The sequence below is a fragment of the Microbacterium algeriense genome, assembly GCF_008868005.1.
GTDB classification, from domain to species: domain Bacteria; phylum Actinomycetota; class Actinomycetes; order Actinomycetales; family Microbacteriaceae; genus Microbacterium; species Microbacterium algeriense.
In genome coordinates, this window is record NZ_WAAO01000001.1 from 1,340,845 (window position 1) to 1,454,572 (window position 113,728).

Consider the following 113,728-nt stretch of genomic DNA (forward strand, 5'->3'; position numbering starts at 1 on the left):
ACCCGATCCTCGACGTCTTCGACGCCGAGGGAGTCCGGTTCGCCCACGAGGTGCATCCGGGGGAGATCGCCTACGACTACTGGTCGAGTGCGCGCGCCCTCGACGCGATCGACCACCGGGACGCGTTCGGCTTCAACTGGGACCCCTCGCACATGATGTGGCAGCACATCGATCCGGTCGGCTTCATCGTCGACTTCGCGGACCGGATCTATCACGTCGACTGCAAGGACACCCGGATGCGGCCGCGCAACGGAAGGGCCGGCGTTCTCGGTTCGCACCTGCCGTGGGGCGATCCTCGGCGCGGCTGGGACTTCGTCTCCACCGGCCACGGCGACGTGCCGTGGGAGGACGCCTTCCGCGCGCTGGACGCCATCGGCTACGACGGTCCGATCTCGATCGAGTGGGAGGACGCCGGGATGGATCGGCTGCACGGAGCCCCCGAGGCGCTCACCGTCGTGCGCTCGCTGCTGTGGCCGAAGCCGGAGGCCTCCTTCGACGCGGCGTTCCGCAACCAGTGATCACCGGAGACCAGCGCAGGCGCCGGGTCAGGGCTCGCGCAGGCGCACCAGCCGCTCGTGCCCGGTCTCCTCGAGCTCGGCGATGTCGTCTCGGGACTTCAGGAAGTCGGAGAACGAGCGGTACCCGAGCGCCTTCTCGCTGAACGACGGGTCCATGCGGCGCATGTGGGTCTTCACCGCGGAGCTGTGCAGCCACTCGTCGGCGTCGGCCTTGTCGTGGCCCAGGCGCAGGGCGCGCTCGAGCAGCTGCGTCGCGACCTCCTGGTCGTCGACCTTGTCCTCGACCCTGGGCTCCTCGGCCTTGATGACGGGCTTGGCCTTCGCGCGCTTGGGAGCGGTCTTCGGCTTCGTCGCGGTCTCGGCGACGGGGGCAGCCGGCTCGACCGACGGCGCTTCCGCCGGGGCGGCGACGGCAGCGGGTGCCGTCTTCACCGGGCGCACCACGCCGGGCAGCGAGTCGTAGGACTCGAACTCGTCGCACGCCGCGGCGAGCGACTTGGCCGTCGAGCCGGACACCCCGACCCCGATCACGTAGCGGCCGAGACGCTTGCAGCGCTGAGCCAGCGGCACATAGTCGCTGTCGCCGGCGACGATCACGACGTGGGTGAGGTCGGGCAGGCGGAACATGTCCTCGACGGCGTCGACGGCGAGCCGGATGTCCGCGCCGTTCTTCGCGTAGGCGGCGGCGGGGAACAGCTGCACGAGGTCGACCGCGCGGGCGACGAGCTGCGAGCGGTACTCGGCGTTCACGGGGGAGGACCAGTCGGCGTAGGCCCTGGTGAGCACGAGCGTGCCGAAGGAGGCGGCGTAGTCGATGATGGCGCCGACCTCGATCATCGCGGCGCGCAGCCGATCGGTGACCTCCGGGTCGTTCGGGTTCTCCGAGATGCGCTGCCGGTCCTTGCCGTAGGCGTTGCGCCCATGGACGCGGTCGTACCAGGAGATGACGATGTTGTCGAAGTCCAGGTAGACGGCGACGCGGGCGTCGGGGGTCTCGGCCACGGTCAGACCTCCTCGCGCGGGTAGCGGACGCCGATCTGGGCCCTGATCTCGTCGAGGGTGCCCATGATCGCCACGCTCTCGGCGATCGGGAGGATGTCGCCCTCGAGGATGCCGTCGCGCACCAGGCGCTCGGCGGCCAGGGCCTGGTAATGCATGCCGCGCCCCTCGACCTCGGAGACGTACTCCTCCTGCACCGTGCCGTCCGGGAGGACGAGGCGGAACGTGGTCGGGCTGTACCAGACGGTGTCGATGTCGATGTGCGCCGCGGTGCCGACGATGCTCGCGACGTTGGGGCCCGCCGCGCGGGACGAAGACAGGCTGGTCGAGACCGCGCCCCCCTCGTGCGTCATGACGGTGGCGACCTCCGCGTCGGCGCCCGTCTCGATGAGCCGGCCGACCGCGCGGACGCTGGTCGGGGCGCCGAGGATGTCCCAGATGAAGGAGATCGGGTAGATCCCCAGGTCGAGCAGCGCGCCGCCGCCGAGTTCGAGGGCGTTCAGCCGATGGGCGGGGTCGGAGGGCAGCAGCTGGGTGTGATCGGCGCTCACGGCCCGGATCTCGCCGAGAGCGCCGTCGGCGATGAGCTCGCGGATGCGGACCATGTGCGGCAGATACCGCGTCCACATGGCCTCCATGACCAGCAGCCCGCGTTCGGCGGCGAGGGACTGCAGGTCCTCCGCCTCGGCGCGGTTCAGGGTGAAGGCCTTCTCGACCAGCACGTGCTTGCCGTGTTCGAGGGCGAGCCGGGCGTTCTCGTGATGCATCGGGTGCGGGGTCGACACGTAGATGATGTCGACCTCGGGGTCGGACACCAGAGCCTCGTACGACGGGTGCGCTCTGCCGATGTCGAAGCGGGCGGCGAACGCATCGGCCGACTCCTGCGAGCGCGAACCGACGGCGACGAGATCGAGCCCTGCGGTGCGCAGATCGGACGCGAATGCGCCGGCGATGCCGCCGGTCGCGAGGATTCCCCAACGAAGACCTGTCATGGTCTCAGCGTAGGGGGTGCGGCGGGTGTGACCGACTGTTACATCCCGTGACGCCCGGCATCGACGCCGTGGCAGCGCGCCGGACGCGCTCCTAGCGTGACGGCATGACCGAACCCCTCATCATCGGCGCCATGGTGCGCACCCTGGGCGCGTATCCCTCGGGCTGGCGGCACCCCGGTGCGCATCGCGACCCCGCGACGGATGCCGGGATCCTGCGGCGCATCGCGCGGGAGGGGGAGGACGCCGGCCTGGACTATCTGTTCTTCGGCGACTGGCTGGCTACGGGGCCCGATCTGGAGTTCCGCGACCCGTATCTGCTGGCGCGCATCGACCCCGTGAGCGCCGTGCTGTTCCTCGCCGGAGTCACCTCGCGGATCGGTCTGATCGCGACGGTCAACACGACCTACGCCGACCCCTATGCGGCGGCACGTTCACTGGCCTCGCTCGACGTGCTGACGGGAGGTCGGGCCGGGGTCAATCTCGTCACCGGGGCCGAACCGCGCGCCGCGGGCAATCACGGGCGGGACGCGCACGCCGACAACGAGTCGCGCTACGACCGGGCCGAGGAGTTCGTCGAGGCGCTGCGGCGGCTGTGGGATTCGTGGAGCGAGGACGCCTGGATCGCGGATGCCGAGCGCGGCGTGCTGATCGATCCGGAGGGGCTCCGTCCGGCCGCCGTCGAGGGCGCGCACCTCCGGGTGGCCGGACCGCTGAACGTCGCCCGCCCACCGCAGGGGCGGATCCCGATCGTGCACGCGGGCACGTCGCCGCGGTCGCGGGCGCTCGCGGCCACCGAGGCCGACCTCGCGCTGATCGCCGCGCCGACGCTGGTCGAAGCGATCGCGACCCGACGGCTGCTGCGCGACATCGCGGCGGAGGCCGGACGCTCTCCGGACGAGCTCCGCGTCATCGCGCCCGTGCTCCCCGTGGTCGGCGACACCGACGCCGCCGCGAAGCGCATCGTGCAGACCCTCCTCGCTCTGGTGCCGCTCGCCGAGGGGCACCAGGCCGCCAGGCCCGCCTTCCCGCCGAACCGCACGATCGGTGCGCTCGCGGACGCCCTGGACGTCTCGCGGGAGGATCCGCTGCGGGAGGCGACGTTCGACGCCCGCGTCACGACGGCCGAAGCGGAGCGCCTGGGGGAGCGCGGTGCGGCGCTGATCGAACGGCTCGACCGCATCGCCGGTCTCGGTGTCCGCACCGGCGACCCGCTCACCTGGCGGCACCTGGTCGCCGCGCACGCCGTCCCCGCCGCCTTCGTCGTGGGGGATGCCGGCACGATCGCGGATCACTTCGAACTCTGGCGCGACGAGGGGGCCGCCGACGGATTCAACGTGCTGTCGGCCTTCCAGCCCGCGCAGTTCGAGGCTTTCACACGCATCGCGGCGCCGGAGCTGCGCCGTCGCGGACTGCTGCGGAGCGTCGCGGAGAGCCAGGGGTCGACCCTGCGCGACCGTCTGCGCATTTCCTCGTATGTCGACGCGTGACGTGTGGTGTCGACCGAGTCGCACCGTCGCACCCCCGATTCCTACCGTGAAGAAACCTCGTCCCACCCGAAGCCAGGAGACCTCCGCATGAACCGTCGTCTGATCCGCGCCGCCGCCGTGGCGCTCCCGCTCGTGCTCGCGGGGAGCCTCGCGGCCTGCGCGTCCACACCCGCCCCGGCGAACTCTCCCGCGGACGGAGGCGACCCCGTCACCGGAGGAACGCTCACGTACCTGGAGCACCAGGCGTACACGAACCTGTACCCGCCGCAGGCCGGCTTCTACCCCAACGGCGGCATCGTGAACAACATCGCCGCCCGGCTCACCTGGCAGAACCCGGAGACGCTCGAGATCGAGCCGTGGATCGCCTCCGACTGGACCGTGAACGACGACGCGACCGAGTACACGTTCGACCTGAACCCCGATGTCACGTTCTCGGACGGCACGCCGGTGGATGCGGCCGCCGTCGCGAAGAACTTCGACACCTACGGGCTGGGCGACGCGGAGCGGGGCCTCACGGTCTCGGAGGCGATCAACAACTACGCCAGCAGCGAGGTGGTCGACGAGGACACGGTGACGTTCCGCTTCTCGGCTCCGTCTCCCGGGTTCCTGCAGGCGACGTCGACCATCAACTCGGGACTGCTGTCGCCGGAGACGCTCGACGGCACGATCGAGGACTTCGGCGCAGGCAACGCCGAGGAGATCATCGGTTCCGGTCCGTTCACGGTCACGGGCGAGAAGCTCGGCACGGAGTACACGCTCACCGCCCGCGACGACTACGCCTGGGGACCCGACAGCGTCGACAACGACGGCCGCCCGTACCTCGACGCGGTGCACGTGCTGATCACGCCCGAGGACTCGGTGCGCATCGGCTCGCTGCTCGCGGGACAGGCCGACTACGTCCGCTATGTGCAGGCGTTCGACGAGGACCGCGTGGAGGGCGCCGGCTTCACGCTCTATGCCCCGCAGACCCGCGGCGTGAACAACTCGATCGCCCTGCGACCCGAGAACCCGCTGCTCGCCGACATCCGCGTACGCCAGGCACTCATCGCCGCGGTGAACGCGCAGGAGGTCGTGGACACCCTCTTCACCGAGAACTACCCGGTGGCGACCTCGGTGCTCTCCTCCCAGGCCCTCGGCTACAAGGACGAGTCGGAGCACTACGCCTACGACCCGAAGAAGGCCGAGAAGCTGCTCGACGAGGCAGGATGGGAGCCCGGTGCCGACGGCATCCGCGAGAAGGACGGGGAGCGCCTCTCGATCACGGTGTACGAGGCGAAGCCGCAGCCGCTGTCGAAGCAGACCCTCGAGCTCGTGGCGCAGCAGCTGGCGAAGGTCGGGGTCGAGCTCTCGGTCAAGCCCGGCGACGCCGGCAGCTACGCCGAGGACACGCGCGACCCGCTCAAGACCGGCTTCTACCACTCGATGGTCGGACGCGCGGACCTTGACGTCATCAAGAGCCAGTACTTCACGAAGAACCGCGACGTGCTGATCTCGAAGGACGCGAAGCTCGACGAGCTGCTGCTCGCCGTGGCGTCCGAGCCGGACGCCGACAAGCGTGTCGCGGCATCGCAGGCCGTGCAGGACTACATCGCCGAACAGGCCTACGTGATCCCGCTGTTCGAGGAGCCGCAGGTGTACGGCACCGCCACCTACGTGCACGGCGTCGCGTTCGAGTCGGTGGGGCGTCCGACGTTCTCCGGCGTCTGGCTGGCCGAGCACTGATCGGGATGGTCCTCCGATGAGTTTCGTCCTCCGACGAGCCGGGCAGGCCGCGATCGTTCTGGTCGCGGCCTTCACGGCGACCTTCTTCCTGCTGCAGCTGCTGCCGGGCGACGCGATCCTGATCAAGTTCTCCGACCCCAGCCTCGGGCTGTCGCCGGATCAGCTCGACAGCATCCGCGCCACCTACGGCACGGACCTGCCCTGGTGGGAGCAGTACGTGCACGCGGGGCTCGGCTTCCTCGCCGGGGACTTCGGCTACTCCACGCAGTTCGGCACACCCGTGCTGACGATGCTCGCCGAGGCGCTCCCCGCGACGCTGCTGCTCGCATCCCTCGGGCTGGTCGTCGCTCTGGTCCTGGCCGTGCTCATCGCCGGACTCTCCTCGCTCGCCCCGTTCGCCTGGCTGCGCGACGGACTTCGCCAGGTGCCCGGCCTCTTCGTGGCGGTGCCGGTCTTCTGGCTGGGCATCCTGCTCATCCAGGTGTTCTCGTTCGGGCTCGGCTGGGTGCCGATCGTCGGGGCCGACCCCGTCAGCGGACTCATCCTGCCCGTGCTGACGCTCGCCGTGCCGATCTCGGCGCCGCTGGCGCAGGTGCTGGTCCGCGCGATCGATCAGGTGCAGGCGCAGCCGTTCGTCACGGTGGTCCGGGCGAAAGGTGCCCCGCCGCTGTGGGTGCTCACGCGCTCCGTCGCCCGCAACGCCGCCGTGCCGACCCTGACGATCGCCGGCGTGCTGTTCGGGGAACTCGTCGGGGGAGCAGTCGTCACCGAGACGGTGTTCGGCCGCACCGGCATCGGCCGCCTCACCGAGCAGGCCGTCGCGAACCAGGACATCCCGGTGCTGCAGGGTGTCGTGCTGCTGTCGGCGCTCGGCTTCGTCGTCATCAGCTTCGCCGTCGACCTCGTCACACCGCTCATCGACCCTCGTCAGCGCGCGGTCGCACGCTCCACCGCGTCCGTCGCCGCCCGCCCCGCACCCCAGGAGGTGCCCGCATGACCGCTCCCGTGATCGCCGCGACGAGTGTCGAACCGGACTCCGAGCCGACCCCGACCGTCCCCGCGCCTCCGCGGGGCCCTCGCCGTCCTGGCCGTCTTCGCGGCCGTGCCTGGGGGCTGTACCTCGCGTTCGCCGTGGTCGCCGTCGCCGTGCTGTGGGCCGTGATCCCCGGCGTGTTCGCGCCCGGCGACCCGCTCACCGGCGTGCCTGCCGACAAGCTGCTGCCGCCGAGTGCTGCGAATTGGTTCGGCACCGACACCCTCGGCCGTGATCTGTTCGGCCGTGTCGTCCATGGAGCCGTGCACTCGCTCTCGGGCGCGCTGATCGCCGTCACGGTGGGACTCGCCCTTGGCACGGTGCTCGGCGCGATCGCCGGAGCCGTGGGCGGGGTGGTGGACGACGTGCTGATGCGCATCGTCGACGTGCTGCTCGCGATCCCCGGGTTGCTGCTGTCGCTGTCGGTGATCATCCTGCTCGGCTTCGGCACGGTCAATGCCGCCATAGCGGTGGGCCTCGGCAGCGTCGCCGCCTTCGCGCGTCTCATGCGCGCCGAGGTGGCCCGCGTGCGCCGCACCGAGTATGTCGAGGCCGCTTTCGGCAGCGGTGCCACGTTCTTCGCGGTGCTCCGTCGGCATGTGCTGCCCAACTCGCTCACCCCGATCGTCGCGCTCGCCGCCCTGCAGTTCGGCACGGCGATCCTCGCGATCTCGACGCTCGGGTTCCTCGGCTACGGCGCTCCGCCGCCCACTCCGGAATGGGGACTGCTGATCGCCGAGGGCCGCAATTACGTCGGCACCGCCTGGTGGCTCACGGCACTGCCGGGTCTCATCGTCGTCGCGGTCGTGCTCAGCGCCAACCGCATCAGCCACCGCATCGGAAGGGGGACGCGATGAGCGTTCTGGCAGCGACCGGTCTGCGCATCTCCTATGGCGACCGGGAGGTCGTGCACGGGGTCTCGTTCGAGATCGACGAGGGGGAGACCCTCGCGCTCGTCGGCGAATCGGGCTCGGGCAAGTCGACCACCGCGCACGCGCTCCTGGGTCTGCTCCCCGCTGGGGGCAGGGTCGACGGCGGGACGGTCGTCCTGGGCGACCTCGACATCTCCGGGTGGTCCGATCGCGCGCTGCGCGGCATCCGCGGTGCGGAGATCGGCCTCGTGCCGCAGGACCCCACGACCTCGCTCGACCCGGTGCGTCCGGTCGGCGCGCAGGTCGAGGAGATCCTGCGCCTGCACGGTCATCGGGATCGGCGCTCCCGTCGTGCACGGGCCATCGAGCTGCTCGATCGCGTCGGCATCGACGACCCCGACCTGCGGGTGGGCCAGTATCCGCACGAGCTCTCCGGCGGCATGCGGCAGCGCGTGCTGATCGCCACCGCGATCGCCCTGCGACCGCGCCTGCTGATCGCCGACGAGCCGACCAGTGCCCTCGACGCCACGGTGCAGCGCAAGGTGCTCGATCTGCTCGACGAGCTGCAGCGCGAGGAGGGCACCAGCATCCTGCTCGTGACCCACGACCTCGGTGTGGCCGCCGATCGCGCCGCACGTCTCGTCGTGCTCAAGGACGGCCGGATCGTGGAGCAGGGGCGGAGCGAGGAGGTGCTCGCCGCGCCGACGGACCCGTACACGCGGCAGCTGCTCGCCGATGCTCCCGCGTTCACGACCGGCTTCCGGCGCCCGGATGCCCCGCCGTTCCTGCGGGATGCCGCAGCCGTCGCGGCGGAGAATCCGTACGCGATCGTCGCCGACGGGCTCGTGAAGGAGTTCCGGGTCGCCGGGCGCGAGCGCTTCCGCGCGGTCGACGATGTCTCGTTCCGCGTGCGTCGCGGCACCACCCATGCGCTCGTGGGGGAGTCGGGGTCCGGCAAGACGACCACGGCACGGCTCGTCACCCGCTTCCACCAGCCCGACGCCGGGACCATCGAAGTCGCCGGAGAGGATGTGACCCACGCGAAGCGCGAGCAGTTGCGGGAACTGCGTCGCCGGGTGCAGCTCGTCTACCAGAACCCGTTCGCCTCGCTGGATCCCCGCCAGCAGATCGCAGACATCGTGGCGGAACCGCTGCAGAACTTCCGCGTCGGCTCGCGTGCCGAGCGCCGGGAGCGCGCGATCGCTCTCCTCGACCGGGTCTCGCTCCCCGCCGACGTCGCGCGGCGCACCCCGCGCGAGCTCTCGGGCGGACAGCGGCAGCGCGTCGCGATCGCCAGAGCTCTCGCGATCGACCCCGAGGTGGTGGTGCTCGACGAGGCGGTGTCGGCGCTGGACGTGACCGTGCAGGCGCGCATCCTCGAACTGCTCACCTCGCTGCAGGCCGAGCTCGGACTCACGTACCTGTTCATCTCGCACGACCTCGCCGTCGTGCGCAGGATCAGCCACACGGTCTCGGTGATGCGCCGCGGCCGGATCGTGGAGGAGGGGCAGACGGAAGACCTGTTCCGCGACCCGCAGCACGAGTACACCGGGGAGCTGCTCGCCGCGGTCCCCGGACGAACGGAGATCGTCGTATGACCACCGCACCCGCTACCTCGACCGGGCCCACCGTCGCCTTCTTCACACGTCTGCTCGACGACGCCTCGCCCGCCGAGAGGTATGCGCTCGCCACGGCGCAGATCCAGCAGGCGGAGCGCCACGGGATCGGGAGGACCTGGGTCGCACAGCATCACTTCCACGCGGCCGAGGGCGGGCTGCCGTCTCCGCTGGTGTTCCTCGCGCACGCGGCGGCCGTGACGCGGGACATCCGACTGGGGACCGGCGTGATCACCCTGCCGCTGGAAGACCCGGTCCGGGTGGCCGAGGATGCCGTGGTCGCCGATCTGCTCTCCGGGGGGCGAGTGGATCTGGGCCTCGGCAGCGGCGGCACTCCGTCGTCGTTCGAGCCGTTCGGGGAGGATGTGCGCGACAAGGCGGCGACCTACGACCGCAAGCTGCGTACGCTCCTGGACGGCCTCGCCGGGCGCGACGTCGGTGCGGGCAACACGCTCTACCCGGACGCCGGAGACCTCGCCGACCGTGTGTGGCAGGCCACCTTCTCCGCTCCCGGCGGTCACCGCGCCGGCATCCACGGGCACGGGCTGCTGCTCTCTCGCACTCAGCCGCGCAGGACCGATCGCCTGTACGCCCCTTTGTCCGAGCTGCAGGATCCGATCATCGACGCGTACCTCGAGGCGCTGCCGGCCGGGGCGGCTCCGCGGATCACCGCCTCGCGCACCGTGTTCGTCGCGGATGACCGCGCCGACGCCCTGCGGTTCGCCGAGGTCGGGCTGCGGCGGGCGGCCGAGGGCTTCCGTCGGCAGGGCCAGACCATCCCTGGAGACAGCATCGAGGAGCTGATCGCCGCTCTCGACACCCATCTGGGCACACCGGAGGAGGTGGCGGAGTCACTCGCGGCCGACACCACCCTCGCCCGCGCGACCGAGGTGGCCTTCCAGGTGCACTCGGTCGACGCCCCGCACGAGCACGTGCTGCGCTCGATCGCCCTCTTCGCCGACGAGGTCGCGCCCGCTCTCGGGTACGCCCTCACCCAGACCCCCGACCGGAACCCCACCCTCAAGGAGAACGCATGACCGACGACATCGTGGACCGTATCGCGGAGGTGACGCCGACGCTGGATGCGCTTCGTCGTCGCCGTCCGGTCACCAGGGATCAGCTGCAGGCGAGCTTCGACGCCCTCTTTCAGCCGGTGAGCCCGGAGCACGTCTCCCAGGCGGAGCGCGAGCTCGTCGCAGCCTTCGCGACCGGACTGGCGGGTGCGGACGACCCGACAGCGGTCTTCTACGCCGCCCGCGCCCGCGAGGCCGATCCGGAGCGGGCGGGCGTGGTGCTCGCCGAGGCGGAGACGGCATCGACCAGCGGTCCGTTCGGCGCCTACACCGAGCTCGGCCTGCAGCCCGAGAACACGGACGGCGAGCGGTACGTGCCGGCGGATGCCGTCACCGCCGTCCTCGGCGATCGTCTCGCCGCAGCCCTCGCGCACACGCACCTGCTGGTGTTCCGTCCTCGCGAAGCCTCGGGCGACGACCTCGGACGCCTGCTCGATGCCGGGTGGTCGACGGATGGGATCGTGACGCTGTCGCAGCTGGTGTCGTTCCTCGCCTTCCAGCAGCGGGTCGTCACCGGACTCCGGGTGCTCGCGGCATGACCGCCGTGCAGACCGTGCTCCGCCACGACGACGCCCCGCACCCGCACTCCTTCACCCGTGGGGAGGTGGGCTGGGTGCCGCATCTGGAGCCCCTCGCGGAGGACGAGCTGACCGAGCGCCACTACGACGGACTCGTCGACGCCGCGCGCGCGAAGAACGACTACTTCCGGCTGCTGGCCCGTGACCCCGAAGTGCTCAAGGCGCGGACGCTCGTGGACAAGGACATCTTCTACAACGTCGCGGAGGGGCTGCCGCGCGCGGACCGGGAGCTGGCGGCGACCGCGGCGTCGCGGCGCAACGGCTGCGTGTTCTGCGCGTCGGTGCACTCCCGCTTCGCCGCGCACCACAGCAAGCGGGTCGAGGATGTCGACCTGCTGCTCGATGAGGGGGTCGACGCCGATCTCGGCGAGCGCTGGAACGCGATCGTGGCCGCATCGGTCGCCCTCACCGACACTCCGAACGCGTTCGGCGAGCGCGAGATCGTAGGACTGCGCGCGGCGGGGCTCGACGACCTGGAGATCGCGGACGTCATCCACGGCGCCGCGTTCTTCAACTGGGCGAACAGACTGATGCTGTCGATCGGTCGGCCGGTCGCCCCGGCCTGAGCCGCACTGCCCGGTGCTACGGCACCAGGATGATCTTGCCCGAAGCGGCGCCGGATTCCATGAGCTCATGGGCCTGCGCCGCTTCGGCGAGCGGCAGCTGCGGTCCGAGCTCGATCGTGAAGTCGCCCGTGTCGAGGAGCTCGATCGTCTTCGGCAGCGCCTCGGCACGCCACGCGAGCTCCTGCTCCGTCAGCGGGACGGGGGAGCCGCCGGAGAAGGCGCGGATCCCGAAGGACGCGGCGTCCGGCCCGCGCACGATCGTCGCGATCCGGTCCCGGTCGGCGACGAGCGCGAGGGAGGTCTCGATGGCCTCGTCCGTGCCGGCGCCGTCGAGTACCACGGTGACGGGGGAGGGAGCGGCCGCGCGGACCCGGTCGAGCAGGCCGTCGCCGTAGGCCACGGGGATCGCGCCGAGTTCGCGGAGCTGATCGTGGCGGGCGGGGCTCGCGGTGGCGATGACGGTCGCCCCCCACGCGACGGCGAACTGCACCGCCGCCTGGCCGACGGATCCGGATCCGGCGTGCACCAGCAGCACGTCGCCGGCGGTCACGCCCAGCGAGCGCAGCGCCTGGTACGCGGTGCCGGCGGGGATGCCGATCGCGGCTCCCTCGGCCATCGTGACGGAATCGGGGAGCTTGGCGAGCTTCTCGGCCGCGATCGCGATGGCGGACGCGTAGGTTCCGACTCCGTCGCGGATGGCCACCCGGTCGCCGACGGCGAGGTCGTCGACCCCTTCGCCGAGCAGCTCCACGACACCGGCGCCGTCGAACCCGACAGGACGCGGCTCGGTGATGGGCGGAGAGGGGCGCTTGCCGCTGCGCAGCTTCGCATCGATCGGGTTGGCGCCTGCCGCCTCGATGCGCACGACGACCTCACCGCGTGCTGCGACGGGGTCGGGGATCTCCATCAGGTGCAGCACAGCGGGGGAGCCGATTTCGGTGTAGACGATCGCACGAGCCATGCGTTCAGGCTACCCGTGCCGAGGGCGGACGCGACGGCTCAGCGCCCGGTGAGCGCCTTCATGATCCGCTGCGGCGACACCGGCTGCGCCGTGCCGAGCCGTTGGGCGAACACGCTGACGCGGTACTCCTCCAGCAGCCAGCGCACCTCGACGAGGGTGCGCGGCGCGTCGGGTGCGAGGGGGATGGTTCCCCCGGCATCCTCGAACGCCTTCGCCATCCGCTCGTACTCCGTCATGCGGGCGCGGTCCTTGCCCGGCTCGCTGGCGAGCGTCTTCAGCCGGTCCAGCATTCCCTCGAGATAGCGGGGGAAATGCGTGAGTCGATCCACGCCGGCCGCGGAGACGAAGCCCGGATGCAGCAGACCGCTCAGCTGGGTGCGGATGTCGTTGAGCGGGCCGAGCAGGGCGAGCGAGTTCTGCGATTTGATGCCGCGTTCCACGTCGCGGGACTTCGTCAGGACGCGGGCGACCAGCGAGACGCAGGCGAAGAGCCGGTCGACGAGCACGGTCGACACCGCGTCGCGCACACGCGTGAACTCCGCCTCGCTGCGGACGATCCCGGTCGGCGCTATGTCCTCGATCACGGCGCGCGCGACGGCCCTGCGACAGTCCTCGATCAGCGCGGCGGCGGACGCGTAGGGGGAGGCCGCGAGGGCGAGCTTCTCCTGGCTCGTGAGATGCTCCTGCACGTACGACGAGGGCGAGGGCACGCCCAGCAGCACGAGCCGCAGCACGCCGTCGCGGGTGGCGGCTGCGGCGGCGTCGGGGGTGGATTCGACCCGTACCGAGACGCTCTTGCCCTGGTCGACGATGGCCGGATAGCCGCGCACGACGCCCCCGGCGACGCGGGTGTCGAGGACCTCGGGCAACTCCCCGAACGTCCAGCTCGTCAGACCGGTCTGCTCGACCGGCGCGGCGGCGACACGTTCCGCGCCCTGCTTCGTCCCCGGGGTGGCGGCGCGCGGAGGGGCGGCGATCGAGCGGGCGACACTGCTGCGGGCGCGGTCGGAGAGCTGCGTCTGGAGCGCGCGCAGGTCGCGTCCGGAGCCGACGATCCTGCCGCGCTCGTCCACGGCACGGAAGTTCATGCGCAGGTGCGCCGGCACCCGCTCGTCGTCGAAGTCGGCGGCCGAGACCAGCTGGTTGGCGAGCGGCTGGATACGACGGGCGAGGGCTTCCTTGAGCGTGCGCGACGGCAGCCCACCGTGCGATTCCGGTCCCTCCTCGGCGAGCTCGGCCCCGAACTTCTCGGCCCAGTCGGCGGCGGGCACCACATGACGACGGATCGCCTTGGGGAGCGCACGCAGCAGTCCGGTGACCAGCTCGGCGCGGAGACCGGGAACCTGCCAGTCGAAGCCGCGGTCCTCGAGCTGGGCGAGCAGCGGCAGCGGCACGACCACGCTGACGCCGTCGTCCGCGGCGCCGGGCTCGAACCGGTAGGCGAGGCCGAGCACCTGGTCGCCCTGCGTCCACCGTGTCGGGAACTCGCGCTGATCCGCGCGCTCCTCGTCGTCGATCAGGTCGCTCTCGCGCATCACGAGCAGCTTCGGCGTCGCGGCCATGGCCTCGCGCCACCAGGCCTCGAACGAGCGCACGTCGAAGACCTCGGCGGGGATGCGCTCGTCGTAGAAGCGGAACACGGCTTCGTCGCCCGCGAGGATGTCGCGACGGCGTTCGCGCTCCTCCAGCTTCTCCAGGCGTCTGCGCAGCTCGGCGTTGCTGCGCCAGAACGCGCTCACCCGCTTGTCGATCCGCGTCGGATCCCACTCGCCCTCGACGAGCGCGTGCCGCACGAAGAGCTCACGCGAGGCCGCCCTGTCGATGCGGGCGAACTGCACGCGCCGACGCGGGATGATCTCCAGACCGAACAGCGTCACCTTCTCGAACGCGACAGCGGCCCCGGCGTCCTTCGACCAGTGCGGCTCGGTCACCTGGCGCTTGGCCAGGTCTCCGGCGAGGGGTTCGGCCCAGGCCGGATCGATCGCAGCCACCGTGCGGGCGAACGTGCGGGAGGTCTCGACGATCTCGGCGGCGATCACCGCACGGGGGCTCTTCTTGCGCAGCCCGGAGCCGGGGAAGATCGAGAAGCGGATGCCGCGCGCTCCGCGGTACTCGGCGATGTGCCGCGTCTTGCCGGCGGGGGCGGTGCGCTCGTCGAGGAGGCCGATCTGCGAGAGCAGGCCGGAGAGCAGCGCGCGGTGGATCGCATCGGGGTCGCTGGCACCACCGCCGTCACCACCGCGGTCGCTCGTCTTCACGAGCGTGCGCAGCTGACGGTGCACGTCGAACCACTCGCGCACCCGCACGTAGTTCAGATGCTCGGAGCGGCACAGTCGACGGAACGCGCTCGAGCCGAGCTCGCGCTGCTGCTCACGCAGGTGGTTCCACAGGTTCAGCAGGGTGAGGAAGTCGCTGGTCGGGTCGACGAACCGCGCGTGCAGGCGATCCGCCTCCTCCCGGCGCTCCTCCGGTCGCTCCCGCACATCCTGGATGGTCATCCCCGACACGATCGCGAGCACGTCGCGTGTCACCGACGAGTGGGGCCCTGAGCCTGTCGAAGGGCGTCCCGCCTCGATCAGCATGCGCGCGAACCGCGGATCGATCGGCATGCGCGAGATCTCGCGGCCGATGCGGGTCAGGTGTGGGGAACTCTGACCTGGTCCCTGAGCCGGCCGAAGGGTGACGGCACCCAGCTCGGTGAGCAGATCGAACGCGGCCTTCACTCCCCGGGAGTCGGGCGGGGTGAGGAACGGGAACGCGGTGATGTCGCCGAAGCCGAGCGACAGCATCTGCAGGATGACCGAGGCCAGCGACGTGCGCAGGATCTCCGGCTCGGTGAACTCGGGCCGCGCCGCGTAGTCCTCCTCCGAGTAGAGGCGGATCGCGATGCCGTCGCTCGTGCGGCCCGCGCGACCGGAACGCTGGTTCGCGGACGCCTGCGAGATCGGCTCGATGGGGAGCCGCTGCACCTTGGAGCGGTTGCTGTACCGCGAGATGCGGGCGGTGCCGGTGTCGATCACGTACTTGATGCCGGGGACCGTGAGGCTCGTCTCGGCGACGTTGGTGGCGAGGATCACCCGACGGCGCACGCCGGCGACTCGGCTACGTTCGAACACGCGGTGCTGGTCCGCGGCGGAGAGGCGGCCGAACAGCGGCAGCACCTCCGTGGGGGAGCGGTCCTTCGCATAGGCGCCGCGCACGGCATCGGCCGCATCCCGGATCTCGGCCTCGCCGGGCAGGAAGACGAGCACGTCGCCGGGCGGCTCGCGGTCGAGCTCGCGCAGGGCGGAGACGATGGCGGAGACCTCGTCCTCCGGCTCGCCGCCGGACGCCGCGTCGTCGTCGGCGTCGTCGACCGGCCCGCGGTAGCGGATCTCCACCGGATAGGTGCGCCCGGAGACCTCGATGATCGGCGCCGGGGTGCCGTCCGGCGCGGCGAAGTGCTTCGCGAAGCTCTCCGGGTCGATCGTCGCCGAGGTGATGATCACCTTCAGATCCGGACGCTCCGGGAGGATGCGGGCCAGATAGCCGAGCAGGAAGTCGACGTTGAGGGAGCGCTCGTGCGCCTCGTCGATGATGATCGTGTCGTAGCGGGTGAGCAGCCGGTCGCGGTGGATCTCGTTGAGGAGGATGCCGTCGGTCATCAGGGCGATGCGGGTGGCGTCTGACACCTTGTCGGTGAAGCGCACCTTGTAGCCGACGAGCGTGCCGAGCTCGACCTGGAGCTCCTCGGCGACGCGCTCCGCGATCGTGCGGGCGGCGAGACGTCGGGGCTGGGTGTGCGCGATGCGCTCGCGTCCGAGTTCGAGCGCGATCTTGGGCAGCTGCGTGGTCTTGCCCGATCCGGTGGCGCCGGCGACGATCACGACCTGGTGGTCGCGGATGGCGTCGGCGATCTCGGCCCTGGCGGCACTGACCGGCAGCTCCGGGGGATAGGAGATCACGGGGGAAGACATAGCCCTCCATCGTATGCCGGGATCGAGCACATACGATCGTCGGATGACGAGAGCGCTGCGCTGGTTCCACGAGTTCGGGCGGCCGCCGCGCATCCTCGGCCTCGACGTCGCCAGAGGGCTCGCGATCCTGGGCATGGCGGGGGCGCACATCGGCGAGACCGAGCCGTTCGAGTGGCTCGACCCGTCGACGTGGACGGATCTGGTGCATGGGCGCTCCTCGATCCTGTTCGCGGTGCTCGCCGGGGTCTCGATCGCGCTCATGACCGGTCGCAGTGCGCTCCCGGAGCGGGAACGCATCCCCGGGATCCGGCTGAACCTGATCGGCCGCGGAGCCGTGATCTTCGTGATCGGTCTGGGGCTGGAGATGCTGAACACCCCGATCGCCGTGATCCTCACGCTGTACGGGCTGCTGTACGTGGCGGTGATCCCGGTGCTGCGCTGGCGACCGTGGCAGCTGCTGACCGGCGCCGCCGTGCTCGCGGTGGTCGGTCCCGCCCTGCTCGCCCTCCTGAGCGCCGTCGCGCTGAACCCCTACGGTTCGGGGATCGGATTCGTCCTGTACGGCTCCTATCCGCTGACCGTGTGGATGGCGTTCGTGCTGGGCGGCATGGCGCTCGGTCGACTCCGGGTCGATCAGGTGCGGACGGCGGTCGTCGCGCTCGCCGTGGGCGTCGTGCTCGCCGTCGTCGGGTACGGTCTGGGCGGCATCGGACAGGCGGCCGGGGTCGGCGGAGGGAGCGGGAGCAGCTCGATCGTCGACGGCGACATCGAGGGCGACCTGATCTCGCCCTCGGGCTGGGAGGACTACCCGCAGGCGCTCGCCGCCGTCGATCCCCTCGGCGCGGTGCTGCGCGCCGTGTTCGCGGTGGAGCCGCACAGCGGGGGCACGGCCGAGATCTTGGGCTCGGGAGGTTTCGCGCTGGCCGTGGTCGCGCTGTGTCTCCTGCTGAGCAGGCCGCTGCGGTGGCCGCTGCTGCCGCTCGGCGCCCTCGGGTCCATGCCGCTCACGGCATACAGCGCGCATGTCCTCTCGGTGGCGCTGGTGGGCGGTCCGGGCGGCTTCTTCTCGAACAACGGCTTCTGGGCGGCGACCGCGGTGGGGCTGCTGATCGCGACGACGCTGTGGTCGATGTTCTTCGGCCGCGGACCGCTGGAGCGCCTGGTCGGTCGGGGAGCGGCGGCGATGGCGGCGGTGCCGCGACGCTGACCGCCCCTCCCCGGCCCTTTCAGAAGTGGGTGCCGCCGTCGATGCGCACCTCGGTGCCGGTGATGAAGGCGCCGTCTTCGCTCGCGAGCATCGCCACCACGCCGGCGACCGATTCCGGTCCGGCGAAGCCCTGGCCGATGGCGGGGGAGAGCTTCATGAACAGGCTCATGTCGGCATCGGACGGCAGGCCGGGACCGTTGCTCTGACCGCTCCGGCCCGTGCCGTCGGTCATCCCGGAGGAGATCGAACCGGGCTGCACCGCGGTGAAGCGGATCCCGCTCTTGGCGTACTCGGCGGCGAGGGTATGGGTCATCGACTGCACGCCGCCCTTGCTGGCCGCGTAGGCCGCCATGTAGGGATGGGCGAATCCGGCGGAGGTCGAGCTGAAGTTGACCACGGCGGAGGACGTGCCCTCGAGCAGGGCGGGGATCGCCTCGCGGATCACGAGGAACGTGCCGATCAGGTTGATCCGGATGACCTGCTCGAACTGCTCGAGAGTCGTCTCCCGGGTGTGCGAAGAGCGCAGGATCCCTGCGGCGTTCACCAGCACGTCCAGCCCGCCGAGGATCGCGACGGCTTCGGCGACGCACGCGGTGACGGAGGCCTCGTCCGCGATGTTCATCGTGACGGTCGTGAGGCGCTCGGCCAGCGGCCCCGCCTTGGCGACCGTGTCCTCGAGGCCTGTGGTGCTGACATCGGCGGCGACGACGGTGCCGCCCTCGCGCAGCATCCGCAGCACCGTGGCCTGGCCGATGCCCGATCCTCCTCCGGTCACGAGCGCCCTGCGTCCTTCGTAGCGGTTCATGGACTTCCCTTTCTCTGGTGATGTCGCGATATCGGCGACCCTGATGGGCAGACTATGCCTCTATGGCAGATCGTGCCACCTGGGCTCAACCTGTCATCAACGTCGGGTATTCCCTTACGCTGAGTCCGTGGAGACCTCGAATCTGACCGAGCGCCGGAAGGCGGTGACCGAGCGCGAGATCGCCGCCGCGGCTGCGGGACTGTTCGCCGAGGTGGGTGTCGCCGGTGTCACCGCAGAGCAGATCGCCGCGCGCGCAGGAGTCTCGGTGCGCACGTTCTATCGCTACTTCGCACGCAAGGAGGATGCGATCGCCCCGATCCTCCGCGTCGGAGCCCGGAGATGGCAGGAGGCGTTCGCGGAGGTCGGCGAGCAGTCGCTGCGCGCGCAGATCCCCGCGGTGATCCGGTCGCAGCTCTCGGGAGGCGAGGGACAGGAGCTGGAGACGATGCGCGGAGTGCTCCGCGGACTCGACGACGACACGGCCATGCGCGACGTCTGGCTCCGCGTCAACGACGACTCCGAACGCCAGCTCCGGGAGATCCTCCAGCAGCGGGGGCTCGGCGCGTGGCACGCACGCCTCCTCGCCGCCGTCGCGACGGACGCCATCCGCGTCGGCTTCGAGCAGTGGGCGGCCGACGCGGCAGGACCTCGCCCGGCCGAGCGGGCGGTCGATGCCTTCCAGGCGATGTCGCGGGGACTCGACGGTCTCGATTGACGTCTTTCGTCAAGGGGCTTGGCTGACCTGTCATCACAGGTCATAGGCTGGGGCCATGACCATTCCTGCACTCGAATTGAACGACGGCCACTCCATCCCCCAGCTCGGCTACGGCGTCTTCAAGGTGCCGCCGGCAGAGACCGAGCGCGCCGTGAGCGAGGCCCTCGAGATCGGCTACCGCCACATCGACACCGCTGCGATCTACGGCAACGAGGAGGGCGTGGGCGCGGCCATCGCATCCTCGGGCATCCCGCGGGACGAGCTGTTCATCACGACGAAGCTCTGGAACGACCGCCACCACGGCGAGGAGCCGCGCGCCGCGATCGGCGAGAGCCTCGACAAGCTCGGCCTCGAGCACGTCGACCTGTACCTCGTGCACTGGCCCACCCCGGCCAAGGACGACTACGTGCACGCATTCGCGAAGCTGGTCGAGCTGCGCGAGGCCGGGCTGACGCGCAGCATCGGCGTCTCCAACTTCCTCGTCCCGCACCTGGAGCGCACCGTGAAGGAGACCGGCGTCGTGCCCGCCGTCAACCAGATCGAGCTGCACCCCGCGTACCAGCGCCGCGAGGAGGTCGCCTGGGCGGACGCGAACGACGTGCGCATCGAGGCGTGGGGCCCGCTCGGACAGGGCAAGTACGACCTGTTCGGCATCCCGGCCGTCGCGGATGCCGCTGCAGCTCACGGTGTCACCCCGGCGCAGGCGGTGCTCCGCTGGCACCTGCAGAAGGGCATCATCGTCTTCCCGAAGTCGGTGCGCCCCGAGCGTCTGCGCGAGAACCTCGACGTGTTCGGGTTCGAGCTGACCGACGCCGAAGTGGCCGCGATCGATGCACTCGACCCGCTCGACGGCTCCGGTCGCGTGGGGTCGCACCCGGACGAGGTCAACTGACCTCCGCTCTCCGCTCACATGACGCCCCGTGTCGCCGCGCGCGACACGGGGCGTCGTCGTGAGTACCGTCGAGGCCATGACAGCTCCGTTCCGCGTCGTCGCCGTGTCGGGATCCCTGCACGAGCCGAGCAAGACCACCGCCCTCGTCCGTGCGATCACGGCCGCGATCGGCGAGCGTGCCGAGGTCGACGCGCAGCTCATCGAACTGACGCAGATCGGTCCCGGCCTGGCCGGCGCGCTGCAGCGCGACCAGCTGCCCCCCGAGGTCGAGGCGCAGCTGCAGGCGATCGAGTCGGCCGATCTGCTCATCGTCGGCAGCCCGGTCTATCGTGCCTCGTTCACGGGGCTGTTCAAGCACCTGTTCGACTTCGTCGGCCAGTACGACCTGGTGGGCAAGCCGGTGCTGCTCGCGGCGACGGGCGGCGGCGAGAAGCACGCCCTGATCATCGAGCATCAGCTCCGCCCGCTGTTCGCCTTCTTCCAGGCGCTCACCCTCCCGGTCGGGGTGTACGCGAGCAACACCGACTTCGACGGCTACGAGATCGCGTCCGAGGTGCTGCGGGCCCGCATCGCCCTCGCCGCCGAGCGTGCCCTGCCGCTGGTCGGCTATGCGGCGTCGCGTCCGGTCGAGCTCCTGGTGGGCTGACTCCCCACCCCACGCGGCGTAGCGTTGGCCACATGACCAACCGGCTCGCCGAGACCCTCAGCCCGTACCTGCGCGCGCACGCCGACAATCCCGTCGACTGGTACCCGTGGGGAGAGGAGGCGTTCGCCGAGGCGCAGCGGCGCGACGTGCCCCTGCTGATCTCGATCGGCTACTCCACCTGCCACTGGTGCCACGTGATGGCGCGGGAGTCGTTCGCCGACCCGGCGACGGCGGCCCTGATCAACGACGGTTTCGTGGCCGTGAAGGTCGACCGCGAGGAGCACCCTCAGGTCGACGGCGCCTACATGGCTGCCGCCTCGGCGTTCACGCAGAACCTCGGTTGGCCGCTCACCGTGTTCACCACTCCCCGGGGGCGCACCTTCTACGCCGGCACCTACTGGCCGCCCGAGGCGCGTGCGCCGATGCCTGCGTTCCGCGACGTGCTCGCTGCGGTGCGCGAGGCGTGGACGCAGCGCCGCGCGCAGGCGGAGGAGTCCGCGGATGCCGTGACCGAGGCCCTCGCCCGCGCCGCGGAGACCTCGCCTTCCGACCTCCCCGACCCCGCGGCGATCGCGGCGGCGGCGACGGCGATCGCCCAGCGGGAGGATCCGCAGTTCGGGGGTTTCGGGGCCGCACCGAAGTTCCCGGTCGCGACGACGCTGCGGTTCCTGCAGCACCCGCTGGTGCGCGAGGGCGCGCCGGATGCGGCGGCAGCGGCCGGGCGTGCGCTCGCCGCGATGGCGGACTCGGATCTGCGCGATGCCGACGGCGGGTTCTTCCGGTACGCCACCCAGCGTGACTGGACGGTGCCGCACTACGAGCGGATGCTGACCGACAATGCACAGCTTCTCGATGTCGCCCGCGATGCCGGCGACGAGCAGGTCGTGCGGGGCATCGCCGCGTTCCTGGTCGGCGTGCTCCGACGCGAGGACGGCGGATTCGGAGCCGCCCAGGATTCCGAGTCGGTCATCGACGGGGCGCGCAGCGAGGGCGGCTACTACCTCCGTCCTGTGCCCGAGCGGGCGGAGCTGGAGCCGCCGGCCGTGGACGGCAAGGTCATCACCGGCTGGAACGGCCTCGCGATCGGAGCACTCGCCCGCGCCGGTGCGGCCTTCGACGAGAGCGCCTGGATCGACGCGGCCGTCGCCGCGGCGGATGCCGTGCTGCGGGCGAACCGCGACTCCGACGGTGTGCTGGTGCGGGCGTCCCTCGACGGGTGGGCCTCCGCTGCCGTCGCGACGGTCGCCGACCTGGCCCTGCTCGCGGATGGGCTGTTCGCGCTGGCGCTCGCCACCGGAGAGGTGCAGTGGGCGACGACCGCACGGGACATCCTCGACCATGCGATCGCAGGCGGCGGCGGACGCGACCCGCTGCTGTCGGCGCAGGGCATCGCGTCGTCCCCCGACCACACCGACGGCGACCTCCCCTCCGACGCGGCCGCCGTCGCCGGGGCCGCGCTGACCGCGTGGTGGCTCGGCGCAGGGGAGGGGTACCGGGAGGAGGCGACCGGGATCGTGCGCACTCTGGCTGCGCGGTCGCTCGAGCAGCCGTTCGCGCACGGCACCCTCCTGCGGGTCGCGGCCGGGTTGGCCCTGCCGCCCCGACAGCTCGTCGTGGTCACCGCCGCTCGCGACGGCGCCCTCGCCGATGCCGCCAGGGGCGCGGAGGCCGAGGTCGTCGCCGTGGTCGCCCCTGATCAGGCGCGACGGTTCGCGGATGCCGGCTTCGCCCTGTTCGAGGGGAAGGACACGACGGCGGAGCGGGCCTACGACTGCCGAGCGTTCGTGTGCCGGCTGCCGGTGAGCGACCCGGCCGAGGTGAGTGCGACCCGCTGAGCACGGACGGCGGCCCCGTCCGCTCGACCTGGACAATCTGCCCAGGCTTCCCCCCACCCGGCGGTGCCGGTTGCGCGGGATGCGCAGCGTGCGGTGCGCCGTTTGCCCAGTCGACGTCATCCGTTCTACTGTTGCGCGACACCTCACCCGATCACAGCAAGGACGCTCTGACGATGCCCCTTCCCACCCGTCCAGGACTCGACGCCGTCCCCGCCTACCGGCAGGGGCGCTCGGCGCCCGCCGGTGCCTCGAAGCTCTCCTCCAACGAGTCCCCGCACCCGCCGCTGCCGTCCGTCGTCGACGCGGTCACCGCGCGCCTGGCCACGCTGCACCGCTACCCGGACATGAGCGCCGCCGCGCTCCGCGAGCGCCTCGCCGCCCGCTACGACGTCGACCTGTCCGAGGTGACCGTGGGCGCCGGGTCGGTCGAGATCGCCGCCCAGCTGATCCACGCGGTCGCCGGCGCGGGCGATGAGGTCGTGTTCGCCTGGCGGTCGTTCGAGGCGTATCCCTCGCTCGTGCGCATCGCCGGGGCCACGCCCGTCCCCGTGCCTCTCGACGCGCACCACGCGCACGATCTGGACGCGATGCTCGCCGCGATCACCCCGCGCACGCGGCTGATCTTCGTGTGCAACCCGAACAACCCGACCGGCACGGTCGTCGACGCCGATGAGCTGGAGCGCTTCGTCGCTGCGGTGCCGCACGACGTGCTGGTCGTGATCGACGAGGCCTATGTGCATTTCGACCGCACCGAGAGCAGAGGAGCCGGCATCGAGCTGTTCCGCCGACACCCCCACGTCGCCGTGCTGCACACCTTCTCCAAGGCCTACGGGCTCGCCGGGCTCCGGATCGGCTACGCGATCGCGCCCGCCGCCGTCGCCGAGAACCAGCGCAAGGTGGCGGTGCCGTTCGGCGTGACCGACCTCGCCCAGACCGCTGCCCTCGCGTCCCTCGACGCCGAGGACGAGCTCGCGACGCGTATCGACGAGGTGGTCGCGCAGCGCGACCGTCTGCACGACGTGCTCACCGCCGCCGGATGGCCCGCCGTCCGCTCGCAGGCCAACTTCGTCTGGGTGCCCGCCGGGGACCGCACAGCGGAGCTCGAACGACTGCTCCAGGAGGGCGGTGTGGTCGCGCGCGCCTTCCCCGGCGAGGGCGTCCGCATCTCCTCGGGCTCCGTGGAGGACATCGACCGGGTGGAGTCCGCCCTCGAGACCGAGCTCGCCGAGGTGAACGCATGACCGATGGACGCATGACCAACGATCCCGTGACCGAGGTGCCCACCACCACGACGACCACCAAGGGTCTGCACCCGGGACTGACCCGTCGTCAGATCTCGATGATGGGGCTCGGCGGCGCGATCGGCGCCGGTCTGTTCGTCGGCTCGGGGCAGGCGATCAGCATCGCGGGGCCCGCCGTGCTGGTGTCGTACCTCGTGGCGGGCGGCATCGTGGTGCTCGTGATGGCGATGCTGGCCGAGATGGTCGCGGCGCGCCCCAGCTCCGGCGCCTTCAGCTCCTACGCCCAGAAGGCCATGGGGCGCAGCGCCGGCAGCGCGGTGGGCTGGCTGTACTGGATTCAGCTGGTCGTGGTGATCGCGGCCGAGGCCACCGGCGCCGGTGCGATCGTGGCGAACTGGACCCCCGGCATCCCCGCCTGGGTGTGGGTGCTCATCTTCGTCGTCGCGCTGACCGCGGTGAATCTGTTCGGCGTGCGCAACTACGGCCGCTTCGAGTTCTGGTTCGCGGCGATCAAGGTCGCGGCCATCATCGCCTTCCTCGTGGTCGGGGTGTGCGCGATCGTGGGACTCATCCCCGATGTGCCGGCGACCGGCATCTCGAACCTCGTCGACAACGGCGGCTTCGCCCCGAACGGCATCGCGGGCATCGCGGGCGCCCTGCTGATCGTGGTGTTCGCGTTCGGCGGCACCGAGGTCGTCGCGATCGCCGCCGCGGAGTCGAACGATCCCGCGCACAACATCCGTCGGATCGTGCGCGAGGTGCTCGTGCGCATCCTGGTGTTCTACGTCGGATCGATCTTCGTGATCGTGGCCGTGCTCCCGTGGAACGACCCGGCGGTGAAGGCCGGCCCGTTCTCGGCCGTGCTCGAGACGCTGAACGTGCCGGGCGTCGGTCTCGTGATGGACCTCATCGTGATCATCGCGCTGCTGTCGGCCATGAACGCCAACATCTACGGCGCCTCCCGCATGGCGTACTCGCTGGGGGAGCGGGGCCTCGCTCCTCTGGCCGCCACCCGGACGAGCCTCAAGGGCGTGCCGTTCGTCGCGGTGCTGGCCTCGGTCGCCTTCGGGTTCGTCACGGTGGGGCTGAACTGGGCGTTCCCCGACGTGGTGCTGCCGGCCCTGCTCAACGTGGTCGGCTCGACGCTGCTCGTCATCTGGACCGCGACCGCGGTGGCGCAGATCATCCTCCGCCGTCGTGCGGATCGCGCAGGCGACGAGATGCCGATGCGGATGTGGGGCTTCCCGTGGCTGTCGTGGCTGTGTCTGCTGCTGCTCACCGCGGTGATCGCGCTGGCGATGATCGATGAGGCCGCGCGCATCCAGCTGCTGCTGACCCTCGGACTCACGGCCGTGCTCCTCCTCGTCGCCCGCGCGACCAGGGGCGTGGCGAGGCCCGGCGTCCCGCGGGAGTGACGATGCGCATCGATCGCCTCGACGCGCAGCTGATCCGGCTGCTCACGGAGTCGCCGCAGCTGCCGATCCTGGAGTGCGCACGGCGGCTGGGCATCGCGCGCGGCACCGCGACCAGCCGTCTCGCCCGCCTGCACGAGAGCGGTGTGATCGAGGCGATCGTGCCGCGCATCGACCCGGCCGGGTTCGGCTACGGCGTGGTCGCGTTCTGCCTCGTCGAGATCGACCAGAAGATCGGGCACGACGAGGTGGCGACGGCACTCGCGGACGCCGTCCCCGAGATCGTCGACATGCACACGGTGACGGGCGCGAGCGACATGCAGCTGCGGCTCGTGGCGCGCGACGCCACGCGGCTGCAGGAGGTGCTCGACCGGGTCGCTCTGGTCCCGGGCGTCGCCCGCACCGCCTCGTCCATCGCGATGCGCACGCACCTCTCCGGTCGCGTGCTCCCGCTCGTGGATCACGTGGCGGCGGACGGGTCCTAGCGGGGTCAGATCCAGCCGGGCAGCCAGTTGTGCAGCAGCCAGAACGGATACGGCACGCTCATCCCCGTCCACAGCGGCAGGAAGAACGCCGACACCAGCACCACGAACCCGAGGGAGATCAGGACGGTGCGCTCGCCCGACTGCCGTCGGTGCAGCGGGTCCTCGCGCGCGCCGGCGATGACCCGCAGCGTCATCGCGAGCGCCAGCACGAGGAACGGCATCATCACGACCGTGTAGAACTGGAAGATCGTCCGCTCGGGGAACATGAGCCACGGCAGGTACGTGACGGCGAGCCCGACCAGCGGGACGCTGAACTCGGGACCCACCGGCTGCCGGCGGATCCAGCCGCGCACCAGGCGGTACAGCAGGTAGACGGCGGCCGCGACGCCGCCGTACCAGATGAGCGGGTTCGGGATCGCGGAGATCACCGCGATGCAGTGGTCCGTGCCGCAGGCGCCCGGATCGTCGCCGACCCAGACCGCCGTCGGGCGCAGCAGGAACGGCCATTCCCAGGCGGGGCTGGCGTACGGATGCCCCCGGGTCAGACCGACGTGGAAGCCGAGCATCGACTGGTGGTAGTTCCACAGGGCGATCAGCGGGTTCGGGTCGCTCTGGCGGTCGTAGCCGCCCGAGGTCACGAGCCACCCCGTCCAACTCGCGAGGTACACCGCGAGGGCGGGGAAGACGAGCAGGACGAACGACACGGGGCCCTGCCGGAACGCCGCAGCCGTCGGCCAGAGCACCACGCCGGCGCGTCGGCGGGCGAGGGCGTCCGTGACGACGACGTAGAGTCCGAAGCCCGCCAGCACGTACAGCCCCGACCATTTCACGGCGGACGCGGCGCCGAGGGCGAGGCCGGCGGCGACCAGCCACGGCCGACGCCACAGCACGGGACCCCAGAACGGGTCCGGCGCGTCCGGGTCCCGTTTCTCGAGCTGCGGGATCGTGCGCCGTCGATCGTGCAGCAGGAACAGGACCCCGAGCAGGACGAAGAACGTCAGGATGCCGTCGAGAAGGGCGATCCGGCTCATCACGATGCTGACGCCGTCGATCGCGAGCAGGGTGCCGGCGACGGTGGCGACGACCACGGATCCGCTGAGGTGCCGGGCGATCAGGTACACCAGCAGGACGGAACCGGTGCCGAGGAGTGCAGTGGCCAGCCGCCATCCCGCGCTGTTGTCCGGACCGCCGATGGCCATGCCGAGGGCGATCAGCCATTTGCCGAGCGGGGGATGCACGATGAACGCCCCCTGCTCGGACAGCGGCAGGTCCTGTCGCGCGAGGAACGCGTCGTCCGCCCCTTGGCCCCAGGTGCCCTCGTAGCCGAGCGTCCACAGCGACCATGCGTCCTTGACGTAGTAGGTCTCGTCGAACGCGAGCTGGGCCGGGTGCGCGAGATTCGCCAGGCGCAGCACCGCGGCGAGGGCCGTCACCACGAGAGGTGCCAGCCACCGGATCGCGCGCGCCCAGTCCGGGTCCCGCAGCAGGCGGTCGCGCAGTCGCTCGTACCGCGTCAGCCGCTCCTCGGGAGCGGGAAGAAGAGGCACGGGCGCGGTCACCGGTCCAGCCTAGACAACGAGCCTTCTCCGGCGGCTGCGCCCCGCGCGCATAAGCTGGGCGGGTGATCATCCTCGCCGCCACTCCGATCGGAAACCTCGGCGACGCGTCGCGACGCCTGGTGGAGGTGCTGGAGAACGCCGAGGTGCTCGTCGCCGAGGACACCCGCACCACGCAGCGCCTTCTGCAGGCCCTGCAGATCGCCAACCGGCCGCGTCTGATCGCCCTGCACGACCACAACGAGAAGCAGAAGGCCGCCGAGCTGGCCGCCCTGGCCGCCGAGACCGACATCGTCGTGATGAGCGACGCCGGCATGCCGACCGTGAGCGACCCCGGCTACGGGCTGGTCGCCGAGGCGGTGGCGCAGGGCGTCACGGTGACCGCCATCCCGGGTCCCAGTGCGGTGCTGATGGCCCTCGCGATCTCCGGCCTACCCACCGACCGCTTCACATTCGAGGGCTTCCTGCCCCGCAAGCCGGGGGATCGTCGCTCGACGCTGCGCGCGCTCGCCGCCGAACCGCGCACGATGGTGTTCTTCGAGTCGCCGTCCCGTCTCGCGAGCGCTCTGGCGGACATCGGCGCGGCGTTCGGGGAGGACCGCCGGATCGCGGTGTGCCGTGAGCTGACCAAGCTCTACGAGGAGGTGCGCCGAGGGACAGCGGCCGAGCTCGTCGCCTGGGCCGAGAACGGCGTCAAGGGCGAGATCGTCGTGGTCGTCGAAGGAGCAGCGCGTCGCGAGACCTCGGCGGAGGACGCCCTGGCCCAGGTGCAGCGGCTCGTCGCCGACGGCACGCGCCTGAAGGACGCCGCCGGAGAGGTCGCCGCCCTCACGGGCCTGTCCTCCCGCGACCTCTACCAGGCCGCTCTCGCCGCCCGCTCCGGAGGAGCGTGACCGTGAGCAGGGCCGCGACCGTGTACGACGTCGCCGACCGGGCGGGGGTCTCGATCGCGACCGTGTCCCGCGTGCTGCGCTCGCCGGAGGCGGTGCGTCCGGTCACACGGGAGCGCGTGCTCGACGCCGTCGCCGCTCTCGGGTACGTGCCCAGCGGCAGCGCGCGGGGTCTGGCCGAGCGCCGCACGGGTGTGCTGGGGCTGTACTTCCCCGGGTTCGATGCGGCCGACGATGCTCCCGCGCTCGACGTGCTCTCCGCCGGGGGACGGGCGGCGCCGCCGTTCACGGTGGTCGCGGACGGCACGGATGCGGATGCGCACACCTCGATGCTCTTCCTCGACGAGGTGCTCCGGGGCGCCGAGCTGGAGGCGTGGAAGCAGGGCTTCGTGCTGATGGTGGGCGTCGGCCGGGATGATCCGGATCGCTCGACCGTGCGCGACATGGCCGGCCGGGTGGACGGACTGATGGTGCTCGCACGGAGCGTCCCGGACGACGTGCTGGCGAACCTCGCGCGCCGCATCCCGGTGGTGGTCCTGTCCGGACCCCCACGCGGCGACCACTACGACCACGTCACGGTCAGCAACGCCGAGGCGATGGGGGAGCTGACGCGGCATGTGCTGTCGCAGGTCGGAGACGGCGATGTGGTCTTCCTCGCCGGCCCCGCGGATTCCCCGGACGGCGAGCAGCGGCGGGAGGGCGTGACGGCGGCGGTCGCCGCGGCCGGACGCGCTCCCGTCGACGTCATCCGCGGTGACTTCACGCGCGCCTCGGGGCGACGCGCGGCCGAGGAGCTGCTGCGGACGGGGGTGCCCTCCGCCCTGATCGCGGCGAACGACCAGATGGCGCTGGGCGCGCTGGACGTGTTCCGCGCGGGCGGTGTGCGGGTGCCGCAGGATGTGCTCGTCACCGGGTTCGACGGCATCGAGGCGACGGCGCTCTCCGTGCCGCCCCTGACCACGATCCGCCAGCCCATGATCGAGCTGGGACGCGCGGCGGTGCAGGTGCTCGCCCGCCGGCTGGAGCAGCGCGACGCCCCTCCGCTGACCGCGAGACTGCCGCTGCGGATCCTCCTGCGGGAGAGCTCGCGCCGGGCGGACTGAGCTCCCGCCGTCCTCGTCGGCGCTCTGTCAAGGGGTTGCGATCCCAAAATGTATGCGCTTACAATCGCTGAGGCGGCTTCGGCCGTGCGGGCGCTCCGACGGGGAACGCCCTTCATGACAGAGACGACATGAGGATTCCAGTGGCAGAGACGCACACGTTCCGACGGTGGCGCAGAGCGGCCGTCGCGGGTCTGGCGGCAGCGGCGATCGCGCTCACCGGCTGCAGCATCCAGATCACCTCGCAACCCGATCCCTCGATCGGCGACGACACGATGCTGATCAACGCCGACAAGGGCAACCCGTTCTTCACGAGGAACTTCAACCCGTACCTCACCAACACCCGCACGGCCTCGCGGTGGATCTACGAACCGCTGATCCTCATCAACCCGCTCGACGGCGAGCAGAAGCCCTGGCTGGCCTCCGAGTGGGAGCAGCCGGATGCGCGCACGATCGAGATGACGATCCGCGACGGCGTGCAGTGGAGCGACGGCGAAGACCTGACGCCGGAGGATGTGGCCTTCACCTTCCAGCTGCTCAAGGACAACCCCTCTCTCGACATCAAGGGCGCATGGCAGCACCTCGACAGCGTCGAGACCGAGGGCGACGACGTGATCCTCCACCTCAAGACCGAGGACGCCCCCTCGCTGTCGATCCTCGGGCAGACCATGATCGTGCCGGAGCACCTCTGGGCCGACGTGAAGGACCCCGGCACGTACCGCAACGAGAAGCCGGTCGGCACCGGGCCCTTCGTGCTCGGCAACTACAACGACCAGCAGTACTCGATGGACAAGAACCCCGACTACTGGCAGGCCGACTCGATCGAGATCGAGCACATCATCCTCCCGGCCACCAACTCGCAGCTGGACACCGTCACGCGCGGCTACGACTGGGCCTACTCGTTCATCTCCGACGTCGAGGGCACCTGGGGAGCGGCCAGTCCGCACAACACCTGGTGGTTCCCGCCGGGAGGCGTGATCGCGCTGATGCCGAACCTCGAGGTCGCTCCCTTCGACGACGTGAACGTGCGCCGCGGCATCGCCCTCGCGCTCGACCGCGACGAGATCGCGGAGACCGCGTCCGAGGGGTACATGAAGCCGGCCGGCCAGACCGGACTCATCCTGCCGAACCAGGAACAGTACCTCGACCCCAGCATCCCCGATCAGGGCCTGATCACGCAGGACGAGGATGCGGCGCTCGCCGCCTTCGCCGAAGCCGGGTACACGCTCGACGGCGACCGACTCGTCGACGCGAACGGCGAGCAGCTCGAGTTCGCCCTCACCACCGCCAACGGCTACTCCGACTGGACCAGGGCCGCGCAGACCGTCCGCAGCCAGCTCGCCGAGGTCGGCGTGAAGGTCACGCTCAAGCTGCCCCAGCCGGCCGGATACCAGAGCGCGATCAGCAACGGCGACTTCGAGATGGCGATCGGCGGCATGGGCAACGGCGATGTCTACCAGGCGTACAACAACCTGCTCTCCAGCGAGTTCTATGTGCCGTCGGGGGAGGCGACAGCCAACAACTTCGAGCGCTACCGCTCGGACGAGGCCGATGCGCTGCTGGCGGAGTACCGCGAGACCGTCGACACCGACCGCCAAGGCGAGATCGTGAAGGAGCTGCAGCGCCTCGTCTACGACGAGATGCCCGTGATCGGCCTGTACTACGGCGGCATCTGGGGCCTGTTCAGCGACGCCAAGTTCACCGGCTGGCCCAGTGAGGAAGACCCGTACATGATCCCTCAGAACTACGACTCCGCGCCGCTGGGCATCTTCACGCGGCTCGAGCGCGTGAAGGAGGACGACAAGTGAAGTACGTGCTCCAGAAGCTCGGCCTGTTCGTGCTCACCCTGTGGGCGGCGGTCACCCTGAACTTCTTCCTCCCGCGGATGATGCCGGGTTCGCCGGCGGATGCCGCGATCGCGAAGCTGTCCCAGAACGGGCCGGTGTCGGACGCCACGCGTGCCGCCATCGAAGCCCAGCTCGGTGTGCCGACCGGCTCGCTGTGGGATCAGTACATCGCCTATCTCGGACAGGTGGTCCGGCTCGACTTCGGCGTCTCGTACACCTTCTATCCGCAGTCGGTGTCGAGCATGGTGTCGACCGCGCTCCCGTACACGATCGGGCTCGTCGGCATCGTCACGATCCTCGCGTTCGTGATCGGCACCCTGATCGGCGTCGCGGCCGCCTGGCGCCGCGGCACGTGGCTCGACACGCTGCCGACGCTGACCGGGTCGTTCCTCAGCACGTTCCCCTACTTCTGGACGGCGCTGCTGCTGCTGTTCTTCTTCGGCTACGTGCTGCACTGGTTCCCGACCACCGGCGCCTACTCCGCCACGACGACCCCCGGGTTCACCTGGGACTTCCTCGGCGATCTGCTGAGCCACGCGTTCCTGCCGGCGCTGACGATCCTGCTCACCTCCCTCGGCGGCTGGATCATCGGCATGCGCAACGCCATGATCAACACGCTCGGCGAGGACTACATCACGTTCGGCGAGGCGAACGGTCTGCACGGCCGCACGATCGCCCTCCGCTACGCCGCGCGCAACGCGATCCTGCCGAACCTCACCGGATTCGGACTCACCCTCGGCGGTGTGGTCGGCGGATCGATCCTCGTGGAGCAGGTGTTCGGGTACCCGGGCATCGGCTATCTGCTCTTCAACGCCGTGATCGGGCAGGACTACCCGCTCATGCAGGCGCTCTTCCTGATGATCACCGTCAGCGTGCTCATCGCCAACTTCCTCGTGGACATCCTGTATGGGGTGCTGGACCCAAGGACACGCCGATGACCTCCACCATGAACGTCAAGATCCCCGCCGACCGCATCGCGGCGCCCAGCCCCTGGCGCGCCTTCGGGCGGATGGTCGGCACCCTGTGGTCGAACGGCAAGGCCAGACTCGGCCTCTGCATCCTCGGCTTCTTCGTGCTGGTGGCCGTGTTCGCGCCGCTGCTGGCGCCGTACGACCCCAAGGAGAACACCTTCGAGCGCAACGCCGACGCCTCCTGGGCGCACTGGCTCGGGACGACGGCCGCAGGGGAGGACGTGCTCAGCCAGCTCATCTTCGGCGCGCAGGTCAGCCTCCTGGTCGGCTTCGCCGCCGGCATCCTCTCCACGATCGTGGCCGTCCTGATCGGCCTCAGCTGGGGGTACATGCGCGGCTTCGCTGGCGAGGTCATCGGGTTCATCGTGAACCTCTTCCTCGTGATCCCCGGCCTGCCGCTCATGATCGTGATCGCCGCCTACCTGCAGAACGGCGGAATCCTGATGATCATCGCGGTGATCGTCGTGACGGGCTGGGCGTGGGGCGCGCGCGTGCTCCGCAGCCAGACGCAGTCGCTGCGCGGCAACGACTTCGTCACCTCGGCACAGTTCTCCGGTGACAGTCGAGCACGGATCGTGTTCCGCGAGATCCTGCCGAACATGACGTCGATCATCGCCGGCACGCTGTTCGGCGCGGCGACCGCCGCGATCCTCGCCGAGGCGGGGCTCGAGTTCCTCGGCCTCGGCGACTCCAGCATCGTCAGCTGGGGCACGATGCTCTACTGGGCGCAGAACTCCAACTCCCTGCTCACCGGGCAGTGGCTGCTGCTGTTCGCACCCGGTCTCTGCATCGCCCTGCTGGCGCTGAGCCTGACACTGATCAATTTCGGCGTGGACGGCATCTCCAATCCGCGCCTGCGCGAGGGGAAGGGCCGATGAGCGCCATGGAGCACAACGACATCCTGCTCGACGTCCAGAGCCTGTCGATCGAGTACGCCTCGCCAGGGCAGCAGCCGGTGCAGGCCGTGCACGACGTGTCCTTCACGCTGCGCCGCGGCGAGTTCGTCGGGCTGGTCGGCGAGTCCGGTTCCGGCAAGTCCACGCTCGGCTTCGCGCTGACCCGGCTGCAGAAGCCGCCGGCGCGCATCAGCGGGGGTCGCATCCTGTTCGACGGCCGCGACATCCGCGAGCTCGACGCCGAGGAGCTGCGCCGTCAGCGTCAGGGCGGGTTCGCCATGGTGCTGCAGTCCGGCATGAACGCCCTCAACCCCGTCCGCACGGTCGGCAACCACTTCCGCGACATCTTCGCCGCGCACGGTCACGTCCCGAAGGAGGACCGCGAAGCCAGGGCGCGCGAGCTCGTCGGCAAGGTGGGCCTGAAGCCCGAGGTGCTGGACCGCTTCCCGGGGGAGCTCTCCGGCGGGATGCGCCAGCGCGCCTCGATCGCGCTCGCCCTGTCGCTCGAACCGCAGCTCATGGTGTTCGACGAGCCGACCACCGCGCTCGACGTGCTCGTGCAGCACGCGGTCATGGACACGATCCAGGAGCTGCAGCGCTCCGAGCACTTCACCGCGATCCTCATCAGCCATGATCTCGGCATCGTCCTCGAGGCGACCGACCGGGTGATGGTCATGCACGAGGGACGCATCGTCGAGGATGCCCCGAGCCGGGACATCCTGCATCGTCCGCAGGACGAGTACACGCGGATGCTGTTGAGCCACTACGCCGATCCGCGGGCCGAGAAGATCGAGATCCCGGGGTTCATCGACCTCGGCACCCGGCGCCGGGAGGGACGCAGCAGGACGGATGTGACCGAGACGCTGCCGACGGTGTCGCAGCGGGACGCCCGCCGTGCCGACGCCGCGATCGTGGTGGAGGGCGTCTCGAAGCGCTATCCGGCGCCGCGCCGCGGGCAGGAACCGGTCGTGGCGGTCGACGACGTGTCGTTCCGCCTGGAGCCGGGGGAGGCGCTCGCCCTCGTGGGCGCATCGGGCTCGGGCAAGTCGACCATCGCCAAGATGCTCACCGGCGTCGAGAAGCCCACCTCGGGCACCATCCGCTTCGGGGACACCGACGTGGCGACGCTCAAGCGCCGCGGCCTGCGCGACCTGCGCAAGGACGTCCAGATGGTGTTCCAGGATCCGTACGCGGCCCTGAACCCGCTGCACACCGTGGAGTACGCCCTCACCCGTCCCGTGGTGAACTACACGCGGCTGCGCGGGGCGGAGGCGCGGGCGCGCGTGCTCGAACTGCTGGAGACGGTGGGCCTCACCCCGGTCGAGCAGTTCGCGGCCAAGCTGCCGCACCAGCTCTCCGGCGGGCAGCGGCAGCGCGTCGTGATCGCCCGTGCGCTCGCGAGCGACCCGCAGGTGCTCATCGCGGACGAGCCGGTGTCGATGCTCGACGTCTCGCTCCGCGCCGGCGTGCTCGCGCTGCTGGAGGACCTGCGCGAGCGCTGGGGCATCAGCATGCTCTACATCACGCACGACCTGCTGAGCGCGCGCCTCGTCACGGAGAACATCCTCGTGCTCAACCGCGGCCGCGTCGTCGAGCGCGGCGAGACCTCGCAGGTCCTGCAGCACCCCGAGGACCCGTACACGGTCGAGCTGCTCGACGCCGTCCCCAACCCATCACGTATCCGATAGACAACGAGAGGAGCGCATCCGTGCTCGCATTCCCCGACGGTTTCCTCTGGGGCGCCGCGACCGCCGCCCACCAGGTGGAGGGCAACAACACCACCAGCAACTGGTGGGCGATGGAACACGCGCCGAACTCGACCATGGTCGAGCCCTCCGGAGACGCCGCCGATCACCTCCACCGCTACCCGGAGGACATGCGGCTGCTCGCCGAGGCCGGGCTGAACTCCTACCGGTTCTCGGTCGAGTGGGCGCGGATCGAGCCGGAGCGCGGGTTCGTCTCGCGGGCGATGCTCGACCACTACCGCCGGATGATCGACACTGCCAGGGAGAACGGGCTCGACCCGACGGTCACGCTCATGCACTTCACGGTGCCGCAGTGGTTCCAGAAGGACGGCTTCTGGCGTGCCGACGACGCGGTGGACCTGTTCTCCCGCTACGTGGAGACGGTGCTGCCGATCCTCGACGGCGTGCGCTACGTGTGCACGATCAACGAGCCGAACATCGCGGCGATGCTGGCCGGGGGAGAGGACGCGGCGAACCTCGTCGCCTTCGGCCTCCCCAACCCGGATCTGGGAGTGGCAGACACGCTGCTGCAGGCGCACCGCAGGGCGTCGGAGATCCTGCACACGGTGCCCGGCGTGCAGGCCGGCTGGACCATCGCGACCCAGGCCTTCCACTCCACGGGGGAGCCGGGCGCCGACGAGATGCTCGCGCAGTACGGCGACCCGCGCGACCACTGGTACCTGGAGCAGTCCGCCGGCGACGACTTCGTGGGTGTGCAGGCCTACACCCGCACGTTCATCGGTCCGGAGGGGCCGCTGCCGGTGTCGCCCGACGTGGAGACGACCCTCACGGGCTGGGAGTTCTTCCCCGAGGCCCTCGAGCTGGGCGTGCGCAGCGCGTGGGAGCGCAGTGGCGGCGTCCCCGTGCTCGTCACGGAGAACGGCATCGCGACGGCCGACGACACCCGCCGCATCGCCTACACGCAGGGCGCACTGGAGGGCCTGCACCGCGCCATCAGCGACGGCATCGAGGTGCGCGCGTACCAGCACTGGAGCGCGCTGGACAACTACGAGTGGGCGAGCGGGTTCCGGCCGACCTTCGGTCTCATCGGCTTCGACCACGAGACCTTCGAGCGGTTCCCGAAGCCGTCTCTCGCCTGGCTCGGCGAGGTCGCCCGCCGCAATGGGCTCTGAGGAACACGACGGCGTAACCACGGGCATGGGGGCACCTAGAATTGTCCCCATGCCCGCTGGCGACTCCTTCTACATCACCACGCCCATCTACTACCCCTCCGATGTGCCGCACATCGGCCACGGGTACACGACGGTGGCGGTCGACACGCTCGCCCGCTGGCACCGCCAGGGCGGGGACGACACGTGGATGCTCACGGGCACCGACGAGCACGGGCAGAAGATGCTGCGCGCCGCGGCGGCGAACGGCGTGACGCCGCAGGAGTGGGTCGACAAGCTCGTCAGCGAGAGCTGGTTCCCGCTGCTGAAGACGCTCGACGTCGCCAACGACGACTTCATCCGCACGACGCAGGAGCGCCACGAGACGAACGTGCAGACGTTCTTCCAGCGGCTCTACGACCGCGGCTACATCTACGCCGGCGAGTACGAGGCGCTCTACTGCGTGGGCTGCGAGGAGTTCAAGCCCGAGTCCGAGATCGTCGACGGCACGGGTCCCTTCGAGGGGCTGAAGGTCTGCGCGATCCACTCGAAGCCGCTGGAGCTGCTGCAGGAGAAGAACTACTTCTTCAAGCTCAGCGAGTTCCAGGAGCCGCTGCTCGAGCTCTACAGGACCCAGCCCGACTTCGTGCGCCCCGACTCGGCGCGCAACGAGGTCGTGTCGTTCGTGAGCCAGGGCCTCAAGGACCTGTCGATCTCGCGGTCGACGTTCGACTGGGGCATTCCGCTGCCCTGGGACGAGTCGCACGTCATCTACGTGTGGGTCGACGCCCTGCTCAACTACGCCACGGCTGTCGGCTACGGGTCCGACGAGGAGACCTTCGCTCGGCGCTGGCCCGCCTACCACGTGGTCGGCAAGGACATCCTGCGCTTCCACGCCGTGATCTGGCCCGCCCTGCTGATGGCGGCGGGGCTCGACGTGCCGAAGGGCGTGTTCGCGCACGGCTGGCTGCTCGTCGGCGGCGAGAAGATGTCGAAGTCGAAGCTCACCGGCATCGCTCCGACCGAGATCACCGACGTCTTCGGCTCGGATGCCTACCGCTTCTACTTCCTGTCCGCGATCGCGTTCGGCCAGGACGGCTCGTTCTCCTGGGAGGACCTGTCCGCCCGCTATCAGGCGGAGCTCGCGAACGGCTTCGGCAACCTCGCCTCGCGCACGACCGCGATGATCGAGAAGTACTTCGAGGGCATCGTCCCTCCCGCGGCGGACTACACCGAGAAGGACCTCGCGATCCAGAAGATCGTGGCGGACGCGGCGAAGAACGCGGATGCCGCGATCGAGCAGTTCCGCATCGACGAAGCCATCTCGGCGATCTGGACCATCGTGGACGCGCTCAACGGGTACATCACGGAGAACGAGCCGTGGGCCCTGGCCCGCGACGAGGACCAGCGCGAGCGTCTGGGCACGGTGCTGTACACCTGTGCCGAGGGTCTGCGCGCGCTCGCCGTGCTGCTGTCGCCGGTCATGCCGGAGTCGACCGAGAAGCTGTGGATCGCGCTCGGCGCGGCGGAGACGCTCGGCCGTCTGCAGGACCAGCCCATCCGCGAGGCCGGTTCCTGGGGCGTGCTGAAGCCCGGGACCAGCGTCAACGGCCTCGCGCCGCTGTTCCCCCGGGTGGAGTCCGCGGCCTGAGCGATGTCGGGTACGTATGTGCAGCGCCGCGACGGTGACGGCCGCAAGGACCTGAGGTATCCCGCCGCCCCCGAGCCGCTGACCGTCCCGGTGTACGACAACCACGCGCATCTGGAGATCATCGACGGCGAAGAGCCGCTGAGCCTCACCGATCAGCTCGACCGCGCGGAGGCCGTCGGGATCGCCGGCGTGGTGCAGGCGTCCGGCGACATCGAGTCGTCCCGCTGGGCGGTCGAGGCCGCCGCATCCGATCCGCGCGTGCTCGCCGCCGTCGCCATCCACCCGAACGACGCTCCGACCTACGCGGAGGAGGGCCGGCTCGACGAGGCCATCGCGGTCATCGACGAGCTCGCCGCGCACCCGCGCACGCGGGCGATCGGCGAGACGGGACTCGACTTCTTCCGCACCGAGCCGGAGCGCCGGGCACCGCAGTTCGCCTCGTTCGAGGCGCACATCGCGCTCGCCAAGAAGCACGGCATCGCGATGCAGATCCATGACCGCGATGCGCACGAGGCGGTGCTGGAGACGCTCGCCCGTGTCGGCGCCCCGGAGCGCACGGTGTTCCACTGCTTCTCGGGCGACGACGCGATGGCCCGCATCTGCGCCGATGCGGGGTATCACCTCTCCTTCGCGGGGAACGTGACGTTCAAGAACGCGCAGAACCTGCGCGATGCGCTCAAGGTCACCCCGCTGGACCGCATCCTCGTCGAGACGGACGCGCCGTTCCTCACCCCTGTCCCACTGCGGGGCCGCCCGAACGCGCCGTACCTCGTCCCGATCACGGTGCGCTTCATGGCGGCCGAGCTCGGCATCGAGGTCGACGAGCTGTCCGCCCAGCTCGCCGCGAACACCCTCCGGGTCTACGGCTCGTTCCGCTGAACCCCCGCGTCGGGCTCCGCCACGGGCCTCGCGCTGACGATCTGCGAGATCGGCTTCCACACCAGCAGCAGCGTGATCGCGGCGCCGCCGAACGCGAACCACCACGGCGCGGTGAGGCCCCACAGCTGCGCGATCACGCCGCCGAGCGCCTGCCCGATCACCATTCCGCCGAACACGCCCACCATGTTGACGGAGGCGACGCGACCCTGCAGCTCCGCGGGGACGAGACGCTGTCGGACGGTCGTGGAGATCGTGCCCCACACGAACGCGTAGGCGCCGAAGAAGAACATGATGATCAGCGCGACCCAGCCCGCCGTGGTGAGGGCGAAGGCGAGGTGGATGAGCACCTCCAGCGAGAGCACGATGCGCATGAGCGTCGCGAAGGAGACGTGCCGCTCCAACCAGCCGAAGCTGAGCGTCGCGAGGATGCCGCCCGCCGCCGAGGCCGTCGTGAGCGCTCCGTAGCCGACGGCTCCCATGTGCAGGTGCTCGGTGGCGTACAGCACGAGCACGCCCCAGGGGGCCGCCCACGTGACGTTGAACACGAGGATGATGATCACGAGCATCCGCACCGGCGGGTTGCGCCACAGCCACCGCAGCCCCTCGGCGATGTCCGTGTGCACCGGCGGGTGCGTCGCGGTGTCGCGCGGCGGGACCGGCGTGCGCGCCATGCGGGAGATCAGCACGACCGCGAGCGTCACGCACAGCACCTCGACGAGGAACGGCCACGCGCTCCCGGCGGCGAAGAGGAGCGCACCCAGCGGCGGGCCTGCGAACTGGTTCGCCACGAGATAGCCGGCCTGCAGACGCGCGTTCCCGATGCCGAGATCGGCCGGCTTCACGAGCATGGGCAGCAGCGTGCTCCCCGCGGTGTCGACGAACACCTCCGCGGTTCCGTACAGTAAGGCGACGGCCAGCACGATCCAGATGTTGGCCGTGCCGGTCACGAGGAAGACGCAGAGCGCGGCGAGCACGACGGCGCGCGCGGCGTTCGCGACCATGACGAGGCGGCGCCGGTCGAAGCGATCCGCGATCGCCCCCGCGTGCAGTCCGAACAGCAGCCAGGGCAGGAACTGGAGGATGGCGCCGGAGGCGACGAGGATCGGCGACGACGTCATCGACGCGATGAGCAGGGGAGCGGCGGCGAGCGCCACACCGTCGCCGACGTTGCTCGTCCACGATGACGCGAGCAGCCAGCGGAAGTCGCGGCCCATGCGGCGGGGCGCGACGAGTTCACCGAGGGAGGGCACCAGAGAAGACTACTGAGAACGGCCGACGCGGGGGACCGGTCCGGAGTAGGCGAGAATGGACGGATGACCGTCACCCTGCTCGGCGCCACCGAGATCCGCCGCCTCGCCGCCGAGCTCGACGTCACCCCGACGAAGAAGCTCGGCCAGAACTTCGTCACCGACGCGAACACCGTCCGCAAGATCGTGCAGGCCGCGCGCGTGCAGCCCGGTGAGCGCGTCGTCGAGGTCGGTCCGGGACTCGGCTCGCTCACCTTGGCGATCCTGGAGACCGGTGCCGCGGTCACGGCGGTCGAGATCGACCACCGGCTGGCCGCACGTCTGCCGCAGACCGCCGCGGAGCACGGGGTCGAGGCCGACCGCCTGACGGTCGTCGACGCGGACGCGCTGCGCATCACGGAGCTGCCGGGGGAACCGACGGTCCTCGTCGCCAACCTGCCGTACAACGTCTCGGTGCCGGTGCTGCTGCACTTCCTCGAGAACTTCGCCTACCTCAAGCGCGGCGTGGTCATGGTCCAGGCCGAGGTCGCGGAGCGGCTGGCCGCGAAGCCGGGGTCGAAGATCTACGGCTCGCCGAGCGTGAAGGCCGCCTGGTACGGGGAGTGGAAGCTCTCCGGCACGGTGTCCCGCCAGGTGTTCTGGCCGGTCCCCAACGTCGACAGCCTGCTCGTCGGCTTCGACCGCTCCGAGGGCGAGCGGGGGTCGGAGCAGGAGCGGCGTCGTACGTTCCAGATCGTCGATGCCGCCTTCAACCAGCGCCGCAAGATGCTTCGTCAGGCGCTGTCCGGGATCTTCGGCAGCTCCGCCGCGGCGACCGAGGTGCTGACCGCCGCAGGGGTGGCACCCACCGCGCGCGGGGAGGACCTCACGGTCGACGACTACCAGCGGATCGCCCGGCACGCAACGGCGATCGAGGGTTCCGGCGTCAGCGGCTAATCTGGCACCGTGACCGACTCCCCGCGCTTCCGCCCCGATGTCCCCGAGCTGCACCGTCCGTACGCCGCCGACGAAGGCCGCTACAGCGAGTTCGCCTACCGCCAGGTCGGCACGTCCGGCCTGTACCTGCCCCCGATCTCGCTCGGGCTGTGGTGGAACTTCGGCGACAACATCCCGCTCGACAACCAGCGCGCACTGCTGCGCCACGCGTTCGATCGCGGCATCACGCACTTCGACCTCGCGAACAACTACGGCCCGCCCTACGGCTCGGCCGAGAAGAACTTCGGACGCATCTTCGCGGAGGACCTGCGCCCCTACCGTGACGAGCTGATCATCTCGTCGAAGGCCGGCTGGGACATGTGGCCCGGCCCGTACGGCGACTTCGCGAGCCGCAAGTACATCCTCGCCAGCGCCGAGCAGTCGCTGACGCGGATGGGCCTCGACTACGTCGACATCTTCTACTCCCACCGCGTCGATCCGGTGACCCCGATCGCGGAGACCGTCGGCGCTCTCGACACGCTTGTGCGTCAGGGCAAGGCCCTCTACGTCGGCATCTCCTCGTACAGCGCGGAGCGCACCGCGGAGGCCGTGGCCGTCGCGAAGGACCTCGGCACGCCGCTCGTGATCCACCAGCCGGCGTACTCGATCCTGAATCGCTGGATCGAGGACGGTCTGACCGACACCCTCGAGCAGTCGGGCCTCGGCGCCATCGCCTTCACCCCGCTCGCCCAGGGCCTCCTCACGGACAAGTATCTCGGCGACGGCACGGCGGAGCGGGCGCAGAAGCGCGGCTCCCTCCCGGACGGCAAGCTCACCGACGAGGCCGTGCAGACCCTGCGCGGGCTCAACGAGGTCGCGCAGGGGCGCGGTCAGTCTCTGGCGCAGCTCGCCCTGCAGTGGACGCTGCGTAGCCCGGTCGTCGCCTCGGCGCTGATCGGCGCGTCGCGTCCGGAACAGCTCGACGAGAACATCGCGGCCGTGAACGGACCCGCCTTCACGGCGGAGGAGCTCGCCAGGATCGACGAGCTGTCCGGCGGCATCGACGTGAACCTGTGGGCGAAGTCCTCGGAGCTGTGACCCGCTCATGAGCCTCGCCGCCTCGACCGGATCCGTGCATGTGCGCGCACCAGGGAAGATCAACGTCTACCTGGGCGTGGGCGGTCGGCACGAGGACGGCTATCACTCGCTGGCGACCGTCTTCCAGGCGGTGTCGCTGTACGAGGACGTGATCGCGCGCCCCGCCGACGACTTCTCGGTGACCGTCTCCGGGGTGGAGGACAACGGCGAGGTCCCGCTCGACGACCGCAACCTCGCGATGCGCGCCGCCAAACTGCTGGCGACCGCCGTGGAGCATCGGGGCGGTGTGGCGCTCGAGATCCGCAAGAGCGTCCCGGTCGCCGGCGGCATGGGCGGGGGATCGGCGGATGCCGCGGCCGCGCTGGTCGCGTGCGATGCGCTGTGGGGCACGGGTCTGTCGCCCGCCCGGCTGCACGATCTCGCCGCCCGGCTCGGAGCGGACGTGCCGTTCGCCCTGCACGGCGGTACGGCGGTCGGCACGGGGCGCGGGGATCAGCTCAACCCGGCGCTCGCGCGCGGTCGCTTCGACTGGATCCTGGTGCCCAACGAGCGGGGACTGTCCACGCCCGTGGTGTACGAGCGTCTCGATCTGCTCCGCGAGGAGCAGGGGGCGCTCGCCGACGACCCGCCGCTGTCACTCGACGTGCCGATCCCGGTGCTGCAGGCGCTGCGGTCGGGGGACCCGATGCAGCTCGCCGACGCGTTGGAGAACGATCTGCAGGTCGCGGCCCTCCATGAGCGGCCCGACCTCGCCGAGACGATCCGGCAGGGAGTCGCGGCGGGAGCGCTGCAGGGCATCGTGTCGGGCTCCGGCCCCACGGTCGCGCTGCTCTGCGCGGACCCGGAGACGGCGCAGGACGTCCAGTCCGCACTGCGCGAGACCGGCCTGGACCCGCTGCATGTGCACGGCCCCGTGCCCGGTGCCCGCATCATCGCCTGAGGACCTTTTCCGTCATCCCGGGTGCAGCGCGCACTCCCGGAGGTGCATGCGCGCGCGGCGGCCGACATAATGAAGTGAGGATGTGACCGTGCACACGCGAGGAGGATGACGATGTCCACCGCCTCCGAACGCGCCCGTCTGCCGAGCATCCGCGACGTCGCCCGCCTGGCCGGGGTGTCGCACCAGACCGTCTCGCGTGTGCTGAACGACCACCCGAGCATCCGGCCGGAGACCAAGGCGAAGGTGCTCGACGCGATCGCGGTGCTCGACTACCGCCCCAACCTCGCGGCCCGCGCGCTGGTCACCAGCAAGTCGAACATGCTGGGCATCCTGTCCGCCACGATCGGCGAGTTCGGTCCCACGTCGTCCATCGCCGGCATCGAGGACGCCGCCCGCGAGGAGGGCTATTCCGTCTCGACGCTGAACCTGGCCGCCACGACCCCCGAGGCGATCGGCAACGCCGTGCGGCAGCTCTCCCGTGAGCAGGTGGACGGCATCGTCGTGCTCGCGCCGCAGGTCCGGGTCTTCCATGTCCTGCGCGGCATGTCGGTGGACATGCCCTTCGTGACGCTGCAGACCGCGTCCGGATCCGACGGCGTCAGCCTCTCCGCCGACCAGGTCGCCGGAGCCAAGGCGGCAACGGAGCACCTCATCTCCCTCGGCCACAGCGACATCCTGCACCTGGCGGGACCGCAGGACTGGATCGAGGCGGAATCGCGCATGCGCGGCTACCTCGACGGTCTGCGCGAGGCCGACCTGCCGACCTTCCCGCCCATCCGTGGGGACTGGACGGCCGACTTCGGCTACTTCGCCGGCAAGGAGCTCGCCCTCCGCCGCGACTTCACCGCCGTGTTCGCCGCGAACGATCTGATGGCCATCGGACTCATGCACGGCTTCCGGGACTCCGGGCTGCGGGTGCCGCATGACGTGAGCGTGATCGGCTTCGACGACATCCCCGTCGCCGCGCATGTGGCGCCGACCCTCAGCACGGTTCATCAGGACTTCCCCGAGCTGGGGCGTCGCGCCGTGCGCATCCTGCTCGCGCAGATCCGCGGGGAGCAGGTGCCGGAGTTCGGTCCGCTGCAGACGATCCTGCGTGCGCGCGAGTCGGCCGCCGCGCGCTAGCGACGCCGTCTCATCACGGTCGCGACACGAAAAGATCCCGCGGACTTGACAGAGTCCGTCCGGAAGACGACGATATATCGATGTGAACGGTCACATCGAAGGTGACCGCACGTCGCGAGGAAGATCCGTGAGCACCACAGCAACGTTGCCTACCGTGTCTGGCCCGATCCTGGAGATGCGTCGCATCACCAAGGAGTTCCCGGGTGTCAAGGCGCTCGCCGACGTCTCCATCACCGTCCGCGCCGGCGAGATCCATGCGATCTGCGGCGAGAACGGTGCGGGGAAGTCGACGCTGATGAAGGTCCTGTCCGGGGTGTACCCCTACGGGACGTATGACGGAGAGATCCTGCTGTACGGCGAGGAGCAGCGCTTCAAGGACATCGTCGCCAGCGAGCAGGCGGGGATCGCGATCATCCACCAGGAGCTCGCGCTGATCCCGGAGCTCTCGATCACCGAGAACATCTTCCTCGGAAACGAGATCCAGCACCTGGGGCGCATCGACTGGCAGGCGCAGAAGGAGCGGACGATCGAGCTGCTCGCCCGTGTGGGCCTCAGCGAGGACCCGGACGTGCAGATCAAGACCCTCGGCGTCGGAAAGCAGCAGCTGATCGAGATCGCGAAGGCGCTCAACAAGGACGTCCGGCTCCTCATCCTCGATGAGCCGACCGCGGCCCTCAACGAGAACGACTCGCAGCACCTGCTCGACCTGATCCTCGGACTCAAGGCCAAGGGCATCGCGTCGATCATGATCAGCCACAAGCTCAACGAGATCGAGCAGATCGCCGACGAGATCACGATCATCCGCGACGGCCGCACGGTCGAGACGCTCGACATCTCGCGCGGTGAGATCAACGAGGACCGCATCATCCGCGGCATGGTCGGTCGCTCCCTCGAGAGCCGCTACCCGGATCGCACGCCCGAGATCGGCGAGGTGTTCTTCGAGGTCAAGGACTGGTGGGTGCAGCATCCGACCGTGCCCGAGCGCATGGTCGTCAAGGGATCGAGCATCAACGTCCGACGCGGCGAGGTCGTCGGCATCGCCGGTCTCATGGGCGCCGGGCGCACCGAGTTCGCGATGAGCATCTTCGGTCGGTCGTACGGCACGTTCCTCTCCGGCACCATGATCAAGGACGGCCAGGAGGTCGCCCTGCACGATGTCTCCGCGGCGATCAAGCACGGTCTCGCCTACGTGAGCGAGGACCGCAAGGTGCTGGGGCTCAACCTGCTCGACACGATCAAGCGCTCGATCGTGGCGGCGAAGCTGTCGAAGATCGCCAAGCGCGGCGTGGTCGACTCCCGCGAGGAGTTCGCGGTCGCGGAGGCGTACCGCAAGACGCTGCGCATCAAGACCCCGTCGGTCGAAGAGGGCGTCGGCAAGCTGTCCGGCGGCAACCAGCAGAAGGTCGTGCTGGCGAAGTGGATGTTCACCGACCCCGACCTGCTGATCCTCGACGAACCGACCCGCGGCATCGACGTGGGCGCCAAGTACGAGATCTACGCGATCATCAACGAGCTCGCCGCGCAGGGCAAGGGCGTCATCGTCATCTCCAGCGAACTGCCCGAGCTGCTCGGCATCTCCGACCGCATCTACACCGTCTTCGAAGGTCGGGTCACCGACTGCATCCCGGCCGACCAGGCGACACCCGAGGACCTCATGCGCAGCATGACCTCCGCGACCCAGAAAGCATCCGCATGACCACCGACACCACGACCGCGAAGCGCGGCTTCCACTTCAAGGACATCACGAAGATGTTCGGGGGAGGGCAGTCGACCCTCCGTCAGTTCGGCATCCTCGGCAGCCTCGTCGTGATCCTGGTCGTGTTCCAGGTGCTGACCTGGATCGTCAAGGGCACCGGCCTGACGCTCTCCTCGGGCAACCTGATCAACGTCGTCAACCAGTACTCCTACATCCTGATCCTCGCGATCGGCATGGTGATGGTCATCATCATGGGACACATCGACCTCTCGGTCGGCTCGGTCGCCGCGTTCACCGGCATCGTGGTCGCGAAGGCCATGGCCGACTGGAACCTCCCCTGGCCGCTCGGCGTGCTGCTCGGCCTGGGCGTCGGCGTGCTCGTGGGTGCCTGGCAGGGGTTCTGGGTCGCCTACGTCGGGGTGCCCGCGTTCATCGTGACCCTCGCGGGCATGCTGTTCTTCCGCGGGGCGAACCAGTGGGTCGGCGACTCGCAGTCCGTCCCCGTGCCCGAGGGCTTCAAGGTGATCGGCGCCGGTTACCTGCCGGAGATCGCCCTGCCGCTGCCGTTCAACATCCCGACCATGCTGCTGGCGCTCGCCGGTGCCGCGTGGATCGTGTTCTGGGAGATCCGCACCCGCCGCATCCAGCGCCGCATGGGCGCCGACATGGCGCCGCTGTGGGTGAGCGTGACGAAGGTCGTGCTGATCTCGGCCGTCATCCTCGTCGCCGGATGGCTCTTCGCCACGGGACGCGAGGGCACGAGCTTCCCGATCTCGGGCGTCATCCTCCTCGCCCTCGTCATCCTGTACTCGTTCATCACGAACAACACCGTCTTCGGCCGCCACATCTACGCGGTCGGCGGCAACCGCCAGGCCGCGCGCCTGTCGGGTGTGAAGGACCGCTGGGTCGACTTCTTCGTGATGATGAACATGTCCGTGCTCGCCTCGCTCGCCGGCATGATCTACGTCGCCCGCGCCACGGCATCCGGACCGCAGGACGGCAACGGCTGGGAGCTCGACGCGATCGCCTCCGTCTTCATCGGTGGCGCGGCCGTCTCCGGCGGCATCGGCACGGTGATCGGATCGATCATCGGTGGTCTCGTGATGGCGTTCCTGAACAACGGTCTCGCACTGCTCGGCGCCGGAGCCGACGTGGTGTCGATGATCAAGGGTCTCGTGCTGCTGTTCGCGGTCGGTGTCGACGTCTGGAACAAGCAGCAGGGCCGCCCCTCGATCATCGGATTCCTCACCCGCCGCCTCGGTCGCAAGCAGGATCCGGCGACCGACACGTTCGACCCGACCAAGGCGAACTATCCCACCAGTCAGAAGTACGAAGCCCCCGCCGTCGAAGAGACGCGCGGAAAGTAGGGGTCGAGCCGCGCACCGCACACGCGTCGAGACTTCACACACCAGAGAAAGAGATCACATGAAGAAGATCCTTCTGTCGGCGACAGCGCTTGTCGTCGCGGGCGCCTTCGCCCTCACCGGCTGCTCCTCGGAGCGCGGCGGTGACACCGGCTCGGGATCGGGGGACGAGGCCAAGGGCTTCGCCGCCGACGCGACGATCGGTGTCGCCCTCCCGGACAAGACCTCGGAGAACTGGGTCCTGGCCGGTCAGCTGTTCACCGACGGTCTCGAGGAGGCCGGCTTCAAGGCGGACGTGCAGTACGCCCCGGCCAGCAACACCGTCGCCGAGCAGCAGAACCAGATCCAGGCCATGGTCACCGGTGGCGCCAAGGTCATCATCATCGGTGCCAAGGACGGCAAGCAGCTGACCACGCAGGTCGAGGCCGCCCGTGACGCCGGCGTCGCGGTCATCGCGTACGACCGCCTGATCGAGAACACCGACGCCGTGGACTACTACGTCGCCTTCGACAACTTCGAGGTCGGCAAGCTCCAGGGCCAGGCGCTGCTCGACGGTCTCGCCGAGCGCGCAGGCCACGAGGCGCCGTACAACGTCGAGCTGTTCTCGGGCTCGCCCGACGACGCCAACTCGGCCGTGTTCTTCAACGGGGCGATGGAGGTGCTGCAGCCGAAGATCGACGACGGCACGCTGAAGGTCGTCTCCGGCCAGACCGAGATCTCTCAGACGGCGACCGAGGGCTGGAAGCCGGAGAACGCCCAGCGTCGCATGGACTCGATCCTCACGTCCAGCTACGGCTCGGAGACGCTCGACGGCGTCCTGTCCCCGAACGACACGCTCGCTCGCGCCATCATCACCTCGGCGCAGCAGGCCGGAAAGCCCGTGCCGGTCGTCACCGGTCAGGACTCCGAGGTCGAGTCCGTGAAGTCGATCATGGAGGGCGTCCAGTACTCCACGATCAACAAGGACACCGCGCTGCTCGTGGAGCAGGCCATCAAGATGGTCGGCCAGCTCCAGAAGGGCGAGGAGGTCGACGTCAACGACGAGGACCAGTACGACAACGGCAAGAAGGTCGTCCCGGCCTACCTGCTGCCCCCGGTCATCGTGACCAAGGAGAACGCGGCCGAGGCCTACGCCAACGTCCCGAGCCTTCTCGAGATCGTGAAGTCGTACCAGTAACAGTCGCAGCATCGCGCGGCACAGCGCCGCTCTGACGGACGAGCCGTCCGGACCCTCGGGTCCGGACGGCTCGTCTCATGCTGTCGGCGCGAGCGTGCGTCGGAACACCAGCAGCAGCAGGAGCGCGCTCGCCGTGAGCGCGGCGGCGACGCTGAACGGCGCGAGGGGCCCCGCCCCGTCGGCGAGCGCGAGAGCTCCGAGCACCGGACCGAGGGCGGCGCCGGTGTTCAGTGCCGCCGTGGCGTAGGAGCCGCCCATCGTCGGGGCACCGGAGGCGGCGTACAGCACGCGTGCGATGACGGTGCTGCCGACGCCGAAGGACAGGACGCCCTGCACGAAGACCGACGCCAGCAGCGCGACGGGGTGCGACGCGACGGCGCTCGCTACGATCCAGCTCGCGAGCAGCAGCGGGCCGCCGACCGCGAGCACCACCCCCGGCCGACGGTCGGAGAGGCGGCCGGCGACCGTGACGCCGAGGAAGGATCCGGCGCCGAACAGGACCAGCGCCCCTGAGACCCACGCCTCGCCGAGCCCGGCGACCCCGGTCACGACCGGAGCGAGGAAGGTGAAGGCCGCGAACGTTCCTCCGTTGATGAGCGCCCCGACCACCATCGTGAGGAGGAGGCGCGGCGTCGCCAGGATCCGCAACTCCGCCCCGAGCGGCGGGGACGCGGTGCCCGTGTGGCCGGCGTCGCTGCGGTCGTGCGAGATGCCCCGCGCGAGGCCGAGAAGCGCGAGGACGCCCAGCGCGGCGATCGCCCAGAACGTCGCCCGCCAGCCCATCGCCGTGCCGAGCAGCGCTCCGGCCGGAACCCCGGCGACGGTCGCGACGGTCGTTCCGGAGAGCAGGATCGACAGGGCGCGTCCCTTCCGGTCGGACGGCACCAGCGCCGTGGCTGTGGTCAGGGCGACCGCGAGGAAGCCGGCGTTCGCCACGGCGCTGACCACCCGTGTGAGGAGGAGCACATCGAAGGACGGCGTGATCGCGCCGATCACGTGCGCCACCGCGAACACGAGCAGGCAGAGGATCAGGGTCAGCCGCGGCGGCCAACGGCGTGCGAACGCCGCCATGGCGGGTGCGCCGACGATCATGCCGACGGCGAGGGCCGAGGTGAGCAGCCCGGCGGCGCCGAGCGTGACGTCGAGCTCGGCCGAGATGGCGGGGAGGAGTCCCGCGAGCATGAATTCCGAGGTGCCCATGACGAAGACCGCCAGGGCGAGCAGATAGAGGGTGTGAGGCATCGAGTACTCCGAGGTGAAGGATCAAGAAGGGGTCTTCTCGTCACCACGGCCAGTGCCCGGATTCGCCGAGCAGGCTCCCGCTCGGACGGCGGGAGGCGCGACTAGTGGTTCACGGGGTTGGCGGTGGGACCGGCAACCCCTGCTCTGTCTGACTCGGGACTCGACATGACGCCACTCTATCCGGGACCGCGCGGGGCGTCGGCGGCGGGTGCGGGCGTCGGCGGGGCTCAGAACGGAGAGGGCTCGGAATCAGTGAAGACGACCGTGTTCGGGGGCGGCGGGTGGTCGATGTACACGCGTCCGGTCGGACTCGTCCACTCCAGCACTCCGCCCTTCCGCTGCGTGACGTGCCAGGGGGAGTGGTGCTTGAGCATGTGGTGCCTGCGACAGAACGTGGACAGATTCGTGTGGACGGTCGGGCCGCCGGTCGCCGCGTCGTGGTTGTGATCGAGGTCGCACTTCCGCGCCGCGATCCCGCACCCGGGGAAGCGGCAGTGTTGATCTCGGGCTCGGAGGTGCCGACGCAGTTCTTCGCTGGGGCGGTAGCGGTCGACCGCGAGCACCGCTCCGCTGATCGGATGCGTGAGCAGCCGGTTCCATCCGGACGCGGCGCAGGCGAAGCGGCGTGCCGTCTCGGCGTCCATCGGTGCCACTCCGTCGAGTTCAGCGGGCGTTTCCGTACCGGCCGCACCGTCGTCGGTCATGAGGGCGAACGCGGGAACCGTGATCTCGATCCGCGCCTGGATCGCTCCGAGCAGGCCGTCTGCCGTGTCGTGCCCGCTGGGCGATCCGGTGAGCACCAGGTCGGCCAGCAGGTCAGCCCGCAGCTGATCGATCGTCCGCTCATCGCGCGGCGCGGCATCGGCGCCGCCGTCGCGTGCGGCAGCCTTCGCGCGCTGCGTGTTCTCCTTCTGCACTGCGTGGGCCATCTGCGACAGGCGATCGTACATGCCGTGCACCAGAGCCGCCGGACCGCGCATACGGAGATCGGCCATCCCGTCGTCGAGTTCCGTGATCCAGACGCGGCGCTGTCGGCGGGCGGTTCGATGGCGTTCGGTGATCGTCCGCTCCTGGAACCGTTCCGCGAGGCGACGGACGAGCCGCCGGAGTCGATTGGGCGACTCGCTCTCGGCCAGGGCGATCGCTTCGGCGGCGAAACGCTCGCGGTCGGTCTTGTCGTCCAGGTGCGCGCCGGCGTCGACGATCAGGCGCGAGTGGGCGGCGCTGATGCGCCCCTGTCCCTGCGCCGCCCACACGGCGGGGAAGCGATCGACCAGCCAGGATGCATCGGACATCCGCCGCTCGATCGTCCGGTCGCTGACCCGTTGCGCGGCCCCGATCTCGGCGGCCACCGAGCGGATCGCCATGTCGCCCCCATCGGGGTCACGCGCGTCGCGGGCGATCTCGACGGCCAGCCGCCCGGCCATGGCGAGGAGGCCGTCGCGCGCCGCCTGCATGCTGCTCAGAGTCTTCTCGGCAGCTTCGAGCCCGGCGACCAGATCGGCGAGCATCGCCATCTGGGAGTCGGTCGCGTCGAGCAGTGCTGTCATGACCACAGTCCATCACCGACCACCGACATTCGAACAAAGATTCGAGAGAGTCTGGCCGAAAGTCCGATCACGAAACGATAACGGCCATGGTTGACTGGCCCGGTGCTCCTGAACGTCATCGAAGCCGGGGAGGGCGACCGCGTCGCCGTGCTGCTGCACGGGATGATGGGATCCGCCGAGAGCTGGCACCGTGTGGTCCCGTTGCTCGTCGAACGCGGATTCCGCGTCCTCGCGCTCGATCTGCCGGGGCATGGGCTGTCGGCCCGCGATCCGGGGCTCACGATCGAGACGGCGGCGGACGCTGTCGTCGAGACGCTGGCACAGGCGCTGCCGTCGGCACTCCCTCCCGCGAGCACGACCTCCCTCGACCGCTGCAACCGCCTGGCCGTCGCCCTCGGCCACTCCTTCGGCGCGACCGTGCTCGCCGCCGCGGCGCCGCGCCTCGATCCCGGTCTCGCGGTCTACGTCGATGCGGCGCTCACCCTGCAGGGCGGCCACGACCGTGCGGACCTCATCGCCCAGTACGAGCACGATCGCCGCGCCCGGATGTCGCCGACCGAGCTCCGACGGCTGCGGCCCTTCTACTCGGTCCAGGACGCCGCCGTGGAGGCCAGGGCCGCCGAGCGCTTCGACCCTGCGACCGCCGCCTCCGTGTCGTGCGGTGCGGACGGCCACTGGACGGCCGCGCCGGGCTCGATCGTGGTGCGCGCCGAGCCCAGCGCCTGGGTCGCCGACGAGGACGCCCGCCGGTTCGAGCACGACGGAGTGACGGTGCGCAGCATCCCCGGCGCGGCCCACACCGTCTGGTACAGCCACTTCGAGGTCTTCACCGCGGCGCTGCCCGAGCTGTTCGCCCCGTCGCTCGTCTGAGCTCGCGCCGCCGGCCTGACCCGGCGCGACTACCCTGGGAGGGATATGGCACATCTTCTCGGGGCAGAGGCCCTCCATCTCGAATATCCGACCAGGGTCGTCTTCGATTCCGTGACCCTCGGCATCGAAGAGGGGGACCGCATCGGCATCGTCGGCCGCAACGGCGACGGCAAGTCGAGCCTCCTCGGCATGCTGGCCGGGACGAAGCAGCCGGACTCCGGACGGGTCACCGTCCGCGGCGGCACCCGCATCGGCGTGCTCGACCAGGCCGACAACCTCCCCGACGACCTCACCATCGGCGCCGCCGTGGTCGGGGACACGCCCGAATACGAGTGGGCCGGCGACGCGCGCGTCCGCGACGTCATCGACGGTCTCCTCGCCGATCTGCCCTGGGATGCGGAGATCGGCTCGCTCAGCGGCGGTCAGCGTCGCCGGGTCTCGCTCGCGAAGCTCCTCACCGGCGACTGGGACGTCATCGCCCTCGACGAGCCCACCAACCACCTGGACGTCGAGGCCGTCACCTGGCTGGCCGGACACCTCAAGAAGCGCTGGTCGCCGAACGCGGGAGCTCTCCTGGTCGTGACACACGACCGCTGGTTCCTCGACGAGATCTGCACCGAGACCTGGGAGGTGCACGACCGCATCGTCGAGCCTTTCGAGGGCGGCTACGCGGCATACATCCTGCAGCGCGTCGAGCGCGACCGGATGGCTGCGGCGACCGAGGCGAAGCGGCAGAACCTCGCCAAGAAGGAACTCGCCTGGCTCCGCCGCGGCGCCCCGGCCCGCACCGCCAAGCCCAAGTTCCGCATCGACGCCGCCAACGAGCTCATCGCCGACGTGCCCGAGATCCGCGACAAGGTCTCGCTGCAGTCGCTCGCGGTCTCGCGCCTCGGCAAGGACGTCGTCGATCTGCTGGACGTCAGCGTGACGTACCCTTCGACAAGCTCAGGGACCCAGGGAGGCTCAGGGACCCAGGGAGGCTCAGGGACCCAGGGAGGCTCAGGGACCCAGGGAGGCTCAGGGGCCCAGGGAGGCTCAGGGGCCCAGGGAGGCTCAGGGGCCCAGGGAGGCTCAGGGATCCAGGGAGGGTCAGGGGCCCAGGGAGGCTCAGGGACCGGGGGAGGCGGGCGCGGCGAGAAGACCGTGCTGAAGGACGTCGAATGGCGCATCGCCCCCGGGGAGCGCACGGGCATCCTCGGCGTCAACGGCGCCGGCAAGTCCACCCTCCTCGGCCTCATCGCGGGCACCGTCGAACCCACCGCCGGGCGCGTCAAGCGGGGGAAGACCGTGCAGGTGCGGACCCTCACCCAGCGCCTCGACGAGCTCGAGCAGCACTGGAACGACCCGGTGCGCGTGGTCATCTCGGGACTGCGCACGTCGTACACGCTCGGCGCGGGTTCCAAGGCGCAGGATCTGACCCCCGGCCAGCTGCTGGAACGACTGGGCTTCTCGTCCGCACAGCTCTCGACGCCCGTCAAGGACCTCTCCGGTGGTCAGCAGCGACGCCTGCAGCTGCTGCTCGTGCTGCTCGACCAGCCGAACGTGCTCATCCTCGACGAGCCGACCAACGACATGGACACCGACATGCTCGCAGCGATCGAGGATCTCCTCGACGACTGGTCGGGCACCCTGCTGGTCGTGAGTCACGACCGCTACTTCCTGGAGCGCGTCACCGACCAGCAGTTCGCCATCCTCGACGGTCACCTGCGGCATCTGCCCGGCGGCATCGACGAGTACCTGCGACTCCGTCATCTCCAGGAGACCTCGACCACCAAGCAGAGCGCGACGGCCGCCGCCACCGCGAACAACGCCGCCGCGGCGACCGCGAAGGGGCTCGACGGTGCGGCGCTGCGCACGGCGCAAAAAGAGGCGGCGGCGCTCGAGCGGCGTATCCAGAAACTGAGCCAGCAGGTGGATCAGGCCAAGCGGGCCCTCGCCGATCACGACCAGGCCGACTACGCCGGTCTCGGCGAGAAGATGAAGGCGATCGCCGCGCAGGAGTCGGAGATCGAGGAGCTGGAGCTGCGCTGGTTCGAACTCACCGAGGAGATCGGCTGACGGAGGAATATCCTTCTCCTACCGCTGTTGGGAGGTAGAGATGGAAGGCCTCGAAGTAACAGTCCTGCTCGGACTCACGATCCTCGTCGGAACCCTGATCGCCCCGCGCGTGCGTCTCGCGCTGCCCCTCGTCCTCGTCATCTTCGGGCTGCTCCTCGGCTTCGTGCCGCAGCTGCGCGAGGTCCAGCTGCCCCCGGAGACGGTCCTGCTGCTGTTCCTCCCCGTGATGCTCTTCTGGGAGAGCCTGACCACATCGCTGCGGTCGATCCGCCGTGACTTCCGATACATCCTCCCGATGAGCACGGTGCTGGTGGTCGCCTCCGCGTTCGCGGTCGCCGGCATCGGAGTGCTCTTCGGCATGCCATGGGAGATCGCGCTCATCCTCGGCGCGGCGGTCGCCCCGCCGGACGCCACGGCCGTCGCTGCACTGGGTCGTCTGCTGCCGCGGCGCATGTTCATGAAGCTCAAGGCCGAGAGCCTGACCAACGACGGCACGGCGCTCGTCCTGTACGCCATCGCGGTGTCGCTCGCGCTCGGCGGCCAGATCACCCCGCTGTCGGTGACGGTCGACGTGCTGATCTCGTATGTCGGCGGGGTCGCCGCCGGCGTCGTCGTCGCGGCGCTCGGATACCTCCTCCTGCGTCGGGTCTCGTCGACGATCGTGATCAATGTGACCCTGCTGCTGATCCCGTTCACGGCCTTCCTGCTCGCCGAGATCGTGCACGCGTCCGGCGTGCTGGCCGTGGTCGTGGCCGGTCTCATCGTCGCGTGGTTCGCCCCGCGCGTGACCACGGCCTCCTCTCGCAGGCAGGCCGATGCCGCCTGGCCGTTCGGGGTGTTCCTGCTCAACGGGGCTCTGTTCGTGCTCATCGGCCTCGAGGTGCAGTACGTCGTCCACGAGATCTCGGCCGCGGCGATCGGTCGTCTCGTGCTGATCACGCTCGCCGTGTGGGCGACGCTGCTCGTCGTCCGGTATGTGTTCCAGCTCATGAACACGCCGTTCCAGCGTCGACCCGAGGTGCGGCCGGCGCCCGGTGCGCGAGCCAGGGCGCGGGCAGTCTCCACGATCGCCGGGATGAGGGGAGCCGTCTCCCTCGCGATCGCCCTGTCCGTGCCCGCCTCCCTGTCGGAGGGCGGCGGAGTCGGTGGACGCGACGAGATCGTCTTCGTGACGGCGGGCGTCATCCTGCTCAGCCTGCTCGTTCAGGCCCCCTTCCTCCCTGCGCTCGTACGGTGGGCACGCTTCCCCGCCGACCACGCCGAAGCCGAGGAGTACGAGCTCGCCGAGCGGGCGATCTCCGGTGCGGCGCTGGCCGCCCTCGACGACCTCGCAGCCGAGCACGGCATCGGACAGGAGGTCCGCGACCGGGTGCGCGCCGAGGGCTATCAGAACCTGGAATTCGCGAACGCCCGCACTCTCGCCCGTGAGCAGGCTCTCGTGGACGCCGAGGCCGACGCGCTCGACGAGATGCTCGGCCAGCCGGACCCCATCGGGATCGGCGGCGGAGACGGCGGCGATGCGGACGGCGGTGTCTCCGTGTCGACGGACGATTCCGCAGACGGCACCGTGCTGCAGATGATCGCGACCTCGGAGGACGTGGACCTCGCACAGCGTTCGCCTCTCATCCGGCACGAGGAGCACACGCGGCTCAAGCTCGCGCTCATCGACCGCAAGCGCGAAGTGCTGCTCGGCTTGCGAGGCTCGGGGACCGTCGACGACATCGTGGTCCGGAGGATCTCCGCCCGGCTCGATCTCGAGCAGGTGCGCCTGCAGGGCATCGAGGACTACGACTAGCAGGAATCGGACGGCTGTGACGCCGTGTGACGACGCGATTCCGCGCGGACGGTCGAGCCTGCCTAACGTATTCGAGTCCCCCAAGAGAGGAACTCCTACACATGTCACGCCGCACCACCTCCGTTCTCGCCGCGCTCGCCGCGGTCCCGCTTTTCGTCGCCCTCGCCGGGTGCGCCACCTCGACCGACGCCGGCTCCGGCGACGGCGGTTCCGGGAACGAGACCGTCAAGATCGGTGTCGTCGGGAAGGGCGACGCGCAGTGGGCGCCCTTCGTCGAGGCGGCCGCGGAGGAGGGCATCACGGTCGAGCTCGTCGACTTCGGCTCCTATGAGCAGCCGAACCCGGCGCTGACCGAGGGCGAGATCGACCTCAACCAGTTCCAGCACATCGTCTACCTCGCGGAGTACAACAACGCCTCGGGTTCCGACCTCACGCCCATCGGATCGACCGCCATCTACCCGCTCGGCCTGTACTCGACGAAGTACGACGACGTCGACGACATCAAGAAGGGCGACACGGTCGCCGTGCCGGACGACGCCTCGAACCAGGCGCGCGCGCTCAACGTCCTGCAGCAGGCGGGCCTCCTCGAGCTCAAGAGCGGCGGCACGCCGTACTCCGATCTCGCCGACATCGATGCGGACAAGTCGAAGGTGAAGGTGACCGCACTCGAGGGCGCTCTCATCCCGACCTCGCTCCCGGATGTCGCGGCCGCGATCATCAACAACGATTTCGTCGAGGATGCAGGGCTGACCTTCGACGACGCGATCGCGCAGGACGACCCGGAAGACCCGAACGCCCTCCCGTACGTGAACATCTTCGCTGCGCGCGCCGAGGATGCCGACAACGAGACGTACCTCAAGCTGGTCGAGATCTTCCAGACGAACGAAGACGTGCAGGCCGGTCTGATGGAGTCGTCGGGCGACACGGCCGTGCCGCTGCAGACCCCGGTGGAGGACCTCGTCGCCTCGCTGGAGAAGGTCCAGAAGGACGCCGACGCCGAGAAGTAGACGACAGAGGGGTGAACCCCACCCCCTGTCCGATGAGGGAGAATCGGGTGGCGCGTCCCGCGCCGCCCGATTCTCCGTTTCCCGAGAGCCAGACCGGAGCAGCACATGCCGATCGTCACCCTGACGAACGTCTCCAAGACCTATCCCGCCCGCGCCCACGGCGATCGTGAGATCGTCGCCGTGGATGACGTCACCCTCTCGATCGACAAGGGCGACGTCTTCGGCATCATCGGCTATTCCGGCGCCGGGAAGTCGACCCTCGTGCGTCTCATCAACGCGCTCGAGCCCGCGACGCACGGCACCATCACTGTCGACGGCGTCGACATCACGGCGCTGAAGGAGAGCGAACTGCGTCCGGTTCGCGGCGGGATCGGGATGATCTTCCAGCAGTTCAACCTGTTCTCCTCGCGCAGCGTCAAGGCCAACATCGCCTATCCGCTCAAGCTCGCAGGGTGGTCGAAGCCGGACATCGAGGCCCGCGTGACGGAGCTGCTCTCCTTCGTCGGGCTCTCGGACAAGGCGAAGGCGTATCCGGAGCAGCTGTCCGGCGGGCAGAAGCAGCGTGTGGGCATCGCCCGCGCGCTCGCGACCAAGCCGGCGATCCTCCTCGCCGACGAAGCCACCAGCGCGCTCGACCCGCAGACCACGCATGAGGTGCTCGACCTGCTCAAGCGCGTGAACGAGGAACAGGGTGTCACGATCGTGGTGATCACGCATGAGATGGACGTGATCCAGACCATCGCGACGCGGGTCGCCGTGATGGAGAACGGCCGCGTCATCGAGCAGGGCGACGTGTTCGACGTCTTCTCCGCTCCGCAGAACCCGGCGTCGCAGCGGTTCGTCGGAACGGTGGTGAAGGGGGTCCCGTCCCCGTCGGAGCTCGCCGTGCTGCGCGACCGGCACACGGGCCGTCTGGTCACGCTGTCGTTCCGCGACGGGGACTCGTCCCAGGCTCAGGTCTTCCTCGATCTCGCGTCAGCCGGCCTCGACTTCGAGCTCGTCTACGGCGGGATCAACGACATCCGCGGCCGCGCCTTCGGGCACCTGACGCTCGCCATCCGGGGTGACCGCGCGGCGATCGACCAGGCACTCGCGCGCATCGCTGAGCGGGTCGAAGTCACCGTCATCGCCGGAGAGGAGGTCCGCTGATGGATCGGCTGAACGAACTGTGGCCCGAGTTCTGGCAGGCCGCGCTCGAGACCCTGTACATGACGTCGTTCGCGCTCGTCCTCGGCGGTATCCTCGGGCTGGCAGTGGGCGTGCTGCTGTACGTGACCCGTCCCGGCGGTCTGATGCCGAACCGCTTCGTCTCGGGCCTCATCAATTTCGCGGTGAACTTCTTCCGTCCGATCCCCTTCGTCATCTTCATGGCTGTGGCCCAGCCGTTCGCGCGGCTCGTCGTGGGCAGCGGCATCGGGACCACCGCCGGGGCGTTCATCATCGGCCTGGCTGCGGCGTTCGCGATCGGGCGCATCGTGGAGCAGCACCTGGTGTCCGTTTCCCCGGGAGTCATCGAGGCGGCCAGAGCCATGGGGGCGGGGCCCTGGCGGATCCTGTTCACGGTCGCGATCCCCGAGTCCCTGGGACCGCTCATCCTGGGCTACACGTTCATCGTGGTGGCCCTGATCGACATGACGGCGATGGCGGGACTCATCGGCGGCGGCGGGCTCGGCGCCTTCGCGCAGATCTACGGGTTCCGGCAGTTCGAGCCGCTCGTCATGTGGGCGGCCATCATCCTCATCGTGGTCTTCGTCCATCTCGTGCAGCTCCTCGGCACGCGGCTCGCCCGCAAGGTCATGCGCCGCTGACGGGCGTCCCTCCGGCCGGGGCCTCCTGGAGGCTCCGCCGCGTGCGGAACACGCGCTCCTCGCCGCTGAGCGGGTCGGTGAAGCGCAGCTCGCGGGCGAGCAGCTGGAGCGGATGGTCGAAGTCGTCCGGCTGCTCCGGGTGCAGCACGGGGTAGAAGGGGTCGTTCAGGATCCCCAGTCCGAGAGCGGCGAGGTGCACGCGCAGCTGGTGCATCTTGCCGCTGTGCGGGCGGAGCAGCGTGTGCACGACCCGGTCGTCGGCGGAGATGAGCTCCACCCTGGTCTCCGCGTTCGGCTCGCGCTCGGTGTCGACCTGGACGCGCACCTGAGCGCGCAGCTTCTCGATGTGATTCCGGTACACCAGCGGCAGTGCCGACGGGTCCCAGTTCTGGGGCCGGGCGGAGACGGCCTCGTAGACCTTCCGCACCTGGCGATTCTCGAACAGGAGCTGGTAGGCGCCTCTGGTCGCCGGCCGCGTGGAGAACATGAGCAGGCCGGCTGTGGCCCGATCCAGGCGGTGCATCGGGGCCAGCTCCGGGTTGTCGAGCAGGTTGCGCAGCCGCACCAGCGCCGAGTTCTGCAGGTACCGGCCGCCTGGAGTGGTGGGGAGGAAGTGCGGTTTGTCGACGACGAGGAGGTGGTCGTCCTGATGCAGGACGTCGATCTCGAACGGGATGCGCTGCTCGGCGGGAGGCTCACGGTAGTACCAGATGAACTCGACGCTCCCGATCGGGGCGTCGAGCGCCACCGCGGAGCCGTCCGCTGCCACGATCTCGCCCCGGTCGAAGCGGGCGCGCAGGCGATCGGGATCGAGGTGGAAGAACCGGTCGATCATGTAATCGGCCACGGTGGGCCACTCGCCCGTGAGCGGCACGTGCAGGCGCGTGGCGCCGACGCCGTCGCGCACCGGGAGCGGGGAGGGCATACCCATCGATCGGCCTCCGGGGGACAGGGTCGCTGGTCGCGACAGGAACCCTCCCACCCTAGGCGACGTGTGCCGGCCGACCCGCCGCCCCGTGGTCCTCGGTCAGCGCGCTCCGGCGGCGAGCCACTCGTCGAACGAGGTGGGCGCGAGGCGCGTGCCCGGCGCGGGGATCAGGACCTCGCCGGCGAATTCGACGCCGAGGGCGGCACCCTGCCAGGAGGCACGCAGCGGGAGGTCCGTGCCTCGCGCGGTGAAGGTGCGCCGCGCCATGTCGACCGCGTCCTCGGTCCGCGGACCGGCGATGTCGAACGATGCGGAGAGCGGCGCGTCGAGGGCGGTGTCCACGAGTGCGGCGGCGACGTCCGCCGGGGCGATGGGCTGCACCAGCAACGGCGGGACGATCGCCTCGCCGTCGACGACGGTCCATTCGGCGATCATCGCGGGGAAGTCATGGAACTGCGTCGCCCGCACGATCGTGAAGGGGACGGACCCCGCGGCGACCTCGCGCTCCTGCGCTCGTTTGCCGTAGTAGTGGGGGTTGCCGGCGACGGCGTCGAGCGCGGCGATAGACAGGGCGACATGGTGGCGCACGCCCGTCTCCGTCTCCGCAGTGAGGAGGTTGCGGGTGATCGTCGCGAAGGCGTGCTCGGCCTCGGCGATGTCGGCGACGGGCGGATTGGTCGCGTCGATCACCGCGTCCACTCCTTCGAGGCGCTGGCGGAGCCCGACCCCGGTGAGGAGATCGATGCCGACGCCGCGGCTCAGCGACACCGCCTCGTGTCCGCGGCGCGTCAGCTCCGTCACGACCAGCCCGCCGATCCGTCCTGTTCCGCCAGCCACTGCGATGCGCATGTCCCCTCCTTAATCATGGATATTAGATGTCCACAATAAGGCTCCGAGGTTAGGCTGGGCAAATGAAACTTCCGGAGACCTCCGAGTGGGTGCTGCACACCGTCACGGTGATCGCGCAACTCCCCGCCGGTACCACGGTCTCCGGCGCGCAGCTGGCCGAGCACTTCGGCGTCCCGGGTCCCTACCTGTCGAAGCAGCTGGCCAAGCTCGTGCGCGCGGGAGTGCTCACCGGTAGCACCGGACCGCGCGGCGGATTCCGGCTGGCGAGAGAGCCGGAGCGGATCAGCATCCTCGACCTCGTCGTGGCCGTCGACGGCGCCGCCGATCCCTACGTCTGCCGGGAGATCCGCCAGCAGGGGCGGGGAGCCGCCCGGCCGGAGGACTGCACGCGACCATGCGCGCTCGCCGCGGTCATGCGGCGGGCTCACGAAGCCTGGCGCGCGTCTCTGGCCGGAGTCACCGTCGCGGAGATCGTCGCCGGTCTTCCGGCCGGGGTGCCGGAGAAGAACCGGCGGCTGCTGTTGGCGCCGGCCGGCTGAGCACCGTCGGGCTCAGGCGTCGAAGCTCAGACTGAGCTTGCGCAGCAGCCCGGCGAGGCGATCGCGGTCGGCACGCGAGAGAGCCTGGAGCAGATCGGCCTCGACGTCGACCAGGCGGGTGATGGCGGCGTCCACGCGCATCCGGCCGTCGTCGGTGAGGGTCACCAGCACGCTGCGCCCGTCTCCGGGATCGGCTTCCCGGCGCACGAAGCGGCGTCCGACGAGACGATCGATCCGGTTGGTCATGGTGCCGCTCGAGACCAGGGTCTGCTGCAGCAGCTGCTTGGGCGAGAGCTGGAAGGGCGCGCCCGCTCGGCGCAGCGCGGACAGCACGTCCCACTCCCAATGCTCGAGATCGCTGCGGCGGAACACCTCGCGACGGGCCCGGTCGAGGTGGCGGGAGAGCCGGTCCATCCGCGACAGCACCTCCAAGGGGGAGAAGTCGAGGTCAGGGCGCTGCGTGTTCCACGCACCGACGATCCGGTCGACCTCATCCACCTCGCTCATCCGATCATTATCCCGCGTGCGGCGTCTCCGGCACCGACGCGGGCAGCGTCAGCGTCATGAACGTGCTGTGCGGATCGGCGCGATAGCGGCCGAAGGGGCCGGACTCCCGGAAACCCGCCGAGGCGTACAGGGATCGCGCGGGGACGAAGAACTCCGCGCTGCCCGTCTCCAGCGACAGTCGGCGGATGCCCCGCGTCTGCGCATCAGCGAGCAGATGGGCCAGCATCGATCGGCCCAGCCCCCGTCCGCGCAGCGCGGGGTCGATCCGCATCGACTTCAGCTCCTCGTGCCCGTCCTCCACCGCGGCGAGAGCGCCGGTGGCGACGGGGGCGCCCTCGACGGACCCGACGAACAGGCGCACCCCCGGCGCGAGCAGGCGCTCGATGTCCAGGGCATGACGACTCTCCGCGGGGGCCGTGGGCTCCAGTTCCGCATGATGGGCGACCAGGAACGCCGCGAGTGCGGGCGTGGCGGCGTCGACGCGTTCGATCACGATGCTCATGGCATCAGCATTCCAGAGGGGGTGTTTCCGACGCATGACGCGTCGCGGCGTCAGCAGAACCCCGGCCGTGACATGGCAGACTTGTCCCCGCGACGTCCTCGCGGGGGTCGCGGTCCGCCGTGGTGTAATGGCAGCACGACAGCCTTTGGAGCTGTGAGGTCTAGGTTCGAGTCCTGGCGGCGGAGCATGACTGGGAACAATCTCGCCATCGTCGTCCTCGCCGCCGGCCAGGGAACGCGCATGAAGTCGCGCCTGCCCAAGGTGCTGCACCCGATCGGCGGGCGTCCGCTCGTCGGACACGTGCTCACCACCGCGGCACGGCTGCAGGCGGCGCACATCGAGGTGGTCGTGCGACACGAGCGCGACCAGGTGGTCGCCGCCCTCGCGAAGGACTATCCGGATGCGGTGTTCGTCGATCAGGACGACATCCCCGGCACGGGTCGAGCGGTCCAGGTGGCCGTGGAGGCTCTCCCCGCCGACTTCGACGGTGATGTGCTCGTCCTCTCCGGCGACTGCCCGCTGGCCGACGCCGACACGCTCTCGGCCTTCCTCGCCGAGCACCGGGAATCCGGCGCCCCCGCGACGCTGATGACGGCCCTGGTCGACGACCCCACCGGCTACGGGAGGGTCATCCGCGATGCCGACGGCGGCGTGGACCGCGTCGTGGAGCAGAAGGATGCCAGCGCCGAGGAGGCAGCGGTCCGCGAGATCAACGCCGGCATGTACGCCTTCCGCGCCGAGACGCTGCGCACCTACCTGCCGCAGGTGGGCGTCGACAACGCGCAGGGGGAGATGTACCTGACCGATGTGCCGGGGATGCTCCGGCGCGACGGCGACCGCGTGGCCGCCTCCGTCGTCTCCGATGTCACCGTCACCTACGGCGTCAACGACCGCGCGCAGCTGGCCGAGGTCGGCCGTCTGCTCAACCAGCGCATCGTGCGCCGGTGGCAGCTCGAAGGCGTCACCGTGATCGACCCGGCCACCACCTGGATCGATGACGACGCGAAGCTCTCGCCCGACGTGACGATCCTCCCGAACACGCAGATCCTGCGGGCCACCGTCGTCGCTCCCGGAGCGATCATCGGCCCCGACACGACGCTCGTGGACTGCGAGGTCGGGGAGGACGCGGTCGTGCGCCGCACCGACGCGACGCTCGCGGTGATCGGCGCGGAGGCCACGGTGGGCCCGTTCTCGTTCCTCCGGCCGGGCACGGTCCTGGGGGCGAAGGGCAAGATCGGCGCCTACGTCGAGACGAAGAACGCCGAGATCGGCGAGGGCAGCAAGGTGCCGCACCTGTCGTACGTCGGCGACGCGACGATCGGACGCGGCGTCAACCTCGGCGCGAGCACCATCACCGCCAACTACGACGACGTGCACAAGCACCGCACCGAGATCGGCGACGAGGTGCACACCGGGTCGCACACGGTGCTCGTGGCGCCCGTTAGGCTTGGTGCAGGCGCGAAGACCGGCGCCGGCGCGGTGGTCCGCAAGGACGTCCCGGCCGGAGCCCTGGCCATGACCGTCGCACCCCAGCGCAATGTCGAGGGCTGGGTCGAGAAGAACAGAGCAGGAACGGGCGCGGCGGACGCTGCAGCCCGGGAGAATTCGGCGGAATAGGCGGAGCATGGCCCGGAAGAAGAAGACGGTCGATCTGGATCGTGACAACGGGGTCGCCCCCGGAATCATCGCGAAGACCAAGAAGCGACTCGTCGTCGCCGGCGGGCGCTCGCACCCCGAGCTGACCGCGGCCGTGGCCGAGGCCCTCGGCACCGAGATCGCCCCTGTCGAGCACCGCACCTTCGCATCCGGCGAGATCTACGCCCGGTTCGAGGTGTCGATCCGCGGCGTCGACCTCTTCCTCGTGCAGACCTTCGGCGAGCCGGTCAACGAGTGGCTCATGGAGACGCTCATCATGATCGATGCGGCCAAGCGGGCCTCCGCCAAGCGCATCACCGTGGTCGCGCCCTACTATCCGTATTCGCGCCAGGACAAGAAGGGCCGCGGCCGCGAGCCGATCAGTGCCCGCCTCGTCGCGGATCTGCTCAAGACCGCCGGAGCCGACCGCGTGATGAGCGTCGACCTGCACGCCGCGCAGATCCAGGGCTTCTTCGACGGACCCGTCGACCACCTCTTCGCCAAGCCGGTGCTGCTCGACTACTTCGAGCGCACGCTCTCGCCGGCCGACCGGGAGATCCTCACCGTCGTCTCGCCCGACATGGGTCGTGTGCGCGTGGCGGACACCTGGTCGGACAGCCTCGGCGCACCGCTCGCGATCATCCACAAGCGTCGCGACCCGAAGGTGGCCAACCAGGTCTCCGTGCACGAGATCGTCGGCGCCGTCGAGGGACGCACCTGCCTCCTGGTCGACGACATGATCGACACCGGTGGGACCATCGTCAAGGCCGCGCAGGCCCTCAAGGCCAACGGCGCGCACCGTGTCATCGTGGCGGCGACGCACGCGATCTTCAGCGACCCGGCCTCTGAGCGGCTGCAGGACGCGTCGATCGACGAGGTCGTCATCACCGACACGATCCCGCTCACCGAGTCGCGTCGCTGGGACAAGCTGACGATCCTGCCGATCGCTCCGCTGCTCGCGCGCGCCATCCACGAGGTGTTCGAGGACGGCTCCGTGACGAGCATGTTCGGCGGAGACGCCTGATCCATCGTCACGGCACAGCCCGCGCATAGCAGCGGTGCTTACGGTCGAGGAGTCGACGAGCCCGTCGAACGACACCGAGCCGGGAGGACCAGCATGATCCGCACGACCGTACCGACCTCTGTCCGCAAGGGATCCGCGCTGCTGGGCATCGCGGGTCTGTTCGTCCTCGCCGGATGCTCCGGCACCGCCGACGCGGGTGACGCCGACACCGTCGGCGGCAGCACGCCCGACGCCGGCACCTCTTCCGAGTCGTCCGGCGGCGACGCGACCGCGACGTACGCCGACGGCACCTACACGGCCGACGGCTCGTACCAGACGCCGGAGACGGTGGAGCAGATCTCCGTGACGCTCACCCTGGCGGACGGCGTCGTGACCGATGTCGAGGTGACCGGCGACCCGCAGGCCCCGGAGACCGAGCGCTATCAGGGCGAGTTCATCGACGGGATCGCCGATGAGGTGGTGGGCAAGCCGATCGATGAGCTGAACGTGAGTCGTGTGGCCGGCTCGTCGCTCACCAGCGGCGGGTTCAACGACGCCGTCGACGCGATCAAGGAGCAGGCGGCCTCCTAGGCGCCTGAGGCCGCATGGCGAGCTGGCGCTTCGAGGCGATCGGAACGCACTGGGAGATCGAGACCGTCGACCCGCTGGGCGAGGAGGCGCGGGGACGCGTCGCCGCCGAGATCGACCGCTTCGATCGCGAGTGGTCGCGGTTCCGCGCCGACTCCCTGGTGCGCGCACTGGGCCGTGACGGTGGACGCATCGTCTCCCGCGACGCCGGGCCGATGCTCGACGCGTACCGGGAGCTCTCCGGGGCGACCGCTGGCGCGGTCAATCCCCTCGTCGCCGACAGCCTGGCGGCGCTCGGGTACGACGCCGCGTACTCGCTCGTCCCGGGGGCGCCCGTGGCAGCCCCGGATGCCTGGGAGGAGCGGGTCTCCTGGACGAGCGGCGAGGTCACGGCATCCGTGCCGGCGCTCCTCGACGTCGGAGCACTCGGGAAAGGACGCCTCGTCGACCTCGTCGCAGGGGTGCTGACCGACGTCCCCGGCGACCTCGTGGTGGACGCCGGCGGTGACATCCGCGTGCGCGGAGCCGGGGTGCGCATCGCCCTCGAGCATCCCTACGACCCGCAGAAGGCGATCGGCGTCGTCGAGGTGCAGGATCGGGCGCTGTGTGCATCTGCGACCAATCGTCGCGCGTGGGGGAACGGCCTGCATCACGTGCTGGATGCGCGCACGGGTGAGCCGGTCCGCACCTGGGCGGCCACCTGGGCGCTGGCACCCGAGGCGATGACGGCCGATGCCGCCGCGACGGCGCTCTTCTTCGACGGCGGGCCGGCACTGGCCGCGGCGTGGGGCGTCGAATGGGTCAGGATGAGCACGGACGGCCGTGTGCAGCGCTCACCGGGGTGCTCCGCCGAGCTCTTCCTCGCGGAACGCGCTCCGACATCCACGGGCAACTAAGGAAGAGTGGACACCGTGAAAAGCTCCTTCGCCGCCGCACGTCAGCGGGTCCTCGCCGTCCTCGGATCGCTGTCGATGTACCGCCTCGTGCTCTTCGCCCTGATCGCCCTGGCCGTCATCGCGCTGGTGCTCTCGCTCCTCGGCGTGATCGTCTCGCCGACGCCGCTCGAACTCGTCGCGTCCTTCGTCGTGCTCGCGGCGGTGATCTCCGCGGTCGACGCGGTGGCGCAGCGTATGCTCCGGCTTCCGTGGCGCATCGAGTCCTCGCTCGTGACGGCGTTGATCCTGTTGTTCGTGCTGCGCCCCGGGGTCGAGCCGGCGGCACTGCTCGGACTCGCGATCGCCGGTGCGGTCGCGAGCGTCTCGAAGTACCTGATCGCCTGGCGCGGTCGCCACATCTTCAACCCGGCCGCGTTCGGCGCGGCCGTGGTGTCGATCCTGGGCGCGTTCGGGGCCTTCGACTGGCTGGGAACGTCATCGTCGTGGTGGGTGGGCACCCCGGTGCTGACGATTCCGGTCGTCATCCTCGGCCTGGCCGTGCTGTGGCGCACCGAGAAGGTGCGGGTGGTGGCCGTGTTCCTGCTGGTCGCTGTCGCGACGTCGGTCGTCCGGCAGGCGGTGCAGGCCGCGCAGTTCGACATCGCGTTCGACGTGTGGACGGCGCTCCCGTTCGCCGTGCTCCAGTCTCCGTTCCTGTTCCTCGGGGCGTTCATGCTCTCCGAACCGCTCACGCTTCCCCCGCGCCGTCGACAGCAGATCGTGGTCGCCGTCGTGGTCGGGCTGCTCGCCGGATGGCCGATCTCCATCGCCGGTCTGTTCACGCTGGGCCAGGAGCGCGCCCTGCTGATCGGAAACCTCGTCGCGTTCGCCTTCGCGCTGCGCGGATCCGTGCGGCTCGTGCTGGAGCGGCGGCGGTTCGTCACTCCGACGGCGCAGGAGCTCACCTTCCGGGCGAAGGGGCGCGTGCGCTTCCTCCCCGGGCAGTACCTCGAGCTGGACGTCCCGCATCGTCGGCCCGACGCCCGCGGCACGCGCCGCGAGTTCAGCATCGTGTCGGCTCCGGCTGACCTGCCGACGCTGCGCATCGCCTACAAGAACGGTGACCAGAAGCACCCGTCGAGCTACAAGCGCGCCCTCGCCGCCGCGGAGCCGGGAGCGACGTTCGCGGTCACCGGGACCTGGGGCGACTTCATCCTCCCGCGCGGCGAGCAGCCGGTGCTGATGGTCGCGGCGGGCATCGGCGTGACGCCCTTCGTGTCGCAGCTGCGGCAGCTGCAGGCGACGGGACAGCAGCGCGACGTGGTGCTCGTGTACGTCGCCTCCGACGCGTCGGAGCTCGCCTTCCGCGACGAGCTCGCTGCGACAGGAGTGCGCACGGTGGTGTTCACGCGCGATGAACCGGCCGAGCTCCCGGCGCACTGGACCTGGGGACAGGGGGCGCGCCTCGACGCCGAGACCCTCGAGCGGTCCGTGCCCGACCTCGCCGACCGCCACGCGTTCATCTCGGGCCCGCCGCGCCTGATCGCCGACCTCGCCCCCGCTCTGCAGAAGGCCCGCACCCTCACGACCGACGCCTTCGCCGGCTACTGACTCCGTCCCCGTCCCCGTCCCCGTCCCCGTCCCTGTCTCGCTCCCCGTCCCGGTCCGGCGGGACGGATGTCGGGCGAGCGGACGGATGTCGGACCGAACAGCCCTTCCGGGCCCGACATCCGCGCATCCGTCCGACAGGTGTCCCATCCACCGCTCCTGCACCGCGGACCGTACTCGCGCTCTCCATCCACAACCGGCCTCTTCCGCTGAGCCGAAGGGGCGGACCGGGCAGCATCGAGGGATGCTCAGCGCCGCCAGTGTGACCGCCCACCACGGTGGGGTCGTGCGGGGAACCCTGCTCGGGAGGTACGGCATCACGCGGCGGATGAGAGCGGATGAGGTCGACCGGGGTGCGCTCGTGCGCATCAGGCCAGGTGTCTTCGCCGTGCCGACGGCCGACCCGCAGCTCGTCGAGGCCGCGGCGCACGGCGGTGCCCTCACGTGTGCGCACGCGCTGCGCCTCTACGGGATCTGGACCCTCATCCCTGCCGATGCCGTGCACGTGTGGCTCGGGGCGCGAGGCCGCGCTCACCATCACGGTTGCGGTTGTGTCGTCCACCGGGATGCCGGTGTCGCCGGCGTCGGCCTGGCGCCCCTGGAGGAGGTCCTGGTCCACGTCCATCGGTGCGGCGGAGAGGAGGCGTTCTTCGCCGCCCTCGAGTCGGCGCTCGCGCAGCGCAAGATCACCTCCGCAGCGCGGCGACGCATCCGGGCCCGCCTCCCGGCGCGTGCGCGCTGGCTCGTCGACTTCGCGCGTTCCGATGCCGACAGCGGACTGGAGTCTCTGCTGCGACTGCGTCTTCACCTGCGCGGCATCCGCCTGGACTGCCAGGTGCGGATCCGAGGCGTCGGTCGCGTCGATTTCGTGCTCGACGGCCTGCTCATCCTCGAGGCCGACGGCAAAGGCAACCATGACTCACCGGAGAAACGTCACCGCGATCTGATGCGCGATGCTCTGGCTTCAGCGCTCGGCTACGAGACGCTGCGGTTCGACTACGCGCAGATCGTCCATTCGTGGCCTGTGGTGGAGGCTGCGGTCCTCGCGGCGATCGCGCGGCTCCGCGAACGCGACTGACAGCGGCCACTTGGCAGCTGTCGCCGTACGGATGTCGGGCCGAACGGCTGCCGACCTGTACGGATGTCGGGCCGAACGGCTGCCGCCCCGTACGGATGTCGGGCGTTGGCGCGGATGTCGGGCACACCGAGACGGAATGGCCCGACATCCGCGCATCCGTCCGACGGGTGTCCGGGCCGACAGGTGTCCCGTCCGACGGGTGTCCGGGCCGACGGGTGTCCGGGCCGACGGGTGTCCGGGCCGACGGGTGTCCGGGCCGACGGGTGTCCGGGGCGGCGAGTGTGCCGTGTGGCGGCAGGTGTCCGGGGCGGCGAGTGTGCCGTGTGGCGGCGTGCCGGGACGGGGTCAGGCGCGAGCGGGGGCGGGTGGGGGTTCGACGGGGATGCGCACGGTGAAGGTGGTGTCGCCGGGCACGCTCTCGACCGTGATGGAGCCGTGGTGTCCTTCGACGATCGCCTTCACGATCGCGAGGCCGAGTCCGGTGCCGCCGGTCTGCCGTGCCCGGGAGCTGTCGCCGCGCGCGAACCGGGCGAACAGCTCGTCGCGGATCGCGGGGTCGATCCCTGGACCGTCGTCGTGCACCCGCAGCACGGCATCATCGCCGTCCCGAGCGACGCTCAGGGTGACGGTCGTGCCGGCCGGGGTGTGGGTGCGGGCGTTCGCCAGAAGATTCGCGACCACCTGGTGCATCCTCCCCGCGTCGCCGACGATCGTGACGGGCTCGTCGGGGACATCGATCTTCCAGTGGTGGTCGGCAGCGGTCGGCCGCGCATCCGAGAGCCCTTCGAGAGCGAGCTGTGTCAGGTCGATCGTGCCGTACACGAGCTCCCGCCCCTCATCGAGCCGGGCGAGGAGCAGCAGGTCCTCGACGAGCCGGGTCATCCGCAGCGACTGCGCCTGGATGCGCTCCAGCGACGACGTGGTGCTCTCGATCACCTCGCCGCTCTGCGCGGAGTCCGGGGCATGCCGCAGCGCGCGCAGCGACAGCTCGGAGTAGCCGCGGATGGAGGCGAGCGGTGTGCGCAGCTCGTGGCTCGCGTCCGCCACGAACCGCCGCATCTGCTCCTCGTTCTTCTGACGCGCCGCGAGGGAGCTGTCCACGTGATCGAGCAGCTTGTTGAGTGACGCCCCCACGAGACCGGTCTCGGTGCGGGGATCGGCTTCGGACGCCGGCACCCGCTCCGTGATGCTGACCTCGCCGCGGGCGAGCTGCTGGTTCGCGACCCTCGTCGCGGTGGCCGCCACCGCGCGGAGGGGACGCAGGCCGACTCGGATCGTGATGGCGGTCGTGAGCGCGAGCAGGATCAGGCCGCCGACCGTGGCCAGCAGGATGACGGTAAGCAGCTGCGTGAGCTGATTCTGGATCTCGTCGCGAGGAAGGCCCGTGATGACGACGACGCCGTTGCTCGCGGTGGTTCCGACCACGCGGTAGGAGCCGAGCCCATCGAACGAGACCGTTGCGGGCGTGCCGAGTGCCACGGTGGCGTAAAGCTGTCTCAGCTGCTCGGACGTCAGAGACTGCCGCGTGCTGCTCAGGGCGCCGCGAGAGTCGTCGAACGCGACGCCGGTCGGTCCGGCGACGGGGCTGCCGACGGACAGCAACAGGCCGGGAACAGGGTCGAGCCGGTACAGGATGTTCTCGACCGTGGCGTCCGAGGGGGCGACACCCTCGACCACCCGGTCGCGGATGGTCACCGCGTAGCCCTTCACCTTGTCGTCGAGCTGCTGCTCGAGGGTGCTGCCCAGGGTGGCGCTGGTGATGACGGCGACGATGATGAGGATCAGCGACACGAACCCGATCACGGCGGTCATCAGCCGCGTCTGCAGGCTCATCGGCCGTCTCGTCATCGTCGCTGGGGTCACTGGGGAGCCTTGATCATGTAACCCACCCCGCGGACGGTGTGCAGCAGGGGAGTGCGGCCGGCGTCGATCTTCTTGCGCAGGTAGGAGATGTAGAGCTCGACGACCGAGGATTTGCCGCCGAAGTCGTAACTCCACACGCGGTCGAGGATCTGGGCTTTGGACAGCACCCGGCGCTCGTTGCGCATGAGGTAGCGGAGCAGCTCGAACTCGGTGGCTGTCAGCTCGATCTCGGTGCCGTCGCGGACGACCTCGTGGCTGTCCTCGTTGAGGGTGAGGTCCGCGACCCGCAGGATCGACTGGCCGTCGTCGGCGGTGGCGTGGCCGGTGCGGCGGATGATCGCGCGGAGTCGGGCGATCACCTCCTCCAGGCTGAACGGCTTGGTGACGTAGTCGTCGCCACCGGCGGTGAGCCCGGCCACCCGGTCTCCGACGGCGTCTTTCGCGGTGAGGAAGAGCACGGGGACGAGGTTGCCGCCTTCGCGGAGGCGCTTGAGCACCGACATCCCGTCGAGGTCGGGCATCATGATGTCGAGCACGAGCGCGTCGGGCTCGAACTCGCGCGCCACCTGGAGTGCTTCCATCCCGGACGATGCCGTGCGCACCTCCCAGCCCTCCATCCGCAGGGCCATGGCGAGCAGGTCGGTCAGCATCTGCTCGTCGTCGACGGCGAGGATGCGCAGGGGAGAGCCATCGGGGCGGCGAAGTTCGGGCAGGTCGCTGGTCATGTCCCTATTCTGCGGAATCTCCTATGCAATTTCTATGGAGAGGGCTATGCATTCTCTGAGAGCGTCGTTCCATAGGGTGTTCATCATCCTCCCCTCGAATCCGCATAACGGGCGTTCCTAGCGTCGATCCCACGCCGTGACGACCGCGGCAGGAGGAGAGACATGTACGGAAGATATCTGCGGCGCGAACTCGCCGGCCGCAAGAAGCAGACGATGATCGTGGCGATCGGGCTCGCCATCGCGATCGGGCTGGTGATCGTGGTCAACGCCCTGACGGCCGGCGTGCGGGACGCCCAGGCGCAGGCTCTGGAGTCCGTGTACGGCGTCGGGACCGACCTCACCGTCACCGGGGCGGCGGCGGAACCCGGAGAAGGCGGTGGTCCGCGGTTCGAGTTCGACGCCGACGCGGGCGAGACCGACGGCGACACGACGACGCTCGCACAGTCGACGCTGCGGACGGACTTCCTGCGCGGCACGCTCGACGCATCGGTCCTGGACACGGTGGCGGAGACCGACGGCGTCTCGGCCGCGACCGGGGCTCTGAGCCTGACCAACTCCACCTTCTCCGGGGAGGTGCCGAGCGGCGGCTTCGGCGGTCAGGACGGCGACAGCGGGAGTGCGCCGGATGCGGGGCAGGCTCCGCCCGAGGGCGGGGGAGCGGGCGGCGGAGCGTTCGGGATCGACTCCTTCACCGTGCTCGGCATCGACCCCGGCGCTGCCGCGATCGGCCCGCTCGCCTCCGCCGAGATCGAGGGCGGCCGCGGCTTCGAGGCCGACGACAGTGGCCAGCTGGTCGCGCTCGTGGACAGCACCTACGCGACCTCCGAGGAGATCGCCGTCGGCGACACGATCGACGTCGCGGGGTCGGACGTGGAGGTCGTCGGCATCCTCGCCTCCACCTCCGGCACGGCGGACACCGCCGCCGATGTGTACCTCCCGCTCGACACCGCGCAGGGGCTCGCCGGCGTCGAGGACGTCGTCTCCACCGTCTACGTCCAGGCGGATTCGGCTTCGTCCATTGACGACGTGCAGGCCGCGCTGGCGGAGGCCCTGCCGGACACGACCGTCTCCTCGCAGTCCGACCTCGCCGCCACGGTCTCCGGGTCGCTGTCGAACGCAACGTCTCTGATCACGAATCTCGGCTCCTGGCTGTCGATCATCGTGCTCGCCGTGGCTGTGCTGCTGTCGGTGCTCCTGACGCTCTCGGGTGTCGGCAGGCGCACTCGGGAGTTCGGGACTCTCAAGGCGATCGGCTGGTCGAACGGACGCGTCGTGCGCCAGGTCGCCGGCGAGTCGATGGTGCAGGGTCTCATCGGCGGGGCCGCCGGGCTCGTCCTCGGTCTCGCAGGCATCCTGCTCATCAACGTGCTGCGGCCGACTGTGGCCGCCGGTGCATCGGCAGCAGGCCAGGGCGCACCGGGTGGAATGGGTGCGGGCCCCACGGGCGGCGGAGGCCCGATGCTCCAGGCCACGCAGGCCGCGGACATCGTGCTGCAGGCCCCGCTCACCCCCTGGGTGCTGGTGGCCGCTGCCGGGTTGGCCGTCCTCGGCGGACTCGTCGCCGGCGCGTTCGGCGGATGGCGCGCCGCTCGCCTGAGTCCGGCCGAAGCGCTCCGTTCCGTCGCATGAGCGGCACCGCGGCCCATCCCTACACATCGCACAAGGAGAACGACATGACCATGGCAGACCTCGCCCCCGCAGGGCCCGATTCCGCCCAGCCCGACCCGCTGTACCACGCGAGCGGCGTCACACGCACCTACACGCAGAAGGGACGCATCGTGAAGGCCCTCACGGGCGTCGATCTGGAGATCCTCCCCGGCGAGTTCGTCACCATCCAGGGACCGACCGGAGGAGGCAAGTCGACGCTCCTGCAGCTGCTCGGTGCTCTCGACACCCCCACCGACGGCAGTCTGATGCTGGACGGCAGGGACCTGTCGTCGGCATCGCCGGCGGAGCTGGGCCGGATCAGGGCGCAGGAGATCGGGTTCGTCTTCCAGGGGTTCAACCTGATCCCGACTCTGACGGCGTCGGAGAACGTCGACATGGCGTTGGAACCGCTCGGACTCGGTGTCGCTGAGCGGCGGAGCCGTGTCGCCGCCGCCCTCGTGCACGTCGGGCTCGAGGACCGCGGCGATCACCGTCCTGCCGAGCTGTCGGGCGGGCAGCAGCAGCGGGTGGCGATCGCGCGGGCGATCGTGAAGCGACCGCGGGTGCTGCTCGCCGACGAGCCGACGGGCAATCTCGACGAGGGCATGCGCGACGGGATCCTCGATCTGCTCGAGGAGCTGTGCGCGGAGGGGATCACGATGATCGTCGTCACGCACGACTCGGCGGTCGCCCGGCGCGCGACGAGACGGTTCCGTCTGACCAAGGGCGTCGTGCAGGACATCACGCGGTGAGCGCGAGCGACAGAGGGGCGGCGCACCGCCCCTCTGTCGCGATGTCCGATGCCGGGTCTACGGTGTCGTCATGGTCGACAACGTCGAATCCCCGCAGCCCGCCATCCACCGTCCCTCCACCATCTCCGAGGTCGCCGCGCTCGTGCGCCGCGCCTCGCAGGAAGCCGTTCCCCTCACCGTCGTGTCGGGCGGGCACGGCCCCTGGTCGCACGGCGCAGAGCCGGGTATCCGCCTCGAGCTCGGAGAGCTCGCGTCGATCGAGGTCGACGGCACAGCGGTCCGCGTCGGCGGCGGCGCCGTCTGGGGCGATGTCGCCGCGACGCTCGCCGCGCACGGGCTCGCCCTCAGCTCGGGCGACACCGCGAGCGTCGGGGTCGGCGGTCTCACCCTCGGTGGCGGCGTCGGGTGGATGGTGCGGGCCTGGGGTCTCGCCGCGGATCAGCTCGTCGGTGCGCAGGTCGTCACAGCGAGCGGGGAGGTCGTCGAGACCTCGACCGCCGAGCATCCCGACCTCTTCTGGGCGCTGCGGGGCGGCGGAGGCAACTTCGGCGTCGTCACCCGCTTCGACTTCCAGGCCCATCGGCTCCCCGGCATCGCCCTCTCGGAAAGCGTCGTCGAGGCGGATGCGGCAGCCGTGCTCCGCGCCGCCCGCGACGTGCTGCGCGACGCCCCGCGCGAGCTCACCGTCACCTACATGGACGTGCCCCCCATGGACCCGAGCGCTCCGGCCGGTGCGCGCTTGACCGCGGTCTGGGCCGCGCCGGACGCGGAGGCGCTGCGGGCGATCCTCGAGCCCATCTCCTCGCTCGACGGCGTCCGCACCGAGGTGACCGAGCCGGCGTACCGCGACATCCTGATGGAGATGCCCCAGCCCGAGGGCGACGATGCTCCGGCTCCTCCGGGGTTCATCGGCGGCAACGGTCTCTTCGCCGATCTCGACGACGACCTCATCGAACGGCTCGTCGCCTTCCGCCGCGACTACCCTGCATCCGTGGTGTTCCTCCGCTCGCTGGGCGGAGCGTTCGGCGATGTGCCCCAGGAGCAGACGGCCTTCCCCGCACGCTCCGCGACCTGGTTCGTGATGGCCGGCGCGTTCGACATCCCCGGGATGCTGGACGACGCCGCTCGCGCGACGGTGACGGCTGACACGGAGCGGATCGTCGCGGGGCGCCTCGCGGAGTACGGCAACTTCGCCGACACCGAGCGGCCCGACGCCGTGCCCGGCATGTTCGCGCCGGAGGCGTTCCAGCGGCTGCGCGAGGTCAAGGCGCTCTGGGATCCGCAGAACGTGTTCCGCCGCAACCACAACATCGTCGTCTGAGGAACATCGTGCCCGGAGACGGGAAGGGGCCGGACACCTCGCGGTGCCCGGCCCTTTCGACGAAGCGACGTCAGTGCGTGTCTTCGGCTTCGATCTCGGTGCGGTCGCCCGACCACAGCGTGTGGAAGGTGCCCTCCTTGTCGATGCGCTTGTACGTGTGCGCGCCGAAGAAGTCGCGCTGGCCCTGCACGAGCGCGGCGGGAAGCCGGTCGGCGCGGATGCCGTCGTAGTACGACAGCGACGAGGAGAAGGCCGGGGCCGGGATCCCGGCCTGGGCGGCGGTCACCACGACGCGGCGCCAGGCGGCCTGCCCGCGGGTGAGCGCCTCGGCGAAGTACGGCGCCGTCATCAGCACCGGCAGGTCGGGGGTCTCGGCGTACGCGTCCGCGATGCGGTTGAGGAACTGCGCGCGGATGATGCAGCCGCCGCGCCAGATCTTGCTGATCGCACCGAGGTCGATGTTCCAGCCGTACTCGGCGGCACCGGCGCGGATCTCGTCGAAGCCCTGCGAGTAGGCGACGATCTTCGAGGCGTACAGGGCGAGGCGCACGTCCTCGATGAAGGCGTCGACCTCGTCGGCGGGAACCGTGAACTCCTCGTCCGGCCCGGGAAGCGACGCCGCCACGGCACGCTGCTCGGGGTGGGACGAGAGCGAGCGGGCGAAGGTGGCCTCGGCGATGCCGGAGACCGGGACGCCCAGCGAGAGCGCGGTCTGCACGGTCCATGCGCCGGTGCCCTTGGCTCCGGCCTGGTCGAGGATCACGTCGACCAGCGGCTTGCCGGTCTCCGCGTCGACCTGGCGCAGCACCTCGGCGGTGATCTCGATCAGGTACGACTCGAGCTCGCCCTTGTTCCACTCGGCGAAGATGTCGGCGATCTCGGCGGGCGCCTTGCCCGTGCCGCGCCGGATGAGGTCGTAGGCCTCGGCGATGAGCTGCATGTCGGCGTATTCGATGCCGTTGTGCACCATCTTCACGAAATGGCCGGCGCCGTCGTGACCCACGTGCGTGACGCAGGGCTCGCCCTCGGCGATCGCGGCGATGGACTTCAGGATCGGGCCGAGCGTGACCCACGACTCGTCCGAACCGCCGGGCATGATGGAGGGACCGGTGAGCGCGCCCTCCTCGCCGCCGGAGATGCCGGCGCCGACGAAGTTGATGCCGGTCTCGCGGACGGCCTTCTCGCGGCGGATCGTGTCGGGGAAGTAGGCGTTGCCGCCGTCGACGATGATGTCGCCCGGCTCGAAGACGTCGACGAGCGCGTCGATCACGGCGTCGGTCGGACCGCCGGCCTTGACCATGATGATCGCGGTGCGCGGCTTCTGCAGCGAGTCGGCGAACTCCTGGTACGTGTGCGCCGGGACGAATCCGGCCTCGGGGTGCTCGTCGAGGAGCGTCTGGGTCTTCTCGTAGCTGCGGTTGAAGATCGCCACCGTGTTCCCCTCGCGGCTGGCGAGGTTGCGGGCGAGGTTCGACCCCATGACGGCGAGTCCGACGACTCCGATGTTCGCTGATGCTTCGGGCACAGAAGGCTCCTCGATCGTGAAGAAGGGTGGTTTCAGCGTATCGCTGTACGGGAGGTCAGTGCTCACCTGTGTCACGCGACGCGATGAAGCGTCGTGTGACGGCGATGTCCCGCTCGCCCAGCCCCGCGTCCACGAGCTCGTCGAAGGCCGCGCGCAGGGCGGGCAGCAGAACGGGGGAGGTTCCGGTCGCCGCGGCGATGTCGGCGGCGAATCGGAGATCCTTCACCATGTACTGCGCGGCGCCGCTCGGGGAGTCGTCACCGCTCACGAGCCTGTCGCGGCGGCTGTCGAGCAGGTTCGACCCGGCGTATCCGCGGGAGAGCAGCGACCACAGCGCGTCGAGGTCGAGGCCGGAGCGCTCGGCCAGCACTGTCGCCTCGCCCAGCGCCAGGATCGTGGCGGAGACGACGAGCTGATTGCACGCCTTGGCGACCTCGCCCGCGCCCAGCGGACCCAGCAGAACGGGCGTGCCGCACGGCGCAAGGACCTCGGCGGCGATGGCGGCGTCGTCCGGGGCGCCCCCGAGCATGATCGAGAGAGTGCCGGAGACCGCGCCGTCCTCGCCCCCGGACACGGGGCAGTCCACGAGCCGCACGCGCCCCTCGGTCCGCGCACTCAGGCGCTCGGCCAGCGCGCGGACGGCGGGCGCTGAGGACGTGGAGCCGACGAGGATCAGGAGGTCCCCGGCATCGGCGAGCAGGCCGTCCGGCCCGTCGAGGAGCTCTTCGAGCTGCGGAAGGTCGGGCAGCATGGACAGCAGCACGTCCACCCTGGAGGCGAGCTCGCGTGGTGTCTCCGCCCAGGAGGCCCCGGCGGCGATCAGCTCGGGTTGCGGGCGGCGGGCGTGGATGATGAGACTGTCGTGCGCGGCGAGGAGGCGCTGCGCCATGGGGCGGCCCATGGCGCCCAGGCCCACGGCCCCGACGGCGACGGACGAAGTGGTCATGCGGCCACGGTAGCAACAATCCAGCAGGCAGAACAGTGTCCAGCAGGATGTATCTGAGCTAGGGTGAGGGTTCGACACCCGAGGAAGGGATCAGCATGACCGGGACCGACAACAGGCTGCGCGTCGTCGCGGCGGTGCCGCTGCGGGAAGACCTGTGCCGGATGATCGAGGAGCTCGAGCCTCGGGTCGAGATGATCCGCGACCCTGCACTCCTGCCCCCGATGCGTGGGCCGGCGGACTGGGCGGGTGACCCCGACTACGCGCGCACGCCGAGCGCGCAGCAGGCCTTCGACGAGCTGGTCGACTCCGCCGACGCGCTGTTCGGCATCCCCGACGTCGATCCGGAGGCGCTCGCCCGCACGGTCGCGGCGAATCCGCGTCTGCGCTGGGTCATGACGACCGCGGCCGGCGGAGGCGCCACGGTCAAGGCGGCCGGCCTCGACCGGGCGGACCTCGATCGGATCGTGTTCACCACGAGCGCGGGAGTGCACGGTGGTCCGCTCGCCGAGTTCGCCGTGTTCGGAGTGATCGCCGGCGCGAAGAACCTTCCTCGCCTGCTCGCCGACCAGCGCGATCGCACCTGGCCTGACCGGTGGGAGATGCGCCAGCTCGACGAGATGACGGTGCTCGTCGTCGGTCTCGGGGGCATCGGCGCGGAGTGCGCCCGCCGCTTCCATGCCCTGGGCGCGCGCGTGTGGGGTACGACGCGGTCCGGTGAGCCCGTCGCCGGCGTGGATCGTCTGGTTCCGCTCGATGAGCTCGTCGACGCCGTCGCGCAAGTCGACGCGATCGTGGTCACGCTTCCCGGCACCGCGCAGACCCACCATCTCATCGGTCGAGACGTGCTCACGGCGGTGCGGCCGGGCGCGATCCTCGCGAGCGTCGGTCGCGGCAGCGTGATCGACGAGGCGGAGCTGATCGGCGCGCTCGACGACGGTCGCATCGCCTTCGCCGCGCTGGACGTCTTCGAGCAGGAGCCCCTCAGCGAGGACTCGCCGCTGTGGGGGCATCCGGGCGTGCTCGTGAGCCCGCACACGGCTGCGCTCAGCTCCAAGGAGGAGGAGCGGATCGCGCGCCGGTTCGCGGAGAACGCGGCGCGCCTGCTCGATGGCGAGCCGCTCACGGCGGTCGTCGATACGGTCGAGTTCTACTGATCCGACGCGGCTGCCCGGCCGCGGCGACACCCGACGGGCGGAAGGCACGGCCATGGACGACGACACGCGCGAGGGGCGCGATCCCGCGCCGGCGGTCAGCCGCAGCATCCGTCTGCTCGGCCTGCTCGCCGATGCCGGTGGTCCGCGCACGCTGACCGAGCTCGCCGGTGACCTGGGGCTCGCGAAGTCGTCCACGGCGAACCTGTGCCTGGCGCTCGAGGCCGGCGGCATGATCGAGCGCACGGTGCAGGGGTACCGACTCGGCCTGCGCACAGCGGAGCTGGGGGGTGCGTTCGCCGCGCAGTTCAATCAGGTCCGCGAGTTCTACAGCGTGTGCGAGGCGTCGCCGCAGCTGTCGTCGGAGCTCGTGCAGGTCGCGATGCTGGACGGCACCGACGCGCTGTATCTGGCCAGACACGAGGGGTCACGGTCGCTTCGACTCGGCACCCCGCTCGGCTCCCGGCTCCCCGCCCCGCTGTCGGCGACCGGTCGCGCGCTCCTCGCTGCGATGAGCGACGAAGAGGTGGTCGCTCTCCTCGGCGAGGGCGCCGTGTTCCCGCAGCTCACGGAGCGCAGCACCACCACCCTGGCCGGGCTGCTGGATGCGCTGGCGGCCGCGCGCCGTCGCGGCTGGGCGCTCGACGCCGAGGAGTCGTTCCGCGGCATCGTCGGGGTCGCGGTGCCGCTCGACGGCTGGGCGCCCTCCGACCCGCCGCTCGCGCTCGGGGTCGCGATCCGTGCTGCCGAGGCCGACTACGAGCGGATCGAGCGTGTGGGCGAGGCCCTGCGCGCGGCGGCTGCCGCGCTGACGAACCCGTTCAGCGCCGCCGCCCGGCGCTGAACGCCGGCGCGCCGTCGCCCTCCGCTCCCGACGCATGGTCTCTTCCTTCGCGCATGCTGGGCGTTCAAAGGGTTGAACAGCATTCAACGGGCTGGTACAGTCGGCACCACGCCACAGGCGAAGAAGCCGATCGAAGGAGATGGCCGTGACCGAATCCCGCCCCTCAGCCCGTGCTGCGACCGATGACCCGGAATACGCCGCCAACCTGCGACGGGCCACGCTCGCGTCGAGCATCGGCAGCGCGCTGGAGTACTTCGACTTCGCGCTTTACGGCCTGTCCACGGCGCTGATCTTCAACGTGCTGTTCTTCCCGCAGGACGACCCGGCCATGGCGACGGTCGCCGCCTTCGCGACCTTCGGCGTCGGGTTCCTCGCCCGGCCCTTCGGCGGGCTGTTCTTCGGAGTCCTGGGCGACAAGCTCGGCCGCAAGTGGGTGCTCGTGGCGACCATCGTGCTCATGGGCGGCGCGTCCACCGCGATCGGGCTGCTCCCCACGTACGCCGCGATCGGCGTATGGGCGCCGATCCTCCTCGTGCTGATGCGTCTCCTGCAGGGCTTCGGAGCCGGAGCGGAGCAGGCCGGCGCGACGGTGCTGATGGCGGAGTACGCTCCGGTCAGACGGCGCGGATTCTTCTCCGCCCTGCCGTTCGTCGGCATCCAGGCTGGCACCCTGCTCGCCGCCGTGGTGTTCGGGCTGATCACCCTGCTCCCGGAGGAGCAGCTGCTGAGCTGGGGCTGGCGCGTGCCGTTCCTGGCCTCGTTCGCGCTCATCCTGCTCGCGCTCTTCATCCGGATGCGACTGCGCGAGACGCCGACCTTCGTGGAGCTGGAGAAGCACGAGCAGATCGCCGACCGTCCGATCCGCGAGATCTTCACGCACGGGCTCCCCGGCGTCATCGTCGGCGTCGGACTGCGGATGGCCGAGAACGGCGGCTCCTACATGTTCCAGACGCTGGGGCTGGCGTTCTTCGTCACGGTCGCGGGCGACAGCGCGGACAAGAGCCTGCTCACCTGGGGCGTCACCCTCGGCTCGCTGATCGGCGTGTTCTCGGTGCCGTTCACCGGACACCTCTCCGACCGGTTCGGGCGGCGGACTATCTACCGCTTCGGCGCGGTGTTCATGCTCGTCTACACGTTCCCGGCCTGGTGGATGCTGTCGCTGGGCAACCACGCGCTGGCGATCGGGGTGATCGCGATCGGCATCGGCGTGGCCGTCAACAGCATGCTGGGGCCGCAGTGCGCGATGCTCCCCGAGCTGTTCGGCAACCGCCACCGCTACCTCGGCGTGGCGATGGCGCGGGAGATCTCCGCCGTCCTGGCCGGTGGTCTGGCCGGGGTCCTCGGTGCGTATCTCATCGCCGTGAGCGGCGGAAACTGGGTGCTGCTCGCGATCTACATGGCCGTCCTCGCCCTCATCACGACGGCCTCGACCTTCCTCGCCCCCGAGACCCTGCGTCGGGACCTCACGCGGGTGGACGACGCCATCAAGGTCTCGCGCGCGGAGGGCGGCTACGACGTGTTCGCGACCACCGTGTCGATCACGGCGGTCGGTCGATGACGGGCGGTCCGCGACTGCTCGGCCGCATCGCCACGGCGGAGGGCCCTCGCTGGGTCCGCCCGCACGGCGACCGCCTCATCCCCGTCGCCGACCCGTTCGCCGCCTTCGCAGCGGGGCACCGTCCGGCCGACGTGGGGGAGGCCGTCGACGCTCCGCTGATCGCTCCCGTCGACCCAACCGTGCTCGTCGGGATCGCGCAGAACGAACCGGAGCACGTCTCGCCCGTCCAGGCCTGGCTGAAGAGCCCGCGGACCGTGGTGGTGGGCGGGGCGGAGGTGACGCTGCGCCGCGATGCCGGAGCCGCCGTGGCCGAGGGGGAGATCGCCGTGGTGATCGGCCGGGCCACCGCGGGGCTCACGGCGGGCAACGCCCAGGAGTTCGTGCTCGGCGTCACCGCCGTGAACGACCTCTCCAGCCCGGAGCGAGTCGAGTTCGATCCCCGCAACTTCGAGTCGAAGTCGGGGGAGGGGTACACGCCGCTCGGGCCGTGGATCGACACGGAGGTCGGGATCGACGACGTGGAGCTCTCCGTGGCGGTGGACGGCCGCCTCGTCGCCGAGACGGGGAGCCGGAGTCTGCCCGTCCCGATCCGGGAGTGCCTCGCCTACGTGGCGCGGTGGACGCCGCTGGGGCCGGGAGACGTCGTGATGACGGGCGCGCCGCATTCGCAAGCGCTCGTCCGCCCGGGGCAGACCGTCACGATCACGGTCGCGGGGATCGACCTGGTCACCCCGTTCGCATGACCGCGCGGACCGCCAGGGACGGCGGCCGCGTCGACGTCCGCGATATCATCGGGCCGGAGGTATGAGTGTGCGCATCGTCGTGATGGGACCGAGCGGGTCCGGCAAGTCCACGGTGGGCGCCGCTCTCGCCGAGCGGCTCGGAGCGCGCTTCGTCGACGGCGACGACCTGCACCCGCTCACCAACGTCGAGAAGATGGCCGCCGGCATCCCGCTGGACGACGACGACAGGATGCCGTGGCTGCGCGTGGTCGGCGCGACCCTTCGTGGCGAGGATCGCATCGTCGTCGCCTGCTCCGCGCTGCGCCGACGCTACCGAGATGCGATCCGCGAGGAGGCGGACGACGCGTTCTTCGCGGAGCTGGTCGTCGATCGGGACACACTCGCGAGCCGTCTCGACGCGCGTGCCGACCACTTCATGCCGGCGTCGCTGATGGACTCGCAGCTCGAGGCGCTGGAGCCTTTGGCGGACGATGAGATCGGAGTCAGGATCGAGGCGTCGCTGCCCCTGACGCAGGAGATCGACGCGATCCGCGACGCCCTCGCCGCGACCGCGCGCTGACGCGGCGAGGTCAGTCCTTGCGGTAGCCCGAGCGGCCCATCGAGAACAGGGCGCCCAGGCTGCCGACGATGGCGCACACGGTCATGGCGCCGATCAGCCAGAGGAGTACGTGCGAGAGGAAGGCGCCATCGAGCATGGGGGTCTCCGTGTTCTGCAGAAAAGGACGGGTGTCCTCAGCCTATCGGGTCATCCGGTACCATTGAGGCTGTACCTCGGCGAGGGATGCTTCTGCGCGTGCGCGAACATCCGTTATCGACGCGGCGAAGCAAGCCCGGTGGCTTTCCTCACGCGTGAGCTCGAGTCCGAAAAATCCAAGACCACCGCGCGGCGCCTTCGCTGCGTGCCCCGAAGGAGAACCCCATGTCTGAAGACACCAAGGTCCACGCCGAGCTCCGCGAGAGCTTCGGCAAGGGCTTCGCCCGCCGTCTGCGCGCTGCCGGCAAGATCCCGGCCGTCATCTACGGCCACGGCACCGAGCCCGTGCACGTCGCCCTGCCCGGCCACCAGGTCTCGCTCATCATCCGTCGCGCCAACGCGCTGCTGGAGCTGGACATCGAGGGCACCTCGCAGCTGACCCTGGTCAAGGACGTCCAGAAGGACCCGGTGCACCAGATCATCGAGCACATCGACCTGCTCGTCGTGAAGAAGGGCGAGAAGGTCGCGATCGACGTCCCGATCGTCGTCACCGGCGAGTCGGCTCCCGGCACGATCGCCAACCTCGACGCGACCACGCTGTCGATCGAGGCCGAGGCCACGCACATCCCGCAGAACCTCGAGATCTCGGTCGAGGGCCTCGAGGAGGGCGCGCACATCACCGCCGCCGACGTGACCCTGCCCAAGGGCTCGACGCTGCTCGCCGACCCCGAGACGCTGATCGTCGCGATCTCCGTTCCCGCGGCCCCCGTCGAGGACGAGGCCGAGGGCGAGGGCGAAGCCGAGGGCGAGGCTGCGGCCGAGACCGCCGAAGAGGCAGCCGCGGAGTGATCTCCGTCTGAATCCTCACAGAGGGGGCGCGATCCGATCGCGTCCCCTCTGTCGTATCCTGACCCGGGGTCCGCCCCGCACTGAGAGGACGAGACATGCCGTCGACCTGGCTCGTGGTGGGACTGGGCAACCCCGGCCCTCGATACGAGGCGACCCGGCACAACGTCGGCCAGATGGTGCTCGACGAACTGGCCGCCCGTCGCAGCGAGTCGTTCCGCGAGCACAAGGCGGGAGCGCGCGTCGTCGAGACCTGGCTGCGGCCCGGCGCCGACAAGCTCGTGCTGGTCAAGCCGAACTCGTTCATGAACGTCTCCGGCACTCCCGTGGCCGCGCTGGCACGTTTCTACTCGGTACCCGCCGAGCAGGTCGTCGTCGTGCACGACGAGCTCGACATCCCGTTCGACACGCTGAAGCTGAAGACCGGGGGAGGCCACGGCGGACACAACGGCGTGCGCGATGTGGCGCGGGCGCTGGGGACGGCCGACTTCCCGCGGGTGCGCGTGGGCATCGGACGGCCTCCGGGTCGCCAGGATCCCGCGGACTGGGTGCTGGCGCCCTTCGGCAAGGACGAACGGCCGAACCTGCCGATCCTCGTCGCCGACGCCGCCGACGCGGTCGAGCTCCTCGTCGGCGAGGGGCTCCTCGCGGCGCAGCAGAAGCACCACGCGCCGCGCTGACGCGTCAGGCGGTGAAGGCGGCGAAGCCGGCCGCGCTCCCGGTCGCGAACGCGATCACCAGCACGACGACGAACAGCAGAGCGGCGACAGCCGCGACCACGATGGCGGCGATGCCGGCCCCACGACCCTGTCGGCGGCGGATCGCGAGGATGCCGATCACGATCGCGGCGATGCCGAGCACCGTGCCCGTCCAGAACGACAGCTCCGCCCACAGCACCTGGTCCCGTGCGGGGGAGAGGGCGCTCAGGTCACCGCTTCCCGCGGAGAGGCCCTGCGGCACGAGTCGCCCGATCTCGAAGGCGTTAATCCCCGCGATGATCGGCGTGATGAGGGCTGCCACGAGAGCGAGGCTCAGCGCGAGCATCCCGAGGAAGCCCGACGGCCGTGCCGAGGTCTCCGGGACGCCGTAGGAGCCCGCCAGAGCCGTGTACCCGCCGACGGGCACCTGATAGGCGCCGGGAGGCGGTGCCGGCACGTTCGGCGCAGGAGCAGCCGGATACGCCGTCGGGGCCGGGAACACCGGGGGAGGTGGGGCGACGCCGGACGGGGGAGGCAGCTGCGGATCGGTCACGACCCCCATCCTAGGGCGGCGCTCAGACGCGACGGAGCAGACCCACCCGGTCGTACACGTCGGACAGGGTGGCGTCGGCGACGGCATCCGCGCGCGCCGCGTTGGCCGCGAGGATGCGGTCCAGCTCGGCCGGATCGTCGAGCAGTTCCAGGGCGCGCGAACGCACCGGACCGAACTCCTCCACGACGACCTCGGCGAGACCCTTCTTGAAGTCGCCGTAACCGCGGCCGGCGTACTCGTCCTCGATCGCCGCGACCTGCCGGCCGGTGAGGGCCGCGTAGATGGTGAGCAGGTTGGAGACGCCAGGCTTGTTCTCCCGGTCGAAGCGCACCGATCCCTCGTTGTCGGTCACCGCCCGCATGATCTTCTTCGCGGACTTCGCCGGCTCATCGAGCATCCACAGCACACCGGCATCGCTCTCCGCGGACTTCGACATCTTCGACGTCGGGTTCTGCAGGTCGTAGATCCGTGCGGTCTCCTTCTGGATGACCGGCATCGGGACCGTGAAGGTCTCCCCGAAGCGCGAGTTGAATCGCTCGGCGAGATCGCGGGTGAGTTCCACGTGCTGCTTCTGGTCGTCGCCGACCGGGACGACGTCCGTCTGGTAGAGCAGGATGTCCGCCGCCATCAGCACCGGGTAGGTGAACAGTCCGACGCTCGTGGCGTCGGCGCCGTAGCGAGCCGACTTGTCCTTGAACTGCGTCATCCGGCCGGCCTCGCCGAACCCGGTGATGGTGCTGAGGATCCAGGCCAGCTCGGCGTGCGCGCGGACGTGCGACTGCACGTAGAGCGTCGACAGCGAGGGCTCGATGCCCGCGGCGATGTACTGGGCAGCGGTGCGGCGGGTCTTCTCGCGCAGCTCCGCCGGATCCTGCGCGACCGTGAGGGCGTGCAGGTCGACCACCGAGAAGTACGCGTCGTACGAGGTCTGCAGGTCCCGCCACTGGAGCAGCGCACCGATGTAGTTGCCGATCTGGAGGGAGTCGGCTGAGGGCTGCATTCCGGAGTAAAGGCGAGGTTTCGTCACGAGATCAATCCTATGCGCCCGCGCCGGGAGGGCTCGCGCGCTCCGGTCCCCTACGCTGACGGCATGACGGACAGCACGGCCCCGATGCGGGGACAGGTCTTCCTCGACGCTCTGGGCGCCGAGGCCGAGCGTCTGCACCCGGAGATCCTCGCGCAGTATCGCGCTCCCGTCGCGGCCGGGCATGCCGAGGGGGTCTTCGCGGTCGCCGGGAGTCGCTTCGGCTGCTTGACGGCTCTCGCGCGTCCGATCGTGGGGCCGGGCCTGCTGGTGCCGACGCGGGGCTCGGACGTTCCGTTCGTGCTCCGCACCACCTCGGGACGGTCGACGTCGGGACGCGCGACGCTCGACTCCACGCGCGAGTTCCTCTTCCCCGGTCACACGGCGAGGATCGTGGACCGACTCACGGTCAGCGTGCGACCGGGGCTCGTCCGGAACCTCCTCGGAGCGCGCGGGCGCGTCGAGCTGATCGAGGAGTGCGGCGTCACGGACGAGGGGTTCCTGCGGATGCGCACGGTCCGCGTCGCCCTGCGGCTGTTCGGACGCCGGTTCGCGCTGCGGGGTCTGCTCGGCGTGCGCGTGGACCTCGTGGACGGGTGGGATCCGGAGCACCGCCGACGCACGATCGACATGCGCGCGGTGAACGCGGTGCTCGGCACCGTGCTCGAGTACCGCGGGTGGTACCGGGAATCGGAGCCCGCGACCGCGGAGGGGCGTGAGCCGGGTCAGTAGCGGTAGTCGACCACGACCGGTGCGTGATCGCTCCACCGCTGGTCGTAGGCCGCGGCACGGGCGACGTGATACGTCTCGACACGCTCGGCGAGAGCGGGCGTCGCGAGGTGGTAGTCGATGCGCCAGCCGGAGTCGTTGTCGAACGCCTTCCCGCGCATGGACCACCACGTGTACGGCCCGTCGACCTCGCCGTGGAAGCGGCGTCCCACGTCCACCCAGCCCAGACCGGGGCCGACCGATCCGTCGACGCCGGTGACCGTGGCCCCCGCCTCGCCGAGGAAGCGATCGAAATAAGCGCGCTCGCGCGGGAGGAACCCGGCCTTCGTGCGGTTGCCCCGCCAGTTCTTGATGTCGAGCTCGCGGTGTCCCACGTTGAGGTCGCCGGTGACGAGGGCGAGCGCCCCCTCGGTGTTCAGGCTCGCCAGCCGTGCTTCGAACGCGTCGAGGAACTTCCACTTCTCGTCCTGCTTCGGCGTGTCGGCCTCGCCGGAGTGCACGTAGGCGCTCACGACGGTGAGCGGACGGTCGCCGATGAGGAAGTCGGCCTCGATCCACCGCCCCTTGGAGTCGAAGTCCTCCGGGCCGAAGTCGGTGCGGGCGGCGAGTGCGGGCGTGCGGCTCGCGATCGCGACACCCGCTCGGCCCTTCGCCGTGGCCTCGTCGTGGACGAAGGTCCAGCCGGGGAGCGCTGCCTCGATGTGCTCGTCCTGCCCGCGGACCTCCTGCAGGGTGAGGATGTCGATGTCGGCGGCATCCAGCCAGGAGCTCATCCCGTTGCGGGCCGCCGCCCTGATCCCGTTGACATTGACCGTGGCGATACGCAGGTGAGGCATGCTCACAAGCCTAACGAGCGCCACCGACATCCCGAGCCGAGCGGTGGTTGAGCTCCGCGAGGAGACGCTCGGCCAGGGGTGCGGGTTCGATCGGCGGGGGAGCGGAGGCCTCGAGATCGGCCAGCTCGTCCTCCGCCGCGCGCACGGCCCTGGCCGCCGCCCATGCGCGGTACCACGGGGCGCGTTCACGGGCGGCGTGCGCGTCCCGCACCCGGATGCGCGCGGCCGTCACCAGGGCGCGGTGCTCGGCCACCCGTCGCTCCGCCTCCGTCTGCGCGAGCAGCGGCAGATCCCGGTCCTGTGCGGCGACGGCGATCCACGACGCGGCGACGAGCATCACCACGCCGTTGACCCGGAACCACAGCAGCAGTCCGATGAAGATCGCGAACGTCGCCAGCAGCGGGTTGGAGGGCGTGTAGCTGAGCAGGAAGCCGGCACCGTACTGCAGAACCGTCATGGCGCCGCCGCCGAGCAGCGCGCCCGGCCAGATCGTGCCCCAGTGCAGCGACGTGCCGGTGAGGAAGCGGACCATCGACGCCAGCGCCGAGGACATCAGGGCGAACGAGACGAGCACGGTGCCGATCCGGATGCTGACGTTCACGCTGTCGGAACCGGAGTCCCAGCCGAGCTGGGTGAGGATCCAGCTCAGCACCGTGGCGCTCGCCGACGTGAGGACGGAGCCGACCACGAGGGCGATCCCGAAGATCAGGGCGGCGAGCAGATCACGCGCCTTCAGGAGCACGTAGCTGCGCCGGTCGGGGGGAAGGCCGAAGATGTCCCGCACCGCGCGGCGGGAGAACGTCACCCACCCGATGGCGGTCCAGATCACGGTGCCGAGGGCGATCAGACCCGTGATGCTGAGCACGCCGGTGGTGTTGGAGGCGATCTCCTGCACCTGTTCCGGGGTGACCACGCCGCCCTCCGGCAGGATCAGGTTGGGGATGTAGCTGTTGATGATCGCGATCAGCCCGTTGACGGCATCCTCGCTGCCTCCGAGCCAGAGTCCGGCGATCGCGAACGCGAGGTAGATGGCCGCGAAGATGGCGAAGAGCGCCTGGTAGCTCACGCCGGCGGCGAGGAGGAAGCCGTTGTGCTGCAGGAAGTGCCGCCAGACCCGGACGGGGAACAGGCCGAGGGTGCGCCGGGTGAGGGCGGTGGCGCGCTCGACCGCGGCGTCGAGGCGGCGGGCCTCGCTCGCAGCGCCATCGGGATCGGACACCACCCCACCCTATCCAAGGGTCCGCGGCGCGCGAGAGCAGGCGTTAACGCGAGAACAGGCGGTTCCGCAGGGGAACCGCCTGTTCTCGCGTGATTGCCTGATACGGCGCGTCAGGGACGGCCGCGGAGGACCGCCTGCTTGACCTCGGCGATGGCCTTGGTGACCTCGATGCCGCGGGGGCACGCCTCGGAGCAGTTGAAGGTCGTGCGGCAGCGCCACACGCCCTCCTTGTCGTTGAGGATGTCCAGACGCACGGCGGCGTTGTCGTCGCGCGAGTCGAAGATGAAGCGGTGCGCGTTGACGATCGCGGCCGGGCCGAAGTACTGCCCGTCGGTCCAGAACACCGGGCACGACGAGGTGCACGCGGCGCAGAGGATGCACTTGGTGGTGTCGTCGAAGATCTCGCGGTCGGCGATGGACTGCGTGCGCTCCTTGCCCTTCTCCGGCACGGAGTTCGCGACGAGGAACGGCTGCACCTCGCGGTAGGACGCGAAGAACGGCTCCATGTCGACGACGAGGTCCTTCTCCAGCGGCAGGCCCTTGATGGCCTCGACGTAGATCGGCTTCGAGATGTCGAGGTCCTTGATCAGCGTCTTGCAGGCCAGGCGGTTGCGGCCGTTGATGCGCATGGCGTCGGAGCCGCAGATGCCGTGGGCGCAGGAGCGGCGGAAGGTCAGCGAGCCGTCGACCTCCCACTTGATCTTGTGCAGGGCGTCGAGCACGCGGTCGGTGGAGTAGAGCTCCACGTCGTAGTCGACCCAGTGCGGCTCGGCGTCGACCTCGGGGTCGAACCGGCGGATGTTGAAGGTGACGATGAAGGACTGGATCCCGGTCTCTTCCGTGGTGTCAGCCGGGGCCTCGGCGAGGGCGTTGGACATGCTCAGTACTTCCTCTCCATCGGCGGGTAGTTGAACTCGCCCTTGTCGTTCTTGGTGAAGACGACGGGCTTCCAGTCGAGCTTGATGTGGTCGCTCGGGTCGGAGGAGTGCGGGTCGCCCGTGAGGTACGCCATGGTGTGCTTCATGTAGTTCTCGTCGTCGCGCTTCGGGAAGTCATCGCGCATGTGGCCGCCGCGGCTCTCCTCGCGGTTCTGCGCGGCGTAGACGACGACCTCGGCGATGTCGAGCAGGAAGCCCAGCTCGACGGCCTCGAGCAGGTCGGTGTTGAACCGGTGGCCCTTGTCGTCGACGTGCACGTTCTTGTAGCGCTCGCGGAGCTCGGCGATCACGCCGAGGACGTGCTGGAGGGACTCGTGCGTGCGGAACACCTGCGCGCCCTTGTCCATCTCGTCCTGCAGCGTCTTGCGCAGCACGGCGATGCGCTCGGTGCCCTGGTTGTTGCGCAGGCCCTCGAGCATGTCGGAGACGAACGCGGCCGGGTTCTCCGGCAGCGGGACGAACTCCGCCGTCTTGACGTACTCCACCGCGTTGCGACCCGACCGCTTGCCGAACACGTTGATGTCGAGCAGCGAGTTCGTGCCGAGGCGGTTGGCGCCGTGCACCGAGACGCAGGCGCACTCACCGGCGGCGTAGAGACCGGGGACGACGGTGTCGTTGTCCGCGAGCACCTCGCCGTTGTTGTTCGTGGGGATGCCGCCCATGGCGTAGTGCGCGGTCGGCATAACCGGGACGGGCTCGACGACCGGGTCGACGCCCAGGTACGTGCGGGCGAACTCGGTGATGTCGGGGAGCTTGGTCTCGAGGACCTCGGCGCCCAGGTGCGTGCAGTCCAGCAGCACGTAGTCCTTGTGGGGACCGGCACCGCGACCCTCAGCGACCTCCTGGACCATGCAGCGCGCGACGATGTCACGCGGGGCGAGGTCCTTGATCGTGGGGGCGTAGCGCTCCATGAACCGCTCACCGGAGGCGTTGCGGAGGATCGCGCCCTCACCGCGCGCACCCTCGGTGAGGAGGATGCCGAGGCCGGCGAGACCGGTCGGGTGGAACTGGAAGAACTCCAGGTCCTCGAGGGGGAGGCCCTTGCGCCACACGATGCCGACGCCGTCGCCCGTGAGCGTGTGCGCGTTCGAGGTGGTCTTGAAGATCTTGCCGAAGCCGCCGGTCGCGAAGATCACGGCCTTGGACTGGAAGACGTGCAGCTCACCCGTGGCGAGGTCGTAGGCCACGACGCCGGCGACCTGGGTCTTGCCTGCCTCGTCCTTCACGGTGAGCAGGTCGAGCACGTAGAACTCGTTGAAGAAGTTGATGCCGAGCTTGACGCAGTTCTGGAACAGCGTCTGCAGGATCATGTGGCCGGTGCGGTCGGCCGCGTAGCACGCGCGGCGCACCGGGGTCTTGCCGTGCTCGGCCGTGTGCCCGCCGAAACGGCGCTGGTCGATCTTGCCCTCGGGGGTGCGGTTGAAGGGGAGACCCATGTTCTCGAGGTCGATGACCGCGTCGATGGCCTCCTTCGCGAGGATCTCGGCCGCGTCCTGGTCGACGAGGTAGTCGCCGCCCTTGACCGTGTCGAAGGTGTGCCACTCCCAGGAGTCCTCCTCGACGTTGGCGAGCGCCGCCGCCATGCCGCCCTGCGCTGCACCGGTGTGGGAGCGCGTGGGGTAGAGCTTGGAGATCACGGCGGTCTTCGCCCCGGGACCTGCTTCGATGGCGGCGCGCATGCCGGCCCCACCGGCTCCCACGATCACGATGTCGAACTGGTGGTAGTGCACGCCGTCACGGACGACGGAATCCTGCGTCTCGGTAGTCACTTCTTCTTAGCCTTCTTCTCAGTTCCCGACCAGCGCGGCGCATTCGGACCACAGGACGCTGTCCTCGGTCACACCCAGGCACGGGTCGAACGTGAAGACCACGAGCGTGCCGAGGATGATGAGCAGGCCGGCGGCCAGCCCGAGCGCCCAGACGAGCGCCTTGCGCGCCGTGCGGTGGGTCACGTAGTCGTTCACGATCGTGCGCATGCCGTTGGCGCCGTGGATCAGCGCGAGCCACAGCATCAGCACGTCCCACCACTGCCAGAACGGCGTGGCGAACTTGCCGGCGATGAACGCGAAGTCCAGGGCGTGGATGCCCTCGCCGACCATGAGGTTGACGAAGAGGTGGCCGAAGATCAGCACGACGAGCACGACGCCCGAGACGCGCATGAAGATCCAGCCCCACTTCTCGAGGTTCACTCCGCGACGGCGGCGGACCGGGGCGACGGCGACGGTCTGAGCAGACATCAGTGTCCTCCTCCGAATCCGGCGAACGCGAGCATCAGGTGGCGGGGCACGAAGCCGGCCATGATGATTCCCCACACCAGGAGGACGCCCCAGAACAGCTGACGCTGGTACTTGGCGCCCTTCGACCAGAAGTCGACGGCGATGATGCGCAGACCGTTCATGGCGTGGAAGACGATGCCGGCCACGAGCACGACCTCGCCGAGCGCCATGACCGGGTTCTTGTATGTGCCGATCACGGCGTTGTACGCCTCCGGCGACACCCTGATCAGCGCCGTGTCGAGCACGTGCACCAACAGGAAGAAGAAGATGGCGACTCCGGTGATGCGGTGAAGCACCCACGACCACATGCCTTCGCGACCCCGATAGAGGGTGCCGCGGGGGGTCTTGGACGTGGTTTCCGAAATCGACGGTGTCAAGCGGGCGCTTGTGGACACGGTCGTCCTCCCTGGATCGATGTGAATCGGTCGCATGCGCTCAGGCACGCCCGATCGGTGACCATCCTATTCCTGTCAGATAGCCGGGAGCGACGAAGGGGAGCCTAAGTGTCTCGATATCGAGATGTCTCCTCCGGCTACCCTGGGCAGCATGAGCCAACCCATCCCGGACTTCTACGCCGTGATCCCCGCCGGCGGCATCGGCAGCCGGCTGTGGCCGCTCTCACGGGCGGATGCGCCGAAGTTCCTGCACGACCTGACCGGCTCGGGGCACTCGCTGCTGCGCGACACCTGGGACCGCCTCGTGCCGCTGGCCGGCGCCGATCGGATCGCGGTCGTCACCGGACGCGCCCACCGCGCGGCCGTGGAGGCGGAGCTGCCGGGGATCGCCGACCTCAACGTCTTCCTCGAGTCCGAGCCGCGCGAGTCCGCCGCCGCGATCGGGCTCGCGGCAGCGATTTTGCACCGCCGCGATCCGGACGTGATCATCGGCTCGTTCAGCGCCGATCACGTGATCCGCAGCACCCGGGTGTTCGAGTTCGCGGTGCGCGACGCGGTGGAGGTGGCCCGCGAGGGGTACATCTGCACGATCGGCATCACGCCGACCGAGCCCGCCGTCGGCTTCGGCTACATCAAGATGGGCCCCGAGCTCGTGGTGGACGGCGCCCGCGAGGCCGCGCTCGTCGCGAGCTTCGTCGAGAAGCCCGACCTCGAGACCGCCAAGGAGTACCTCGCCGACCGTGGCTACCTCTGGAACGCGGGCATGTTCATCGCCAAGGCCGGCGTGCTCCTGGAGGAGATCGCCGCGAACGAGCCGGAACTGCACGCCGGGCTGCTCGAGCTGGCCGAGGCGTGGGACGACCGCGACCGGCGCGGACCGGCGGTGGATCGGATCTGGCCGCGGCTGAAGAAGATCGCCATCGACTACGCGGTCGCCGAGCCCGCCGCCCGGCGGGGGAAGCTCGCGGTCGTGCCCGGCCACTTCGACTGGGACGACGTGGGCGACTTCGCCTCGCTGACCAAGCTCATCAACAACGGCAGGAAGAACGATCTGGCCGTCCTCGGGCCGCACGCCAGGGTGCTCACCGATGGCGCCAGCGGGATCCTCGTGAGCCAGACCACGCGCGTCATCAGCCTCGTCGGCGTGCAGGACATCGTCGTCGTCGACACCCCCGACGCGCTCCTGGTCACCACGGTCCAGCATGCGCAGCGGGTCAAGGGCGTTGTCGAGTCGCTCAAGCTCACCGGACGCGGGGACGTGCTCTGACGCGCAGGTGAGCGCGCGACGCTGCTCACGTGTGGGCTTGATTTCAGCTTTGTAACCATTCGTCGGCAGTCCAGGGCGCGACGTGCACAAACGTCGAAACACTAGGTAACTTTGATCGATCCGCGATGGCCGCGGTTTCGTTGAGGGAGGCATCAGTTGACCATCTCCACCACCAAGAAGCTGCTCGGCGCGACGGTCGCCGCCGGTGTCGTCTTCGCTCTCGCCGGCTGCGGCCAGGCACCGACGGACAAGCCTGCCGGCTCGGGCGAGCCGGTCGACTCCGACTTCCTCCCGTGCCTCGTCTCCGACGCCGGCGGATGGAACGACAAGTCGTTCAACCAGTCCGCCAAGGAGGGCATGGACAGTGCCGCCGATGAACTGGGCATCAAGCCCCTCGAGTTCGAGTCGGCCAACGACAACGACTACGCGCCCAACCTGGAGACCGCCGTCTCCGAGGGCTGCTCGCTGATCGTCTCGGTCGGCTTCAAGCTGTCGGCCGCCACGGTCGAGTCCGCGCTCGCGAACCCCGAGATCGACTACGCGATCATCGACGACTGGGCCGACAACGACTTCGACGGCAACGTCGACGCTCCGAACATCAAGCCGCTGGTCTTCGACACGGCTCAGGCCGCGTACCTCGGCGGCTACGCCGCCGCCGCGTGGTCCGCGCAGAGCGGTGTCAACAAGGTCGGCACCTTCGGCGGCATGCAGATCCCGTCCGTCGCCGTGTTCATGGACGGCTACCAGCTCGGCGTCGAGAAGTACAACGAGGACAAGTCGGCCTCGGTGCAGGTCTTCGGCTGGGACGAGGCGACCCAGAAGGGCTCCTTCACCGGTGGATTCGACGCGAACGACACCGCGAAGCAGACCGCGCAGGGCGTGCTCGACCAGGGCGTCGACGTCATCCTCCCGGTCGGCGGTCCCGTCTACCAGAGCGCGGCTGCGGCGATCGCCGACAGCGGCAAGGACACGCTGATGCTCGGCGTCGACAGCGACCTCGCCGTCGCCGACCCCAGCGTCGCCGACATCACGCTGGTCTCGATCATGAAGGCGATCGACGTCGCCGTGAAGGATGCGACCGTCGCCGCCGCCAAGGGCGAGTTCGACCCGGAGCCCTACGTGGGCACGCTCGAGAACGAGGGCGTCAAGCTCTCCGGCTTCGGCGACTTCGAGTCGCAGCTGCCCGAGGGTCTCATGGACGAGCTCAAGACGCTGCAGGAGCAGATCGTCTCGGGTGACATCAAGGTGGAGTCCCCGAACTCCCCGTAAGTCGTTTCCAGTCCAGCACGGGGCGAGTGGTGAGCAGGCTGCCACTCGCCCCGTGCCGTGGACGGACGACGATTCTCCTCGATGACTCTTCTGGATAAGGTGCAGATATGAAGCTCGAACTTCGCGGCATCACCAAACGATTCGGCACCCTCGTTGCCAACGACCACATCGATCTGGTGGTCGAACCCGGTGAGATCCACGCGCTGCTCGGCGAGAACGGCGCGGGCAAATCCACCCTCATGAACGTCCTCTACGGCCTCTACCAGGCCGATGAGGGAGAGATCCTCCTCGACGACGAGGTGCAGCGCTTCCGCGGTCCCGGTGACGCGATGGCTGCGGGGATCGGCATGGTCCACCAGCACTTCATGCTCGTCCCGGTGTTCACCGTGGCGGAGAACGTGATGCTCGGACATGAGCAGACCAAGGCCCTCGGCCGGCTCGATATCGCGAAGGCGCGAGAGCACGTGCGGGCGGTCGCCGCCCGGTTCGGCTTCGACATCGACCCTGACGCCCTGGTCGGCGACCTGCCGGTGGGCGTGCAGCAGCGCGTCGAGATCATCAAGGCGCTCTCCCGCGATGCCAAGGTGCTCGTGTTCGACGAGCCGACGGCGGTGCTGACACCGCAGGAGACCGACGAGCTGATGGCCATCATGCGCCAGCTGCGCGACGAGGGCACGGCCATCGTGTTCATCACGCACAAGCTGCGCGAGGTCCGCGAGGTGGCGGACAAGATCACCATCGTGCGTCTCGGCCGCGTGGTCGGCGAGGCGTCGCCCACGGCGAGCAACGGCGAACTGGCGTCACTCATGGTCGGCCGCGCCGTCGAGCTGACGGTGCACAAGGAGCCGCCGCGCCTGGGCGACGGCGGTTTCGAGGTCACGGGGCTGCGCGTCCTCACGCCCACCGGCGCGATCGTCGTCGACGGCGTCGACTTCGCCGTGCGGCCGGGGGAGGTGCTCGCGATCGCGGGTGTCCAGGGGAACGGGCAGACCGAACTGGTCGAGGCCATCGTCGGCCTCGCCGCCCGTGTCGAGGGCAGCATCCGACTCGACGGCACCGAGCTGGTCGGCAAGAGCGTGCGTGCCATCCTCGACGCCGGAGTCGGCTTCGTCCCGGAGGACCGCACGGAGGACGGCCTGGTCGCCGGCTTCTCGGTCGCCGAGAACCTGATCCTCGACCGCTCGGACGACCCCGCGTTCAGCCGCGCCGGCACGCTGCGGCGTGCGGCGCTGGACGAGTTCGCCCGCGCCCGCATCGCGGAGTACGACATCCGCACCCAGGGCCCTGAGACTCCGGCCGGCACGCTGTCCGGCGGAAATCAGCAGAAGGTCGTGATCGCTCGCGAGATGAGCCGCGATCTGCGCCTGCTCGTCGCCGCGCAGCCCACCAGAGGCGTGGACGTGGGCTCGATCGAGTTCATCCACAAGCGGATCATCGAGACGCGCGACGCGGGGGTTCCCGTGATCGTCGTCTCCACGGAGCTCGACGAGGTCGCGGCTCTCGCCGACAGGATCGCGGTCATGTATCGCGGCACGATCGTCGGCATCGTCCCCGGCGACACGCCCCGGGAGACGCTCGGACTCATGATGGCCGGAGCGGCCGAAGGTGAGGTGGCCGCGTGAGCGGAGCGACGCCCGGCGCGGGTGATGTGACCAAGGGGATCCCGCCGCAGGAGCTCGCCACGAGCACCGGCACGGTACCCCGCGACCCCGCCGATGTGCCCCCGCCCCCGCGCGGCAACGTCATCCTCAAGGAGATCCTCCGCGGCAGCGCCGTGACCACGATCCTCGCGATCGTCCTCGCGCTCATCGTCGGCGGCATCCTGATCGCGTTGACGAATGAAGACGTGCAGGCGGCATCGGTCTACTTCTTCGCCCAGCCCGGTGACACTTTCGTCGCCGCCTGGAACGCCGTCTACAACGGCTACGAGGCGCTGTTCCGCGGCGCGATCTTCAACGCCCGCGGTGCCGACTTCGCCGCGCAGATCCGTCCGCTCACGAACACGCTCGGCTTCGCGGCCCCGCTCATCGCGGCCGGCCTCGGCGTCGCGCTGGCGTTCCGCGTCGGCCTGTTCAACATCGGTGCGCGCGGCCAGATGCTCATCGGTGTGGCCGTCGCCGCTCTGCTGACGTTCTCGCTCGACCTGCCGATCTGGCTGCACATCCCCGTCACGCTCATCGCCGGCATCGCCGGTGGCGCGCTCTGGGGCGCGATCGCGGGACTCATCAAGGCGCGTACCGGTGCGCACGAGGTGATCCTGACGATCATGCTCAACTACATCGCCTACTACCTGCTGCTCTGGATGATCCGGACCCCGGGCCTGCTGCAGAAGCCGGGCACGAACCAGGCCCTGGGCTCCGCGACGCCGGAGAGCGCCCAGTTCCCGACGCTGCTCGGACCGCAGTTCCCGCTGCTCGACCTCGGGTTCGTGATCGTGATCGTGGCGACGCTGTTCGTCTGGTGGCTCATCGAGCGCTCGGCGCTCGGCATGCGCATGCGGGCCGTCGGGGAGAACCCGCACGCCGCCAGAGCGGCCGGCATCAGCGTGCAGCGCATCTACGTCTACGCGATGCTGTTCGCCGGAGGCCTCGCCGGTCTCGCCGGGATGAACCAGATCCAGGGTGCGGTCACCACGGGTGTCACCGAGACCATCGACGCCGGCATCGGCTTCGACGCGATCACCGTCGCCCTGCTCGGACGCAGCCGCGCCTGGGGCACCTTCGCCGCGGGCATCCTGTTCGGCGCCCTCAAGGCGGGCTCCTTCTCGATGCAGGCGCAGGACATCCCGGTCGACATCGTGCTGGTCGTGCAGTCGCTCGTGGTGCTGTTCATCGCCGCGCCGCCGCTGCTGCGCTCGGTGTTCTTCCTCCCGAAGACCGATGCGGAGAAGGCCGCCAAGGCGAGAGCCAAGGCCGCGAAGAAGGCGGTGACGGCATGATGTCGCTCGTGCAGACCCAGGCTGCGGACGGCACGGTGCAGCTCGCGACCGTGAAGGAGCGCCACCTCAAGGCGCCGATCGTCCTCGCCGGCGCCACCGTGCTCCTGGCGCTGCTGTTCCTGCTCGTGCCGCGCGACGGCATCAGCAGCTTCCGCCTGTCCGACCAGTCGTCCGCGCTCTCGCTGCCGGACGTCGCCCTCCCCACCGTCGCGACCTTCTGGGTCGTGCTCGCGATCCTCGTCGTCCTGACGGTCGGTGCGTTCCTGCGGGCCTGGACCTACCGCACGCCGTCGCTGTGGCTGGTCATCGCCTACGGCGTGCTCGCCGTGTTCGCGTTCCTCGTATGGGCGTCCGCCGGCGGCCTCGTCCCCGTCACGAGCCTGCTGTTCGGCGCGGTCTCGCTGTCCGTCCCGCTCGTGTTCGGAGCGCTCGGCGGCGTCATCGGCGAGCGCGCCGGTGTCGTGAACGTCGCGATCGAGGGACAGCTGCTGCTCGGGGCGTTCTCGGCCGCCCTGCTCTCCAGCATCACCGGGAACCCCTTCGTCGGACTCTTCGGCGCGATGATCGGCGGCGTGCTGGTGGCCAGCGTGCTGGCGGCGTTCGCGATCAAGTACCTCGTCGAGCAGGTCATCGTCGGCGTCGTGCTCAACGTCCTCGTCACGGGCCTGACCGGCTTCCTCTACGGTGCGCTGCTGGCGCCCAACGAGGAGACCCTGAACAACCCGGTGCGCTTCCCGCGCGTCGAGATCCCCGTCCTGAGCGACATCCCGATCATCGGCCCCGTGCTGTTCAACCAGACCTTCATCGGGTACCTGATGTTCATCACGGTCGCCGTGGTCGCGTGGGGTCTGTACCGCACCCGCTGGGGTCTGCGCCTGCGCGCGGTCGGAGAGCACCCGCAGGCGGCGGACACCGTCGGCATCAAGGTCAACCCGACCCGGTTCTGGAACGTGCTCCTCGCCGGTGCGATCGCGGGTCTCGGCGGCGCGTACTTCACCCTCGTCTCGGTCCCGCAGTTCGGCAAGGACATGACGGCCGGACTCGGCTTCATCGCCCTCGCAGCCGTCATCTTCGGACGCTGGGACCCGATCAGGGCGACCCTCGCGGCCCTGCTGTTCGGTTTCGCCACGAATCTGCAGAACCTGCTGTCGATCCTGAAGACGCCGATCCCCGGCGAGTTCATGCTGATGCTCCCGTACGTGGTGACGCTGCTCGCGGTCGCCGGCTTCGCGGGTCAGATCAAAGCACCGGCCGCCGACGGCAAGCCCTACATCAAGTCCTAGGACAGGCAGGAAGAGAGAAGCACCGCAATGACGGACATCGACTGGGACGAGCTGCGCCAGGTCGCCACGGATGCCATGACCAAGGCGTACGCGCCGTACTCGCGCTACCGCGTGGGCGCGGCGGCGCTCGTCACCGACGGCAGGATCGTCGCGGGGTGCAATGTCGAGAACGCCTCCTACGGCGTGACGCTCTGCGCCGAGTGCGCCCTGGTCGGCGATCTGCACATGTCGGGAGGCGGCAAGCTCGTGGCGTTCGTCTGCGTCAACAACGACGGCGAGACGATCATGCCGTGCGGCCGCTGTCGGCAGCTGCTCTCCGAGCACGCGATGCCGGAGATGCTGCTGGAGACGGTGTCCGGCATCCGCACGATCGACGAGGTGCTGCCCGACGCGTTCGGGCCGCGCGCCCTTCGACTGGCCCAGGGGCCGGAGGGAGAAGGACGATGACCGTGGAGCAGTTCGACGCGATCGACGTGATCCGCGCCAAGCGGGACGGCGGGGCGGTGCCGGAGCCGGCGCTGCGGTGGATGGTCGACGCCTACACGCGCGGCTACGTCTCCGACGCGCAGATGGCCTCATTCGCCATGGCGATCTTCCAGCGCGGCATGGAGCGCGACGAGATCCGAGTGCTGACCGACGCGATGATCGCCTCGGGGGAGCGCATGAGCTTCGCGAGCCTCGGCAAGAAGACCGTCGACAAGCACTCCACCGGTGGTGTCGGCGACAAGATCACGCTGCCGCTCGCGCCGCTGGTCGCGTCCTTCGGCGTGGCCGTCCCGCAACTGAGCGGGCGCGGCCTCGGCCACACGGGCGGCACGCTCGACAAGCTCGAGTCGATCCCCGGCTGGCGCGCGGCGCTCAGCAACGAGGAGATGTTCGCGCAGATGCAGAGCGACGTCGGCGCGGTCATCTGCGCCGCCGGTTCCGGGCTGGCCCCCGCAGACAAGAAGCTCTACGCGCTGCGTGACGTCACGGGAACCGTGGAGGCGATCCCGCTGATCGCCTCCAGCATCATGTCGAAGAAGATCGCCGAGGGCACCGACGCGCTCGTGCTCGACGTCAAGTTCGGCTCCGGCGCCTTCATGCAGGACATCGACCGCGCACGCGAGCTGGCCCGCACGATGGTCGCCCTCGGCACCGACTCCGGCGTCGCGACCACCGCGCTGCTGACCGATATGAACGTTCCGCTCGGCCTCGCGATCGGCAACGCCAACGAGGTGCGCGAGTCCGTGGAGATCCTTGCCGGCGGAGGTCCCGCGGATGTGCGGGAGCTGACGCTCGCCCTCGCCCGCGAGATGCTCGCGCTGGCCGGTCAGCCCGACGCCGACGTCGAGGCCGCCCTCGACGACGGTCGGGCGATGGACACCTGGAAGGCCATGATCCGCGCGCAGGACGGCGACCCCGACGCCCCGCTGCCGACCGCGCGGGAAACGCACCAGGTGCTCGCCCCGGCGGACGGCGTCGTGACGAGGATGGATGCGCTGCCGTTCGGCATCGCCGCCTGGCGCCTCGGCGCCGGTCGGGCGCGCGCCGAGGACCCGGTGGTCTTCGAGGCGGGCATCGATCTGCACGCCAAGCCGGGCGACCGCGTGGTCGCCGGTCAGCCGCTGTTCACGCTGTCGGCCGCGGACGAGGCGCGTTTCCCGCGTGCGCTCGACGCGCTCGAGGGCTCGTGGGAGATCGGCGATGCGGCGCAGATCCAGCGGCAGCCGATCGTGCGCGAGCGCATCACGGCGTGAGCCGCGACCGCTAGCCTGAACTGAGCACATCCGCGACCGAGAGGATCACCATGTCGATCGATGCGAACGGCGACGTCACGCTGCAGGGGGTCTCTCTCCGGAGCCTGCCCAAGGTGTCGCTGCACGACCACCTCGACGGCGCGCTGCGGCCCGCCACGATCATCGAGCTCGCGGATGCGATCGGCCTCGACATCCCGGAATCCGACCCGCGCGCGCTCGGGCGGTGGTTCGCGAAGCAGAGCGACTCCGGTTCGCTGGTCGAGTACCTGAAGACCTTCGATCTGACCACCGCCGTGATGCAGACGAAGGAGGGGCTCACGCGGGTCGCGCGCGAGTTCGTGCAGGATCTGGCCGCCGACGGCGTGATCTACGGTGAGGTGCGCTGGGCGCCGGAGCAGCACCTGGCCCGCGGCCTCACGCTGGAGCAGACGGTGGAGGCCGTGCAGCAGGGCATCGAGGAGGGCGAGGACGCCGCCGACCGCGACGGTCGCAGCATCCGCGTCGGCCAGCTGATCACGGCGATGCGGCACACCGACCGCGCGCTGGAGATCGCCGAGCTCGCCGTCGACTTCCGCGGACGCGGTGCGGTCGGCTTCGACATCGCCGGTCCCGAGGACGGCTTCCCGCCCTCGAACCACCGCGCCGCCTTCGACTTCCTCGCCGAGAACTTCTTCCCCGTCACCGTGCACGCGGGAGAGGCGGCGGGGCCCGCCTCGATCCGCTCCGCACTCCTCGACGGTCGTGCTCTGCGTCTCGGCCACGGCGTGCGCATCGCCGAGGACCTCCAGGTCATCACGCAGGAGGGCGATGAGGTGCAGGTGCAGTTCGGCGATCTCGCGCGCTGGGTGCGCGACCGGGAGATCCCGCTGGAGCTCTCGCCGTCGTCGAACCTGCAGACCGGCGCCATCGCCGCGTGGGGCAACACCATGGTCGACCACCCCTTCGACCTGCTGTACCAGCTGGGCTTCGCGGTCACCGTGAACGTCGACAACCGCACCATGAGCGCGACGTCGCTGACGCGCGAGCTGGCGCTGCTGGTCGAGGTCTTCGAGTACGACCTGGACGATCTCGAGACCTTCCAGTTCAATGCCGCGGCCGCCGCCTTCCTCCCCGTCGAAGAGCGCGAGGAGCTGGTCGAGATGATCGCTGAGGGATTCGACGCCTGATCGTGGCTTCCGGGGGGAAGAGGCGGCGCACACGCACCGCAGCCGTCATCGGCACCGTCGTCGGCCTCGTGGTCGTCGGGGGAGGCGTCGCCGCCTTCGCATGGGCGAACCGCACGCCGGAGGACCCGGTCGCGAAGGCGCAGACCACGCCGCTCCCACATCCGCTGACGCCGGCGCAGCAGCTCGTGGCCGACGCGGATGATCCTCGCGCCTGCGCGGTGACCTTCCACGGCGAGGGCGCTCCTGCCGAGCCGGTGCTCCAGTTCCAGGAAGGTCTGTACCAGGGGCTGCCGATCCCGCAGCTCGACGGTCGGGTGTTCGCCGGCTGGTACGCCAGCGCCGACGCCGCCGCCGCCTTCGCGGTCGAGGCTCGGGTGAACGGCGCCGATCCGGTCGTGTGCGCGCAGCAGCAGGTCGACCTGTTCGCAGCATGGAAGACACCACAGGAGAACGCGGCCGAGGACGTACGCGTTCCCATCCTGATGTACCACCAGTTCACCGCGGATCCCGACGGCGAGAAGGGGTGGCTGCGCGGCAACTACGCCTACATCGGCGACTTCGATGCGCACATGGACCACATCGCGACGACCGGCTTCTATCTGCCGACCTGGGACGAGCTCAGCGCCTTCATCGACGGGCGGCTCTCGCTCCCCGCCCGCAGCGTGATCATCACCGATGACGACGCCGATCAGTCCTGGTTCGACCTCGCGGTCCCGGTCGTCGACAAGTACCGGCTGCTCAGCACCTCCTTCATGATCACCGCCTATCGGCAGGATCCGGCGCCGTCGGTCTACGTCCAGCGCCGCTCGCACACCCACGACATGCACCAGGCCGGGGAGAACGGCAGAGGACGGATGGTCAACTGGACCGCCGACCAGATCGCCGCCGATCTCGTCACGTCCGGGGATGTCCTCGGCGTCCGGGAGGTGGTGGCCTATCCGTTCGGGCACTACGACGACACCACGAAGCAGGGCGTCGCGCAGGCCGGCTACGAGCTCGGGCGGACGATCGAGCCCGGCTTCGTGCAGATCGGGACGGACCGGTACGCGCTGCCCGTCGTCCGCATCGACTACGGGATGGGCTTGGACGCCCTGGTGTCGCGCATCGGCTGACCCCCGGCGGCACGGCAGGATGGGGGCATGTCCTCGTCCGTCTTCATCGCCGGCCCCGCCGCATGGAACACGATCGTCGTGCTCGACCACCTTCCCGAGCCGGTGCCGCACATGCAGTTCGCCGAGGCGACGTGGGAGACCGTGGGCGGGACCAGCGCGGGCAAGGCGCTGAGCCTGACGGGTTTGGGACGCCCGACGCAGCTGTACGCGCTCGCGGGGGACGACGCCGCGGGGACGCGCGTGCGGGAGGCGCTCGACGGCGCCGGTGTGGCCGTGCGCTGGGGCGCGGGCGTCACCGAACGGCATCTGAACCTCATGACCCGCGACGGCGAGCGCGTGTCGCTCTACCTGGCCGCGCCGGAGGAGACGTCGGGGGAGGAGGACGCCTGGGTACGCGAGCAGCTCTCCGCGGCGGACGCGGTCGTGCTCGACCTCGCCGCCGAACCCCGGCGGCTGCTGCCCCTGGCTCGCGAGATCGGCACGCCGATCTGGGTCGATGTGCACGACTACGACGGGGTGGCGGAGTTCCACCGTCCGTTCCTGGCGGCGGCCCACGCGGTGTTCTGCAACGCGGACCGGCTCGAGGACCCGGTCGCCTTTCTCCATGCCCGGATCGCCGCCGGGGCGCACCTGGCCGTGTGCACGCGGGGTGCGGACGGCGCTGTGGCCGTCGACGAGCACGGCATCGAGCATCGGGTCCGCGCACTGCCGGTCGAGGTCGCCGACACCAACGGGGCCGGTGATGCGTTCCTCGCGGGTGTGCTCGACGCCCGTCTCGACGGTGCACCGGTCGCGGCGGCGCTCGAGGCCGGGGTCCGCGCGGCCTCGACCGTGCTGCGTTCGCGGCACCTGCATCCACTTCTGGACCCGATCCTCCATCTCCCGGAGGAGTGACCGACGGGGACGAGCCGTTCTCAGGAGAGGATCGACGCGAAGAACGAGTCGCCCAGACGGGTGACCTCCGCGTGCATCTCCGTCGTCGAGATCGTGGGGGTGCCGTCGCCGGACTGCGGGCCGTAGTCGCCGAAGGAGGCGTGCGAGGCCCCGGCGATCTCCACCAGCTCGGCGTCGGAGGGCAGGAGGTCTCGGGCGTCGGCGATCTTCTCGGGCGTCGAGAGGCCGTCCTCGCTCCCGGCGAGGCTGAGGACAGGGAGTCGGCTGTCCGACAGGTCGTTCGCGCAGTAGCTGGCGAACAGCACGAGCGCGTCCGCGTCCGGCGCGAGCTGGCAGGCGCGCACGCCTCCCAGCGAATGCCCGCCGACGGCCCAGACGTCGACCTCGGGGGCCGCGGAGGTGAACGCATCCAGCCCGCGCGGATCGAAGAAGGCGAGGTTCAGCCAGGGGCGCGTGATGACGACCGTCACGCCGTCTTCCGCGAACCCCTGCAGGATGGCCGCGTAGGCCCACGGGTCGACCTTCGCGCCGGGGATGAAGACGAGGCCGACCTCCGATCCGCCGTCGGCGGGCGCGAGCACGATGCCCTCCTCGGCATCGGTGACGGTGAGGGCGGTGTTCTCGCGCACGGTCTCCAGCGGCTCGGGCTCGGCGGACATGACTCCGATCTGGGTCCAGGCGAGAGTGCCGACGACGACGAGGACCAGCACGACGGCGAGGCTCCACAGGACGCGTCTCAGGACCCGCCGGCCACGCTTCTTCTGCACGGGAGAACGCTACCGCAGCTCCTTCTGCTCCCGCCGCACCGCGCTCCGGTAGGCGTCCTTGTTCACGTAATACGCCATCCGATCCAGGCCGAGGTAGTGGTACCCGCCCGTGACGTCCGGCCAAGGGCGGCCGGTCACCCGGTCCCGGAAGCGTGCGGCGCGCGGCGGGTCCTGCTCGACGGCATCGAGGTAGGCCGCGAGAAGCTCCGCCTGCTCGTAGCGGCCCTGCCAGCCGATGCCGGAGGCCTCGATCATGCCCATCACGAACAGCCCGTTGAACGACGCAGGGAAGATGTTCAGGAACAGCCGCGGGGCTGCGCCGCGCCAGTGCAGATGCTCCCGGGCGACGAACGGGTAGTCGAGCGTGTAGCCGGTGGCGAGCAGCACGAGGTCGTAGTCGTCGGCACTGCCGTCGCGGAACCGCACGGCGGCGCCGTCGAAGCGCTCGACGTCGGGGCGGATGCGCAGATCGCCCTGTCCGAGGTGGTGCAGGACGAGGGTGTTCACGATCGGGTGCGACTCGTAGATGCGGTGGTCGGGCTTCGGGAACCCGAAGCGCACCGGGTCGCCCGTGAACGCGCGCAGCACGCGGCTGTCGACGGCCTGCTTGAGCCGCGGCGGCAGCGGACGACCCTGGTTGAGCGTGTCGCTCGGCCTGCCGAAGAGGTAGCGCGGCACGAAGTGGTAACCCCGGCGCACGCTCATGTCGACGGATGCGGCGTGGTGCACGGCATCCACGGCGATATCGCACCCGGAGTTCCCCGCGCCGATCAGCAGGACGCGTCGGCCGCGAAGCTGCTCGGGAGACGTGTAGCCGCTCGTGTGCAGCAGCTCGCCGGAGAACTCGCCGTGGAACACGGGCGTGTTCGGCTTCGCGAGCGTCCCGTTCGCCAGGACGACACCGGCGTACCAGCGGACCTCTTCGCCCCCGGGACCGACGCTGGTGAGATCCCAGCCGTCGTCGCGCGGTTCGAGCCGCACGACCTCGGTGTCGAACCGGAACAGCGCTGTCAGGCCGAAGTGCTCGGCGTAGTCCTGGAAGTAGTGCTTCAGCGCGCGATGGCCGGGGTAGTCGACCCGCGTGCGCATCGGGAACTCGGCGAACTCGGTGGTCGTGCGCGAGGAGATCAGGTGCGCGGACTCGTACATCGTGCTGCGCGGGTTGGTGATGTCCCAGAGGCCGCCGACGCCGTGCGACGCCTCATAGCCGTCGACGGCGATCCCGCGCTTCTGCAGGGCGCGTGCGGCGGCGAGCCCCGATGGCCCCGCGCCGATCACGGCATATCTGCTCATCCTGCTCCCCGCACGTCGCTGTGCTCGAAAACGCCCCCGCCTCCCGATCGTAACGGGTGGCGGGGGCGTCGAAGGGCGGCGGTGTCAGTCAGCCGTGAGCTGGTCCTGGCGCGCGGCGACCGCGTCGCGGATCACGGGGAACAGCGGATGCTCGGGGTCGAGCTCCGTCACCTGCGCGGTGAAGGCCGCGGCGTCCTCTGTGCGCAGCAGCCGCTGCAGTTCGACCGACTGCTCGTCGGCCGGGTCGTCGAACTCGAGGGCCGCCGACACGGCGGCGACCAGTGCCTCGGCGGACAGACCGCGTTCCGCTGCCATCGCTGCGGGCCCGACGAACCGCTCGTGCCGCGAGATCTTGCGCAGCGGCTGACGCCCGACACGCTGCACCGTGTCGATGAGCGCGGGATTGCGGAACCGATCGAGGATCGTGGCGCGGTAGGCCGCGAGCTCCGCCGGATCCAGACCATGCTCCGCGACCAGCACGGCGGAGGTCTCCTCGAGCGCGGCGGCGACGCTCGCCGCGATGGCGGGATCGGCCAGCGCGTCGGCGATGCGCTCGATCCCGGCGCGCGCTCCGAAGTAGGCGGTGGCGGCATGACCGGTGTTCACCGTGAAGAGCTTGCGCTCGATGTACGGGGCGAGGTCGTCCACGAAGTGCGCCCCGGGGATGCTCGGAAGGGCGCCGCCGAACGGTCCGGCCTCGATCGCCCATTCGAAGTACGGCTCGACGGTCACGTCGACGCCGCCACCGGCCGGCTGCGCCGGGACGATCCGGTCGACGGCGGTGTTCGCGAACACCGCGCGGGCGAGCAGGATCTCGGCATCGTCCCCGGCGGCTGCGGCGATCTCCCGACGCAGCAGGTCCGTCGCCCCGATCGCGTTCTCGCACGCCATGACCTGCAGGGGAGCGGCCTCAGGGGAGCGCAGGGCGAGTCCGGCGACGATGGTCGGCGCCACGAACCGCAGCACGGTCGGGCCGACGGCCGTGGTCACGACGTCAGCGCTCGCGACCTCCTCCGCCGCGGTCGCCGGGTCCGTGCGGCTGTTGACCGCACGGAACCCGGTGACGACATGATCCGTCCCTCCGGGGCCGGCCTCGTGCACGGTGTACTCGTCGGCGGCGTTGATCGCGTCGACGAGGGCATCCGCGACGTCGGAGAAGACGACGTCGTACCCGCCCTCGTGCAGCAGCAGACCGACGAAGCCCCGCCCGATGTTGCCCGCCCCGAAGTGGACCGCCTTCATCCCTCGTTCACCTCCGACAGCAGCGCGTACAGCTCCTCGGGGGTCTGCGCGGCCGCGAGCCGGGCGACGTCGTCCTCCTCGGAGAACAGCAGGGCGATGCGCGACAGGATCTCCAGGTGCTCGTCGCCGACGCCGGCGATCCCGATCACGAAGTTCGCCTGCTCACCTGCCCAGTCGACGCCTCCGTCGTAGCGGACCACGGAGAGTGCGGAGGCGAGGATCGCGTCCTTCGCGTCGTTGGTGCCGTGGGGGATGGCGAGACCGTTGCCCATGTAGGTGGACACCGTCTCCTCGCGCTGCCGCATGGCATCGACGTACGCCGGGGTCACGGCGCCCGCGGCGACGAGGATGTCCGTCGCCTCCTGCAGCGCCTCGTCGCGCGTGGCCGTGCCCGCGTGGATCCTGACCCGGTCCGGGGTGAGAACGCTCATTCTGTGTCCTTTCGCTGTGCGCGCACCATCTCCACGACCTCCTCGTACTTCGGGGAGTTCATGAAGTTGTCGACCGACACGTGCACCGAGTTCGGCGACTTGGCGGTGGCGCGCTCGGTGAGCTGCTGCTGGGTGATGACGACGTCCGCGCTCCCGTCGAGGTTCGCGATCGCCTGGTTGGTGACGGTGATGTCCTCGATGCCCGCCTTCTTGAGCTTGTTGCGCAGCACGCTGGCGCCCATGGCGGAGGATCCCATCCCGGCGTCGCACGCGAACACGATGGTCTCGATCGGCGCTGCCGCGATCGTCGTCGTGGTGGGAGCGGCGGCGGCCTCGGAGGCCGAGGCGCCGGTCGAGGTGCGGAGGGCGTCCATCGCGGCGGACGACTTGCCCTTGTTCGCCTCGGTCTGCGCGATCGCGGCGCCGAACGCGTCGCCCTCGGCAGCCAGGTCGCGCTTGCGGGAGGCGCGCAGGATCACGCCGGTGATGAGGAAGGTGACCGTCGCGGCGATGATCACGGAGAGGTACACGACCAGCAGGTTGGCGACGCCGGGCCCGACGGCCGCTGCGGTCACCGCGATGATGCTGCCGGGGGCGGCCGGGAAGGCCAGACCGCCGCCGAGGACCATGTTCGTGGTGACGCCGGCCGCTCCACCCGCGATGAGCGCGAGGATCGTGGTCGGCTTGCTCAGCGCGTACGGGAAGTAGATCTCGTGGATGCCGCCGAAGAACTGGATGATGGCCGCACCGGGGGCGGAGGCCTTCGCCGCGCCCACGCCGAAGAACGTGAAGGCGAGCAGCAGTCCGAGGCCCGGCCCGGGGTTCGCCTCGATGAGGAACAGGATCGACTTGCCGGTCTCGGCGGCCTGCTCGATGCCGAGCGGGGTGAACACGCCGTGGTTGATGGCGTTGTTCAGGAACAGGACCTTCGCCGGTTCGACGATGATCGACACGAGCGGCAGCAGGTTGAGCGAGACGAGCCAGTCGACGGCCGCTCCGAGCGCCGCGCTGATGCCGAGCATGACCGGACCGAAGGCGAAGAAGCCCACGATGGCGAGGATCATGCCGAGGATGCCGGCGGAGAAGTTGTTGACCAGCATCTCGAAGCCGGGCCGGATCTTCCCGTCCCACAGGCGGTCCATCTGCTTGGTGATCCATGCGGCAATCGGGCCCATGATCATCGCGCCCAGGAACATCGGGATGTTGGTGCCGACGATGACGCCGACGGTGGCGATCGTGGCGACCACGCCACCGCGCTCCCCGTAGACCATGCGGCCGGCGGTGTTGGCGATGAGCAGCGGCAGCAGGTACGTCACCATCGGGCCGACGAGGCCGACGTAGGCGAGGATGTTCCCGTCTGCGCCCTCGGCCACGGCGGTCATGGCGCCCTGCCAGCCGATCACGGCGGAGTCGCCGCCACCGCCGATGATCTCGGCGACGCCGGCCCAGTGCCAGCCGAACGGGCTGTCCGCGCCGAAGAACCCGGCCGGGATGAAGAGCATCGTGATGAAGCCCCAGGCGATGAAGGCCGCGATGTTGGGCATGATCATGCCCGAGAGGAAGGTGCCGAAGCGCTGCACGCCTACGCGGAGGCCGCCGGGCCTGGTGGCGGCAGGTGACGTCGTCGTCATGATGTCGTCTCTTTCTGGTGGTGGGGGAGTTCCGCGGCGAGAGACGCCGCGGCGGTTCGGGCGGATGCCGCGCCGTCTGCGGCGAGGGCGACCTCGGCGAGACGTCGGGCATCGTCCAGGGTGTGTGCGGACAGGGTCTGTCTGACATCGGCCAGTGCCGACGGGGCCATGGAGAGGCTCGTGGCGCCGAGCCCGACCAGGACCACGGCGAGCAGCGGATCGGCCGCGGCCTCGCCGCAGATGCCGACCGGCTTGCCCAGACGCGCACCCGCGTCTCCGACCTCGCGCACGAGGCGGAGGACGGCGGGATGCCAGGGGTCCTGGAACCCGGCAACGGAGCCGAGCATGCGGTCGGCCGCCAGCGTGTACTGCGTGAGGTCGTTGGTGCCGATCGAGGCGAAGTCGGCGTGTGCGAGCACGCGGTCGGCGAGCAGAGCGCTCGCCGGGATCTCCACCATGACTCCGGCGGTGCGCAGTCCGTATTCGCGGGCGAGTCCGGTGAAGTACACGGTCTCCTCGACGGTCGCGACCATGGGAGCCATCACCCACAGGTCGGCCTCGGTCTGCGCGTCCGCCTCGGCGAGCGCCGTGAGCTGCTCGCGCAGGATGTCCTCGCTCGCCCGCAGCGCCCGCAGCCCGCGCAGTCCGAGCGCGGGGTTCTCCTCGTGGGCGTCGTTGAGGAACGCCAGCGGCTTGTCGGCCCCGGCATCCAGCATCCGGACGACGACCTTCTTGCCGGGGAACGCCGACAGCAGCTCGCGGTAGGACTCGCGCTGCTGGGCGATGGTGGGAGCCTGCGCGGAGGAGAGGAACAGGAACTCGGTGCGGAACAGCCCGACGCCCTCGGCGCCCCTGGCGACCGCTTCGGCGGCGTCCGCCGGCTTGCCGAGGTTGGCGAGCAGCGCGATCGGTGTTCCATCGGCGAGAGCACCGGGTGTCAGCGGGGCCGCGTCCGCCGAGAGTCGGGCCGCCGCGCGTTCCGCGGCTCGGGCGAGCTCGTCGGCGGACGGATCGCTCGTGACCACGCCGCCGGCCGCATCCACGATCACGGTGTCGCCGGTGGCGAGTGCTGTCGCGTCGCCGACGCCGACGATCGCGACGATGCCCTTCTCCCTGGCGAGGATCGCGGTGTGCGAGGTCGGTCCGCCGTCCGTCGTGATGAGGGCGAGGACCTGGTCGAGGTCGAGGAGTGCGGTGTCCGCCGGCGCGAGGTCGCGGGCGACCAGCACGAAGGGATGACCGGGGTCGGGGACGCCGGGTGCCTCGACGCCGCGAAGGTGCGCGAGCACCCGCTGGGCGATGTCGTCGAGATCGGCGGCCCGCTCGCCCAGATAGCCGCCCACCGCCTCGAGGGTGGCGCGGAACCCCGCGAAGGCGTCGTGGACGGCCCATTCCGCCGTGGCGCCAGCGTCGATCCTGGCGTCCACCTCGTCCTGGAGCGTCGGATCCTCGGCGATCATCGCCTGTGCCTCAAGCACCTCCTGCGCCGCACCGCCCGCTGCCTCGCCGCGTTCGTTCAGCTCGCGGGCGACGGTCGAGACGGCCTCGCGCACCCGAGCGCGCTCGGCATCGGCTCCCGCGGTGCTCGGGGTGTTCTCCGGAGCGGGCATCGCCTCGGCCATGCGGACGACCGGCCCCTGGGCCACGCCCAGACCGATGCCCACCCCGCGCAGCTCGCTCATCAGGCGGAGTCCTGATCGTGGTCGGTGGTGAGCAGCTCGGTGAGCGTGTCGAGCACGCCCTCCGCGCCTTCGCCCTCCGCGGTCAGGGTGACGTAGTCACCGTGCTCGATGGCGAGGGCGATGACGCCGAGGATGCTGGCCGCGTTGACGGGCTTGCCGGAGTCCTTGGCGATCGTGACGGCGACGCCCGAATCCTTCGCCGCCTGCGCGAAGAGCTTGGCGGGGCGGGCGTGCAGGCCGTGGGAGGAGCCGATCCGGACGGTGCGGGAGGCGGTCATGGTGTTCCTTTCGGGGTGTCGCCGGCGTCGGCGAGGATCGAACGGGCCAGGGCGAGCGTGCGCGAGCCGTCCCTGTCGGCGAAGACGTCGTCCGGCAGCACGGCGACGGCGGCGCGGGTGCTGTCGCTGATGGCATCACGGCGGTCGCTCAGATGGGGGCCGATCAGGATCAGGTCGTGATCCGACCCGACGGCGCTGCTCTCCATGCCGGCCGCGGCATCCCAGTCGAGACCGGCGGCCGCCGCGGCGGACCGGAGTCGTTGCGCGACGAACGTGCTCGACGCCCCTGCGCCGCACACCACGAGGATCCTCATCGATGCCGCCTTTCCTGAGAACAGTCTGGGAACGATGACGGGTCGTCCGCCAACACGTTCCTTTCCGCCCCTCCGGAACGGCTCTTCCGGCCCGCACGATCGGACGACCTGACATCATGGAGAGCACGTCGAGACAGTGCGGTCAGCACGCGGGAAGTCGGAGGGATCATGTCGCGCCAGCGCCAGGACCAGCTCCTCGCCGCGCTGCTGCGCCAGGAGGGATGGGCGACGGCCGGAAGCCTCGCTGATCTGCTCGGAGTCACTCCGCGCAGCATCCGCTCGTACGTCGCCGCGCTGAACGCCCGCGCGCCCGGAGCGGCGGTGGTCGAATCCGGGCCGGCCGGCTACCGCGCGGGGTCGGCAGCCCGCGGCGTGCTGCGGATGCGCCCCTCCGGGGATTCGGCGCCTCGGGATCGGCTGCACGCCCTCGTGCGGCTCCTCCTGGATGAGAGCGCGGGCATCGACGTGTTCGACACGGCCGAGGAGCTGCACGTCAGCGAGGCGACGCTCGAGGCGGACCTCGTGCGCGTGCGCGGGCTTCTGGACGGCACCGATCTGGTGCTCGAGCGCGACAGGGAGAACGTGCGCCTGCGCGGCAACGAGGCGGCGCAGCGGCGCCTGCTCAGCCGGCTCGCCCACGACGAGATGGACGACGCGTCCTTCCACCCCGAGACCTTCCGCAGGGCGTTGACGGGTGCTGCCGTGCCCGCCGCCGCCGTCGGCCCCTTCAAATCGGAGCTCGTCCGCGAACTCGGGGAGCTCGGCTACTACGTGAACGAGCTCGCCATCGCCGACGTGCTCCTGCACATCGCGATCGCCGCCGAGCGCGTCGCCGCCGGCCACACGCTCGAGTCCTCTCCCGCCGGTACGAGGGAGGAGATCCCGAGAGTCGGAGCGGTGATCGCCCGACTCGCCGCGCAGCACTTCTCCGTCGTGCTCGGCGAGGGCGACAGCGGCCACCTCGCCTCGCTCGTGCTCACCCGGATCGTCGCGCCGGGGGAGGCGACCACCAGGGAGGTCGCCCGCAGCGGGGTGGACCCGCAGGTCGAGGCGGCGGTCCGCGCCGAGATCGCCCGGGCCGCCGAGGACTTCCAGGTGGACCTCGTCGACGAGACGTTCGTGCTCCGTCTCGCCCTGCACGTGCAGAATCTGCTGCGCCGGGCGGAGGAGAGCGCCCTGACGCGCAATCCGCTGACGCGCTCGCTCAAGACGAGCTATCCGATGATCTTCGAGGTCGCGGTGTCGATCGCGAGCGGACTGCACGACCGGGTGGGGACGCCGATCCACGACGACGAGATCGCCTACATCGCGATGCACGTGGGCGGACGCCTGGAACGCAGCCGGAAGGCGGAGTCGATCCTCACCGCGACGATCGTCTGCCCGGGATACTACGAACTGCACGAGCTCCTGCGATCGAGCGTCGACCGCTCCCTCGGATCCGCGATCGAGGTGACGAGCGTGGTCACGAACGTCGACCCGGACTGGACGTCTTTCGACACCGACCTCGTGCTCAGCACGATCGAGCCCGGCTCATCGGGAGACCGTTTCGTGCGCATCCAGCCGTTCCTGACCGATGCCGACGTCGACCGCATCCAGCAGGCCGCTGCCCGCGTGCGTCGAGGACGACGGCTCACCCGGCTGCGCGGAGAGCTCGCCCGCTACTTCCACGCCGACGCCTACGTCTTCCCGCTGCCCGACGAGGGGGAGGAGGCCATCATCCGCCGCCTCGGCGGGCTTCTCGTGCAGGCGGGCCTGATCGGCGAGGACTACATCGAGAACACGATCGTCCGGGAGCGGATGTCGTCCACGGCGTTCACGGATGCGCTCGCGGTGCCGCATGCGCTGCAGATGACGGCCGCGCGCACGGCGATCGCGATCGGCGTCGCCGACGGCTCGGCCGCGTGGGGCGGAGGGCGCGTGCAGGTCGTCGCGCTCGCCGCGTTCAGCGAGGGGGATCGCGCGGCTTTCCAGACCGTGTTCGAGCAGCTCGTCGAGGTGTTCAGCGAGCGCGAGAGCGTGCAGCGCATCGTCCGCCGTGGTACGAGCTTCGAGGCGTTCCTCGACGAGCTCGTGGCCGTGATCGACGGCTGAGCCGCGGCGTCACCCCTTCGGCGCGAGCACCTCGACGAGCTCATCGAGGAGGGCCTCCGAGGTGTCCGATGCGGCGGTCTCGAGGACCACCGCATCGCCGGACTCGATCCCGAGATCCATCACGGCCAGCACGCTGCGGAGGTCGACGGTCGTGTCGTCGGAGGTGCGCAGCGTCACCGGCGCGCCATGGGACTGGGCGAGGCGGACGAGCTCGGCCACCGGGCGGGCGTGCACACCGTTGTGCGCGCTGACGATGACGCGGCGGGTCGGCATGGTCAGGAGCGCTCGTCGAGCAGGGTCCGGACGCCGGCCTCGAGCTCGGCCACGGCATCGCGCGCGCCCTGCGCGGACTCCGCTCGGGCGTCGATGTAGACCTTCAGCTTCGGCTCGGTGCCGCTCGGACGCACGATGACGCGGGAGCCGTCCGTGAGCCGGTAGCGCAGGACGTCTCCGGACGGCTGCCCCTGCGGCGCCTGCAGCAGGTCCTCCGCCGACGCGATGGACCGCCCCGCGATCTGCGTCGGGGGCAGCGAGCGCAGCGCGAGCATGACGTCGCCGATGATCGAGAGGTCGTCCACCCGCACCGACACCTGACCGCTGGCGAAATGCCCGTACGTCTCGCCGAGCTCGTCCAGCAGGTCCGTGAGCGTCGCCCCGCGGTCACGCGCCTCCGCCGCGAGTCCCAGGATCGCGACGGCTGCGGACACGCCGTCCTTGTCGCGGACCGTCTCGGGGTTGACCAGATAGCCGAGCGCCTCCTCGAATCCGAAGACGATGCCGGGGGCGCGC

The 113,728-nt window shown here is 70.2% G+C and carries 104 protein-coding genes and 1 tRNA gene (2 of these 105 running past the window's edge); 69 read left to right on the plus strand and 36 right to left on the minus strand.

What is annotated here, in order from left to right; genetic code table 11:
• Positions 1-518 carry the 3' portion of a sugar phosphate isomerase/epimerase family protein gene (locus tag F6A08_RS06660; protein ID WP_151458964.1) on the plus strand. 490 nt of this gene lie to the left of the window's left edge, so only the last 518 of its 1,008 coding nucleotides appear in the window; the start codon falls outside the window, past its left edge; the stop codon is at positions 516-518.
• Between the two features lie 27 nt (positions 519-545).
• Here the strand turns inward: F6A08_RS06660 and F6A08_RS06665 are convergent, their stop codons facing one another.
• Both F6A08_RS06665 and F6A08_RS06670 read right to left on the minus strand, forming a co-directional pair.
• Positions 546-1,520 carry an NYN domain-containing protein gene (locus tag F6A08_RS06665; RefSeq protein WP_017202623.1) on the minus strand — a complete coding sequence of 325 codons (975 nt, stop codon included), beginning with the start codon at positions 1,518-1,520 and terminating at the stop codon, positions 546-548.
• Positions 1,521-1,522: 2 nt separating this feature from the next.
• Positions 1,523-2,509, minus strand: a complete 987-nt coding sequence (locus tag F6A08_RS06670; protein WP_151458965.1) for a Gfo/Idh/MocA family protein — start codon at positions 2,507-2,509, stop codon at positions 1,523-1,525.
• Positions 2,510-2,613: 104 nt separating this feature from the next.
• Between F6A08_RS06670 and F6A08_RS06675 the strand changes: the two genes are divergently transcribed.
• From F6A08_RS06675 to F6A08_RS06710, 8 genes are all read left to right on the plus strand, one after another.
• Complete coding sequence (locus F6A08_RS06675; RefSeq protein ID WP_151458966.1) at positions 2,614-3,996, plus strand: NtaA/DmoA family FMN-dependent monooxygenase; 1,383 nt, start codon at positions 2,614-2,616, stop codon at positions 3,994-3,996.
• Positions 3,997-4,083: 87 nt separating this feature from the next.
• Positions 4,084-5,718, plus strand: coding sequence for a TIGR04028 family ABC transporter substrate-binding protein (locus tag F6A08_RS06680; protein WP_017202620.1), 1,635 nt, complete (start codon positions 4,084-4,086; stop codon positions 5,716-5,718).
• A gap of 16 nt (positions 5,719-5,734) precedes the next feature.
• On the plus strand, positions 5,735-6,715 hold the full coding sequence (locus F6A08_RS06685; RefSeq protein ID WP_151458967.1) for an ABC transporter permease: 981 nt from the start codon (positions 5,735-5,737) through the stop codon (positions 6,713-6,715).
• A complete protein-coding gene (locus tag F6A08_RS06690) occupies positions 6,712-7,608 on the plus strand; it encodes an ABC transporter permease (RefSeq protein WP_151458968.1) in 897 nt (298 codons plus the stop codon). The genes F6A08_RS06685 and F6A08_RS06690 overlap by 4 nt, the downstream gene beginning before the upstream one ends.
• Positions 7,605-9,221 carry a dipeptide ABC transporter ATP-binding protein gene (locus F6A08_RS06695; RefSeq protein ID WP_151458969.1) on the plus strand — a complete coding sequence of 539 codons (1,617 nt, stop codon included), beginning with the start codon at positions 7,605-7,607 and terminating at the stop codon, positions 9,219-9,221. The genes F6A08_RS06690 and F6A08_RS06695 overlap by 4 nt, the downstream gene beginning before the upstream one ends.
• Entirely contained in the window at positions 9,218-10,276 is a 1,059-nt protein-coding gene (locus F6A08_RS06700; RefSeq protein WP_151458970.1) for a putative FMN-dependent luciferase-like monooxygenase, read from the plus strand. The genes F6A08_RS06695 and F6A08_RS06700 overlap by 4 nt, the downstream gene beginning before the upstream one ends.
• Positions 10,273-10,851 (plus strand): CMD domain protein, encoded by a 579-nt coding sequence (locus tag F6A08_RS06705; protein ID WP_151458971.1) that lies wholly within the window; start codon positions 10,273-10,275, stop codon positions 10,849-10,851. Before F6A08_RS06700 ends, F6A08_RS06705 begins: the two co-directional genes overlap by 4 nt.
• The gene (locus F6A08_RS06710; RefSeq protein ID WP_151458972.1) at positions 10,848-11,456 is read left to right on the plus strand and encodes an alkylhydroperoxidase domain protein; all 609 of its coding nucleotides are present in this window, start codon (positions 10,848-10,850) and stop codon (positions 11,454-11,456) included. Before F6A08_RS06705 ends, F6A08_RS06710 begins: the two co-directional genes overlap by 4 nt.
• A gap of 16 nt (positions 11,457-11,472) precedes the next feature.
• On the opposite strand, the gene F6A08_RS06715 is transcribed toward F6A08_RS06710, so the two are convergent.
• Both F6A08_RS06715 and hrpA read right to left on the minus strand, forming a co-directional pair.
• Entirely contained in the window at positions 11,473-12,417 is a 945-nt protein-coding gene (locus tag F6A08_RS06715; protein WP_151458973.1) for a quinone oxidoreductase family protein, read from the minus strand.
• A gap of 38 nt (positions 12,418-12,455) precedes the next feature.
• Complete coding sequence (gene hrpA / locus F6A08_RS06720; protein ID WP_151458974.1) at positions 12,456-16,373, minus strand: ATP-dependent RNA helicase HrpA; 3,918 nt, start codon at positions 16,371-16,373, stop codon at positions 12,456-12,458.
• Positions 16,374-16,416: 43 nt separating this feature from the next.
• On the opposite strand from hrpA, the gene F6A08_RS06725 reads away from it, so the two are divergent.
• Entirely contained in the window at positions 16,417-17,580 is a 1,164-nt protein-coding gene (locus tag F6A08_RS06725; protein WP_151458975.1) for a heparan-alpha-glucosaminide N-acetyltransferase domain-containing protein, read from the plus strand.
• 19 nt (positions 17,581-17,599) lie between these two features.
• Here F6A08_RS06725 and F6A08_RS06730 read toward each other — a convergent pair whose 3' ends face one another.
• Positions 17,600-18,385 (minus strand): SDR family NAD(P)-dependent oxidoreductase, encoded by a 786-nt coding sequence (locus F6A08_RS06730; protein WP_151458976.1) that lies wholly within the window; start codon positions 18,383-18,385, stop codon positions 17,600-17,602.
• Between the two features lie 127 nt (positions 18,386-18,512).
• Here F6A08_RS06730 and F6A08_RS06735 point away from each other — a divergent pair, with 127 nt between their 5' ends.
• The 7 genes from F6A08_RS06735 to F6A08_RS06765 all read left to right on the plus strand — a co-directional run bounded on the left by F6A08_RS06735 (position 18,513) and on the right by F6A08_RS06765 (position 25,611).
• Positions 18,513-19,100, plus strand: a complete 588-nt coding sequence (locus tag F6A08_RS06735) for a TetR/AcrR family transcriptional regulator (protein ID WP_151458977.1) — start codon at positions 18,513-18,515, stop codon at positions 19,098-19,100.
• Positions 19,101-19,155: 55 nt separating this feature from the next.
• On the plus strand, positions 19,156-19,992 hold the full coding sequence (locus F6A08_RS06740; protein WP_151458978.1) for an aldo/keto reductase: 837 nt from the start codon (positions 19,156-19,158) through the stop codon (positions 19,990-19,992).
• A gap of 76 nt (positions 19,993-20,068) precedes the next feature.
• Entirely contained in the window at positions 20,069-20,638 is a 570-nt protein-coding gene (msuE, locus tag F6A08_RS06745) for an FMN reductase (protein WP_017202605.1), read from the plus strand.
• Positions 20,639-20,670: 32 nt separating this feature from the next.
• Positions 20,671-22,473: a thioredoxin domain-containing protein gene (locus F6A08_RS06750; RefSeq protein ID WP_151458979.1), complete on the plus strand. Its 1,803-nt coding sequence runs from the start codon at positions 20,671-20,673 to the stop codon at positions 22,471-22,473.
• Positions 22,474-22,646: 173 nt separating this feature from the next.
• On the plus strand, positions 22,647-23,714 hold the full coding sequence (gene hisC, locus F6A08_RS06755; protein ID WP_151458980.1) for a histidinol-phosphate transaminase: 1,068 nt from the start codon (positions 22,647-22,649) through the stop codon (positions 23,712-23,714).
• 11 nt (positions 23,715-23,725) lie between these two features.
• Complete coding sequence (locus F6A08_RS06760) at positions 23,726-25,129, plus strand: amino acid permease (protein ID WP_017202601.1); 1,404 nt, start codon at positions 23,726-23,728, stop codon at positions 25,127-25,129.
• 2 nt (positions 25,130-25,131) lie between these two features.
• The gene (locus F6A08_RS06765) at positions 25,132-25,611 is read left to right on the plus strand and encodes an Lrp/AsnC family transcriptional regulator (protein WP_124896034.1); all 480 of its coding nucleotides are present in this window, start codon (positions 25,132-25,134) and stop codon (positions 25,609-25,611) included.
• A gap of 5 nt (positions 25,612-25,616) precedes the next feature.
• Here the strand turns inward: F6A08_RS06765 and F6A08_RS06770 are convergent, their stop codons facing one another.
• The gene (locus tag F6A08_RS06770) at positions 25,617-27,170 is read right to left on the minus strand and encodes a dolichyl-phosphate-mannose--protein mannosyltransferase (RefSeq protein ID WP_151458981.1); all 1,554 of its coding nucleotides are present in this window, start codon (positions 27,168-27,170) and stop codon (positions 25,617-25,619) included.
• Between the two features lie 62 nt (positions 27,171-27,232).
• Between F6A08_RS06770 and rsmI the strand changes: the two genes are divergently transcribed.
• The 9 genes from rsmI (at position 27,233) to F6A08_RS06815 (ending at position 38,255) form a co-directional block, all read left to right on the plus strand.
• Positions 27,233-28,060: a 16S rRNA (cytidine(1402)-2'-O)-methyltransferase gene (rsmI, locus tag F6A08_RS06775; protein WP_151458982.1), complete on the plus strand. Its 828-nt coding sequence runs from the start codon at positions 27,233-27,235 to the stop codon at positions 28,058-28,060.
• 2 nt (positions 28,061-28,062) lie between these two features.
• Positions 28,063-29,160 (plus strand): LacI family DNA-binding transcriptional regulator, encoded by a 1,098-nt coding sequence (locus F6A08_RS06780; RefSeq protein ID WP_225855761.1) that lies wholly within the window; start codon positions 28,063-28,065, stop codon positions 29,158-29,160.
• A 140-nt stretch (positions 29,161-29,300) separates the two neighbouring features.
• Complete coding sequence (locus F6A08_RS06785) at positions 29,301-30,965, plus strand: ABC transporter substrate-binding protein (protein WP_151458984.1); 1,665 nt, start codon at positions 29,301-29,303, stop codon at positions 30,963-30,965.
• Entirely contained in the window at positions 30,962-31,942 is a 981-nt protein-coding gene (locus F6A08_RS06790; protein ID WP_017202594.1) for an ABC transporter permease, read from the plus strand. The genes F6A08_RS06785 and F6A08_RS06790 overlap by 4 nt, the downstream gene beginning before the upstream one ends.
• Positions 31,939-32,853 (plus strand): ABC transporter permease, encoded by a 915-nt coding sequence (locus F6A08_RS06795; RefSeq protein WP_124896029.1) that lies wholly within the window; start codon positions 31,939-31,941, stop codon positions 32,851-32,853. The genes F6A08_RS06790 and F6A08_RS06795 overlap by 4 nt, the downstream gene beginning before the upstream one ends.
• Before the next feature lie 5 nt (positions 32,854-32,858).
• Positions 32,859-34,559, plus strand: coding sequence for an ABC transporter ATP-binding protein (locus F6A08_RS06800; protein ID WP_151459128.1), 1,701 nt, complete (start codon positions 32,859-32,861; stop codon positions 34,557-34,559).
• A gap of 20 nt (positions 34,560-34,579) precedes the next feature.
• On the plus strand, positions 34,580-35,749 hold the full coding sequence (locus F6A08_RS06805; protein WP_151458985.1) for a glycoside hydrolase family 1 protein: 1,170 nt from the start codon (positions 34,580-34,582) through the stop codon (positions 35,747-35,749).
• 49 nt (positions 35,750-35,798) lie between these two features.
• A complete protein-coding gene (gene metG / locus F6A08_RS06810; protein ID WP_151458986.1) occupies positions 35,799-37,376 on the plus strand; it encodes a methionine--tRNA ligase in 1,578 nt (525 codons plus the stop codon).
• A 3-nt stretch (positions 37,377-37,379) separates the two neighbouring features.
• Entirely contained in the window at positions 37,380-38,255 is an 876-nt protein-coding gene (locus F6A08_RS06815; protein WP_151458987.1) for a TatD family hydrolase, read from the plus strand.
• Here the strand turns inward: F6A08_RS06815 and F6A08_RS06820 are convergent.
• The gene (locus F6A08_RS06820; RefSeq protein ID WP_225855763.1) at positions 38,237-39,505 is read right to left on the minus strand and encodes an MFS transporter; all 1,269 of its coding nucleotides are present in this window, start codon (positions 39,503-39,505) and stop codon (positions 38,237-38,239) included. The two genes, F6A08_RS06815 and F6A08_RS06820, sit on opposite strands and share 19 nt — an antisense overlap.
• 63 nt (positions 39,506-39,568) lie before the next feature.
• On the opposite strand from F6A08_RS06820, the gene rsmA reads away from it, so the two are divergent.
• From rsmA to F6A08_RS06855, 7 genes are all read left to right on the plus strand, one after another.
• A complete protein-coding gene (rsmA, locus tag F6A08_RS06825) occupies positions 39,569-40,438 on the plus strand; it encodes a 16S rRNA (adenine(1518)-N(6)/adenine(1519)-N(6))-dimethyltransferase RsmA (protein ID WP_017202587.1) in 870 nt (289 codons plus the stop codon).
• A gap of 9 nt (positions 40,439-40,447) precedes the next feature.
• On the plus strand, positions 40,448-41,515 hold the full coding sequence (mgrA, locus tag F6A08_RS06830; RefSeq protein ID WP_124896025.1) for an L-glyceraldehyde 3-phosphate reductase: 1,068 nt from the start codon (positions 40,448-40,450) through the stop codon (positions 41,513-41,515).
• 7 nt (positions 41,516-41,522) lie between these two features.
• Positions 41,523-42,455, plus strand: coding sequence for a 4-(cytidine 5'-diphospho)-2-C-methyl-D-erythritol kinase (locus tag F6A08_RS06835; protein WP_017202585.1), 933 nt, complete (start codon positions 41,523-41,525; stop codon positions 42,453-42,455).
• Between the two features lie 105 nt (positions 42,456-42,560).
• A complete protein-coding gene (locus F6A08_RS06840) occupies positions 42,561-43,580 on the plus strand; it encodes a LacI family DNA-binding transcriptional regulator (RefSeq protein ID WP_017202584.1) in 1,020 nt (339 codons plus the stop codon).
• A 154-nt stretch (positions 43,581-43,734) separates the two neighbouring features.
• Positions 43,735-45,276, plus strand: coding sequence for a multiple monosaccharide ABC transporter ATP-binding protein (gene mmsA / locus F6A08_RS06845; protein ID WP_017202583.1), 1,542 nt, complete (start codon positions 43,735-43,737; stop codon positions 45,274-45,276).
• Positions 45,273-46,643 (plus strand): multiple monosaccharide ABC transporter permease, encoded by a 1,371-nt coding sequence (gene mmsB, locus F6A08_RS06850; RefSeq protein WP_017202582.1) that lies wholly within the window; start codon positions 45,273-45,275, stop codon positions 46,641-46,643. The genes mmsA and mmsB overlap by 4 nt, the downstream gene beginning before the upstream one ends.
• Positions 46,644-46,701: 58 nt before the next feature.
• Complete coding sequence (locus F6A08_RS06855; RefSeq protein ID WP_124896023.1) at positions 46,702-47,817, plus strand: substrate-binding domain-containing protein; 1,116 nt, start codon at positions 46,702-46,704, stop codon at positions 47,815-47,817.
• A 75-nt stretch (positions 47,818-47,892) separates the two neighbouring features.
• Here F6A08_RS06855 and F6A08_RS06860 read toward each other — a convergent pair whose 3' ends face one another.
• Both F6A08_RS06860 and F6A08_RS06865 read right to left on the minus strand, forming a co-directional pair.
• On the minus strand, positions 47,893-49,059 hold the full coding sequence (locus F6A08_RS06860) for a Cmx/CmrA family chloramphenicol efflux MFS transporter (RefSeq protein ID WP_151458988.1): 1,167 nt from the start codon (positions 49,057-49,059) through the stop codon (positions 47,893-47,895).
• 227 nt (positions 49,060-49,286) lie between these two features.
• On the minus strand, positions 49,287-50,609 hold the full coding sequence (locus F6A08_RS06865; RefSeq protein WP_151458989.1) for an HNH endonuclease signature motif containing protein: 1,323 nt from the start codon (positions 50,607-50,609) through the stop codon (positions 49,287-49,289).
• A 102-nt stretch (positions 50,610-50,711) separates the two neighbouring features.
• Here F6A08_RS06865 and F6A08_RS06870 point away from each other — a divergent pair, with 102 nt between their 5' ends.
• The 6 genes from F6A08_RS06870 (at position 50,712) to F6A08_RS06895 (ending at position 58,147) form a co-directional block, all read left to right on the plus strand.
• Positions 50,712-51,479 carry an alpha/beta fold hydrolase gene (locus F6A08_RS06870; RefSeq protein WP_151458990.1) on the plus strand — a complete coding sequence of 256 codons (768 nt, stop codon included), beginning with the start codon at positions 50,712-50,714 and terminating at the stop codon, positions 51,477-51,479.
• 45 nt (positions 51,480-51,524) lie between these two features.
• Positions 51,525-53,537: an ABC-F family ATP-binding cassette domain-containing protein gene (locus F6A08_RS17760; protein WP_225855764.1), complete on the plus strand. Its 2,013-nt coding sequence runs from the start codon at positions 51,525-51,527 to the stop codon at positions 53,535-53,537.
• A gap of 40 nt (positions 53,538-53,577) precedes the next feature.
• Complete coding sequence (locus tag F6A08_RS06880) at positions 53,578-55,332, plus strand: Na+/H+ antiporter (protein ID WP_124896018.1); 1,755 nt, start codon at positions 53,578-53,580, stop codon at positions 55,330-55,332.
• Positions 55,333-55,433: 101 nt separating this feature from the next.
• Positions 55,434-56,339 carry a MetQ/NlpA family ABC transporter substrate-binding protein gene (locus tag F6A08_RS06885; RefSeq protein ID WP_151458991.1) on the plus strand — a complete coding sequence of 302 codons (906 nt, stop codon included), beginning with the start codon at positions 55,434-55,436 and terminating at the stop codon, positions 56,337-56,339.
• 105 nt (positions 56,340-56,444) lie between these two features.
• Positions 56,445-57,488, plus strand: a complete 1,044-nt coding sequence (locus tag F6A08_RS06890) for a methionine ABC transporter ATP-binding protein (protein ID WP_151458992.1) — start codon at positions 56,445-56,447, stop codon at positions 57,486-57,488.
• Entirely contained in the window at positions 57,488-58,147 is a 660-nt protein-coding gene (locus tag F6A08_RS06895) for a methionine ABC transporter permease (RefSeq protein WP_017202571.1), read from the plus strand. Before F6A08_RS06890 ends, F6A08_RS06895 begins: the two co-directional genes overlap by 1 nt.
• Here F6A08_RS06895 and F6A08_RS06900 read toward each other — a convergent pair.
• The gene (locus tag F6A08_RS06900; RefSeq protein WP_206427165.1) at positions 58,134-59,072 is read right to left on the minus strand and encodes a pseudouridine synthase; all 939 of its coding nucleotides are present in this window, start codon (positions 59,070-59,072) and stop codon (positions 58,134-58,136) included. The genes F6A08_RS06895 and F6A08_RS06900 overlap by 14 nt on opposite strands.
• Positions 59,073-59,174: 102 nt before the next feature.
• Complete coding sequence (locus F6A08_RS06905; protein ID WP_151458993.1) at positions 59,175-59,924, minus strand: SDR family oxidoreductase; 750 nt, start codon at positions 59,922-59,924, stop codon at positions 59,175-59,177.
• 62 nt (positions 59,925-59,986) lie between these two features.
• On the opposite strand from F6A08_RS06905, the gene F6A08_RS06910 reads away from it, so the two are divergent.
• On the plus strand, positions 59,987-60,463 hold the full coding sequence (locus F6A08_RS06910; RefSeq protein ID WP_124896014.1) for an RrF2 family transcriptional regulator: 477 nt from the start codon (positions 59,987-59,989) through the stop codon (positions 60,461-60,463).
• A 12-nt stretch (positions 60,464-60,475) separates the two neighbouring features.
• Here F6A08_RS06910 and F6A08_RS06915 read toward each other — a convergent pair whose 3' ends face one another.
• Positions 60,476-60,970: a MarR family winged helix-turn-helix transcriptional regulator gene (locus F6A08_RS06915; RefSeq protein WP_017202567.1), complete on the minus strand. Its 495-nt coding sequence runs from the start codon at positions 60,968-60,970 to the stop codon at positions 60,476-60,478.
• A 7-nt stretch (positions 60,971-60,977) separates the two neighbouring features.
• Positions 60,978-61,472 carry a GNAT family N-acetyltransferase gene (locus tag F6A08_RS06920; protein ID WP_124896013.1) on the minus strand — a complete coding sequence of 165 codons (495 nt, stop codon included), beginning with the start codon at positions 61,470-61,472 and terminating at the stop codon, positions 60,978-60,980.
• 113 nt (positions 61,473-61,585) lie between these two features.
• Here F6A08_RS06920 and F6A08_RS06925 point away from each other — a divergent pair.
• The 7 genes from F6A08_RS06925 (at position 61,586) to F6A08_RS06955 (ending at position 68,259) form a co-directional block, all read left to right on the plus strand.
• Positions 61,586-61,657, plus strand: a tRNA-Gln gene (locus F6A08_RS06925).
• Position 61,658: 1 nt separating this feature from the next.
• Positions 61,659-63,089, plus strand: a complete 1,431-nt coding sequence (gene glmU / locus F6A08_RS06930; protein ID WP_124896012.1) for a bifunctional UDP-N-acetylglucosamine diphosphorylase/glucosamine-1-phosphate N-acetyltransferase GlmU — start codon at positions 61,659-61,661, stop codon at positions 63,087-63,089.
• A 7-nt stretch (positions 63,090-63,096) separates the two neighbouring features.
• On the plus strand, positions 63,097-64,131 hold the full coding sequence (locus F6A08_RS06935) for a ribose-phosphate diphosphokinase (protein WP_017202564.1): 1,035 nt from the start codon (positions 63,097-63,099) through the stop codon (positions 64,129-64,131).
• A gap of 93 nt (positions 64,132-64,224) precedes the next feature.
• Positions 64,225-64,701, plus strand: coding sequence for an FMN-binding protein (locus F6A08_RS06940; protein ID WP_151458994.1), 477 nt, complete (start codon positions 64,225-64,227; stop codon positions 64,699-64,701).
• 14 nt (positions 64,702-64,715) lie between these two features.
• Entirely contained in the window at positions 64,716-65,594 is an 879-nt protein-coding gene (locus tag F6A08_RS06945; RefSeq protein WP_124896010.1) for an FAD:protein FMN transferase, read from the plus strand.
• 15 nt (positions 65,595-65,609) lie between these two features.
• On the plus strand, positions 65,610-67,184 hold the full coding sequence (locus F6A08_RS06950; protein ID WP_026049774.1) for an FAD-dependent oxidoreductase: 1,575 nt from the start codon (positions 65,610-65,612) through the stop codon (positions 67,182-67,184).
• A 241-nt stretch (positions 67,185-67,425) separates the two neighbouring features.
• Positions 67,426-68,259, plus strand: coding sequence for a DUF559 domain-containing protein (locus F6A08_RS06955; protein ID WP_151458995.1), 834 nt, complete (start codon positions 67,426-67,428; stop codon positions 68,257-68,259).
• A 345-nt stretch (positions 68,260-68,604) separates the two neighbouring features.
• Here the strand turns inward: F6A08_RS06955 and F6A08_RS06960 are convergent, their stop codons facing one another.
• Together F6A08_RS06960 and F6A08_RS06965 are read right to left on the minus strand one after the other, a co-directional pair.
• Positions 68,605-70,092, minus strand: coding sequence for a sensor histidine kinase (locus F6A08_RS06960; RefSeq protein ID WP_151458996.1), 1,488 nt, complete (start codon positions 70,090-70,092; stop codon positions 68,605-68,607).
• A 26-nt stretch (positions 70,093-70,118) separates the two neighbouring features.
• The gene (locus tag F6A08_RS06965; RefSeq protein ID WP_017202558.1) at positions 70,119-70,847 is read right to left on the minus strand and encodes a response regulator transcription factor; all 729 of its coding nucleotides are present in this window, start codon (positions 70,845-70,847) and stop codon (positions 70,119-70,121) included.
• Positions 70,848-71,009: 162 nt separating this feature from the next.
• Here F6A08_RS06965 and F6A08_RS06970 point away from each other — a divergent pair, with 162 nt between their 5' ends.
• The 3 genes from F6A08_RS06970 (at position 71,010) to F6A08_RS06980 (ending at position 74,567) form a co-directional block, all read left to right on the plus strand.
• Entirely contained in the window at positions 71,010-72,476 is a 1,467-nt protein-coding gene (locus F6A08_RS06970) for an ABC transporter permease (protein ID WP_151458997.1), read from the plus strand.
• A gap of 44 nt (positions 72,477-72,520) precedes the next feature.
• Positions 72,521-73,246 (plus strand): ABC transporter ATP-binding protein, encoded by a 726-nt coding sequence (locus F6A08_RS06975; RefSeq protein WP_192576700.1) that lies wholly within the window; start codon positions 72,521-72,523, stop codon positions 73,244-73,246.
• Between the two features lie 70 nt (positions 73,247-73,316).
• Entirely contained in the window at positions 73,317-74,567 is a 1,251-nt protein-coding gene (locus F6A08_RS06980; RefSeq protein ID WP_151458998.1) for an FAD-binding oxidoreductase, read from the plus strand.
• 70 nt (positions 74,568-74,637) lie between these two features.
• Here the strand turns inward: F6A08_RS06980 and gndA are convergent, their stop codons facing one another.
• The gene (gene gndA, locus F6A08_RS06985; RefSeq protein ID WP_151458999.1) at positions 74,638-76,092 is read right to left on the minus strand and encodes an NADP-dependent phosphogluconate dehydrogenase; all 1,455 of its coding nucleotides are present in this window, start codon (positions 76,090-76,092) and stop codon (positions 74,638-74,640) included.
• 55 nt (positions 76,093-76,147) lie between these two features.
• Positions 76,148-77,038, minus strand: a complete 891-nt coding sequence (locus F6A08_RS06990; protein ID WP_017202552.1) for an NAD(P)-dependent oxidoreductase — start codon at positions 77,036-77,038, stop codon at positions 76,148-76,150.
• A gap of 95 nt (positions 77,039-77,133) precedes the next feature.
• On the opposite strand from F6A08_RS06990, the gene F6A08_RS06995 reads away from it, so the two are divergent.
• The 5 genes from F6A08_RS06995 (at position 77,134) to F6A08_RS07015 (ending at position 81,893) form a co-directional block, all read left to right on the plus strand.
• Positions 77,134-78,192: a D-2-hydroxyacid dehydrogenase gene (locus tag F6A08_RS06995; protein ID WP_151459000.1), complete on the plus strand. Its 1,059-nt coding sequence runs from the start codon at positions 77,134-77,136 to the stop codon at positions 78,190-78,192.
• A 52-nt stretch (positions 78,193-78,244) separates the two neighbouring features.
• A complete protein-coding gene (locus tag F6A08_RS07000) occupies positions 78,245-79,033 on the plus strand; it encodes an IclR family transcriptional regulator (RefSeq protein ID WP_124896002.1) in 789 nt (262 codons plus the stop codon).
• Between the two features lie 139 nt (positions 79,034-79,172).
• Positions 79,173-80,591, plus strand: coding sequence for an MFS transporter (locus F6A08_RS07005; RefSeq protein ID WP_151459001.1), 1,419 nt, complete (start codon positions 79,173-79,175; stop codon positions 80,589-80,591).
• A complete protein-coding gene (locus tag F6A08_RS07010; RefSeq protein WP_151459002.1) occupies positions 80,588-81,334 on the plus strand; it encodes a fumarylacetoacetate hydrolase family protein in 747 nt (248 codons plus the stop codon). Before F6A08_RS07005 ends, F6A08_RS07010 begins: the two co-directional genes overlap by 4 nt.
• 61 nt (positions 81,335-81,395) lie before the next feature.
• A complete protein-coding gene (locus tag F6A08_RS07015; protein WP_151459003.1) occupies positions 81,396-81,893 on the plus strand; it encodes a gluconokinase in 498 nt (165 codons plus the stop codon).
• 10 nt (positions 81,894-81,903) lie between these two features.
• Here the strand turns inward: F6A08_RS07015 and F6A08_RS17845 are convergent, their stop codons facing one another.
• Positions 81,904-82,029: a hypothetical protein gene (locus F6A08_RS17845; RefSeq protein WP_017202546.1), complete on the minus strand. Its 126-nt coding sequence runs from the start codon at positions 82,027-82,029 to the stop codon at positions 81,904-81,906.
• 224 nt (positions 82,030-82,253) lie between these two features.
• Between F6A08_RS17845 and F6A08_RS07020 the strand changes: the two genes are divergently transcribed.
• Positions 82,254-82,877: a 50S ribosomal protein L25/general stress protein Ctc gene (locus F6A08_RS07020; protein ID WP_017202545.1), complete on the plus strand. Its 624-nt coding sequence runs from the start codon at positions 82,254-82,256 to the stop codon at positions 82,875-82,877.
• A gap of 95 nt (positions 82,878-82,972) precedes the next feature.
• Positions 82,973-83,554 carry an aminoacyl-tRNA hydrolase gene (gene pth, locus F6A08_RS07025; protein WP_017202544.1) on the plus strand — a complete coding sequence of 194 codons (582 nt, stop codon included), beginning with the start codon at positions 82,973-82,975 and terminating at the stop codon, positions 83,552-83,554.
• Positions 83,555-83,558: 4 nt separating this feature from the next.
• Here pth and F6A08_RS07030 read toward each other — a convergent pair whose 3' ends face one another.
• Both F6A08_RS07030 and trpS read right to left on the minus strand, forming a co-directional pair.
• Positions 83,559-84,125 carry a hypothetical protein gene (locus F6A08_RS07030; protein ID WP_151459004.1) on the minus strand — a complete coding sequence of 189 codons (567 nt, stop codon included), beginning with the start codon at positions 84,123-84,125 and terminating at the stop codon, positions 83,559-83,561.
• A 22-nt stretch (positions 84,126-84,147) separates the two neighbouring features.
• On the minus strand, positions 84,148-85,152 hold the full coding sequence (gene trpS / locus F6A08_RS07035; RefSeq protein WP_083513014.1) for a tryptophan--tRNA ligase: 1,005 nt from the start codon (positions 85,150-85,152) through the stop codon (positions 84,148-84,150).
• Positions 85,153-85,215: 63 nt separating this feature from the next.
• Between trpS and F6A08_RS07040 the strand changes: the two genes are divergently transcribed.
• Positions 85,216-85,881: a DUF4166 domain-containing protein gene (locus tag F6A08_RS07040; RefSeq protein WP_225855765.1), complete on the plus strand. Its 666-nt coding sequence runs from the start codon at positions 85,216-85,218 to the stop codon at positions 85,879-85,881.
• Here F6A08_RS07040 and F6A08_RS07045 read toward each other — a convergent pair.
• The 6 genes from F6A08_RS07045 to sdhC form a co-directional block, all read right to left on the minus strand.
• Positions 85,875-86,714, minus strand: a complete 840-nt coding sequence (locus F6A08_RS07045; RefSeq protein WP_151459006.1) for an exodeoxyribonuclease III — start codon at positions 86,712-86,714, stop codon at positions 85,875-85,877. The two genes, F6A08_RS07040 and F6A08_RS07045, sit on opposite strands and share 7 nt — an antisense overlap.
• A 10-nt stretch (positions 86,715-86,724) precedes the next feature.
• Positions 86,725-87,933, minus strand: coding sequence for a YihY/virulence factor BrkB family protein (locus F6A08_RS07050; RefSeq protein WP_124895995.1), 1,209 nt, complete (start codon positions 87,931-87,933; stop codon positions 86,725-86,727).
• A gap of 110 nt (positions 87,934-88,043) precedes the next feature.
• Positions 88,044-88,811 (minus strand): succinate dehydrogenase iron-sulfur subunit, encoded by a 768-nt coding sequence (locus F6A08_RS07055; protein ID WP_017202537.1) that lies wholly within the window; start codon positions 88,809-88,811, stop codon positions 88,044-88,046.
• A gap of 2 nt (positions 88,812-88,813) precedes the next feature.
• A complete protein-coding gene (gene sdhA / locus F6A08_RS07060) occupies positions 88,814-90,640 on the minus strand; it encodes a succinate dehydrogenase flavoprotein subunit (protein ID WP_017202536.1) in 1,827 nt (608 codons plus the stop codon).
• Positions 90,641-90,658: 18 nt separating this feature from the next.
• A complete protein-coding gene (locus F6A08_RS07065; protein ID WP_017202535.1) occupies positions 90,659-91,108 on the minus strand; it encodes a succinate dehydrogenase hydrophobic membrane anchor subunit in 450 nt (149 codons plus the stop codon).
• Complete coding sequence (gene sdhC / locus F6A08_RS07070) at positions 91,108-91,542, minus strand: succinate dehydrogenase, cytochrome b556 subunit (protein ID WP_074731658.1); 435 nt, start codon at positions 91,540-91,542, stop codon at positions 91,108-91,110. Before sdhC ends, F6A08_RS07065 begins: the two co-directional genes overlap by 1 nt.
• 151 nt (positions 91,543-91,693) lie before the next feature.
• On the opposite strand from sdhC, the gene F6A08_RS07075 reads away from it, so the two are divergent.
• From F6A08_RS07075 to F6A08_RS07120, 10 genes are all read left to right on the plus strand, one after another.
• A complete protein-coding gene (locus tag F6A08_RS07075) occupies positions 91,694-92,809 on the plus strand; it encodes a mannose-1-phosphate guanylyltransferase (RefSeq protein WP_124895994.1) in 1,116 nt (371 codons plus the stop codon).
• 156 nt (positions 92,810-92,965) lie between these two features.
• The gene (locus F6A08_RS07080) at positions 92,966-94,078 is read left to right on the plus strand and encodes a BMP family lipoprotein (RefSeq protein WP_017202532.1); all 1,113 of its coding nucleotides are present in this window, start codon (positions 92,966-92,968) and stop codon (positions 94,076-94,078) included.
• A 107-nt stretch (positions 94,079-94,185) separates the two neighbouring features.
• On the plus strand, positions 94,186-95,700 hold the full coding sequence (locus F6A08_RS07085; RefSeq protein WP_151459007.1) for an ABC transporter ATP-binding protein: 1,515 nt from the start codon (positions 94,186-94,188) through the stop codon (positions 95,698-95,700).
• Positions 95,697-97,016, plus strand: coding sequence for an ABC transporter permease (locus F6A08_RS07090; protein ID WP_017202530.1), 1,320 nt, complete (start codon positions 95,697-95,699; stop codon positions 97,014-97,016). The genes F6A08_RS07085 and F6A08_RS07090 overlap by 4 nt, the downstream gene beginning before the upstream one ends.
• Entirely contained in the window at positions 97,016-98,299 is a 1,284-nt protein-coding gene (locus F6A08_RS07095; protein WP_026049771.1) for an ABC transporter permease, read from the plus strand. The genes F6A08_RS07090 and F6A08_RS07095 overlap by 1 nt, the downstream gene beginning before the upstream one ends.
• A 27-nt stretch (positions 98,300-98,326) precedes the next feature.
• Positions 98,327-98,746, plus strand: a complete 420-nt coding sequence (locus F6A08_RS07100; protein ID WP_151459008.1) for a cytidine deaminase — start codon at positions 98,327-98,329, stop codon at positions 98,744-98,746.
• Positions 98,743-100,038 carry a thymidine phosphorylase gene (locus tag F6A08_RS07105; RefSeq protein ID WP_151459009.1) on the plus strand — a complete coding sequence of 432 codons (1,296 nt, stop codon included), beginning with the start codon at positions 98,743-98,745 and terminating at the stop codon, positions 100,036-100,038. Before F6A08_RS07100 ends, F6A08_RS07105 begins: the two co-directional genes overlap by 4 nt.
• Before the next feature lie 50 nt (positions 100,039-100,088).
• Positions 100,089-101,204: an adenosine deaminase gene (locus F6A08_RS07110; RefSeq protein ID WP_151459010.1), complete on the plus strand. Its 1,116-nt coding sequence runs from the start codon at positions 100,089-100,091 to the stop codon at positions 101,202-101,204.
• A 2-nt stretch (positions 101,205-101,206) separates the two neighbouring features.
• Complete coding sequence (locus F6A08_RS07115; protein ID WP_151459011.1) at positions 101,207-102,316, plus strand: polysaccharide deacetylase family protein; 1,110 nt, start codon at positions 101,207-101,209, stop codon at positions 102,314-102,316.
• Between the two features lie 27 nt (positions 102,317-102,343).
• On the plus strand, positions 102,344-103,210 hold the full coding sequence (locus F6A08_RS07120; RefSeq protein ID WP_151459012.1) for a carbohydrate kinase family protein: 867 nt from the start codon (positions 102,344-102,346) through the stop codon (positions 103,208-103,210).
• A gap of 20 nt (positions 103,211-103,230) precedes the next feature.
• On the opposite strand, the gene F6A08_RS07125 is transcribed toward F6A08_RS07120, so the two are convergent.
• The 8 genes from F6A08_RS07125 to F6A08_RS07160 form a co-directional block, all read right to left on the minus strand.
• Positions 103,231-103,977: an alpha/beta hydrolase gene (locus F6A08_RS07125; protein ID WP_225855766.1), complete on the minus strand. Its 747-nt coding sequence runs from the start codon at positions 103,975-103,977 to the stop codon at positions 103,231-103,233.
• A gap of 9 nt (positions 103,978-103,986) precedes the next feature.
• Positions 103,987-105,270 carry a flavin-containing monooxygenase gene (locus F6A08_RS07130; RefSeq protein WP_151459013.1) on the minus strand — a complete coding sequence of 428 codons (1,284 nt, stop codon included), beginning with the start codon at positions 105,268-105,270 and terminating at the stop codon, positions 103,987-103,989.
• An 84-nt stretch (positions 105,271-105,354) separates the two neighbouring features.
• Entirely contained in the window at positions 105,355-106,512 is a 1,158-nt protein-coding gene (locus F6A08_RS07135) for a mannitol-1-phosphate 5-dehydrogenase (protein WP_151459014.1), read from the minus strand.
• On the minus strand, positions 106,509-106,943 hold the full coding sequence (locus tag F6A08_RS07140; protein WP_151459015.1) for a PTS mannitol transporter subunit IIA: 435 nt from the start codon (positions 106,941-106,943) through the stop codon (positions 106,509-106,511). The genes F6A08_RS07135 and F6A08_RS07140 overlap by 4 nt, the downstream gene beginning before the upstream one ends.
• Positions 106,940-108,574 carry a PTS mannitol transporter subunit IIBC gene (locus F6A08_RS07145; RefSeq protein ID WP_124895985.1) on the minus strand — a complete coding sequence of 545 codons (1,635 nt, stop codon included), beginning with the start codon at positions 108,572-108,574 and terminating at the stop codon, positions 106,940-106,942. Before F6A08_RS07145 ends, F6A08_RS07140 begins: the two co-directional genes overlap by 4 nt.
• On the minus strand, positions 108,571-110,256 hold the full coding sequence (gene ptsP / locus F6A08_RS07150) for a phosphoenolpyruvate--protein phosphotransferase (protein WP_151459016.1): 1,686 nt from the start codon (positions 110,254-110,256) through the stop codon (positions 108,571-108,573). The genes F6A08_RS07145 and ptsP overlap by 4 nt, the downstream gene beginning before the upstream one ends.
• The gene (locus tag F6A08_RS07155; RefSeq protein ID WP_151459017.1) at positions 110,256-110,534 is read right to left on the minus strand and encodes an HPr family phosphocarrier protein; all 279 of its coding nucleotides are present in this window, start codon (positions 110,532-110,534) and stop codon (positions 110,256-110,258) included. Before F6A08_RS07155 ends, ptsP begins: the two co-directional genes overlap by 1 nt.
• On the minus strand, positions 110,531-110,848 hold the full coding sequence (locus F6A08_RS07160) for a PTS sugar transporter subunit IIB (RefSeq protein ID WP_017202516.1): 318 nt from the start codon (positions 110,846-110,848) through the stop codon (positions 110,531-110,533). The genes F6A08_RS07155 and F6A08_RS07160 overlap by 4 nt, the downstream gene beginning before the upstream one ends.
• 168 nt (positions 110,849-111,016) lie before the next feature.
• On the opposite strand from F6A08_RS07160, the gene F6A08_RS07165 reads away from it, so the two are divergent.
• Entirely contained in the window at positions 111,017-112,939 is a 1,923-nt protein-coding gene (locus F6A08_RS07165) for a BglG family transcription antiterminator (protein WP_151459018.1), read from the plus strand.
• Positions 112,940-112,948: 9 nt separating this feature from the next.
• On the opposite strand, the gene F6A08_RS07170 is transcribed toward F6A08_RS07165, so the two are convergent.
• Both F6A08_RS07170 and F6A08_RS07175 read right to left on the minus strand, forming a co-directional pair.
• Positions 112,949-113,212, minus strand: a complete 264-nt coding sequence (locus F6A08_RS07170) for an HPr family phosphocarrier protein (RefSeq protein WP_151459019.1) — start codon at positions 113,210-113,212, stop codon at positions 112,949-112,951.
• Positions 113,213-113,214: 2 nt separating this feature from the next.
• Positions 113,215-113,728 carry the final stretch of a phospho-sugar mutase gene (locus tag F6A08_RS07175; RefSeq protein WP_124895981.1) on the minus strand. The gene runs 1,157 nt beyond the window's last position, so 514 of the gene's 1,671 nt are visible here — the last part of the coding sequence; its start codon lies beyond the right edge, outside the window; its stop codon occupies positions 113,215-113,217.

Excerpts from the sequence above, each read along its gene's own strand:
- F6A08_RS07140 (WP_151459015.1), bottom strand. The coding sequence starts at position 106,943 with ATGAGCGTTCTCACCCCGGACCGGGTCAGGATCCACGCGGGCACGGCC.
- F6A08_RS07160 (WP_017202516.1), bottom strand. The coding sequence starts at position 110,848 with ATGAGGATCCTCGTGGTGTGCGGCGCAGGGGCGTCGAGCACGTTCGTC.
- mmsB (WP_017202582.1), top strand. The coding sequence starts at position 45,273 with ATGACCACCGACACCACGACCGCGAAGCGCGGCTTCCACTTCAAGGAC.
- F6A08_RS06685 (WP_151458967.1), top strand. The coding sequence starts at position 5,735 with ATGAGTTTCGTCCTCCGACGAGCCGGGCAGGCCGCGATCGTTCTGGTC.
- msuE (WP_017202605.1), top strand. The coding sequence starts at position 20,069 with ATGACAGCTCCGTTCCGCGTCGTCGCCGTGTCGGGATCCCTGCACGAG.
- F6A08_RS07165 (WP_151459018.1), top strand. The coding sequence starts at position 111,017 with ATGTCGCGCCAGCGCCAGGACCAGCTCCTCGCCGCGCTGCTGCGCCAG.
- F6A08_RS07010 (WP_151459002.1), top strand. The coding sequence starts at position 80,588 with ATGACGGGCGGTCCGCGACTGCTCGGCCGCATCGCCACGGCGGAGGGC.
- F6A08_RS06835 (WP_017202585.1), top strand. The coding sequence starts at position 41,523 with ATGAGCCTCGCCGCCTCGACCGGATCCGTGCATGTGCGCGCACCAGGG.
- F6A08_RS06905 (WP_151458993.1), bottom strand. The coding sequence starts at position 59,924 with ATGCGCATCGCAGTGGCTGGCGGAACAGGACGGATCGGCGGGCTGGTC.
- metG (WP_151458986.1), top strand. The coding sequence starts at position 35,799 with ATGCCCGCTGGCGACTCCTTCTACATCACCACGCCCATCTACTACCCC.
- F6A08_RS07095 (WP_026049771.1), top strand. The coding sequence starts at position 97,016 with ATGTCGCTCGTGCAGACCCAGGCTGCGGACGGCACGGTGCAGCTCGCG.
- F6A08_RS06710 (WP_151458972.1), top strand. The coding sequence starts at position 10,848 with ATGACCGCCGTGCAGACCGTGCTCCGCCACGACGACGCCCCGCACCCG.
- F6A08_RS06670 (WP_151458965.1), bottom strand. The coding sequence starts at position 2,509 with ATGACAGGTCTTCGTTGGGGAATCCTCGCGACCGGCGGCATCGCCGGC.
- F6A08_RS06860 (WP_151458988.1), bottom strand. The coding sequence starts at position 49,059 with ATGCCTCACACCCTCTATCTGCTCGCCCTGGCGGTCTTCGTCATGGGC.
- F6A08_RS06680 (WP_017202620.1), top strand. The coding sequence starts at position 4,084 with ATGAACCGTCGTCTGATCCGCGCCGCCGCCGTGGCGCTCCCGCTCGTG.
- F6A08_RS07110 (WP_151459010.1), top strand. The coding sequence starts at position 100,089 with ATGTCGATCGATGCGAACGGCGACGTCACGCTGCAGGGGGTCTCTCTC.
- rsmA (WP_017202587.1), top strand. The coding sequence starts at position 39,569 with ATGACCGTCACCCTGCTCGGCGCCACCGAGATCCGCCGCCTCGCCGCC.
- F6A08_RS07065 (WP_017202535.1), bottom strand. The coding sequence starts at position 91,108 with ATGTCTGCTCAGACCGTCGCCGTCGCCCCGGTCCGCCGCCGTCGCGGA.
- F6A08_RS07100 (WP_151459008.1), top strand. The coding sequence starts at position 98,327 with ATGACGGACATCGACTGGGACGAGCTGCGCCAGGTCGCCACGGATGCC.
- F6A08_RS06900 (WP_206427165.1), bottom strand. The coding sequence starts at position 59,072 with ATGCCCTCCCCGCTCCCGGTGCGCGACGGCGTCGGCGCCACGCGCCTG.
- F6A08_RS06890 (WP_151458992.1), top strand. The coding sequence starts at position 56,445 with ATGCCGATCGTCACCCTGACGAACGTCTCCAAGACCTATCCCGCCCGC.
- ptsP (WP_151459016.1), bottom strand. The coding sequence starts at position 110,256 with ATGAGCGAGCTGCGCGGGGTGGGCATCGGTCTGGGCGTGGCCCAGGGG.
- F6A08_RS06980 (WP_151458998.1), top strand. The coding sequence starts at position 73,317 with ATGGTCGACAACGTCGAATCCCCGCAGCCCGCCATCCACCGTCCCTCC.
- F6A08_RS06750 (WP_151458979.1), top strand. The coding sequence starts at position 20,671 with ATGACCAACCGGCTCGCCGAGACCCTCAGCCCGTACCTGCGCGCGCAC.
- F6A08_RS06935 (WP_017202564.1), top strand. The coding sequence starts at position 63,097 with ATGGCCCGGAAGAAGAAGACGGTCGATCTGGATCGTGACAACGGGGTC.
- F6A08_RS06990 (WP_017202552.1), bottom strand. The coding sequence starts at position 77,038 with ATGACCACTTCGTCCGTCGCCGTCGGGGCCGTGGGCCTGGGCGCCATG.
- F6A08_RS06730 (WP_151458976.1), bottom strand. The coding sequence starts at position 18,385 with ATGAACCGCTACGAAGGACGCAGGGCGCTCGTGACCGGAGGAGGATCG.
- F6A08_RS06700 (WP_151458970.1), top strand. The coding sequence starts at position 9,218 with ATGACCACCGCACCCGCTACCTCGACCGGGCCCACCGTCGCCTTCTTC.
- F6A08_RS07170 (WP_151459019.1), bottom strand. The coding sequence starts at position 113,212 with ATGCCGACCCGCCGCGTCATCGTCAGCGCGCACAACGGTGTGCACGCC.
- F6A08_RS06715 (WP_151458973.1), bottom strand. The coding sequence starts at position 12,417 with ATGGCTCGTGCGATCGTCTACACCGAAATCGGCTCCCCCGCTGTGCTG.
- F6A08_RS06915 (WP_017202567.1), bottom strand. The coding sequence starts at position 60,970 with ATGAGCGAGGTGGATGAGGTCGACCGGATCGTCGGTGCGTGGAACACG.
- pth (WP_017202544.1), top strand. The coding sequence starts at position 82,973 with ATGCCGTCGACCTGGCTCGTGGTGGGACTGGGCAACCCCGGCCCTCGA.
- F6A08_RS07085 (WP_151459007.1), top strand. The coding sequence starts at position 94,186 with ATGAAGCTCGAACTTCGCGGCATCACCAAACGATTCGGCACCCTCGTT.
- F6A08_RS06970 (WP_151458997.1), top strand. The coding sequence starts at position 71,010 with ATGTACGGAAGATATCTGCGGCGCGAACTCGCCGGCCGCAAGAAGCAG.
- glmU (WP_124896012.1), top strand. The coding sequence starts at position 61,659 with ATGACTGGGAACAATCTCGCCATCGTCGTCCTCGCCGCCGGCCAGGGA.
- F6A08_RS07055 (WP_017202537.1), bottom strand. The coding sequence starts at position 88,811 with ATGTCCAACGCCCTCGCCGAGGCCCCGGCTGACACCACGGAAGAGACC.
- F6A08_RS06885 (WP_151458991.1), top strand. The coding sequence starts at position 55,434 with ATGTCACGCCGCACCACCTCCGTTCTCGCCGCGCTCGCCGCGGTCCCG.
- F6A08_RS07105 (WP_151459009.1), top strand. The coding sequence starts at position 98,743 with ATGACCGTGGAGCAGTTCGACGCGATCGACGTGATCCGCGCCAAGCGG.
- F6A08_RS07045 (WP_151459006.1), bottom strand. The coding sequence starts at position 86,714 with ATGCCTCACCTGCGTATCGCCACGGTCAATGTCAACGGGATCAGGGCG.
- F6A08_RS07020 (WP_017202545.1), top strand. The coding sequence starts at position 82,254 with ATGTCTGAAGACACCAAGGTCCACGCCGAGCTCCGCGAGAGCTTCGGC.
- F6A08_RS06725 (WP_151458975.1), top strand. The coding sequence starts at position 16,417 with ATGACGAGAGCGCTGCGCTGGTTCCACGAGTTCGGGCGGCCGCCGCGC.
- F6A08_RS17845 (WP_017202546.1), bottom strand. The coding sequence starts at position 82,029 with ATGCTCGATGGCGCCTTCCTCTCGCACGTACTCCTCTGGCTGATCGGC.
- F6A08_RS06920 (WP_124896013.1), bottom strand. The coding sequence starts at position 61,472 with ATGAGCATCGTGATCGAACGCGTCGACGCCGCCACGCCCGCACTCGCG.
- hrpA (WP_151458974.1), bottom strand. The coding sequence starts at position 16,373 with ATGTCTTCCCCCGTGATCTCCTATCCCCCGGAGCTGCCGGTCAGTGCC.
- F6A08_RS06760 (WP_017202601.1), top strand. The coding sequence starts at position 23,726 with ATGACCAACGATCCCGTGACCGAGGTGCCCACCACCACGACGACCACC.
- F6A08_RS06865 (WP_151458989.1), bottom strand. The coding sequence starts at position 50,609 with ATGACAGCACTGCTCGACGCGACCGACTCCCAGATGGCGATGCTCGCC.
- F6A08_RS06910 (WP_124896014.1), top strand. The coding sequence starts at position 59,987 with ATGAAACTTCCGGAGACCTCCGAGTGGGTGCTGCACACCGTCACGGTG.
- F6A08_RS06940 (WP_151458994.1), top strand. The coding sequence starts at position 64,225 with ATGATCCGCACGACCGTACCGACCTCTGTCCGCAAGGGATCCGCGCTG.
- F6A08_RS06895 (WP_017202571.1), top strand. The coding sequence starts at position 57,488 with ATGGATCGGCTGAACGAACTGTGGCCCGAGTTCTGGCAGGCCGCGCTC.
- F6A08_RS06855 (WP_124896023.1), top strand. The coding sequence starts at position 46,702 with ATGAAGAAGATCCTTCTGTCGGCGACAGCGCTTGTCGTCGCGGGCGCC.
- F6A08_RS06975 (WP_192576700.1), top strand. The coding sequence starts at position 72,521 with ATGACCATGGCAGACCTCGCCCCCGCAGGGCCCGATTCCGCCCAGCCC.
- F6A08_RS06765 (WP_124896034.1), top strand. The coding sequence starts at position 25,132 with ATGCGCATCGATCGCCTCGACGCGCAGCTGATCCGGCTGCTCACGGAG.
- F6A08_RS06675 (WP_151458966.1), top strand. The coding sequence starts at position 2,614 with ATGACCGAACCCCTCATCATCGGCGCCATGGTGCGCACCCTGGGCGCG.
- F6A08_RS06740 (WP_151458978.1), top strand. The coding sequence starts at position 19,156 with ATGACCATTCCTGCACTCGAATTGAACGACGGCCACTCCATCCCCCAG.
- F6A08_RS06690 (WP_151458968.1), top strand. The coding sequence starts at position 6,712 with ATGACCGCTCCCGTGATCGCCGCGACGAGTGTCGAACCGGACTCCGAG.
- F6A08_RS06955 (WP_151458995.1), top strand. The coding sequence starts at position 67,426 with ATGCTCAGCGCCGCCAGTGTGACCGCCCACCACGGTGGGGTCGTGCGG.
- F6A08_RS07015 (WP_151459003.1), top strand. The coding sequence starts at position 81,396 with ATGAGTGTGCGCATCGTCGTGATGGGACCGAGCGGGTCCGGCAAGTCC.
- hisC (WP_151458980.1), top strand. The coding sequence starts at position 22,647 with ATGCCCCTTCCCACCCGTCCAGGACTCGACGCCGTCCCCGCCTACCGG.
- F6A08_RS06795 (WP_124896029.1), top strand. The coding sequence starts at position 31,939 with ATGACCTCCACCATGAACGTCAAGATCCCCGCCGACCGCATCGCGGCG.
- F6A08_RS07005 (WP_151459001.1), top strand. The coding sequence starts at position 79,173 with ATGGCCGTGACCGAATCCCGCCCCTCAGCCCGTGCTGCGACCGATGAC.
- F6A08_RS07145 (WP_124895985.1), bottom strand. The coding sequence starts at position 108,574 with ATGACGACGACGTCACCTGCCGCCACCAGGCCCGGCGGCCTCCGCGTA.
- F6A08_RS07155 (WP_151459017.1), bottom strand. The coding sequence starts at position 110,534 with ATGACCGCCTCCCGCACCGTCCGGATCGGCTCCTCCCACGGCCTGCAC.
- F6A08_RS06960 (WP_151458996.1), bottom strand. The coding sequence starts at position 70,092 with ATGAGCCTGCAGACGCGGCTGATGACCGCCGTGATCGGGTTCGTGTCG.
- F6A08_RS06965 (WP_017202558.1), bottom strand. The coding sequence starts at position 70,847 with ATGACCAGCGACCTGCCCGAACTTCGCCGCCCCGATGGCTCTCCCCTG.
- F6A08_RS07000 (WP_124896002.1), top strand. The coding sequence starts at position 78,245 with ATGGACGACGACACGCGCGAGGGGCGCGATCCCGCGCCGGCGGTCAGC.
- F6A08_RS06705 (WP_151458971.1), top strand. The coding sequence starts at position 10,273 with ATGACCGACGACATCGTGGACCGTATCGCGGAGGTGACGCCGACGCTG.
- F6A08_RS06815 (WP_151458987.1), top strand. The coding sequence starts at position 37,380 with ATGTCGGGTACGTATGTGCAGCGCCGCGACGGTGACGGCCGCAAGGAC.
- F6A08_RS07135 (WP_151459014.1), bottom strand. The coding sequence starts at position 106,512 with ATGAAGGCGGTCCACTTCGGGGCGGGCAACATCGGGCGGGGCTTCGTC.
- F6A08_RS06800 (WP_151459128.1), top strand. The coding sequence starts at position 32,859 with ATGGAGCACAACGACATCCTGCTCGACGTCCAGAGCCTGTCGATCGAG.
- F6A08_RS06995 (WP_151459000.1), top strand. The coding sequence starts at position 77,134 with ATGACCGGGACCGACAACAGGCTGCGCGTCGTCGCGGCGGTGCCGCTG.
- F6A08_RS07120 (WP_151459012.1), top strand. The coding sequence starts at position 102,344 with ATGTCCTCGTCCGTCTTCATCGCCGGCCCCGCCGCATGGAACACGATC.
- F6A08_RS07130 (WP_151459013.1), bottom strand. The coding sequence starts at position 105,270 with ATGAGCAGATATGCCGTGATCGGCGCGGGGCCATCGGGGCTCGCCGCC.
- F6A08_RS06945 (WP_124896010.1), top strand. The coding sequence starts at position 64,716 with ATGGCGAGCTGGCGCTTCGAGGCGATCGGAACGCACTGGGAGATCGAG.
- F6A08_RS07040 (WP_225855765.1), top strand. The coding sequence starts at position 85,216 with ATGACGGACAGCACGGCCCCGATGCGGGGACAGGTCTTCCTCGACGCT.
- F6A08_RS06695 (WP_151458969.1), top strand. The coding sequence starts at position 7,605 with ATGAGCGTTCTGGCAGCGACCGGTCTGCGCATCTCCTATGGCGACCGG.
- F6A08_RS17760 (WP_225855764.1), top strand. The coding sequence starts at position 51,525 with ATGGCACATCTTCTCGGGGCAGAGGCCCTCCATCTCGAATATCCGACC.
- F6A08_RS06840 (WP_017202584.1), top strand. The coding sequence starts at position 42,561 with ATGACGATGTCCACCGCCTCCGAACGCGCCCGTCTGCCGAGCATCCGC.
- F6A08_RS07075 (WP_124895994.1), top strand. The coding sequence starts at position 91,694 with ATGAGCCAACCCATCCCGGACTTCTACGCCGTGATCCCCGCCGGCGGC.
- F6A08_RS06880 (WP_124896018.1), top strand. The coding sequence starts at position 53,578 with ATGGAAGGCCTCGAAGTAACAGTCCTGCTCGGACTCACGATCCTCGTC.